The sequence below is a fragment of the Acinetobacter sp. AHP123 genome (assembly GCF_023757925.1).
In the GTDB taxonomy this organism is placed as follows: domain Bacteria; phylum Pseudomonadota; class Gammaproteobacteria; order Pseudomonadales; family Moraxellaceae; genus Acinetobacter; species Acinetobacter oleivorans.
This window is the reverse complement of the sequence record NZ_CP092454.1, coordinates 980,416-1,095,758: the sequence shown is the minus strand read 5'-3', so window position 1 is coordinate 1,095,758 and position 115,343 is coordinate 980,416. Positions and strand designations below refer to the sequence as shown.

At 38.1% G+C, this 115,343-nt stretch carries 103 protein-coding genes and 1 pseudogene (2 of these 104 only partly in view); 81 read left to right on the top strand and 23 right to left on the bottom strand.

The features are described from left to right. Together MJX77_RS05210 and MJX77_RS05205 are read right to left on the bottom strand one after the other, a co-directional pair. On the bottom strand, positions 1–571 hold the 5' portion of the coding sequence (locus tag MJX77_RS05210) for a TetR/AcrR family transcriptional regulator (RefSeq protein WP_005308928.1). Its footprint begins 77 nt before the window's first position; the window shows 571 of its 648 coding nt (coding positions 1–571); its start codon is at positions 569–571; the stop codon falls past the left edge of the window. Between the two features lie 137 nt (positions 572–708). Beyond that, on the bottom strand, positions 709–1,347 hold the full coding sequence (locus tag MJX77_RS05205; protein WP_005308931.1) for a TetR family transcriptional regulator: 639 nt from the start codon (positions 1,345–1,347) through the stop codon (positions 709–711). Positions 1,348–1,520: 173 nt separating this feature from the next. Between MJX77_RS05205 and MJX77_RS05200 the strand changes: the two genes are divergently transcribed. The 6 genes from MJX77_RS05200 (at position 1,521) to MJX77_RS05180 (ending at position 7,388) form a co-directional block, all read left to right on the top strand. After that, positions 1,521–2,546 (top strand): ferredoxin reductase, encoded by a 1,026-nt coding sequence (locus MJX77_RS05200; RefSeq protein WP_252060711.1) that lies wholly within the window; start codon positions 1,521–1,523, stop codon positions 2,544–2,546. Positions 2,547–2,579: 33 nt separating this feature from the next. After that, positions 2,580–3,743 (top strand): fatty acid desaturase family protein, encoded by a 1,164-nt coding sequence (locus tag MJX77_RS05195; RefSeq protein WP_252060710.1) that lies wholly within the window; start codon positions 2,580–2,582, stop codon positions 3,741–3,743. A gap of 125 nt (positions 3,744–3,868) precedes the next feature. Continuing rightward, a complete protein-coding gene (rph, locus tag MJX77_RS05190) occupies positions 3,869–4,585 on the top strand; it encodes a ribonuclease PH (protein ID WP_004795487.1) in 717 nt (238 codons plus the stop codon). A 133-nt stretch (positions 4,586–4,718) separates the two neighbouring features. Beyond that, a complete protein-coding gene (locus tag MJX77_RS19325) occupies positions 4,719–4,853 on the top strand; it encodes a hypothetical protein (protein ID WP_255209843.1) in 135 nt (44 codons plus the stop codon). 21 nt (positions 4,854–4,874) lie between these two features. After that, a complete protein-coding gene (locus tag MJX77_RS05185; RefSeq protein WP_252060709.1) occupies positions 4,875–7,043 on the top strand; it encodes a phosphocholine-specific phospholipase C in 2,169 nt (722 codons plus the stop codon). Between the two features lie 177 nt (positions 7,044–7,220). Beyond that, positions 7,221–7,388 carry an ABZJ_00068 family colistin stress protein gene (locus MJX77_RS05180; protein WP_004640355.1) on the top strand — a complete coding sequence of 56 codons (168 nt, stop codon included), beginning with the start codon at positions 7,221–7,223 and terminating at the stop codon, positions 7,386–7,388. Here MJX77_RS05180 and nadC read toward each other — a convergent pair. Continuing rightward, a complete protein-coding gene (gene nadC, locus MJX77_RS05175; protein WP_252060708.1) occupies positions 7,385–8,230 on the bottom strand; it encodes a carboxylating nicotinate-nucleotide diphosphorylase in 846 nt (281 codons plus the stop codon). The genes MJX77_RS05180 and nadC overlap by 4 nt on opposite strands. A gap of 171 nt (positions 8,231–8,401) precedes the next feature. On the opposite strand from nadC, the gene ampD reads away from it, so the two are divergent. Both ampD and murJ read left to right on the top strand, forming a co-directional pair. Beyond that, complete coding sequence (ampD, locus tag MJX77_RS05170) at positions 8,402–8,971, top strand: 1,6-anhydro-N-acetylmuramyl-L-alanine amidase AmpD (RefSeq protein WP_252060707.1); 570 nt, start codon at positions 8,402–8,404, stop codon at positions 8,969–8,971. A 72-nt stretch (positions 8,972–9,043) separates the two neighbouring features. Beyond that, positions 9,044–10,594, top strand: a complete 1,551-nt coding sequence (gene murJ / locus MJX77_RS05165) for a murein biosynthesis integral membrane protein MurJ (protein WP_252060706.1) — start codon at positions 9,044–9,046, stop codon at positions 10,592–10,594. 45 nt (positions 10,595–10,639) lie between these two features. On the opposite strand, the gene bamJ (MJX77_RS05160) is transcribed toward murJ, so the two are convergent. The 5 genes from bamJ (MJX77_RS05160) to MJX77_RS05140 all read right to left on the bottom strand — a co-directional run bounded on the left by bamJ (MJX77_RS05160) (position 10,640) and on the right by MJX77_RS05140 (position 16,037). Then, positions 10,640–11,335: a BamJ family beta-barrel-assembly machinery protein gene (gene bamJ / locus MJX77_RS05160; RefSeq protein ID WP_016139674.1), complete on the bottom strand. Its 696-nt coding sequence runs from the start codon at positions 11,333–11,335 to the stop codon at positions 10,640–10,642. 49 nt (positions 11,336–11,384) lie between these two features. Beyond that, entirely contained in the window at positions 11,385–12,110 is a 726-nt protein-coding gene (gene bamJ / locus MJX77_RS05155; RefSeq protein ID WP_144735257.1) for a BamJ family beta-barrel-assembly machinery protein, read from the bottom strand. A 191-nt stretch (positions 12,111–12,301) separates the two neighbouring features. Next, positions 12,302–14,485: a polysaccharide biosynthesis tyrosine autokinase gene (locus tag MJX77_RS05150; protein ID WP_252060705.1), complete on the bottom strand. Its 2,184-nt coding sequence runs from the start codon at positions 14,483–14,485 to the stop codon at positions 12,302–12,304. Between the two features lie 18 nt (positions 14,486–14,503). Next, positions 14,504–14,932, bottom strand: coding sequence for a low molecular weight protein-tyrosine-phosphatase (locus MJX77_RS05145; RefSeq protein WP_005049242.1), 429 nt, complete (start codon positions 14,930–14,932; stop codon positions 14,504–14,506). Between the two features lie 4 nt (positions 14,933–14,936). Further along, on the bottom strand, positions 14,937–16,037 hold the full coding sequence (locus MJX77_RS05140; RefSeq protein WP_252060704.1) for a polysaccharide biosynthesis/export family protein: 1,101 nt from the start codon (positions 16,035–16,037) through the stop codon (positions 14,937–14,939). 355 nt (positions 16,038–16,392) lie between these two features. Between MJX77_RS05140 and tviB the strand changes: the two genes are divergently transcribed. From tviB to galE, 25 genes are all read left to right on the top strand, one after another. Beyond that, a complete protein-coding gene (gene tviB, locus MJX77_RS05135) occupies positions 16,393–17,667 on the top strand; it encodes a Vi polysaccharide biosynthesis UDP-N-acetylglucosamine C-6 dehydrogenase TviB (protein WP_252060703.1) in 1,275 nt (424 codons plus the stop codon). A 13-nt stretch (positions 17,668–17,680) separates the two neighbouring features. Beyond that, positions 17,681–18,877: a UDP-N-acetylglucosamine 4,6-dehydratase gene (locus MJX77_RS05130; RefSeq protein WP_032005745.1), complete on the top strand. Its 1,197-nt coding sequence runs from the start codon at positions 17,681–17,683 to the stop codon at positions 18,875–18,877. Beyond that, a complete protein-coding gene (locus tag MJX77_RS05125; protein ID WP_252060702.1) occupies positions 18,877–20,025 on the top strand; it encodes a LegC family aminotransferase in 1,149 nt (382 codons plus the stop codon). Before MJX77_RS05130 ends, MJX77_RS05125 begins: the two co-directional genes overlap by 1 nt. A 5-nt stretch (positions 20,026–20,030) precedes the next feature. Next, positions 20,031–21,167, top strand: a complete 1,137-nt coding sequence (neuC, locus tag MJX77_RS05120; protein WP_192834881.1) for a UDP-N-acetylglucosamine 2-epimerase — start codon at positions 20,031–20,033, stop codon at positions 21,165–21,167. After that, positions 21,157–22,251 (top strand): N-acetylneuraminate synthase family protein, encoded by a 1,095-nt coding sequence (locus tag MJX77_RS05115; RefSeq protein ID WP_252060701.1) that lies wholly within the window; start codon positions 21,157–21,159, stop codon positions 22,249–22,251. The genes neuC and MJX77_RS05115 overlap by 11 nt, the downstream gene beginning before the upstream one ends. After that, positions 22,252–22,893 (top strand): PglD-related sugar-binding protein, encoded by a 642-nt coding sequence (locus MJX77_RS05110; protein ID WP_252060700.1) that lies wholly within the window; start codon positions 22,252–22,254, stop codon positions 22,891–22,893. Further along, complete coding sequence (locus MJX77_RS05105) at positions 22,886–23,941, top strand: nucleotidyltransferase family protein (RefSeq protein ID WP_192834878.1); 1,056 nt, start codon at positions 22,886–22,888, stop codon at positions 23,939–23,941. Before MJX77_RS05110 ends, MJX77_RS05105 begins: the two co-directional genes overlap by 8 nt. A gap of 1 nt (position 23,942) precedes the next feature. Beyond that, positions 23,943–24,914 (top strand): Gfo/Idh/MocA family protein, encoded by a 972-nt coding sequence (locus MJX77_RS05100; protein ID WP_252060699.1) that lies wholly within the window; start codon positions 23,943–23,945, stop codon positions 24,912–24,914. Positions 24,915–24,924: 10 nt separating this feature from the next. Beyond that, a complete protein-coding gene (locus tag MJX77_RS05095; RefSeq protein WP_252060698.1) occupies positions 24,925–25,611 on the top strand; it encodes an acylneuraminate cytidylyltransferase family protein in 687 nt (228 codons plus the stop codon). A gap of 3 nt (positions 25,612–25,614) precedes the next feature. Continuing rightward, on the top strand, positions 25,615–26,385 hold the full coding sequence (locus tag MJX77_RS05090) for an oxidoreductase (RefSeq protein WP_252060697.1): 771 nt from the start codon (positions 25,615–25,617) through the stop codon (positions 26,383–26,385). Positions 26,386–26,411: 26 nt separating this feature from the next. Next, complete coding sequence (locus tag MJX77_RS05085; RefSeq protein ID WP_252060696.1) at positions 26,412–27,992, top strand: capsular polysaccharide export protein, LipB/KpsS family; 1,581 nt, start codon at positions 26,412–26,414, stop codon at positions 27,990–27,992. Between the two features lie 31 nt (positions 27,993–28,023). Then, positions 28,024–29,184 (top strand): MATE family efflux transporter, encoded by a 1,161-nt coding sequence (locus MJX77_RS05080; protein ID WP_286089234.1) that lies wholly within the window; start codon positions 28,024–28,026, stop codon positions 29,182–29,184. Between the two features lie 49 nt (positions 29,185–29,233). Further along, positions 29,234–30,331, top strand: a complete 1,098-nt coding sequence (locus tag MJX77_RS05075) for a hypothetical protein (protein ID WP_252060694.1) — start codon at positions 29,234–29,236, stop codon at positions 30,329–30,331. 11 nt (positions 30,332–30,342) lie between these two features. Next, positions 30,343–31,362, top strand: coding sequence for a glycosyltransferase (locus tag MJX77_RS05070; RefSeq protein ID WP_252060693.1), 1,020 nt, complete (start codon positions 30,343–30,345; stop codon positions 31,360–31,362). Next, a complete protein-coding gene (locus tag MJX77_RS05065) occupies positions 31,359–32,396 on the top strand; it encodes a polysaccharide biosynthesis protein (protein ID WP_252060692.1) in 1,038 nt (345 codons plus the stop codon). Before MJX77_RS05070 ends, MJX77_RS05065 begins: the two co-directional genes overlap by 4 nt. Positions 32,397–32,398: 2 nt before the next feature. Further along, positions 32,399–33,508: a UDP-2-acetamido-2,6-beta-L-arabino-hexul-4-ose reductase gene (gene wbjC / locus MJX77_RS05060; RefSeq protein WP_252060691.1), complete on the top strand. Its 1,110-nt coding sequence runs from the start codon at positions 32,399–32,401 to the stop codon at positions 33,506–33,508. A gap of 12 nt (positions 33,509–33,520) precedes the next feature. Continuing rightward, the gene (gene wecB, locus MJX77_RS05055) at positions 33,521–34,651 is read left to right on the top strand and encodes a non-hydrolyzing UDP-N-acetylglucosamine 2-epimerase (RefSeq protein ID WP_252060690.1); all 1,131 of its coding nucleotides are present in this window, start codon (positions 33,521–33,523) and stop codon (positions 34,649–34,651) included. Between the two features lie 10 nt (positions 34,652–34,661). Then, a complete protein-coding gene (locus tag MJX77_RS05050) occupies positions 34,662–35,849 on the top strand; it encodes a glycosyltransferase family 4 protein (protein WP_252060689.1) in 1,188 nt (395 codons plus the stop codon). A gap of 15 nt (positions 35,850–35,864) precedes the next feature. Further along, positions 35,865–36,803: an NAD-dependent epimerase/dehydratase family protein gene (locus MJX77_RS05045; RefSeq protein ID WP_252060688.1), complete on the top strand. Its 939-nt coding sequence runs from the start codon at positions 35,865–35,867 to the stop codon at positions 36,801–36,803. Between the two features lie 7 nt (positions 36,804–36,810). Next, the gene (locus MJX77_RS05040; protein WP_252060687.1) at positions 36,811–37,812 is read left to right on the top strand and encodes an MraY family glycosyltransferase; all 1,002 of its coding nucleotides are present in this window, start codon (positions 36,811–36,813) and stop codon (positions 37,810–37,812) included. A 452-nt stretch (positions 37,813–38,264) separates the two neighbouring features. Next, positions 38,265–38,885, top strand: a complete 621-nt coding sequence (locus tag MJX77_RS05035) for a sugar transferase (RefSeq protein ID WP_004795444.1) — start codon at positions 38,265–38,267, stop codon at positions 38,883–38,885. A gap of 12 nt (positions 38,886–38,897) precedes the next feature. Beyond that, positions 38,898–39,773: a UTP--glucose-1-phosphate uridylyltransferase GalU gene (gene galU / locus MJX77_RS05030; protein WP_252060686.1), complete on the top strand. Its 876-nt coding sequence runs from the start codon at positions 38,898–38,900 to the stop codon at positions 39,771–39,773. Between the two features lie 117 nt (positions 39,774–39,890). Continuing rightward, positions 39,891–41,153, top strand: coding sequence for a nucleotide sugar dehydrogenase (locus MJX77_RS05025; RefSeq protein WP_252060685.1), 1,263 nt, complete (start codon positions 39,891–39,893; stop codon positions 41,151–41,153). Further along, positions 41,150–42,820, top strand: a complete 1,671-nt coding sequence (gene pgi, locus MJX77_RS05020; protein ID WP_252060684.1) for a glucose-6-phosphate isomerase — start codon at positions 41,150–41,152, stop codon at positions 42,818–42,820. Before MJX77_RS05025 ends, pgi begins: the two co-directional genes overlap by 4 nt. Next, a complete protein-coding gene (galE, locus tag MJX77_RS05015; RefSeq protein WP_252060683.1) occupies positions 42,813–43,832 on the top strand; it encodes a UDP-glucose 4-epimerase GalE in 1,020 nt (339 codons plus the stop codon). The genes pgi and galE overlap by 8 nt, the downstream gene beginning before the upstream one ends. 102 nt (positions 43,833–43,934) lie before the next feature. Here galE and MJX77_RS05010 read toward each other — a convergent pair whose 3' ends face one another. The 3 genes from MJX77_RS05010 to MJX77_RS05000 form a co-directional block, all read right to left on the bottom strand. Beyond that, positions 43,935–44,759 carry a hypothetical protein gene (locus MJX77_RS05010; protein WP_252060682.1) on the bottom strand — a complete coding sequence of 275 codons (825 nt, stop codon included), beginning with the start codon at positions 44,757–44,759 and terminating at the stop codon, positions 43,935–43,937. Between the two features lie 27 nt (positions 44,760–44,786). After that, the gene (locus MJX77_RS05005) at positions 44,787–46,712 is read right to left on the bottom strand and encodes an acyltransferase family protein (protein WP_252060681.1); all 1,926 of its coding nucleotides are present in this window, start codon (positions 46,710–46,712) and stop codon (positions 44,787–44,789) included. 117 nt (positions 46,713–46,829) lie between these two features. Further along, positions 46,830–48,200, bottom strand: coding sequence for a phosphohexomutase domain-containing protein (locus MJX77_RS05000; protein WP_252060680.1), 1,371 nt, complete (start codon positions 48,198–48,200; stop codon positions 46,830–46,832). A 374-nt stretch (positions 48,201–48,574) separates the two neighbouring features. Between MJX77_RS05000 and lldP the strand changes: the two genes are divergently transcribed. The 4 genes from lldP (at position 48,575) to dld (ending at position 54,249) form a co-directional block, all read left to right on the top strand. After that, the gene (gene lldP / locus MJX77_RS04995; RefSeq protein ID WP_171056861.1) at positions 48,575–50,242 is read left to right on the top strand and encodes an L-lactate permease; all 1,668 of its coding nucleotides are present in this window, start codon (positions 48,575–48,577) and stop codon (positions 50,240–50,242) included. A 19-nt stretch (positions 50,243–50,261) separates the two neighbouring features. Continuing rightward, positions 50,262–51,014, top strand: a complete 753-nt coding sequence (lldR, locus tag MJX77_RS04990; RefSeq protein WP_005309013.1) for a transcriptional regulator LldR — start codon at positions 50,262–50,264, stop codon at positions 51,012–51,014. Beyond that, complete coding sequence (lldD, locus tag MJX77_RS04985; RefSeq protein ID WP_019457941.1) at positions 51,011–52,162, top strand: FMN-dependent L-lactate dehydrogenase LldD; 1,152 nt, start codon at positions 51,011–51,013, stop codon at positions 52,160–52,162. The genes lldR and lldD overlap by 4 nt, the downstream gene beginning before the upstream one ends. A gap of 380 nt (positions 52,163–52,542) precedes the next feature. After that, entirely contained in the window at positions 52,543–54,249 is a 1,707-nt protein-coding gene (gene dld, locus MJX77_RS04980) for a D-lactate dehydrogenase (protein ID WP_252060679.1), read from the top strand. Positions 54,250–54,297: 48 nt separating this feature from the next. On the opposite strand, the gene MJX77_RS04975 is transcribed toward dld, so the two are convergent. Both MJX77_RS04975 and MJX77_RS04970 read right to left on the bottom strand, forming a co-directional pair. Then, on the bottom strand, positions 54,298–55,512 hold the full coding sequence (locus MJX77_RS04975; protein WP_252060678.1) for an amino acid aminotransferase: 1,215 nt from the start codon (positions 55,510–55,512) through the stop codon (positions 54,298–54,300). A 335-nt stretch (positions 55,513–55,847) separates the two neighbouring features. Then, a complete protein-coding gene (locus MJX77_RS04970) occupies positions 55,848–55,982 on the bottom strand; it encodes a hypothetical protein (RefSeq protein ID WP_252060677.1) in 135 nt (44 codons plus the stop codon). Between the two features lie 45 nt (positions 55,983–56,027). Between MJX77_RS04970 and MJX77_RS04965 the strand changes: the two genes are divergently transcribed. The 10 genes and pseudogenes from MJX77_RS04965 to MJX77_RS04920 form a co-directional block, all read left to right on the top strand. Then, entirely contained in the window at positions 56,028–56,738 is a 711-nt protein-coding gene (locus tag MJX77_RS04965) for a GntR family transcriptional regulator (protein WP_068524002.1), read from the top strand. Then, positions 56,731–57,615 (top strand): methylisocitrate lyase, encoded by an 885-nt coding sequence (gene prpB, locus MJX77_RS04960; RefSeq protein ID WP_003655707.1) that lies wholly within the window; start codon positions 56,731–56,733, stop codon positions 57,613–57,615. The genes MJX77_RS04965 and prpB overlap by 8 nt, the downstream gene beginning before the upstream one ends. Positions 57,616–57,681: 66 nt before the next feature. After that, on the top strand, positions 57,682–58,839 hold the full coding sequence (gene prpC / locus MJX77_RS04955) for a bifunctional 2-methylcitrate synthase/citrate synthase (RefSeq protein WP_252060676.1): 1,158 nt from the start codon (positions 57,682–57,684) through the stop codon (positions 58,837–58,839). Further along, the gene (gene acnD, locus MJX77_RS04950; RefSeq protein WP_252060675.1) at positions 58,839–61,445 is read left to right on the top strand and encodes a Fe/S-dependent 2-methylisocitrate dehydratase AcnD; all 2,607 of its coding nucleotides are present in this window, start codon (positions 58,839–58,841) and stop codon (positions 61,443–61,445) included. Before prpC ends, acnD begins: the two co-directional genes overlap by 1 nt. A 222-nt stretch (positions 61,446–61,667) precedes the next feature. Beyond that, positions 61,668–62,183, top strand: coding sequence for a hypothetical protein (locus MJX77_RS04945; protein WP_252060674.1), 516 nt, complete (start codon positions 61,668–61,670; stop codon positions 62,181–62,183). A gap of 338 nt (positions 62,184–62,521) precedes the next feature. Beyond that, positions 62,522–64,081: a DUF4365 domain-containing protein gene (locus tag MJX77_RS04940; RefSeq protein ID WP_252060673.1), complete on the top strand. Its 1,560-nt coding sequence runs from the start codon at positions 62,522–62,524 to the stop codon at positions 64,079–64,081. A 326-nt stretch (positions 64,082–64,407) separates the two neighbouring features. Further along, entirely contained in the window at positions 64,408–64,542 is a 135-nt protein-coding gene (locus MJX77_RS04935; protein WP_004640417.1) for a zinc ribbon-containing protein, read from the top strand. A 122-nt stretch (positions 64,543–64,664) separates the two neighbouring features. Next, complete coding sequence (locus MJX77_RS04930; RefSeq protein ID WP_252060672.1) at positions 64,665–65,240, top strand: DUF4126 domain-containing protein; 576 nt, start codon at positions 64,665–64,667, stop codon at positions 65,238–65,240. 444 nt (positions 65,241–65,684) lie between these two features. After that, the gene (locus tag MJX77_RS04925; RefSeq protein WP_252060671.1) at positions 65,685–66,518 is read left to right on the top strand and encodes a hypothetical protein; all 834 of its coding nucleotides are present in this window, start codon (positions 65,685–65,687) and stop codon (positions 66,516–66,518) included. Positions 66,519–66,687: 169 nt separating this feature from the next. Beyond that, positions 66,688–66,864 (top strand): annotated as a pseudogene (locus tag MJX77_RS04920) (DUF4126 domain-containing protein); the annotation flags it as partial. Between the two features lie 253 nt (positions 66,865–67,117). Here MJX77_RS04920 and MJX77_RS04915 read toward each other — a convergent pair. Together MJX77_RS04915 and MJX77_RS04910 are read right to left on the bottom strand one after the other, a co-directional pair. Then, positions 67,118–67,468 carry a hypothetical protein gene (locus tag MJX77_RS04915; RefSeq protein WP_068612699.1) on the bottom strand — a complete coding sequence of 117 codons (351 nt, stop codon included), beginning with the start codon at positions 67,466–67,468 and terminating at the stop codon, positions 67,118–67,120. Between the two features lie 1,048 nt (positions 67,469–68,516). Further along, positions 68,517–69,209, bottom strand: coding sequence for a tetratricopeptide repeat protein (locus MJX77_RS04910; RefSeq protein WP_252060670.1), 693 nt, complete (start codon positions 69,207–69,209; stop codon positions 68,517–68,519). A gap of 262 nt (positions 69,210–69,471) precedes the next feature. On the opposite strand from MJX77_RS04910, the gene MJX77_RS04905 reads away from it, so the two are divergent. From MJX77_RS04905 to MJX77_RS04870, 8 genes are read left to right on the top strand one after another with little or no spacing between them, the layout of a single operon-like run. After that, on the top strand, positions 69,472–72,252 hold the full coding sequence (locus MJX77_RS04905; RefSeq protein WP_252060669.1) for a DUF2345 domain-containing protein: 2,781 nt from the start codon (positions 69,472–69,474) through the stop codon (positions 72,250–72,252). An 8-nt stretch (positions 72,253–72,260) separates the two neighbouring features. After that, positions 72,261–73,505 carry a hypothetical protein gene (locus MJX77_RS04900; RefSeq protein ID WP_198308189.1) on the top strand — a complete coding sequence of 415 codons (1,245 nt, stop codon included), beginning with the start codon at positions 72,261–72,263 and terminating at the stop codon, positions 73,503–73,505. Further along, positions 73,505–73,861: a hypothetical protein gene (locus MJX77_RS04895; protein WP_227602589.1), complete on the top strand. Its 357-nt coding sequence runs from the start codon at positions 73,505–73,507 to the stop codon at positions 73,859–73,861. The genes MJX77_RS04900 and MJX77_RS04895 overlap by 1 nt, the downstream gene beginning before the upstream one ends. 5 nt (positions 73,862–73,866) lie before the next feature. Continuing rightward, a complete protein-coding gene (locus MJX77_RS04890) occupies positions 73,867–74,223 on the top strand; it encodes a hypothetical protein (protein ID WP_252060668.1) in 357 nt (118 codons plus the stop codon). A 27-nt stretch (positions 74,224–74,250) separates the two neighbouring features. Further along, positions 74,251–74,736 carry a hypothetical protein gene (locus tag MJX77_RS04885; protein ID WP_252060667.1) on the top strand — a complete coding sequence of 162 codons (486 nt, stop codon included), beginning with the start codon at positions 74,251–74,253 and terminating at the stop codon, positions 74,734–74,736. 8 nt (positions 74,737–74,744) lie between these two features. After that, positions 74,745–75,155 (top strand): hypothetical protein, encoded by a 411-nt coding sequence (locus MJX77_RS04880; RefSeq protein WP_151827195.1) that lies wholly within the window; start codon positions 74,745–74,747, stop codon positions 75,153–75,155. Between the two features lie 55 nt (positions 75,156–75,210). After that, the gene (locus MJX77_RS04875) at positions 75,211–75,525 is read left to right on the top strand and encodes a hypothetical protein (protein WP_151827209.1); all 315 of its coding nucleotides are present in this window, start codon (positions 75,211–75,213) and stop codon (positions 75,523–75,525) included. A gap of 25 nt (positions 75,526–75,550) precedes the next feature. Further along, a complete protein-coding gene (locus MJX77_RS04870; RefSeq protein ID WP_252060666.1) occupies positions 75,551–76,009 on the top strand; it encodes a hypothetical protein in 459 nt (152 codons plus the stop codon). A gap of 79 nt (positions 76,010–76,088) precedes the next feature. Here MJX77_RS04870 and MJX77_RS04865 read toward each other — a convergent pair whose 3' ends face one another. The 3 genes from MJX77_RS04865 to MJX77_RS04855 all read right to left on the bottom strand — a co-directional run bounded on the left by MJX77_RS04865 (position 76,089) and on the right by MJX77_RS04855 (position 78,572). After that, positions 76,089–77,159, bottom strand: coding sequence for a zinc-binding alcohol dehydrogenase family protein (locus MJX77_RS04865; RefSeq protein WP_252060665.1), 1,071 nt, complete (start codon positions 77,157–77,159; stop codon positions 76,089–76,091). A gap of 4 nt (positions 77,160–77,163) precedes the next feature. Further along, positions 77,164–77,781 (bottom strand): FMN-dependent NADH-azoreductase, encoded by a 618-nt coding sequence (locus MJX77_RS04860; protein WP_252060664.1) that lies wholly within the window; start codon positions 77,779–77,781, stop codon positions 77,164–77,166. Between the two features lie 89 nt (positions 77,782–77,870). Beyond that, positions 77,871–78,572, bottom strand: a complete 702-nt coding sequence (locus MJX77_RS04855; RefSeq protein ID WP_252060663.1) for an SDR family NAD(P)-dependent oxidoreductase — start codon at positions 78,570–78,572, stop codon at positions 77,871–77,873. An 82-nt stretch (positions 78,573–78,654) separates the two neighbouring features. On the opposite strand from MJX77_RS04855, the gene MJX77_RS04850 reads away from it, so the two are divergent. From MJX77_RS04850 to MJX77_RS04815, 8 genes are all read left to right on the top strand, one after another. After that, entirely contained in the window at positions 78,655–79,245 is a 591-nt protein-coding gene (locus MJX77_RS04850; RefSeq protein ID WP_252060662.1) for a TetR/AcrR family transcriptional regulator, read from the top strand. Positions 79,246–79,372: 127 nt separating this feature from the next. Next, the gene (locus MJX77_RS04845) at positions 79,373–79,957 is read left to right on the top strand and encodes a TetR/AcrR family transcriptional regulator (RefSeq protein ID WP_252060661.1); all 585 of its coding nucleotides are present in this window, start codon (positions 79,373–79,375) and stop codon (positions 79,955–79,957) included. A gap of 196 nt (positions 79,958–80,153) precedes the next feature. Beyond that, a complete protein-coding gene (locus tag MJX77_RS04840) occupies positions 80,154–81,353 on the top strand; it encodes an MFS transporter (RefSeq protein WP_252060660.1) in 1,200 nt (399 codons plus the stop codon). Between the two features lie 487 nt (positions 81,354–81,840). Beyond that, positions 81,841–82,344, top strand: a complete 504-nt coding sequence (locus MJX77_RS04835) for a DUF2867 domain-containing protein (RefSeq protein WP_252060659.1) — start codon at positions 81,841–81,843, stop codon at positions 82,342–82,344. An 80-nt stretch (positions 82,345–82,424) separates the two neighbouring features. Next, positions 82,425–83,126: a DUF1003 domain-containing protein gene (locus tag MJX77_RS04830; RefSeq protein WP_252060658.1), complete on the top strand. Its 702-nt coding sequence runs from the start codon at positions 82,425–82,427 to the stop codon at positions 83,124–83,126. Between the two features lie 111 nt (positions 83,127–83,237). Continuing rightward, positions 83,238–83,903 (top strand): RluA family pseudouridine synthase, encoded by a 666-nt coding sequence (locus MJX77_RS04825; RefSeq protein ID WP_252060657.1) that lies wholly within the window; start codon positions 83,238–83,240, stop codon positions 83,901–83,903. A gap of 128 nt (positions 83,904–84,031) precedes the next feature. Next, on the top strand, positions 84,032–84,412 hold the full coding sequence (locus MJX77_RS04820; protein ID WP_252060656.1) for a ribonuclease E inhibitor RraB: 381 nt from the start codon (positions 84,032–84,034) through the stop codon (positions 84,410–84,412). A 28-nt stretch (positions 84,413–84,440) separates the two neighbouring features. Further along, positions 84,441–84,818: a nuclear transport factor 2 family protein gene (locus MJX77_RS04815; RefSeq protein ID WP_049838218.1), complete on the top strand. Its 378-nt coding sequence runs from the start codon at positions 84,441–84,443 to the stop codon at positions 84,816–84,818. Positions 84,819–84,862: 44 nt separating this feature from the next. Here MJX77_RS04815 and MJX77_RS04810 read toward each other — a convergent pair whose 3' ends face one another. Next, entirely contained in the window at positions 84,863–86,962 is a 2,100-nt protein-coding gene (locus tag MJX77_RS04810; protein WP_252060655.1) for a TonB-dependent receptor, read from the bottom strand. Between the two features lie 74 nt (positions 86,963–87,036). Between MJX77_RS04810 and MJX77_RS04805 the strand changes: the two genes are divergently transcribed. Further along, positions 87,037–88,182 carry an acetyltransferase domain-containing protein gene (locus MJX77_RS04805; RefSeq protein WP_252060654.1) on the top strand — a complete coding sequence of 382 codons (1,146 nt, stop codon included), beginning with the start codon at positions 87,037–87,039 and terminating at the stop codon, positions 88,180–88,182. Positions 88,183–88,222: 40 nt separating this feature from the next. Here the strand turns inward: MJX77_RS04805 and MJX77_RS04800 are convergent, their stop codons facing one another. Next, positions 88,223–88,690, bottom strand: a complete 468-nt coding sequence (locus MJX77_RS04800; RefSeq protein ID WP_001247568.1) for an Lrp/AsnC ligand binding domain-containing protein — start codon at positions 88,688–88,690, stop codon at positions 88,223–88,225. Between the two features lie 136 nt (positions 88,691–88,826). Between MJX77_RS04800 and MJX77_RS04795 the strand changes: the two genes are divergently transcribed. The 5 genes from MJX77_RS04795 to MJX77_RS04775 all read left to right on the top strand — a co-directional run bounded on the left by MJX77_RS04795 (position 88,827) and on the right by MJX77_RS04775 (position 94,992). Continuing rightward, positions 88,827–90,092, top strand: a complete 1,266-nt coding sequence (locus tag MJX77_RS04795; protein WP_002118025.1) for a D-amino acid dehydrogenase — start codon at positions 88,827–88,829, stop codon at positions 90,090–90,092. Positions 90,093–90,112: 20 nt separating this feature from the next. Beyond that, positions 90,113–91,216 (top strand): alanine racemase, encoded by a 1,104-nt coding sequence (gene alr / locus MJX77_RS04790; RefSeq protein ID WP_252060653.1) that lies wholly within the window; start codon positions 90,113–90,115, stop codon positions 91,214–91,216. 10 nt (positions 91,217–91,226) lie between these two features. Then, positions 91,227–91,586 carry a RidA family protein gene (locus MJX77_RS04785; protein ID WP_000071347.1) on the top strand — a complete coding sequence of 120 codons (360 nt, stop codon included), beginning with the start codon at positions 91,227–91,229 and terminating at the stop codon, positions 91,584–91,586. Positions 91,587–91,747: 161 nt separating this feature from the next. Continuing rightward, positions 91,748–93,187 carry an amino acid permease gene (locus MJX77_RS04780; RefSeq protein ID WP_107882168.1) on the top strand — a complete coding sequence of 480 codons (1,440 nt, stop codon included), beginning with the start codon at positions 91,748–91,750 and terminating at the stop codon, positions 93,185–93,187. Positions 93,188–93,564: 377 nt separating this feature from the next. After that, a complete protein-coding gene (locus MJX77_RS04775; RefSeq protein WP_081399393.1) occupies positions 93,565–94,992 on the top strand; it encodes an amino acid permease in 1,428 nt (475 codons plus the stop codon). 57 nt (positions 94,993–95,049) lie between these two features. On the opposite strand, the gene MJX77_RS04770 is transcribed toward MJX77_RS04775, so the two are convergent. Next, on the bottom strand, positions 95,050–95,931 hold the full coding sequence (locus MJX77_RS04770) for a LysR family transcriptional regulator (protein WP_004640467.1): 882 nt from the start codon (positions 95,929–95,931) through the stop codon (positions 95,050–95,052). Positions 95,932–96,097: 166 nt separating this feature from the next. Between MJX77_RS04770 and MJX77_RS04765 the strand changes: the two genes are divergently transcribed. The 7 genes from MJX77_RS04765 (at position 96,098) to MJX77_RS04735 (ending at position 104,698) form a co-directional block, all read left to right on the top strand. Next, entirely contained in the window at positions 96,098–97,615 is a 1,518-nt protein-coding gene (locus MJX77_RS04765; protein WP_005309086.1) for a CoA-acylating methylmalonate-semialdehyde dehydrogenase, read from the top strand. Between the two features lie 11 nt (positions 97,616–97,626). Next, entirely contained in the window at positions 97,627–98,517 is an 891-nt protein-coding gene (gene mmsB, locus MJX77_RS04760) for a 3-hydroxyisobutyrate dehydrogenase (protein ID WP_250374928.1), read from the top strand. 77 nt (positions 98,518–98,594) lie between these two features. Next, a complete protein-coding gene (locus MJX77_RS04755; protein WP_252060652.1) occupies positions 98,595–100,244 on the top strand; it encodes an AMP-binding protein in 1,650 nt (549 codons plus the stop codon). Positions 100,245–100,255: 11 nt separating this feature from the next. Beyond that, entirely contained in the window at positions 100,256–101,383 is a 1,128-nt protein-coding gene (locus MJX77_RS04750; RefSeq protein WP_192834837.1) for an acyl-CoA dehydrogenase family protein, read from the top strand. A 21-nt stretch (positions 101,384–101,404) separates the two neighbouring features. Further along, complete coding sequence (locus MJX77_RS04745; protein ID WP_069141650.1) at positions 101,405–102,178, top strand: enoyl-CoA hydratase; 774 nt, start codon at positions 101,405–101,407, stop codon at positions 102,176–102,178. Between the two features lie 12 nt (positions 102,179–102,190). After that, positions 102,191–103,216 carry an enoyl-CoA hydratase/isomerase family protein gene (locus MJX77_RS04740; RefSeq protein ID WP_252060651.1) on the top strand — a complete coding sequence of 342 codons (1,026 nt, stop codon included), beginning with the start codon at positions 102,191–102,193 and terminating at the stop codon, positions 103,214–103,216. Positions 103,217–103,336: 120 nt separating this feature from the next. Continuing rightward, positions 103,337–104,698 carry an MFS transporter gene (locus MJX77_RS04735; RefSeq protein ID WP_151828301.1) on the top strand — a complete coding sequence of 454 codons (1,362 nt, stop codon included), beginning with the start codon at positions 103,337–103,339 and terminating at the stop codon, positions 104,696–104,698. Positions 104,699–104,839: 141 nt separating this feature from the next. On the opposite strand, the gene abaI is transcribed toward MJX77_RS04735, so the two are convergent. After that, the gene (gene abaI, locus MJX77_RS04730; protein ID WP_128825331.1) at positions 104,840–105,406 is read right to left on the bottom strand and encodes an acyl-homoserine-lactone synthase AbaI; all 567 of its coding nucleotides are present in this window, start codon (positions 105,404–105,406) and stop codon (positions 104,840–104,842) included. Positions 105,407–105,469: 63 nt separating this feature from the next. Next, entirely contained in the window at positions 105,470–105,886 is a 417-nt protein-coding gene (locus tag MJX77_RS04725) for a DUF4902 domain-containing protein (protein WP_004795349.1), read from the bottom strand. Between the two features lie 635 nt (positions 105,887–106,521). On the opposite strand from MJX77_RS04725, the gene abaR reads away from it, so the two are divergent. From abaR to MJX77_RS04700, 5 genes are all read left to right on the top strand, one after another. Continuing rightward, the gene (gene abaR, locus MJX77_RS04720; RefSeq protein WP_107882155.1) at positions 106,522–107,238 is read left to right on the top strand and encodes a LuxR family transcriptional regulator AbaR; all 717 of its coding nucleotides are present in this window, start codon (positions 106,522–106,524) and stop codon (positions 107,236–107,238) included. An 866-nt stretch (positions 107,239–108,104) separates the two neighbouring features. Next, positions 108,105–109,994: a fatty acyl-AMP ligase gene (locus tag MJX77_RS04715; protein ID WP_252060650.1), complete on the top strand. Its 1,890-nt coding sequence runs from the start codon at positions 108,105–108,107 to the stop codon at positions 109,992–109,994. Positions 109,995–110,044: 50 nt separating this feature from the next. Then, the gene (locus MJX77_RS04710) at positions 110,045–111,820 is read left to right on the top strand and encodes an acyl-CoA dehydrogenase family protein (protein WP_252061311.1); all 1,776 of its coding nucleotides are present in this window, start codon (positions 110,045–110,047) and stop codon (positions 111,818–111,820) included. Continuing rightward, on the top strand, positions 111,817–112,077 hold the full coding sequence (locus MJX77_RS04705) for an acyl carrier protein (protein WP_004795344.1): 261 nt from the start codon (positions 111,817–111,819) through the stop codon (positions 112,075–112,077). The genes MJX77_RS04710 and MJX77_RS04705 overlap by 4 nt, the downstream gene beginning before the upstream one ends. After that, a protein-coding gene (locus tag MJX77_RS04700) for a non-ribosomal peptide synthetase (RefSeq protein ID WP_252060649.1) crosses the window boundary here: on the top strand, positions 112,074–115,343 show its 5' portion. It continues 690 nt past the right edge of the window; the window shows 3,270 of its 3,960 coding nt (coding positions 1–3,270); its start codon is at positions 112,074–112,076; the stop codon falls past the right edge of the window. The genes MJX77_RS04705 and MJX77_RS04700 overlap by 4 nt, the downstream gene beginning before the upstream one ends.

Sequence of the window (115,343 nt, the reverse complement as noted above, 5' to 3'; positions counted from 1 at the left end):
CCTGATTAATATATAAATTAATTAATTTTTGGCGAGAACCGATAGAGCGCTGATAATAAGTAGAATTTAAAAGCAGTGATGCGCCGTAAGTCAGTGACCAGATATAAGACAAATAATCACGAATCGACATGTCGTAATTTAATGATTTTAAATAATTTTCTGTAATATCTTTAATTGCTAAAATACGCTGTTGGCGGATTTCATAAAGCTCTTCGAAAAGATGCTTCAACTTAGACTCTGTCATTGTCAGATTTTCTTCAAGTTGATGCAATAAAATGGTTTTTCCTGGCGTAAGCAAATGGTGAAGCATGTAATGAGGGGCATACTCTTTGAAATCTGTATTATATTTTTTAGAAATTTCTAAAATTTGCTTTTCATTTTGAATAATGAGCTCAAGTAGAAGCTCATTTTTGCTTCTAAAATGCTTATAAAGTGTGCCTTTAGCAATATCTAGCTCGGCCACTAACTCATCTAGAGTAATTTCCTGATTGTTTTCTAGTAACAACTTTTCTGCCACGCTCAGAATTTTTTCTTTGCGCATCAAAAACTGTGTATGACGATCAAGATTCATAGGTATTCCCACACCAGTTTGGCCTAACTAATAATTTACTTCCTGTAAAAAGAAAAAGACTTTTCTCGAAATTTTTAGCCTTTTTCTTTCCCTCTTTACGTATTACCACATAACCTGTTTTTTGTCATTTGCCGCTTCTACCGTTCCCAATTTGCAATCCCTCTAAAGAGTAAGCGAACTTGTGTAGAGGCATTTTCAATAAAGGCAGTTTGTTGCAGCTTGAGTTGTTCACCTTGATATTGTTTTGATAGGTTGAGCCACGTCATTGCCCATGTAAATGACATGTTGGTCAAAATAGTGGATAGGACATTTAAGTCTTGAGGTTGTTGAATATGTTTAAAATTTTCGAGTTTAGTCAGATCAGTTGTTAGATCTTCAATCAGAAATTCGATTTCTCTAGCAATGGCTGCACGAACTGTTTCTGAACCGCCCCAACGCTCGGAAATCATAAATTGCCACTGCTTAGGGCTATGATTTACCGCCTGAACAAATAGCTCAATGCTGGTTTGTGTTTTGGTCGATTTATGTTGTAAATAACTTTGACCCAATTGATGTAAAACACTTTTTAAATGTAGGGCAACTTGGTCAACCAATTCCTTACCGAGTTCATCCATGTCTTGAAAATGACGATAGAACGCTGTCGGTACTAAACCAACTTCACGTGCAACTTCACGCAAACTGATACTACTGAACGAACGCCCAGACGTGCTCAGATGCAAGGCTGCATCTAGAAGTGCCTGACGACTTTGCTGTTTTCGTTCATCCCGTATCGACATTAAAAGAACCTATTTAAACCGTGAGCCAGAGTCTAACAAAAAAGAGCAAACTTTCATAAAAAAAATAGTGAACAAGTGTTGACTGAGTGAACAGTTATAAATATAGTGTACATATGTTCACTATACGAACATGTGTTCACTCAAATAAATAGCCAGATACAAAAGAGGAACGTATGAACGCAACACTTAGTTATCAGCCACATTTGGTCCGAGAAGATTTTGTTGATTTTGTTTTGCAGAAAATTAACCTGACTTGGGCTTGGAAACGCGTACTTTCAGAAGTTATCGCAGTTCAGTCTCTACATACAGATATGGTGCTTATTAAGCTTAAACCGAATCGTAATTTTAAGTTCGATCAGGTACATGCTGGGCAAAGTATTTTATTAACGCTACTTATTGATGGAGTTTACCAACAGCGTAGTTATTCAATTATTGAAGTAACTCCTCAAGGTGAAATCTCTTTAGGTATTAAAGTACAAGGCTTGGTGTCTAGTGCAGCTCAACGATTACATGTCGGAGAGTGCATTGAGATTTCACAGGCCCAAGGTGATTTTACTTTGCACCAAGGCCAGCAACCCGCGATTTTAATCGCGTCAGGTAGTGGTATTACTGCAATTTATTCACTTTTGCAGCAAGCTTTGAAACAACAGCTTGAACAGATTCATGTCATTTATTTTAATCGTGCAGAAATTTTTCATGCTGAATTAAAAGCTTTGGCAGAAAAGCATCCAGAGCTTCACTATCATTTTTTTAATACCGCTGAGCAAAAGCAGCATTTAACTGAAGACCTATTGCAAAAGTTGGTTCCTAATTACGCACAGACTGCAACGTATGTGTGTGGACACCACGGCATGATGCAACAGGCAAATGAAATTTATGCGCAGCAAAGTGCTCAGTCGCAGCTTCATCAAGAGTTTTTCATGCCTGTTCAAATCGAACAGTCTAATGAAGCACAACCCATCGTATTTCGTCGCTCGCAACAAAACTTTATTGCCACGACAACATTATTAAGCAGTGCAGAGCAAGCTGGCTTACGTCCACAGCATGGTTGCCGTATGGGTGTATGCAACCAATGTACGTGTACCAAAGTCAGTGGTGTCACCCAGAATATATTAACAGGCGAAATTGACGATCAACCAAATCGTGCAATTAAGTTATGCGTGAACCAGGCATTAAGCCCAGTCACTATTGATCTATAAAAACAAACATAAAAGAGATTTGAGGATACCATTATGAATATGGCAGTAGAACTTAAAGCAACATCAAAATCGGCACATTTAACCCCAGAGCAAACAGAAGCTTTTGGTCGCCGTATTGAAGAAATTCGTCTTGAAGTGATGAAAGATCTCGGTGAAAAAGATTCAAAATATATTTATAAAGTACGTAATTTTGTACGCTACACCGAAATTGCATCACGTGGCATGTTGATGTTTGGTGGTTGGATTCCACCAGTATGGTTGTTAGGTACGGCTATGCTAGGTGTATCTAAAATCGTTGAAAACATGGAACTCGGTCATAATGTGATGCATGGTCAGTTTGACTGGTTAAATGACCCAACGCTTAACGGTGCAACCTATGACTGGGATACGGTGTGTACTGGTGAAGACTGGAAATATACCCATAACTATAAGCATCATACCTATACCAATGTGTTTGGCATGGATCATGATATTAGCGGTTATGGTGTGATGCGCATGAGCCGTGAGCAAAAGTGGGAAACCCGTTTTTTATTCAACGTACCAATGGGCTTTGTATTGTCAACGGGTTTTGAATGGCTACTGGCTTTACAACGTCTAGAAATGGAAAAAGTGTTGTTTGATGGCACCAAAACTTGGAAAGAAGTATATGTAGAATCCAAAAATCTACGTAAAAAAATGGTACGTCAGTTTGGTAAAGATTATGTGCTGTTCCCACTCATTGCAGGACCAATGTTCCTGCCAGTATTGGCTGGTAACTTTTTTGCTAACTTGATCCGTAACTACTGGGCATCGACCGTGATTTATTGTGGCCATTTCACAGAAGATTCTGAAATTATCACTGACAATATTGATAATGAAACTAAAGCAGAGTGGTACTTACGTCAGATTCGTGGTTCAGCAAACTTTACTGGCGGTAAGATTATGCATTTTTTGAGCGGTAACTTGAGTCATCAAATCGAACATCATTTGTTTCCAGATGTACCTGCCAACCGCTATCAAGAGATGGCACCTAAAGTACGTGAAGTTTGTGCAGAGTTCGGTCAACAATACAATACCGCACCCTTTGGATCTCAAATTGTGAGTGTTTATAAACGTCTGGCTGTTCACTCTTTGCCTGACAATGTGGTTGATCGTTTGGTGGAGACTAAGCGGACCTTTGTTGAGGCAGTGAAAGGCATGTTTGGCAAAGCTGCTTAATAAAGATAGAGCATTGTTTGAGTCATCAAGCGATGCTCTTTACCAATAAGTAAAAGGGAAAGTACGTGTAATTGAGATATACTACGGTGCAATTATATTTGTGCCATTGTTTTTAAGGAATCATTATGCGTATTGACCAAAGAGCATTAGACCAGTTACGTGAAGTGAAAATTACACGTAACTATACCCGTTACGCAGAAGGTTCAGTTCTGGTTGAATTTGGTCATACCAAAGTATTGTGTACTGCAAGTATCGATAATTCGGTTCCACGTTTTTTAAAAGGAAAAGGACAGGGCTGGGTCACTGCTGAATATGGCATGTTACCGCGTTCAACACATTCACGTTGTGACCGTGAAGCAGCGCGTGGTAAACAGTCAGGCCGGACACAGGAAATCCAGCGCCTAATTGGACGTAGCTTACGTGCTATGGTCGATTTGAAAAAGCTTGGCGAAAACACAATTACCATCGACTGTGATGTGATTCAAGCTGATGGTGGTACGCGTACCGCTTCAATCACTGGCGCGGCTGTAGCGTTAGTTGATGCGATGAATGTTTTGTTATCTCAAAAGAAAATTAAGCATGATCCGCTTAAAGGATTAGTTGCTGCAATTTCTGTAGGTATGTATCAAGACGAAGTATTACTTGATCTGTGCTATGAAGAAGATTCGAACTGCCAAACTGACTTAAACGTAGTAATGACACAAGCAGGCGAATTTATTGAAATTCAAGGCACAGCTGAAGATAAACCATTTACTCGTGCACAAAGCAATGACATGTTAGAAATGGCTGAAAAGGGAATTGCCGAGCTCATTAAAAAGCAACAAGAAGCTTTAGGTTGGTAATTTTACGCTTTCTAAAAAACGCATCTTCGGATGCGTTTTTTTATGCCTTCATCAAATCGACATAAAAACATCACGTGCCTGTCACTTTTTCACTTTATTAGTAGTTCGCATTTAAACCGTTTGGAAAAAACCAATGCGAAAACTTTCACTTCTATTAATTACGTCTTTAGCACTTTTACTGAGTGCTTGTAACGATGATAACGACACAGATAATTCATCGCCGACAACACCGCCAACCAGTAATTGCAAAATGCACTGTGCACCATAATAAGAACTTAGGATAGAACTAATGAATCGTCGCGAATTTCTTTTAAATTCTACAAAAACTATGTTTGGGACAGCTGCTTTAGCGAGTTTCCCATTGAGTATTCAAAAAGCGCTAGCTATTGATGCCAAAGTTGAAAGTGGAACTATTCAAGATGTTAAGCACATCGTAATTTTGACTCAGGAAAACCGCTCATTCGATAATTATTTTGGAACACTAAAAGGCGTGCGTGGTTTCGGTGACCGCTTTACTATTCCAATGACAGAAAGTCGAAAGGTTTGGGAGCAATACGATGCCAAGAAAAATAAAGTATTGCCATACCATCTCGACAGCCGTATAGGAAATGCCCAGCGTGTTACTGGTACAAAGCATTCATGGTCAGATGGTCAAGCAGCTTGGGACAATGGTCGTATGAGTGATTGGGTGGCACACAAACAACCACAGTCGATGGGCTATTACAAAAAACAAGAAGTCGAATATCAATTTGCCTTAGCCAATGCTTTTACGATTTGTGATGCCTACCATTGTGCCATGCATGCGGGAACTAACCCGAACCGTAAATTTATCTGGACGGGAACTAATGGTCCTACAGGTGCAGGTGTGGCTAGTGTAGTAAATGAATTTGATGGGATTGGACCATCAACAGAAGGTTATGAATGGACGACTTATCCTGAGCGTTTACAGCAGGCTGGGGTGGTATGGAAAGTTTATCAAAATATGCCAGATAACTTTACCGATAACCCACTTGCAGGCTTTAAACAATATCGCCGTGCAAATGAACAATCGGGTCAGCCTGTCAGTAACGACACGCCAACATGCCCAGCATACGATGAAAAAATCGATGCGACTCAACCACTTTATAAAGGTATTGCCAATACCATGCCAGACGGCGGTTTTTTAGGAACTTTTAAAGCTGATATTGCACAAGGTAAATTGCCGCAAGTGAGTTGGTTAGTCGCTCCTGCAAATTATAGCGAACACCCCGGACCATCTAGTCCTGTGCAGGGCGCTTGGTATATGCAGGAAGTATTAAATGCATTAACTGAAAATCCTGAGTTGTGGAGCCAAACAGTTTTATTGGTGAATTTTGATGAGAATGATGGTTTCTTTGACCATATTCCTTCACCAAGTGCGCCGTCTAAAGATATCAAAGGTGTCGTATATGGAAAAACGACTCTAAGTGATCAGCAAGTATCTTATGAATATTTTAACCATCCAGCAGTAGCGACTTCAAAATCTCAACCCGCCACAGACGGGCGGGTGTATGGGCCAGGGGTACGCGTTCCTATGTATGTGATTTCACCGTGGAGCAGAGGGGGATGGGTGAATTCACAAGTCTTTGACCATACCTCTATTTTACAATTCTTAGAAAAACGTTTTGGTGTGCAAGAGCCAAATATTAGTCCATATCGCCGTGCTGTGTGTGGTGATTTAACGACAGCTTTCGATTTTAAAACACCGAATACTTTGCCTGTCGCTGAACTAGAAGGGAAAAAAACAAAAGCTGAAGCTGATGCTATTCGTATCGCTCAAGAACTATTGCCGCAAGTTTCTGTTCCAAACCAACAGCAATTTCCTCAGCAGGAAATGGGAATTAGACCATCGCGTGCTTTACCTTATATTTTGCACACCAGTGCCAAAGTCGATGCAGCACAAAAGACTGTAAAGCTGATGTTCTCAAATACGGGTAAGCAGGCAGCTGTTTTTCATGTGTATAACCGATTAGATCTTACAGTAGCTCCTCGTCGGTATATGGTTGAGGCGGGTAAACAGCTTGATGATGTGTGGAATACTATAAATGGACAGTACGATTTATGGGTACTCGGTCCAAATGGTTTCCACCGCGCGTTTAAAGGTAACTTGCTCCAAGCCAATCAAACTCAAGCATTACCAGAAATTAGAGTCTGTGTGGAAGAGTGTGATGCGAATTTGTATTTAAAAGTTCGTCACGATGGTAATAAGTCAGTCAAGCTCATAGTCAAAGCAAATGCTTATCTTCCAAATAAAACGTGGACTATAGAAACGAATAGTTCTGAAAAAGAACTGGTTTGGGATATGTCCGAATTTGGAGGTTGGTACGACTTCACTGTGACTTTAGCTGATGATGCTACTTTCAGTCGCCGTTTTGCAGGACGTATTGAAACTCAAGAAGATTCAATTTCTGATCCGTATATGGGTTATGTTGAGTCTTAGGTTCTATAAAAGCATGTGCAAGAAAAACTTTTTCTTGCACATTTTAAAAATTATTAAAAATCATAGAGATCAACAAAAAAATGAATATGACTACGTTCTGTAACAGAATCTCCTAAGCCTCGTCATATTTATTTTTTACCTTGAAACCCTGATTTTTTAAAGTAATGGGGAAAATTTATGCTACAAGGTTTTATTGTATTACTAGCAGTAGTTACATTTGTTTTAATGGCTGCCGACCCACGAGATAATGGGGCACAAGCGACTCAGTCAGCATGGCAAAAAACACAAGCAGCAGACATGACCAAGTCGCAAAAAAATACGAATAACGATGTGGACTTTATTTAAGCATTAAAACGCATTGATAAATCAACAGCTCTAACGTCTTTGGTCAATACACCCATAGAAATGTAGTCAACACCCGTAGTGGCAACTTCGCGCAAGTTTTCAATGGTGATATTGCCTGATGCTTCGAGTTTACAACGTCCTGCAACATGTTTTACAGCATCAATCATTTGCTGTTGACTGAAGTTGTCGAGCATAACAATGTCTGCACCAGCTTCAAGCGCTTGATTTAGCTCATCCCAAGTTTCAACTTCGACTTCAACAGGTTTACCCGGTGCAATTTGATGTGCTTTTTCAATTGCCTGAGCAATACCACCCGCCGCCATAATATGATTTTCTTTAATTAAGAATGCATCAAATAAACCGAGACGATGGTTCTGTCCGCCACCAATAGCCACAGCATATTTCTGTGCAATACGTAAGCCTGGTAAGGTTTTACGCGTATCGAGAAGTTTTGTATTTAAACCTTCAAGATGTTGAACATATTCAGCAGTTTTTGTTGCAACAGCAGACAAAGTTTGAATAAAGTTTAAAGCAGGGCGCTCTACAGTAAGTAAGCTACGTGCAGAACCTACAAGTTTTAAAAAGGCTTCATTTGCAGCAACACGGTCACCTTCTTGTTTTAACCAAGTTATCTGTACAGTATTGTCATAAGCTGAGATGAGTGCATTAACCCAAGGCTGGCCAGCTAAAACCATATCTTCACGGCTAATAATGGTCGCGGTTGCCTGCTCATCTTCAGGTGTGAGCATCGCGGTAATGTCACCGTCCCCAATATCTTCTTGTAATGCTTGTTGAATATTGATTTGAATTGATTGTTCAAGCAAAGACTGAGGTATGCTCATACGGTTTCCATTTTGTAGATGACCCTAAAACTTGCGATATATTAGCACCGTCGACTTTAAAAATAAGCTGTTTTATGAGATTAATCGTGATAAACAATCGCATTTACTGCTTTGAAAAGTAGATAACTGCTTTAAACTAAAACAATTGGCAAGCAATTTATTGGCATCTCAATGAAGCAAATCACACCGTATGAAGTTATAGATGGACAATTAAAAGGGGCGAGACAAATCCCTTCTCCAAATTTTAACCAGCGGCCGACTGGTACCGAAATTCAAATGATCGTCGTTCATAATATTAGCTTGCCACCGTCTCAATTTGGAGGTGGATATATTGAGCAGTTTTTTCAAAATAAATTAGATTGGTCAGAGCATCCTTATTTCCAGACCATTGAAGGCATGCAAGTTTCTACACATCTGTTAATTTTACGAACAGGTGAAGTCCTACAGTTTGTTAATTTTAATGATCGGGCATGGCATGCAGGACGTTCGAGCTATTTAGCCAAAGTAGAATGCAATGATTATTCAATTGGTATAGAGCTTGAAGGAAGTGATGATTTACCTTTTGACGAAGTGCAATACGAAGTATTAACTGATGTGGTTAAGGCTATTCGTCAGGCTTATCCCGAAATTAAAAACCATATAGCAGGGCATTCGGACATTGCGCCAGGCCGAAAAACCGATCCGGGACCTTATTTTAAATGGCAGTACTTTAGACAACTGTTAGTTCAGAAAAAAAGTTGAGTTCATTCATCATTTCACAACGAAAAGATTTTCTAGTTTCATTACAATAGCGTCTTTCGAATATAGCTGTAGGTGAGTACGATGGCATTGTGGCGATCGACTTTTATTGTCAGTGCAATGACGATGTTGTCACGAGTGTTAGGGCTCGTACGTGACGTCGTATTGCTCAACGTGTTTGGTGCAGGTAAAGATTTTGATACCTTCGTCGTCGCTTTTCGTATTCCCAACTTCTTTCGACGATTGTTTGCCGAAGGTGCCTTTTCTCAAGCCTTTATTCCAGTATTAACTGAATATAAAACAGGTCGAGCACACGCTGAAGTACAGATCTTGATTAGTCGAGTATTTGGTTGCTTGCTAACAGTGATGACCTTACTGACTTTTGTGGCTATGGTTTTAGCACCTGCGATCATTTATATGTATGCACCGGGTTTCCATAGCGATCCTGAAAAGTTCGATTTAGCAGTCAGCATGTTCCGCTTGACCATCCCTTATTTATTATTTATGTCACTGACTGCTTTTGCTAGCAGTATTTTAAATAGTTATGGTTCGTTTGCTTCACCAGCTTTTTCACCAGTTTTACTGAATGTCGCGATGATCGCAGGCGCATGGTGGCTTACGCCGTATATGGCTGAACCCATCAAAGCCTTAGGTTGGTCAGTGGTCGTGGCAGGGATATTACAGTTAGCTATACAAATTCCTGAATTGTGGCGTAAAAATCTACTGATTCCACCTAAAGTTGATTTTAAACATGAAGGTGTAGAACGCATTTTAAAATTAATGCTTCCAGCATTGTTTGGGGTATCTGTTACCCAGATTAACCTGTTATTAAATACGATTTGGGCCTCTTTCATGCAAGATGGTTCGGTGTCTTGGCTCTATAGTGCAGAGCGTATGACTGAGTTGCCCTTAGGTTTAATTGGTGTTGCGATTGGTACAGTGATTTTACCTTCACTTTCTGCCCGTCATGCAGAACAAGATCAAGCAAAGTTCCGCGGTATGATCGACTGGGCTGCAAAAATTATTGTATTAGTTGGCTTACCAGCAAGTATTGCCTTATTTATGCTTTCTACTCCAATTATTCAGGCATTATTCCAGCGTGGCGAGTTTGACCTGCGTGATACACAAATGACAGCTCTGGCACTGCAATGTATGAGTGCAGGCGTGATTGCGTTTATGCTGATTAAAGTCTTTGCACCTGGTTTTTATGCACAGCAAGATACCAAAACACCAGTACGTGTGGGTTTAATGTCGGTCGCAGCCAATGCTATTTTAAACGTTGTATTTATTGGTTTCTTTAAGCTAATTGATTGGCATGCAGAGCATATGGCACTTGCCTTGGCATCTTCAGGTTCGGCGTTGGTAAATGCGGGTCTACTCTACTTCTATTTACATAAACGTAATATTTTCCGATTTGATTCGCATTGGAAAAAATTAGGGCTTCAATATGGTTTGGCAAACCTTGCCATGATTGCAACACTTTGGTTTGCATTAAATTGGTATAACGGCGAGCTTTCACAGTGGTTGCGTATTGCCGAAGTAGTGGGATTGTGTGTCGTCGGCGTAGTTGCTTATCTGGTCGTTTTAATCATTACTGGTTTTCGTCCTAGAGACTTAAAACACTAAAATAAAAAAAGCGATCTTAAATGATCGCTTTTTTATCTAATGAATTTATTTTGGTAAAACTTGTAGTAATTCAATATCAAAAATTAAAGTGCTATTTGGACCAATCGTGTCACCAGCACCGACTTCACCATAAGCAAGATTGGCAGGAATAAAGAAACGGGTTTTTCCGCCTTCTTTCATAGTTTGTAGACCTTCTGTCCAACCTGCAATGACTTGGCTAAGCTGAAACTCAACTGGATGATTACGAGCAATCGAACTATCAAATACGGTTCCATCTAGTAAACGACCTTCATAATTCACTTTAACGCGAGAGGTAGCTTTCGGTTTTTGTCCATTACCTTCTTTTAACACTTGGTATTGGAGACCAGATTTAGTCGTTATCACACCAGATTTTTTTGCATTGTCAGCAAGAAATGCCGCACCTGCTTGAGCGTTTAGTTGACCTGTTTTTTGAAATTCGACGAGTTGTTTGGCTTCTAATGTTTTCTTATAGTCATTAATCGCTTTCGCCATTTCTTCATCAGTTAAGCGTGCTGTTTTACTTTGAGCGCCTTCTTGGAGACCTTGGTAAAAAATATCAAGATTCAGATCTGTTAGCGCATCCGTATTATTACGACCCATTAAATAGCCATAACTATAACTAAATTGTTCTTTTGCTGGGCTTTTATTCGTTATAGGAGTTGCAGCAAAAACAGATAAACTCATGGTTGATGCTGCAATAATTAAACCGATTTTTTTCATGCCGTTTTCCAAAAAAAAGGAGAGTAGTGTTCTACTCTCCTGAATGTTTTTATTTCACTGAAATAAGTTCTACATCAAAAATCAGTGTACTGTTTGCTGGAATGCCAGGAACTTCCTGAGGACCATAGGCAAGATTTGATGGAATGAAGAAAGTCGCTTTACCGCCTTCTTTCATTAATTGAAGTCCCTCAGTCCAGCCTGGAATAACTTGATTAAGAGGGAACTCAACTGGCTCACCGCGTTTATAAGAACTATCAAAAACCTGACCGTTAATTAAACGACCTTCATAATGTACTTTAACAACTGACTGAGCTGTTGGCTGCTTGCCAGTACCTTCTTTAGTAATGATATATTGCAAGCCAGAAGCTGTTGTTTTTACGCCAGCTTTTGATTTATTTTCTGCAAGGAATTGCGCATCTGCAGATTCAGGAGTAGCACCAGCAGCTTGCTCCGGTTTATTTTGTTGTTGCATTTTTTGCTGTAATTCTTTTTCATAAGCGGCTACAGCAGCTTTTAACTCTTCTTGAGTATAAGCACTTGGTTGCTTACTACGAGCATCATGAATCCCTTTCACAAATGCTTTTGTATCTAGCTCAGGTGGAGTTTGCTGAGCAACTTCATATCCAAGAACATAACTAATTTTTTCAATTGGAGAGGCATTTTTATTTGCCTTGCTTCCGACTTCTGTGGTCGGATGTTGGCTTGCATAATATACTGGTACAAGTGCAGCACCGCCTAAAACTACAGCGACAGCAATGGGTAAGGCTTTACTCATAAAAGGTTCCAAAAATAATCATTTGAGTCTAAAAGGCTGCTTTTGATCTTAGCATGCTTAAGCATAGAATGTTTAAGAAAAAAAACGAGTGGTTTTTTATATATTTTAGTTAGTTTTAGTAGGGATATACTTAAAAAAATCTTAAATAAAAAAACCGGATCATTTGATCCGGTTCTATTATCACTTTACGATTAATCTTCTTTTTGTGCTTTATAAGCATAGGCATAGTTATAACCATAACCGTAGCCTGCGCTAGCACGTTGAATGTCATTGAGAATAAAGCCATTGACTTTAACACCTGCTTGTTCAAAGCGATTAAGTGTTAATTCAAGTTCTTTCATTTGTGACTTAGCATAACGAGCTACAATTAAGTTCACACCAGTATATTGCGAAATAATAATACCATCAGTTACTGCCAACACTGGCGGAGTATCAATAATGATATGATCATATTGGCTTTGTAGTTGTTCAAGTAATTCTTTAAATTGGTTTGAGCTTAAAATCTCTGAAGGATTTGTTGGACTCTTACCACGCGTAATGAGATCAAGGTTTGCCACAGGAGTCTTATGCAAAACTTTTTGTAGATCAGCTTGTCCACTCAATAATTCAGAAAGACCTGGCTTAACATCAACGTCAAAATATTTGTGCATATAACCACGACGCATATCGGCATCAATCAGTAATACACGTTTATCACCTTGCGCAAAAATTGTTGCAAGGTTAGTCGAAATAAATGATTTACCTACTTCTGGTGACGGACCTGCAATCATAATGATATTATTTTTCGCACTCGCTAATGCAAAGTGAATTGCGGTACGGATACTACGTAAGCTCTCAATTGCAATATCATCACTATTTTTAACAGCAAGAATAGGAATGTTTTTCTTCTTCTTTAAAATTTTAACGCGACTTTCTTGGATTGGAGAGCGGGGTACAGTTGCGTAAACGGGTAAATCCAATTCATTTTCAATTTGTCCAGAATCTTTAATGCCAGTACGTAGCATATTGCGTAATAAGGCAATCAGCATCCCAATAAAGCCACCCAAAAATAATGATAAAATTAAAATTTGGAGCTTTTGCGGTTTAATCGGTTTAATTGGTTCAACAGCTGTGTCTACAATACGGACATTACCAATTTCCCCTGCTTTGGCAATACGAAGCTGTTGATAAGAGTTTAAAAGCGCTGTGTAGAGCTGATTTTTTACTTCAACTTCACGGTATAACTGTAAGTATTGACGTTGTACATCTGGCAATTGTTTTAAAGTACTGTTGAGTTCACCAATTTGCTTATTAATGGCGCCTAGCTGGCCATTAATTTCTCGCATTGCTGGGTGTTCGGTAGTATATTTTGCTGCCATTTCAGCTTGCTTTTGTTCAAGCTCAGCCTTTTTAGTTTCTAAAGTAATACTTTGAGTTAAATACAGTTCAGATTCTTTGGTCACATCAACTGTGTTGTATTGTTGACGGAATTTATTAAATTCACGTTCAGCATCATCAAGTTGTTTTTTCAAATCTGGAAGTTGTTCATCTAAGAACTTTAGAGTTTGAGCAGATTCTGCTGAGCGACGTTCAATGTTTTGTGCGCTGTATGTTGCTAAAATTGCATTTAAAACTTTAGTGATGTGTTCTTGATCTTGGCCTTGATAATTTAAACCGAGGATACCTGTTAACTTACCGCGTTCTGCAACTGAATAATTTGAGCTAATAGCATTTACAGCAGCAGGTACAGATAGATTGGTAATATTATAAGTGGCATCAAATTGATCTTTAGTGAAGATAGAAACCTTCCAAGTTCCATGAGGTCCTGTAACTTGATTTATCTGGTTAAGTGGTACAGTTAAAATAACTTCTTCGGTACTAGGATCAGTTAGACGTAAAGATTGTTTATCAAAATTAAGATGTAAAGTTCTATCTAGATAATAAGCAGGAACTTCAAATTGGCGAATCTCAAAGCTTTTAAGTCCATCCTTAAAAATGACAGATTTTTTATTATATTCAGTTTTATAATCACTATTACTTAATAAACGATGGGTAAGTGTATTTTCTGTACTAGAAACCTGTATGTTGAGATGTAAGTCTTTAATGACTGAACCTAAAACCAAACGGGATTTTAAAATTTCGATCTCAGCTTGCGCTGGAGATTTCTGCTCAATCATATTAGACAATTCGCCTAAAAGTGCAGCAGAAGCTCCTTTACTGTCTTCGACTTGAACCAAAGCATCCACCGAATAAGTATCTGGTGTTACACGTAAATAGAGTAGAGCACATACAAGGCTCAAAATGATACAGAGCGCAATTAATTTCCACTGTGCAATCAGTGAAAAAAATAATTCTTTTAAATCAATTGAATCTTCGGTGTTGGTATTTTGGTTCATAAGCTTAAAATCTTGGCGTTAAATATAAGGTTTCCAGTCAGCAATACATTGTTGAATGAGTTGGCAGGTTTCATCAAAAATAGCTTGGTCGTGCTGATATGGATCGGGCACATTTCTATTCTGCCAATGGCCTAAGCGGTAGGTTTTACCTTTTGCAAAAGGCCAAGTTTGCTCAATATGTTTTTGCTGGTTGTGACTCATGACCAAAATAAGGTCAGCTTTTTTAATATGCTCAGCATTTAACTTTCTTGCAATATGAGGTTGCATGTCGATGCCTAGCCGCTGCATACAAAGTTGTGCTTTATTGTCTGCTTGATGGCCTACAAGACCAGAAATACCTGCAGACTCGATATTTAACTGAGGATATTGCTGTTTTAAGAAATACTCTGCCATAGGACTTCGACAGATGTTTCCAATACAGACCACCAAAATATTCTTAAATTGCATAATATTACTGTCCTAAACGGTCTATGTTATATAATGCACTTGAGAATGGAATAATTTGATTGACAACACGCTGCCAGCGAGTCAAGCCTGTAGCATCAACATAGACAATATCATTACTACGTAATCTAAACTGATTCGCTAAACCAAAGTCACCAATGCTCATCAAATTTAAATGGTAGAGTTCAGTTGATCGATCATTTGGATTGGTGCGTAAAACATAGATTTTGCTAGCGCTAGCAGATAAAGGATTTAAGCCTAAACTTTCACCTAGAGCATCACTTAAAGTCATGCCTTGATCACGCATTGGTAAAGCCTGGTTTTTACCTGCTTCACCCATCACATAAATTTTCTGATTTTCACGAGTGCTCACATAAATCGTGTCATTGGGTTGAACCAGTAGTTTATGTAATGAATAGCCTGCTTTCTCTAAATCTATTGTGTTTAGATTGTAGGTTTGGCCATTTCGAATGAGTTGAATATAAGTATTATCACCCATTGTAGTAATACCTCCTGCCATACCTAGAGCTGAATAAACACTCACTGGTTGATCACTGAGGTAAAATTGTCCGCCCTTAGTCACGCTTCCTTGTACTGAAAAACGCTGACCTTCATATGAAAGAACACGAACAACAACATCAGGGTTTTTTAAGAAACGGGCCAGTTGACTGTGTAACTCACGGTTGACCTGAGCCAGTGTTTTACCGGAAGCCTTATAGCGACCTACTAATGGAAACTGAATATATCCGCTTTGATCAATAGGATAACCATTCGCTTGAATAGATTGATCATTACTAATGCTGTTTACAGGTGGTGTAATTTCAGGATATGCCCAAAGTTGGATAGAGAGAACATCCCCTGAGCTTAAATGATATATAGGCTGTTGATTTTTAAATAAAGCTGCATAGTCACGTTGGTAGTCGATCTGAGCAGGTTGTATCGCTGGCAATGTTTCTTGAGAAATTTTAACGACATTAACGGTAGTTCCGAGGTCTGTTTTATAAACGCCTTCATTTGGAATATCGTAAGTTTGTAAACCAGAAGTAACCGCACAGCTGGCAGCACTTAAACTCAAGGCAAGAACAGAAAAAAACTGGCAATACTTCACACGCAACCCTTTGTGTATTTATCTTTAATTGATATTGTCCACTGCATAGTAACAAGTGTCTATTAAACGCAGGCTGAACTGATTCTAGCTGAAAAGAAATGAAAAAACATCGAAAAATCGTATAGCTTTGTATGTTTAGTTTATCTGATCGGCCTATTTAGATAGTAGTCATTCATCAGAAATATTAAAAATGTAGCATTTTAGCTAAACTGATAAATTCTACTTATAAGTGCTGTAAACACATTTATACAATTGGTATGCGGTGCTAACTTAAAATCTGATATAGTACGCTGCATTGTAAGTGCCAAAAGCATGATTTATTAGATATAAACTCTAAGGAAAAAGGCTCGTTTATATGCAAATTGCCAATTTAAAAATAGCAATTATTGGGTTGGGCTATGTAGGCTTGCCATTGGCAGTTGAGTTTGGGAAAAAAGTACCAGTTGTTGGTTTTGATATTTATCAAAAACGTATTGATGAGCTCAAAAATGGTAAAGATCATACCTTAGAAGTGTCAACACAAGAATTACAACAAGCGGTGCAATTAAGTTATACCTCTGATTTGACGGACTTAAAAGACAGTAACTTTTTTATTGTAACGGTCCCAACTCCAATTGATGATTTTAAACAACCGGATCTCACGCCTTTAATCAAAGCATCGACCAGTATTGGTCAGGTGCTTAAAAAGGGTGATGTAGTAGTTTATGAATCAACGGTATACCCAGGCGCAACAGAAGAGGTGTGTATTCCTGTTTTGGAAAAGGTTTCAGGTTTAAAATTTAATCAAGACTTTTTCGCAGGCTATAGCCCTGAGCGAATTAACCCAGGTGATAAGCTTCACCGCGTAACTAATATTTTAAAAATTACTTCAGGTTCTACACCTGAAATCGCTGATTATGTCGATGATGTCTACAATCTTATAATTGAGGCGGGAACTCATAAGGCGCCGAATATAAAAGTGGCTGAAGCGGCAAAGGTCATTGAAAATACCCAACGCGATGTCAATATTGCTTTAATTAATGAATTAGCACTTATTTTTAACAAACTTGGTATTGATACAGAAGATGTGCTTAAAGCAGCTGGAACGAAATGGAACTTTTTACCATTTCGCCCTGGGTTAGTAGGTGGGCACTGTATTGGTGTAGATCCGTATTATTTAACCCATAAAGCTCAATCTATTGGGTTACATCCAGAAATTATTTTAGCAGCTCGTCGTTTAAATGACCGTATGGGTGAGCATGTGGCAACACAGCTCATTAAGGAAATGGTGAAGCAGCGAATACAAGTTGTTGGTGCTCGTATTTTAGTGATGGGACTTAGTTTTAAAGAAAACTGTCCAGATATTCGTAATACAAAAATTGTCGACTTTATTAAAGCTTTGAAAGAATATGATCTAGACTTAGATATATATGATCCATGGGTTGATGATACAGAAGTACAACACGAATATGGCCTAGCGCCAATTAAAGAATTAGAACAAGGCTTGTATGATGCGATCGTCATTGCGGTAGCACATAACCAGTTTAAATCCATGAGTGTTGAGGAGTTCCATGCTTTAGGTAAAGAAAAGCATGTGCTTTATGATTTGAAATATGTTTTGGATAAAGAAAGTTCAAATATTAGACTTTGATTAGGGTTTTATAATGTCTACAGATATTCAATTAAATTTAATTGGCAGAACACAAGAGCTTTTTGTTGATGATATTCAACATTGGAATAATAAGTTAATCGAAATTGTTTCCTCATCGAAGTTTTTAGTTTTAGGTGGGGCGGGGTCTATTGGCCAAGCAGTTGTTAAAGAAATTTTTAAACGTAATCCTAAGAAACTACACGTTGTTGATATTTCTGAAAATAATTTAACAGAAGTTGTTCGTGATATTCGTAGCTCGTTTGGCTACATTGATGGTGATTTCCAAACATTTGCACTAGATATTGGCTCTGCTGAGTATGATGCCTATATTCAGAATGATGGTGATTTTGACTACGTTTTAAATCTTTCTGCTTTAAAGCATGTACGTAGTGAAAAAGATCCATTTACATTAATGCGAATGATTCATGTCAATATTTTGAATACTGAAAAAACGATTCAGCAGTCTATTGAAAAAGGCGTAAAGAAGTATTTCTGTGTTTCGACAGATAAAGCTGCGAACCCTGTAAATATGATGGGTGGCTCAAAGCGTATTATGGAGATGTTCCTTATGCGTCAAAGTCAGCATATTGATATTTCCACGGCTCGTTTTGCGAATGTTGCATTTTCAGATGGTTCTTTACTACATGGTTTTAATCAACGTATTCAGAAAAACCAGCCAATTGCTGCGCCAAATGATATTCGCCGTTATTTCGTTACTCCAAAAGAGTCAGGTGAGTTGTGCCTGATGTCTTGTTTACTAGGTGAGAATAGAGATATTTTCTTCCCTAAACTTAGCGAGCATTTACACCTCATTACTTTTGCTGATATTGCAGTCAAATATCTTAATAACCTTGGATATGAGCCGTATTTGTGTGAGTCTGAGGATGAAGCGCGTAGCTTAATTCAAACCTTGCCAAAACAAGGAAAGTGGCCTTGTTTATTTGCTGGAAGTACAACTACGGGTGAGAAAGATTTTGAAGAATTCTTTACCGATAATGAAACTTTAGATATGCAACGTTTTAATAATTTAGGTGTTATTAAAAATGAGTTGAATGTTGAAGAAGATAAATTGCATGTATTCGAAGAAAAAATTCATGCGATGCTTTTAAATAAACAATGGAATAAAGAAGAAATTGTTGATCTATTTAACTATATGATGCCTAACTTTGGACACAAAGAAACAGGTTTATATTTAGATGGGAAAATGTAATGGATACTTCTAAATTTAATCAATTTGTACGAGACATTTATCGTACTAATAATTTTATTCCGTTACATGAACCTCGCTTTCTTGGTAATGAAAAGAAATATGTGCTTGACACCATTGACAGTACTTTTGTCTCTAGTGTTGGTGCATATGTAAATGACTTTGAAGCGAAAATGCAGCAGTTTACAGGCTGTGCCAAAGCGATTGCGACAGTTAATGGAACAGCTGCATTACACATTGCTCTATTGTTGGCTGGCGTAAAACGCGATGATATCGTGATTACACAAGCTTTGACTTTTGTTGCAACATGTAATGCCTTGTCTTATATCGGCGCTGAACCCTTATTTGTCGATGTGTCATTAAAAACATTAGGTCTATGTCCGAAAGCATTAGGCGCTTATTTGCAAGAAAATGCTTTTATCGATGACCAAGGTGTATGTAAACACAAAGCAACAAATAAACGTATTTCTGCAATCGTACCAATGCATACATTTGGTCATCCTGTTGAAATTGATGAGCTTCAACAGGTTGTAACTAAGTGGAATATTGCATTAGTTGAAGATGCAGCTGAAAGTTTAGGTTCTTACTACAAAGGTAAACATACTGGAACTTTTGGTTTAGTTTCAGCACTTAGTTTTAATGGAAATAAAGTTATCACCACAGGTGGTGGCGGTATGGTCCTATGTCAAGATGAAGAGCTTGGCATAAGAGCGAAGCACATTACGACAACTGCAAAAATACCGCATCCTTATGAGTTTTATCATGATGAAAATGGTTTTAACTACCGTTTACCGAATTTGAATGCTGCTTTAGGTTGTGCGCAAATGGAAGGCTTAGAAGACTTTCTTGCAAAAAAACGTGAACTTGCAGAGCAATATCAAAACTTCTTTAAAGATAGTGATATTTCATTTGTTGTGGAACCTAAAGACTGCCGATCTAACTATTGGTTAAATGCCATTATTTGCAAAGATAAAGCTCAACGAGATTTGATTTTGGATGAAACCAATTCAAATAAGGTTATGACTCGCCCAATCTGGACTTTAATGACCAGATTACCAATGTACCAAAATGCATTACAAGGTGATTTAACTAACTCATTATGGTTGGAAGAAAGAGTTGTAAATATTCCAAGTTCGGTTCCTCTGGAGTAATGGGAATGAAAAAAATAGCCGTTTTTACAGGAACTCGAGCGGAATATGGTTTGCTGTATTGGTTAATGCGAGATATTCAGCAAGATCCAGAGCTAGAGTTGCAAATTCTAGCTACGGCTATGCATTATTCACCTGAGCATGGCGAAACTTGGAAAACTATTGTTCAAGATGGTTTCGAAATTACCGAATCGGTAGAAATGCTACTGTCATCTGATACATCATCCGCTGTTGTGAAATCGATGGGTGTTGGCTTACTTGGATTTGCAGATGCATTGAAACGTATGCAGCCTGATTTATTAGTTGTTTTGGGTGACCGTTTCGAAGCTTTGGCAGTGACCCAAGCTGCTTTAATCATGCATGTACCTGTTGCACATTTGCATGGTGGTGAAATCACTGAAGGTGCATATGACGAATCAATTCGTCATGCGATCACTAAAATGTCCAATATTCATTTTGCCGCGGCAGAGGAATATAAGAAAAGAATTATTCAGTTAGGCGAGCAACCAGACAAGGTATTTAATGTTGGCGCACTAGGTTTAGATCATATCCAGCGTACAACATTTAAAAATATTGCAGAATTAAGCGAATTATATGATTTTGATTTTTCAAAACCATATTTTCTCATTACTTATCATCCTGAAACTAATTTACTAGAAGAAAATGTTGCGCCTTTATTTGATGCACTTAAGCAAATAAAAGATGTCAATTTTGTCTTTAGTTATCCAAATGCCGACAATGGTAATACTAACATTGTGAAAGCAATGCTTGATTTAAAAGCACAGTTGCCAGATCGTGTAGTGCTTGTAAAGAGTTTTGGTATTCAAAATTATTTAAGTGTTTTGAAAAATGCTTTAGCTATGGTAGGTAACTCATCAAGTGGTCTATCTGAAGCCCCAGCATTACAGGTTCCAACAGTAAATATTGGTGATCGTCAAAAAGGACGTTTGCGTTGTGAATCTATCCTTGATGTTAGATTAGACGAAAATGAAATTTTAGAAGCATTGCAAAAAGCAATAGATTTTCCAGATGATGAATTGAGTCAGGTTGTCCCACCTTTAGGGCTTGGCAACACTTCTCAAAAAATAATTGAACTTATTAAAACGACGGATTTTAAAAAGAAGGCACCATTTTATGATCTTTAATCAAGATGAAATTTATATTATTGCAGAAATTGGTGTAAATCATAATGGCTCTGTAGAGTTAGCAAAAGAGCTTATTTTAAAAGCCAAAGATTGTGGTGCGAACGCTGTTAAATTTCAAACATTTAAAGCAGATAGTTTGTTATCTGATCAAACTGAAATGGCTGCATATCAAAAAGAAAATACAGGTTCTAGTCAAAGCCAATTAGAGCTTGTAAAAAGTTTAGAGCTCACTTATGAGCAGACAGAAGAAATACAGAAATTTTGTGATGAACATAAAATCACTTTTATTTCGACTCCATTTGATTCTGACAGTTTGAAGTTCTTAGTAAATGACATCGATGTACCTTACTTAAAAGTATCATCTGCTGATATTTCAAATTTACCATTTCTTTATGAAATTGCATGTTCAAAAAAACATGTCATTTTATCTACAGGAACGGCGAGTTTGGGTGATATTGAACAAGCCTTATCAGTATTTGCATTTGTTATCGATAAGGGAACAGATGTTCGACCGTCTCAGCAGTTATTTAGAGAAGCTTATTCTAAAATTTCAGTACGTAAACAGTTGAAGGAACAGGTTTCTATTTTACACTGTGTGACTCAATATCCAGCATTATTTGAAGAAAGTAATCTTAAAGCCATTTCAACTTTAAAAAATGTATTTGATTTGGCAACAGGATTTTCTGACCATACGCTTGATGAATATGCAGCGGTTATTGGTGTAAGTCTTGGTGCTCGAATTTTCGAGAAACATATTACATTAGATAAAACGATGGCTGGCCCAGACCATGCAGCATCAATGGAACCAGATGAATTTAAGCATTATGTCGAAATTTTGCATAAAACACATGCAGCTTTAGGCGACGGTATTAAATTTATGCTAGAGCAAGAAAGCGATAACTATTACCTAGTACGTCGTAGTATTGTGGCGAAAACAGATATTGCGGAAGGGGAGCTTTTAACCTCTGACAATGTTACGACAAAACGAGCAGGTCGCGTTTGTTTAGAACCAAATAAGTATTGGGATGTTATTGGTACAAAAGCAAAACGTAGCTTTAAAAAGAACGACTTTATTGAAATTTAAATGAAAAAACTGGCGATTTTTGGTTCAGGTGGCTTTGCAAAAGAGCTAGTAGATTTAGCAATAGATCAAGGCTACCGCCATATATTTTTTTTAGAAAGAAATGCCAAAGATGGTGACACCCTACTTGGTTTCCCCATTTTGCCAGAATCAGTGATTCCGACATTAATGGATACGGTGTATGCAATAGGTGTTGCTGATCCAAAGATTCGTAAAAAAATATATGAAGCTTATCCCGATTTACCTTATCCCAATTTGATCCATTCTCAATCATCACTTGGGTATGGCATTCGGGAGTTGCTAGAACATAGTAAAGGTGTGGTAATTGCGGCTGGAGCGCGAATTACAAATTCATGTCGTTTTGGTCATTTTATTATAGTAAGTTTTAACAGCACAATTGGGCACGACTGTATTCTAGAAAACTACGTTTCTGTCATGCCAGGTGTTAATGTGTCTGGTTGTATTCATTTGAAGCAAGGCACTTACATTGGAACAAATGCTGCTATTTTGCCGGGCAAAAGCCCAGAGCAATTGAAATATTTAGGTGAAAACTCCGTTATAGGTGCGGGTGCTGTGGTTGTGAAACATACGGAACCGAATAAGGTCTATATTGGATCACCTGCTAAGGAATTAAATCGTGACTAGAGATGTTAATAAAATAATTTTGCATAAAAATGATTCAATTCTGAAAGCATTAGAACTTCTTGATTTATATGCTTTAAGAATTGTTTTGGTGGTTGATGATCATAATCAATTGATCGGAAGTATTACAGACGGTGATATTCGTAGAGGTCTCTTAAAAGGCCAAGATGTGCATGCAGCTGTTGAAACAATCATGCATACGAATCCTTATAGTATTGAGGAAGGTAGCTTAAACAATCGTCAGATTTTTGAGATCATGCGTGAAAAAAGTTATCTGGCATTACCTGTAATTAAAAATAATCAACTCGTTAATATTATTACGCTTGATGATTTGATTCGCAAAAAACGTAAAGAGAATCCAGTTTTTATTATGGCTGGTGGTTTTGGTACTCGTTTGCGCCCCCTCACAGATACATGCCCGAAACCGATGTTACCTGTTGGTGGTAAGCCTTTACTAGAAACCATTATCTCAAGCTTTAAAAATCAAGGCTTCTATAAATTCTATATTTCTACCCACTATTTACCAGAAGTGATTAATGAGCATTTTGGTAATGGTGAAAAGCTGGATGTACAGATTCAATATGTACATGAAACTGATCCACTTGGGACTGGTGGTGCATTGAGTCTATTGCCAGCTTCAGATATTAAATTGCCATTCATTGTGATTAATGGTGATGTATTAACAAATATGAATTTTGAAAAGTTATTAGATTTTCATGAAAAGCGCGATGCAATTGCAACAATGTGTGTACGAGAGTTTCAATATCAAATTCCTTATGGCGTAGTTAATTCAGAAGATAATGAAATACAAAGTATGACTGAAAAGCCAAGTTACTTTTTTGATATTAATACAGGTATTTATGTCATTTCACCTGAATTGTTGGCTCAAGTTAATGCACAGTTTATTGGTATGCCGACTATCTTAGAACAGCAAATGGAAAAGAAAAATAAAGTCTTAAGTTATCCTTTACATGAATACTGGCTTGATATTGGTCATATGGAAGACTATAACCGTGCGCAAAAAGATATTCATATGTTGGGTCTAGAATAATATGAAAAATATTGCTGTTATTGGTTTAGGTAATATTGCTACCCGACATCGTCGTAACCTTAAAATGCTTTTTCCTGAAGCAAAATTAATAGTGATGTCTGCCAGTGGTCGTATTCCTAAAGAGCCAGTAACTGATAGTGATCATATAGCAGAAAGTATTGAGGAAATTATTCAGTTGCAAGTTCAGTTTGCAATAATTGCTTCACCAGCTCCTTTCCATGCCCAACATGCAATACCGCTTATTAAAGCTGGTATCCCTGTATTAATAGAAAAACCAGTTTCAGTTACGCAGGCAGATGCTCAAGCTTTAATTGATGCAGAAGCCCAATATAAGACACCTGTCGCAGTAGGTTATTGTTTGCGCTATTTACCTTCAGCGCAGCAAGTAAGACAAATGATACAAGAGGGTGTCATTGGAAACTTATATAATGCATTTATTGAAATTGGTCAGTATTTACCAGATTGGCGACCTACTAAAGATTATCGCGAAACAGTGTCCGCTAAAACTGAATTGGGTGGAGGAGTCCTATTAGAGCTAAGTCACGAGTTAGATTATGCTCAATGGATTTTAGGTTCGCTTACTCCTAAACACGTCATTTTACGTGCTTCAGAAGAGCTGGGTCTGGAAGTCGAGGATAATGCCGATCTTTTAATGACGACAGCCAAAGGAGCTGTTGTTAATATCCATTTAGATTTCTTGCAGCGTAAAGCACATCGTAAATGCCGTTTTATTGGCAGTGAAGGATGTATTGAATGGGATTTAATTCGAAATGAAGTTGTGCTTATAAAGGCTAAAGAGCAACAGGAAATTTATAGCGCCCCTGAGTGGGATAAAAATCAAATGTATTTAGAAATGGTTACCGATTTTATTAGAAAAATAAACGGACAGCCAAACCAATCTATTAATCTACAAGAAGCTGAAAGAACAGTTGGTCTGATTGTAGAGATGAAAGAATTTGTGACGAAAGAATGAGGCTGCTTATATGAGAAATTTTGCATTTATTTTTGCTAGAGGCGGCTCTAAGGGTTTACCAGGAAAAAATATTAAACCACTGGCAGGTAAACCGTTATTACAATATTCAATTGATACAGCTTTAGCATCGGATCTGATTGAACAAGTTTTTGTTTCAACAGATGATCAGGCTATTGCACAAGTCGCTATAGAAGGTGGAGCAATTCTTATAGAGCGACCTGCTGAACTAGCAACTGATCAAAGCCCAGAATGGTTGTCTTGGCGTCATGCCGTTGAGTGGGCAACTGAGCACTATGGTTCATTTGATGGTTTTGTTAGTTTGCCTGCAACAAGTCCATTACGTAGTCAAGACGATGTAGAAGCTGCGATTTTAAAAAGACAAGCAGAGACAGCTGATATTTGTATTGCAATTACACCCGCAAGCCGCAGTCCATATTTTAATATGGTTAAGCACAACGAGACTGGTTTTGTTGAGCTTGTAAACCAACCTGAGGGCGAGGTGTCACGCCGTCAAGATGCTCCTAAAGTTTTTGATATTACAACAGTAGTCTATGCGACAACGCCACAGTTTGTGCTGAATAACTATGGTTTATTTTCAGGGAAAGTTGCGAGTATTGAAGTGCCAAAAGCAAGAGCCGTAGATATCGATGATATTTACGATTTTCGTTTAGCTGAAGCTATTATTAAAGGTGAATAATTGATGCAAAATTTATTACAGAATAAAACCTTTTTAGTAGCTGGTGCTGGTGGGTTATTAGGCACGCGTTTAGTGGCGGCTATATTAGAACAAGGTGCAAAAGTTATCGCAGCTGATATAACCGTTGAATCTATGGAAACTCGATTAAGTAGTGTAGGAGTTAATCCTACAAACGAAAAGTTATCGTTGGTTTCCTTAGATGTAACAAATGAAACAAGTGTAAAGTTATTTTTTTCAACAGATCTTAAAATTGATGGAGCTGTTAATACAACATATCCACGTAATAAGACATATGGTTCACACTTTTTTGATGTGACCCTTGAAAGCTTTAATGAGAACTTATCACTACATTTAGGTAGTATGTTTTTGTTCACTCAGCAATGTGCAAAATATTTTACACAATGCCAGACTCCTTTTTCGCTTGTAAATATCTCATCTATTTATGGAGTGGTTGCTCCAAAATTTGATATCTATAACAACACGAAAATGACAATGCCTGTTGAGTATGCTGCAATTAAATCAGCAACACTCCATTTAAATAAATACACAGTTGCTTATGTCAACGATAGTCGGTTCCGCATTAATTGTGTAAGTCCAGGTGGTATCTTTGATCATCAGCCTGAACCATTTTTAGAAGCATATAAAAACCATACCCACGGAGCTGGTATGTTAGATGTTACAGAAATCATAGGTTCAGTTTTATTCTTACTTTCTGAACAATCAAGATATGTAACTGGTCAAAATATTATTGTCGATGATGGCTTTAGCTTGTAATTAATTTAGAAGTAAGGATGTATTTTATGATTAATAAATTGAAAAGAATTATAAGCTATGCTAAGCCCTATAAACCAAGCCCAATTGAGCAAGAGTTTACTCAACTCAATAATCAATATTGGAAAAATGAAAAAACAGCTGTAACTGAAAACGGTTATTGCCTAATAGAAGGTCAGATTACTTGTCCAGCAAGTATTATGGATAAAGCAAGAATAGGAAAAGCAATACAAGAGGTTACAGGGGCTAAGCCTGTTGTGTTTTTAAGAGGATTTTATGAAGAAGGGAATGATGTAGCACATATTTATAAATCCTTTAATATCAGTAATTTTTATATGTGGTGGAAAGGTTTTTTAAATCCTGCAATCTTTATTCCTGCTTTTTTTACAACCTTAAAAACAGTTATTTTATATAAAGATGGTAATAAATTAGCTAGTCTTACCCATAAGGGTGTGGAGGTAGGAGAGCTTATTTATGATACACTGATTAGATTTAAACCAAATACTTATACAATTGATAAAATTAAGTTTACACATTTTAGATTAATATTTCGAGCATTTTTGACCTTTTATAATAATGAATACTTGATTAAAAAATATAAACCGAAGTATTTAGTTACAAGTCATAATGTTTATGCTGAATTTGGTTTGTTACCTAGACAATTAAAAAAAGTAAGTAATACAAATGTGATTTTCTTAAAAGATATTTATGCATATAAATGCTATAACTCATCTATAAGTATAAAAGAGCATTTTCTTAAGCCTTCAATTGAACTTTTTAATCAAAAATTGTCCTCATCTGAATACTTGAAAGAAGCTAGATCTTATGTTGAAAATAGATTTAATGGAAATATTGATCAAATTGATGTAAAAAATGCATTTTTGAATAAAAAGACTTATAGCTTAGATGAGTTAAAAGAAATATTTCCGAAAGTAGACAAGAGCAAAAAAAATATTGTTGTAATGTCTCATGCCTTTTCGGATGCTCCACATGTTGGTGAAGGTTTATTATTTAACGACTATTACGATTTTTTAGTAAAAACCTTAATTAGATTGAATGAAAATACTCAAGTAAATACTTTTGTTAAAGCTCATCCTAGCTCTTATATGTGGAATGAAAAAGGAGCTGTAGAAGAGTTATTAGAAAAATATCGGTTAGAGAATATTTATATATTACCCAACAACTTAAATACTAACTCTATTGTTAACTTTGCAGATTATATCGTTACTGCAAAAGGCACGGCAGGGCTCGAGTTTAGCTGTCTGGGCATACCAGCAGTAACAGCGGGTAAAGGGTATTATTATGGATTTGGTATTACTAAAGAACCAGATACTGTAGAAGAGTATTATAGTATATTAGATAATATCACTAAAATTGAACGTTTAGACAAAGAAACAGTAAATAGAGCATTAGTTTTACTTTATATAGTCGCGCAAAGTAGACGTCATTCTAAAATCTTACCAAAAAGCCATATTATGCCAGGTGAGGTTTATTCAGAAGTCTATTTAAACAAGTATAAGGAAATTATTGAGAATTTCAAAAATGGAGAAGCTATGAAAGATAGCTTCTATGATGAAATTAAGAAGGATGTAGTAAATAGCCATGTTTAAAAAAGGGTTAATATATATACTGCTGAATTATATGATTCAATTTTTGAATATTTTATTTAATTTACTATTAATGAAATATTTAAATTCCTATCAGTTAGGCAGCTTAGCTCTTGCTAAAACATGGCAACAGTTTGTAGATTATTCACATTTAGGCGCTAGATTTTCTCTAGATCGTTATATTCCCGTAGCAAAGGATGAAGAAAAAAAATATCTAGTTGCAACAGTATTGTTTACTACATTTATTGGTGCTTTGTTTATTTTATTAGTGGCTGTTATATTTAATAAAGCGGATGTTGTAATTTCGATTCTTACTGCAAGTGGTGTTTTTATTGCAGTGGGAAATATTGTAAAGGCCTATTATCGAGCAACAAATAATTTGACAGAAATGTTGAAGCTGGTCTTTTATAACCAGTTAGTGCCACTTTTAATTTCTATTGCTATATATTTTTATACTTTAGATTTTAATCTGTATCTTATTTCATTACTATCATCTTATTTATTTTTCGCACTTATTTTGTTTTATAGAGAAAGAGAAATTTTTCAATTTATTAAATATGAAAGAGTGAAACATGTAATCAAAGAAATAGCTGTTCCTTCTTTTTTACTATTTGTAAACTCATTGGTGGTTTTTTTATATTTAGTAATGGATCGATTTTTTATTGACTATTCTAATGGTAGAGAAGAGTTAGGCCATTATAGTATTATATTGTTTGCTTTTAGTGCTTTAATGATTATACCAGCAAGTGTTGCAGAATTATTGTTTGTAAAAATCATAAAACAAAGTTGTGAATTAGGAAAACGTATTTTTTGGAAAGAAACTTTTATAACTTTAGGTATTACTCTAGTAGGTGTAATTGTAGCAAATTTTTGTATGGATTATTTTGTAGTTAAATATACTGATTATAGTTTTTTAATTCCTCAAATGCATATGGCAACTTTAGCAGTCATACCTTTTGCATTAACGGCAATTTATTATCATGTGATGAATGGTTTGGATTTAAGAAGGGAGATTGTTGTAGTAAATTTAACTGTCTGTATTGTCTTAATTTTATATTATATGTACCCCCTCTTTTTCAAACATAGCTATAATTTGAATTATTATTTATATGCAAAAATTTGTACTGGATGGTTTATATTTTTAGGATATGTATTTTTTATATTAATGGCTAGGAAAAAGTTGATTAGTTTTTAATTGCCAAGAGTGTTATGAAACTAATTTTTATTATTTGGAGCGAATATATATGAGAGTGTTTCTTAAAGAATTAAAAGAAGATATTCTTTTGTATTTGGCTTTATTTCTACTTTTTTCTAACTATATGCTTTTTACAGCATTTGACTGGGGAGGAGAAGATGCCTTTAATTTATTGAAAAATAGTGTAAGGATGGTTTGCCTGTTTTTATTGCTTTTATATATGGGGCAAATTGGTAAGATTAAATATTCAATTTTATTTAGTATTTTATTAATACTTGTTTTTTATATTGTTAATGGGAATGATATTTTACTTAATATTTTTTTTCTATTAATTATTTTTTCATGTTTGTCTCGAGTTAAATTAAATAATATTGTTGTTTTTACTTTCTTTAGTTATGTCATTTATTTTTTTCTACATAATATTTTTATTTTTACGGGAATCTTGGAAAATTCTATTTCTTCATTTGATGAGCGTGTAAGAAATTCTTATGGCTTTTCAAATGCTAATAGATTGGGTGTTTTTTATTTTTATTTTTTTATGTTAAATTTTTATATGATTGCTCATAACGGTAAAGATTTTTATAAAAAAATTATTTTTTATTTTTTTGCTATCAGCTCTATAATTTATATTCAACTTTCAGATGCTCGTACTTCATTGTTTTTATGCATATTGATTGTATTTCTTTGGCAAATTTCTAAATTAGATTTATTTTATAAACTTCAGCGTTTTAGTCTGAATTTTATTATTATTTTTTCAGCTGGTGTTAGTTTTTATTTGGCTTCAAATGCTGGGGGTAGTTTTAATGAAGTTCTTAGTTATAGACCAGCTTTTTTTAAGCAGTATACAGATCTTTTGTTTGAAAATAATATGAGTATCATCTTTGGTGTTCCTTTGAATGAAGATATCACTGTAGATAATAGTTATATTATTTTTTCAGGAGCAATAGGAATTGTTCTTTCTTTTATTATTTACTTTTTTTCACCATTTATTTCCTATAAAAAATATATACCTCGTGCATATGTAATTATGATTATTGCTTCACTGTTATATGGAGTATTCGAAAGTAACCTGTTGCGTGTCGAAATGTTAGCGCCAATATTTGTTTTATTTTGCTTGTTTTTTGGTAAAAAAGAAAATTTTTCTTGATAGGATAGGACATGATTTTACTTGATGCAGTTTATATAAATGATAGTGGTGGTCTAGTACTACTTAATTATTTAATTGGAATTGTTCAAGAAAGAAAGCTTAATGTTTTTTATTTATTGGATAGTCGTACACAAGATTATTTTAATGATATAGATCAAGAGAGAGTAAAATTTATAAAAAACTCTCATGCTGAGCGTTTAAATTTTTATTCTAAATGTAAAGATAAATTTCAATCTGTTTTATGTTTTGGAAATGTTCCGCCTCCATTACGATTGAACGCTAAAGTTTTTGTTTACTTTCATCAAAAGCTTTTTTTAGAAATCCCTAATGAATTTAGCTTAAAAGGTAAGTTGGTTTATAAAATAAAGCAATTATATTTAAATTTTTACAAAAACAATTGTGATAAATGGTTAGTACAAAGTAAATTAATGCAAGAACAGTTTGCTGAAAAATATTTAAATAAGAATTTAAGTAATATTTATATATTGCCTTTTTATCCCCCGTTAAATTTAGATGTTGTAAAACCTTTACGTACTCAGGATTCTTTTATTTATGTGAGTAATAGCGGACCACATAAAAATCATGAAAATTTAATACATGCGTTTTGTGAAGCTTACGATATAACTAAATCGGGCTCTTTAACGCTTACTGTTCCAAAACATAATGTTGTTTTGAATAATTTAATTAGTGAGAAAGTCGAGCTAGGCTATCCTATTTTAAATGTTGGTTTTATAGATAGAGAACAATTGGGGCAACTATATTTGTCTTCTGAATATTTAATTTTTCCTTCTTTGTCTGAAAGCTTTGGTTTAGGCCTTGTAGAAGGAATAGATGGGGGTTGTAAGATCCTTGTGTCAGATCTACCTTATGCTTATGAGGTGTGTAAACCTTCTTTGACTTTCAATCCTTATACTAAAGAAAGTATCAAAATTGCTATAATTCGGGCAATGAATGAGAAGTTAACAGATTCGGAAAAAACAATTTCCAATGATATTGATCGTTTAATTTTACTTTTATCGGATAAAATATGAGTTTTAAAGGAAAAACATTATTAATCACTGGTGGTACAGGATCGTTTGGTAACGCTGTTTTAAAACGCTTTTTAGAAACAGATATTAAAGAAATCCGTATCTTTAGTCGCGATGAAAAAAAGCAAGATGATATGCGCAAGAAATATCATTCAGCAAAGCTAAAATTTTATATAGGTGATGTGCGCGACTATAACAGTATTTTGAATGCTACTCGTGGTGTTGATTATATTTACCATGCAGCAGCTTTAAAGCAAGTTCCTTCATGTGAATTTCATCCGATGGAAGCTGTAAAGACCAATGTATTGGGTACTGAAAATGTACTTGAAGCAGCCATTCAAAACCATGTTAAGCGTGTTGTATGTTTAAGTACGGATAAAGCAGTTTACCCAATTAATGCAATGGGTATTTCTAAAGCCATGATGGAAAAAGTTATGGTCGCAAAGTCACGTAACCTAGAGGGTTTAGATACGGTTATCTGTGGTACCCGCTATGGCAATGTGATGGCATCACGCGGTTCGGTAATTCCTTTATTTGTTGATCAGATTCGTCAAGGTAAGCCTCTTACTATTACCGATCCGAATATGACTCGTTTCATGATGACTTTAGAAGATGCGGTAGACTTAGTTCTCTATGCTTTCGAGCATGGTGAAAACGGGGATATTTTTGTACAAAAAGCTCCTGCAGCTACAATTTCAGTATTAGCTGAAGCATTAAAACAGTTATTAAACGTTGAAGATCATCCTATTTCTATTATGGGTACCCGTCATGGTGAAAAAGCTTTCGAAGCTTTATTAAGCCGTGAAGAAATGGTACATGCTTTTGATCAAGGTGATTATTTCCGCGTACCAGCAGACCAACGCGACTTGAACTATGAAAAGTATGTAGAAGATGGTGATTTAAAAATTACTGAGTTTGAAGATTACAACTCGCATAACACTACTCGTCTAGATGTAGAAGGTATGAAACAATTATTGCTTAAACTAGATTTTGTTCGCGCATTAACAAGAGGCGAATACATTTCACCAGAGGCGTAAGCATGAAAGTTTTAGTTACCGGTTCTAATGGTTTTATTGCAAAAAACTTTATTCAGTTTTTATTAGAGAAACCTGAAGTTGAGATTTTAAAAGCTCATCGTAAAACAACAGATCAAGAGTTAGAGCAATCTATTCTTGCTTCAGACTGGATTGTACATTTAGCGGGTGTAAATCGCCCTTTAAATGAAAGTGAATTTGCGGAAGGCAATACCACTTTAACTGAAAAGATCTGTCAAATTTTGCAGCAAGCGAATAAGAAAACTCCGATTATCTTATCGTCTTCTATTCAGGTCGAACGTGATAATCCTTATGGTAAAAGTAAGTTAGGTGGAGAGCAGGCATTGGTAGCTCTCAACCAAGCACAAGGTAATCCGGTCTATATTTGCCGTTTAGCCAACGTTTTTGGTAAATGGTCACGTCCGAACTATAACTCTGCAGTTGCAACTTTTTGCCATAATGTTGCAAATGAATTGCCGTTACAAATTCACGATGAAAATGCTGTGATTCGTCTTGTTTATGTCGATGATGTAGTTGAGACATTCTGGAATATTATCACTGGACAACAGGTTGAACAATTTTTTCAAGTCGAACCTGAATACCAAATTACTGTAGGCAACTTAGCTAAAGTTTTAAATGGCTTTAAAGCATCTCGAGATACGCTTATTACAGATCGAGTGGGAACTGGGCTAACTCGTGCACTTTATTCAACTTATTTAAGCTTCTTAAAGTCTGAGCAATTTGATTACAGTGTTCCAAAATATGGTGATGATCGCGGTGTATTCGTTGAAATGCTAAAGACACCAGATGCAGGACAGTTTTCTTACTTTACTGCTCATCCAGGAATTACCCGTGGTGGTCATTATCATCATACAAAAACTGAAAAGTTTCTTGTTATTAAGGGTAAGGCACTATTTAAGTTTAAGCATGTTGTTACAGGTGAATTTTATGAGCTTGAAACACAAGGCGATGAACCACGAATTGTAGAAACCGTACCGGGTTGGACACATGATATTACTAACATCGGTGAAGATGAGATGGTAGTAATGCTATGGGCAAATGAAATTTTTGATCGTGATAAGCCAGATACTTATGCGATGCCAATAACAAATTAAGAGTATAGATTTGTGAAAAAGTTAAAGTTAATGACAGTGGTGGGCACACGTCCAGAAATTATTCGTTTATCTCGTGTAATGGCTGCGTGTGATGAGTATTTTGATCATGTTATTGTTCATACCGGTCAAAACTATGATTATGAATTGAATGAAATTTTCTTTACTGATTTGGGTATTCGTAAACCTGACCATTTCTTAAATGCAGCGGGTGTGACAGGTGCAGAAACGATTGGTAATGTAATTATTGCAGTTGATAAGATTTTAGATGAAGTGCAACCTGAAGCTTTACTTGTTTTAGGTGATACTAACAGCTGTATGGCAGTCCTACCTGCAAAACGCCGCAAGATTCCAACTTTCCACATGGAAGCTGGAAACCGTTGTTTTGATATGCGAGTTCCTGAAGAAATTAACCGCCGAATTGTCGATCATACTGCTGATATCAATTTAACTTACAGTACGATTGCTCGCGATTATTTATTAGCAGAAGGCTTACCAGCTGACTTAGTAATCAAAACGGGTAGTCCAATGTTTGAGGTACTTCATCATTACAAAGCAAAAATAGAAGCTTCTGATGTCCTTGAACGTTTAAATTTAAAAGAGCATGAATATTTTATTGTGAGTGCTCACCGTGAAGAAAATATTAATTCAGATCAGAATTTCTTAGATTTGGTTGAAATGTTAAATGCAGTTGCAGAGCAATATCAGTACCCTGTGATTGTATCGACACATCCGCGTACGCGTAAACGTATTGAAGAGTTAAATGTTGAATTTCATCCTTTAATTCAATTATTAAAACCACTAGGTTTTAGCGACTACAATAAGTTACAGCTTTCAGCAAAAGCGGCATTGTCTGATAGTGGAACGATTAATGAAGAATCATCAATCTTGAATTTCCCTGCACTTAACTTACGTCAAGCGCATGAGCGTCCAGAAGGAATGGAAGAAGCTGCTGTAATGATGGTAGGTTTAAAAGCGGAACGCATTTTACAAGGTTTGGCAATTTTAGAAGGGCAGTCTAGAGGCGAAAATCGTCTTTTACGTTTAGTTGAAGACTACAGCATGCCAAATGTAAGTGAAAAAGTTGTGCGTATCATTATGAGTTACACAGATTATGTAAATCGAGTGATTTGGAAAAAGTATTGAGGTTTAAGCAGTGAAGAAGAAGGTCTATTTAATCACAGAATATTATCACCCATATCAAAATACGACAGGTTACTTGTTAGGAAAATTGTATGACACGTTGAATATACAAAGTGATATAGACCTTGTTCTTATTGCAAAAGAGGATACGAATTGTCCTCAACATGCAAATGCACATTTTATTAAAGCTAAAAAGCCTAATAAAGCGAGTTTGTTTAAAAGATTTTTATATGAGTTAGTTATTGCTTTTAGTTTCTTAACTAAAACTCTGAAAGTAGTGAAAAAGGATAGTATAGTCTTTACAGGTACGACTCCTATTTTGCTCCTTTTTGTTTTATTCATTATTAAAAAGTTTCTAAATTTTAAATGGATATTGTTAGTTCATGATGTTTTTCCAGAAAATTTGGCAGCGGCTAAAATTTTAAAAAATGATCATTTTCTATTTAAAATATTAAAAAGTTTATTTGATAGGATTTATGCAAGTGCTGATGAGGTTATTGTCATTGGCAAAGACATGAAAGAATTAGTGCATCAAAAAACGAATCAAAATAACAATATTACTGTAGTGCAGAACTGGATTGATTCTTCGGATATTGGTACAGAACTTAAAACTGATAACCGAATTTTAAAAGAATTGAATTGGCTTGATAGTGAAACTACGATTTTTCAATTCTTCGGAAATATTGGCCGTGTTCAAGGTGTAGAAAATATTCTGCATGCGATTCAGAAAATGGAATATGCACATTTGGCAAAATTCATTTTTATTGGTGATGGTGCATACGTGGCTCGTCTTAAAGAGCAAATTCAGTCTTTAGGTTCTCAAAATATTCTTTACTATGGATCTTTAGATCAGAAAGAAAAAACGACGGGTTTAAATGCTTGTGATGTTGCATTAATTACATTGGCTGATGGAATGTTAGGTTTAGGTGTTCCCAGTAAATCTTATTTTTCTATGGCGGCTGATAAACCTTTGCTCGCGATTATGGATAGTGAATCAGAAGTCGCAGATATGATTAATACACATCATATTGGTTGGGTGGTTCCCCCTAATAATGAAGATTTGTTGGCTAAACAACTTGATGAAATTGTGTTAGCAAAACATCAATATTCGTTTAATTCGTCAAGAAAAATACTCAATGAATTTTATTCAGAAAGAGTAGCAATGGATAAAATTCTAAAAATTATTAGAAAGCTTTCTTAAGACTGTACTTTAAAAATGAAGATATTAATTACAGGAAGTAATGGTTTTGTGGGTTCACATTTATGTGAATATTTTTCGACAATTCCCGAATATAGTGTTCTTGCTCAAATTCGGGAAAAAACACAAAATTTAAGTACGTCCATAGAAACTATCATTTTTGATTTAAATGATGATCTAACAAATCTTGATTTAAGTTCAGTAGATGTTGTCGTGCATTGTGCTGGACGTGCTCATATTATGAAAGAAGTAGAGAGTGAGCCACTTTCCATTTATAGACAGATAAATGTAGAAGGTACACTTAATTTAGCAAAAAAAGCAGCTAAAGCTGGCGTGAAACGTTTTATCTTTATGAGTAGTATAAAGGTAAATGGTGAAGTAACTGCCAATAAGCCATTTACACCAAATGAAAGTGTTTCAAATCCTCAAGATCCTTATGGATTATCAAAATTTGAAGCTGAGCAAGCTTTATTAAATTTGGCTCAAAACGTTAAAATGGATGTAGTTATTATTCGTCCAGTATTAATTTATGGGCCAAATGTTAAGGTGAACTTTAAGAGTATGGTAAATCTGGCTGCAAAAGGAATTCCTTTACCTGTTGGCTGTCTTGATAATAAAAGAAGTATGGTAAGTATTTATAATTTAATTGATTTTATCGATATTTGTTTATTACATCCTTTAGCAAAAAATCAAATTTTTTTGATAAGTGATCAAGATGATATAACTGTTAAAGAATTATTTACGAAGCTAGCTAAAGTTCAAGGTAAAAAGCTTATCGCCTTACCTGTACCTAAAGTACTGATTAACTATGTAGCTAAACTTTTTAATAAAGAGGCTATTGCCTTAAGACTTTGTTCGTCATTAGTGGTTGATACATCAAAGAATGTAGAACTATTGGATTGGAAAGCACCTTATAGTGTTGATGACTGCTTAAATTTAATGTTTAAAAAAAATTAACGCTAGTATGAATGTCGTGATCCCTCTCATTCTTTTTTTTCTTCTTTCTTTTACTTTGACTTATTGCGTTCGCAGATATGCCTTAAAAAAAAATATTATTGATTTACCTAATTTTAGAAGCTCACATGTTGCACCAACACCGCGTGGTGGTGGTTTAGCAATTGTCTTAACTTTCATGTTAGCTTTGTTCTATTGTTTTATAAATCAATTGATAAGTTTTAATGAGTTCTTCGTCATAGGTGGAGGATGTTTAGGCATTGCTATTCTCGGTTTTTGTGATGACCATACTCATATCAACTCTATGCTTCGTTTAACTATTCATTTTATTGCTGCAATTTTCATAGTGTTTAATTTGAGTGATCTTAGTCAAGTTGCTGTTTTTAATGACTTAAGTTTAGGGTTTTTTACCAATATTTTGGCAGTCTTATTTCTTGTCTGGATGTTAAATTTATATAATTTCATGGATGGCATTAATGGCATCGCAAGTATTGAAGCAATATCTGTAGGAGTAAATTTAGCTTTGATATATGGCTGGTATGGTTCTAATAATTTTATATTACTTGCAATAGCTTCTATAGTGAGTGGTTTTCTATTTTGGAATTTTCCAAAAGCAAAAATTTTTATGGGAGATGTAGGCAGTAGTTTTTTAGGATTTTTATTCGCAGTTCTTGCTTTATATGCATTAAAAATAGATTTTAATTTATTTCTGGCTTGGGTTATCTGTTTAGGAATTTTTATTGTAGATGCTACATTTACACTCGTGAGACGTATCTTCCGAGGTGAAAAAATTTATCAGGCACACCGAAGTCATGCTTATCAATATGCTGCTAGATATTTTTCTAGTCATACAGTAGTGTCTTTAGCAATTTTATTAATTAATTTTGTCTGGTTAATGCCTTGTGCATTTTTTGTATTAAATAAAAGTATATCTCCATTATTTGGTTTAATCATTACTTACATTCCTTTAATATTTTTAGCTCTATATTTTAAAGCTGGTAAATCAGAATAAAACTTATGATTTTTCATAGGACTATATAAATTTTTCTAATACTATATATAGAGTTTTTTTAGTTTTTCTAAATTCGTAGATTAACTTTGGCTCTCACTTCTCAAAAGAAATGTTTATTTTTGTTTTGAAATTGATGCAGAACTAAAATCTAAAACATGAAAACTATAATTTTATAGTTGATACTGAAGAGATGAAGTGTTTCAAAATATTTTAAATATCAATATTTTATTTATTTTTGAAAGTCAAAAAGTTATAGTGGTTTAGTAAGGTAGATGGATGATTTTTTAGATAACAAATAAGTAATATTGAAGTACGTTTTATAGCAGGGTAAAAGTTACGTCATCCAATCTATGATAGTATGCTCTGCATAAATCGTCTTGAGAGAGACAAATGCTAAATAAAGCATATTTTTTAGTTTTCTTTGTAAATCAATTGAAAATAAGAGTGAATACATGATGAAACGGATAGTTGACATCGTAATTTCCTTAACCGCATTAATCATTTTGTCCCCAATCTTTTTTTGGGTAGCATATAAGGTTCGTAAAAATTTAGGTTCTCCAGTCCTCTTTTATCAAGAAAGACCGGGGAAAGACGGAAAATTATTTAAAATGATTAAATTCCGTTCTATGAAAGATGCGTTCGATTCTGAAGGTAATCCCTTACCAGATGAAGAGAGAATTACCCCATTTGGGCATAAGTTGCGTTCTACAACTCTAGATGAAATGCCGCAGCTCATTAATGTTTTAAAAGGTGATATGAGTATTGTTGGTCCCCGACCTCAGTTAGCTGATTTTTTAGAACATTATACCTCTCGACAAATGCGTCGTCATGATGTTAAACCAGGTATGACAGGCCTTGCTCAGATCAGTGGAAGAAATAACTTAAGTTGGGAAGAAAAATTTGAGCTTGATATAGAATATGTTGAAACACATAATCTATCTCTAGATTTTAAGATTATGGCGAGAACAGTATTGGTTATGTTGAAAAAAGAAGGCATTAATGCGCCAGATCAATTGGTAGGTGCGAGTCGTTTTTCTGGTTCAGCGCGCGATGAAGATAAAGCAAGTCTATAAGTAAATATTCACATGATTAAAAAGGCAGTTTTACCAGTAGCTGGATTAGGTACACGTTTTTTACCAGCAAGTAAGTCAATTCCAAAAGAAATGGTCACAGTGGTTGATCGTCCTGCAATTGAATATGTCGTGCGGGAAGCTGTAGAAGCTGGAATTGAGCAAATTATTTTGGTAACTCATTCGTCTAAGGCATCAATTGAAAATTATTTTGATCGAAACTTTGAACTAGAAATGACTCTAGAGCAAAAGAAAAAGTTCGATTTACTTGAAGAAATTACGCAGATTATTCCATCTCATGTAAGTGTGGTAAGTGTAAGACAACCCCAACCTTTGGGTTTGGGACATGCTGTTTTATGTGCAAAAAGTATTGTTGGGCAAGATGATTTTGCTGTGTTGTTGCCAGATGTGTTGGTTCAAGATAACTCAGGAAAAAACGATTTATCGCGTATGATTTTACGTTATGAGTCAAGTCAAGCTGCTCAAATCATGGTTGAAGCAGTACCAGACCATCTCGTAGATCAGTATGGAATTGTTGATGTGAAGCAGAGCCCGAATGAGGGTGAAAGTATTGCTATGCAGGGAATTATCGAAAAACCTGCTATAGGTTCTGCACCTTCTAATTTATCTGTGGTGGGTCGTTATATTTTACCTGCTAAGATTATGCAGCTTTTAGAAAGCACTCCGAAAGGCGCGGGCAATGAAATTCAGTTAACTGATGCAATTGCGATGCTTCAAGAAACAGATACTGTTGAAGCCTATCGGATGCAAGGCCAAACTTTTGACTGTGGCAGTAAGCTCGGGTATTTGAAAGCTATACTACACTATGGTGTTGCACACCCTAAATTAGGATTAGAATTTAAACAGCTGATTCAAGAACTTAAATTATAAAGTTTTGTAGTTCTGCTTAAGTATTTGTAAAAACTACTGAAGATAGTAGCTGAGCAGTATATTCTCTTCCTGTAACGGGAAGAGAAATCTATAAAATACGAAAAAATCAGGTGTGCAATGAAAATCGCAGTATTTGGAACAACGTTACATGCCGGTGTTATGGCGGCATTATTAGCTGAATATGGTAACCAAATTTACTGGTGTACCTGTGTAAGTTGTGAAGAAGATATTTCTGTCCTTTCATATCAAGATCAAGACGTAAATAATTATTTAAATAAACAGAGAAAAGCTGGTTTTTTAAAAGAAAGTGCTTTTTCCGAGATCCCTTTAGATATTGAAGTATATTTATTTTGTTTTAGTCCTACACAAATTGAACTTGCTTTAAAAACCGTACAAAAACTGAGTGAGCGACCAATTGTTCATCCTAGATTAATGATTAATGGCTCTACTTTTGGTTTACACGGGACAGAAAAATTAAAACAGCACTTGCTAAAAGATGAGTGGGTTTACTTTCCTGATGTGATTCAGGAGGGTAATGCCATCAATAGTGTATTGAATGTAAAACATGTCATTGTTGGTGTTGAATCTAGGAACGCAAGTGAAACCATGCAAGAGTTATTGCGTCCTTTTTTCCAATTTAGTTATCAATATTTATTTATGCCGATTTTAGATGCTGAGTTCACCAAACTTAGTATTTCAGGCATGTTGGCTACCCGCATTAGTTATATGAATGACTTGGCTATGGTGGCTGAAAAATTGGGTATTGATATTGCGAATGTAAAGCATGGTATCGCTGCTGACACACGTATTGGTGCTGCATATTTATCGCCGGGTGTCGGATTTGGCGGTGAGAACTTTTCGCATGATATTTTAACACTTTCGAGTACTGTGTCTGAAACTGGAACAAAAAGCCGCCTTTTAGAACAGGTTTGGGCGATTAATGAGCAGCAGAAAGAAATTTTATTTCGTAAGTTATGGAATTATTATCACTGTAGCCTAAATGGTAAAACAGTTGCGATTTGGGGAGCTTCTTTTAAAGAAAATACTTCGAATATACATAACTCACCGATTCATATTTTATTAGCTGCATTATGGGCACAGGGGGTAATAGTACGTCTGCATGACCCTCAAGCTTTAGATGAAATAGCTGCAACTTATGGGCATCGTGAAGATTTAATTTTATGTACGGACCAATATGAGGCGGTACGAGATGCTCATGCGCTATGTCTAGTCACGGCATGGAAGCAATATTGGAGTCCTGACTTTAAGCAACTACAACAGTTAATGAAACATCCTTTAATTTTAGATGGACGTAATATTTATGATCCTGCGTATGTAAAGGCGAAAGGTTTTGCTTATGAAGGAGTAGGTCGCTTATGAGTAAATCAATTGAGCAATTTCCAAAGGAATTAGCCTTACCTGTAACTCATCTTCAAAATTTAGGTGAAAAAAACTCAAAATTACATATAAAAGAACTATTTGCTTTAGAGCCAGATCGTTTTCAAAATTATTCTGTAAAATTTGATCAATTATTTTTTGATTATAGTAAGCATCGCTTAACCAAAGATATTTTGGGACAATTAGTAGCTCTTGCAAATACTAAAAATTTAACCGAATGGATTAATCGCCTTTTTTCACAGAATAAGATTAACTGCACTGAGCAACGTGAAGCAATGCACTGGGCATTGCGTTTACCTGTTAACTATTCGAAGTTTCCAGATTTAACAGAACAAGTTCATAGCCAGTTACAACGTATGTATGCCTTAGTGGAAAAAATCCATGCAGGGCAATATCGGGGTTCAACTGGTGAGGTGATTCAAGACGTTGTTAATATTGGGGTGGGTGGGTCTGATTTAGGACCACAAATGGTCACGCATGCTTTATCTGATTTTAAGGTAAAAACAGCTAAGCCCTTAAATATTCATTTTGTTTCGACTATGGATGGTAGTCAGTTATCTGAGTTACTCCATCAACTTCGTCCTGAAACAACTTTGTTTATTATTTCATCTAAATCTTTTGGTACGATTGATACCTTATCAAATGCACAAACAGTTCGTCAGTGGCTTGAGAAGGCATTAGGAACACATGCTCGTGTATTAAAAAGTCACTTTATTGGTATATCTACAAAATCTGACAAAATGTCTGAATGGGGAATTGCGCCTGAAAACCAGTTACTACTGTGGGACTGGGTAGGTGGGCGTTATTCTTTATGGTCTTGTATCGGTTTACCTATTGCTTTGACGATTGGTGTGGAAGGCTTTCAGCAACTTTTAGCAGGTGCTCATGCCGTCGATGAGCATTTTCAAAATACAAGTTTTGATCAAAATATCCCAGTTTTGATGGCATTATTAGGAATCTGGAATAATAACTTTTTAAATATTCAGACCCATGCAGTATTACCCTATGATGGGAGATTAAAGTATTTTGCAGCTTATCTGCAACAGCTAGAAATGGAATCTAATGGGAAGTCAGTACAGCGTAATGGGTTAAAAGTTGAGCTTGATACTTGCCCTATTATATGGGGCGAAGTTGGACCTAATGCACAGCATGCTTTTTATCAGTTGTTACATCAAGGTTCTCAAGCAGTAAGCTGTGATTTTATTGCGCCAATTCAACGTTATAACGCAGATCATTTTACCTATGTTGAAAATGCAGAAGCTCTAGTTGAACAACATCATCTTGCACTGTCAAATTGTTTGGCACAATCAAGATTATTAGCCTTTGGTAATGATGCTTTAGACTCAACTGAATTAGAAAATTTACCAATTTATAAGCAATACGAAGGTAATCAACCAAGTTCTACATTATTATTAGATGAGCTAAACCCGTATAATCTAGGAATGTTAATTGCTTTATATGAACATAAAGTATTTGTGCAGTCTGTAATTTGGAATATCAACCCATTTGACCAATGGGGTGTTGAAAAAGGTAAACAGATTGCTGATCAGCTACTTCCGATTTTAAACGGCATTCAGAATGATTTTTCAAAACTTGATGCCTCAACACGGGGGTTAATTAAAATATTATTAGGAAAGGTGGATGGCTAAAATTTTAGTCACTGGTGGGGCGGGCTATATTGGTTCACACACATGTGTTGAGCTTTTACAGGCTGGTCATGAAGTTATTGTTTTTGATAATCTTTCGAATAGTTCAGAAGAATCTTTAAATAGAGTTCAAGATATCGCCCAAAAAAGTTTAACTTTTGTACAGGGTGATATTCGTAATGCAAATGAACTTGATCGTGTTCTCAAAAATCATTCAATTGATGCTGTTATTCATTTCGCAGGTTTAAAAGCAGTAGGTGAAAGCCAAGAAAAACCGCTCATTTATTTTGATAATAATATTGCGGGTAGTATTCAACTGGTTAATTCAATGGAAAAGGCTGGTGTTTACACACTTGTATTTAGTTCCTCTGCAACAGTGTATGACGAAGCCAATATATCGCCATTAAATGAAGACATGCCAACAGGTATCCCGAGTAATAACTATGGTTACACTAAGTTGATTGTTGAACAATTATTGCAAAATTTGTCAGTATCTAATCCAAAGTGGTCAATCGCATTACTTCGTTATTTTAATCCAGTAGGTGCACATAAGAGTGGCTGTATTGGTGAGGATCCACAAGGTATTCCAAATAATTTAATGCCATATGTGACGCAAGTTGCTATTGGTCGCCGTGAGAAATTATCTATTTATGGTAATGACTATGACACGGTAGATGGTACTGGTGTGCGTGATTATATTCATGTGGTTGACTTAGCGAATGCACATTTGTGTGCTTTAAATAACCGTTTACAGTCGAAAGGTTGCCGAGCATGGAATATCGGTACAGGTAATGGTTCATCTGTTTTGCAAGTTAAAGACACCTTTGAACAAGTTAATGGCATACCTGTAGCCTTTGAGTTTGTAGCACGTCGAGCTGGCGATGTTGCGACTTCTTTTGCAGACAATAGCCGTGCAGTTGCTGAGTTAGGTTGGCAGCCGCAATATGGCTTAGAAGATATGCTCAAGGATAGTTGGAATTGGCAGAAGCAGAATCCTAATGGATATAATTTATAGATTTTATTAAAACTATTTTTCAAAATTTAATAGTTAGAGTTGTATGGAGATTATACAAGTTGGAATAGTAATTTAATTCCAACTTGTATAATTTGCATTCAATTATTTCTTAAGATTTGATTGAGCATAAAAATATTCATTTCCTTGTTTTTCTATAAGTTGCTCATCAACTAATCCTGTTATCTTTAAAGCTTTATAAGTATTCTCAGTAAAAATAATTTTTCCAGTTCTACTTGTTCCTGGACCACATGGCGCTTTTCCGGTAATAAGATTAGCTTTATTTCGATTAATGTATTCCATTACTAGAACCGAGCGAATAGATGCAGGCTCTTCATATAACCCACGGTGTAAACAAGTAGTATCAAAGATAGCAATATCCCCAGATTTGTAGTTTAGCTTAATTTCTTTATGATTAGCTGTAATATCTCTTCTTCCGGAAAAACGAAGAATTTCACTTTTGTTCTGTGTATAAGGTTTATTATAGCTATTGGGAATAACAACAGTTGGTGTATTACCATTACCTTCGAAACAAACATATATTTTAATACGGTGTCCTACATTATCATCATGCCATGAATTAGATAAACTCCATTCCTTTCTTTTAGATGGGTCATACCAAAATAAATATATATCATCTAATCGAGTATCAGGCCCTAAGAAGTCAAAAATTTTATCTTTGAAATCTTCAGTAATTTTGGCTGCCAGAGCTCCCACATTATCATCGATCAAGGTACTATAATAGACTCCCTGCGCATCATATTTTGGAGGTTCTGGCAATTTAAAGGGAGTAAAATAGTTTGGGAAAAAATCAGCTCCCTGCCATTTTGTATGGTCCACTTTTTCATCAAAATGTCTAATAGTATTAGTAATTTGCTGTTTTTGAATCCAATTTCTTAGTGAACGTAGAATTCTCTTTAAAATTAACATATTTTGATCCATTTAATATTAAAGTATTTAGTTGCTTTCATGAACCATTCTTTTTAGGTCCATAAATTTGGAGGTGTGTAAGAAAAACTTAGCTGAAGCCAAAGAGCCATAGACACTAATATGTCCACCATCAAATGAGTAGGGAATATTATTATCTATATTCTCTTTTCTATATAAGTCTTCCCTTAATAAATAAAGAGTATGATCAAATTTTTTCGAAAAAATCTGTAAATCATGATTAGCTCTGCTAGCTTCTTTATCACTTTCATTGATAACTGGTAACATAAATTTATTGTTCAGCCAAACAGAACGCTTATAGCTATTACCTATATTCTGTCCAAAGTAGTAAGGTGAATCCATTATAATTAAGGGGACGTTAGAATTCTTAATTGTACTTATTAAATTTTTTAATTCGTCAACACGTTTACTATCCTCGTAAACAGCACCCCATCTTCCTGCAAGGATAATTACATCATACTTTCCTATATTTTCTTTAAGGAATTTTCTATTAATTAAACATTGCTCGTAAGCACGTGAACTTTTTGGCCCAGTAAAATTTTCACCTAGACTAGGGTAGCACCAATTTGTACTAATTGCATTAATGTTTAAATCTACTTGTTTCCCGACACTGTCCCAAAATGGAATATTATGTCCAGCATAAGAGTCCCCAAACAATAATGCAGATTTTGCACTATTTTTATTAGAGCCAATATGGCATTGAAGACCTTGTTTCCCAACAGGTAGGTAATTTAAATTATCTACACTATAAAAACACCAACCTGTTTCAGGAGATGGATAACTAATAAGTGCTGTTTTTTCAAAATATTTTTCTGTAGCCCTATTGGGAAAACCATCTTTTTTATATATATAAATGTAAAGTAGGCTTAAAGAAACAATTGCGATAATTAATATTAAATATGAACTTACTAAAGAAAGTTTTGAAAGTTTTTTTCGAGTAGGTGTTTCTATGAAGTAGTAACTTAACCATCCTAGTAAGACTGATAAAATAATAGCAATACAAGTAACTAAATCATTGTGAATTGATAAATAGCTTACAAAAAAAACTATAGGCCAATGCCATAGATAAATAGAATATGAAGAGTTTCCTAGAAATTGTAAAAATCGTATTTTTGTGAATAATGAGTTTTGATTGTTGGCTATAATGATGAACATTGTGCCTAAAATAGGGATAAGTGCATTTATACTAGGCCATAATGAGGTAGGGTTAAATAAAATTAAGCTCATTAAAATAAAAGAAAAACCTATAGTTTCTAAACTATATTTGTTAAATTTGGATAAATTTATTTTAGAGAAATATAAGTAAATAATACCTCCGGCAAGCATCTCCCAAGCTCTAGTTAAAATCATATAAAATGAAAATGTTTGATTTTTGTTTGATAGGATGTAAGAGAAAATAAGTGAAATTATTGTGGTAAGTATTATTATTGTTCCATATTTATTTTTGACATTTGGTATTTTAGAAAATATTAAAAGTAGAATTGGAAGTATAATATAAAATTGCCATTCTACTGATAAAGACCATGTGTGTAAAAGGATATTGTTGTGTGTGTCGGTTGCAAAATAATTTCCAGATTCTCTTAAGTAAACTATATTTGATATAAAGTTAATACTTGATAATGCATGTTTTGCATAAGTCTTGTACTCCTCTGGGATTAATAAAAGCCAGCCAATTATTGAAATGAAAAATGTCAAAAATAATAAGGCAGGTATAATTCTTATTCCACGGGCTAAATAGAATTTTATTAAAGAAAAGTTATTATTTTCAATTTGATCTAAAATATTTTTTGTCATCAAAAAGCCTGAGATAACAAAGAAAATATCTACACCTATAAACCCGCCAGAGAAGCCGGGAATACCGAAATGATATAAAACTACTAATAAAATAGCATACGCTCGAAGACCATTTATATCGTATCGAAAACTATTGTTCATGAAATTTTCTCATTTTATATTTTATCCTTATGTAATATAGTCTAATTAAAACAATATTTTAAATTAGGTAACCAGTATTTCATAAGGTCCATATAGAGTTATTGGTAAGATTAGAAATTATAGAGAAATCAACCCAGTCAATTCATCTACATAATGTTGCATTGGCTGAGCTTGGCGATCTGCACGGCTTTCAATATTGAGGCGTAGTAAAGGCTCTGTGTTTGAAGCACGGACATTAAAGCGCCATGCACCAAAGTCTAGACTTACACCATCGGTACGGTCAATTTCTGGGTTTTGCTCGGCATAAAAATCGAAAATCTTTTGAATGGTGATTTGTGTGTCAGCCACTTTAAAGTTGATTTCACCACTACAAGGAAACTTGGTAATCATATTTTCAACGAGTGTTGAAAGTGATTGCCCTGTTTCAGAAAGTAGGGCAACGGTGAGTAACCATGGAATCATCCCGCTGTCGCAGTAAGCAAAGTCACGGAAATAGTGATGTGCACTCATTTCTCCGCCATATACGGCATTGTGTTCACGCATCACGTCTTTAATGAATGCATGACCAGATTTTGACTGTACAGCAACACCTTTGTATTCATCTACGATATCAAACGTGTTCCACACTAAACGCGGGTCATGAACAATTTTTTCGCCTGACTGTTTAATCAAGAAAGCTTGAGCCAATAGACCAACAATATAGTAGCCTTCAATGAACTGTCCCTTTTCATCAAATAAGAAACAGCGGTCAAAGTCGCCGTCCCAAGCAATTCCCATATCTGCTTTATGCTCAATTACAGCATTTCGAGTACTGTCACGGTTTTCAATTAAAATTGGGTTAGGAATTCCGTTTGGGAAAGTACCATCTGCTTCATGGTGAATTTTAATAAATTCAATTGGTACGTTAAGCGCTTTAAATTTTTCTTCAATGGCATCAATCACATGACCCGCAGCTCCATTACCAGCATTTACCACTAACTTCAGTGGGCGGATTTTTGCAGGTTCAATGTAGGTGATTAAGTGATCAACGAACTCAGGTAAAATGTTATAGGTTTGAGTTGTACCTTTTTGGCTAACTTCTTCAAAGTTATTGGTTTCTGCTAAAGCCTGAATTTCTTTTAAACCGGTATCAGCACTAATTGGACGAGCATTTTCTCGAACTAATTTCATGCCGTTATAGTCCATTGGATTATGGCTAGCAGTAACTTCGATACCACCCTGTACATCTAAGTGGAAAGCAGCGAAGTAAACTTCTTCGGTACCCGTCATGCCCAAATCAAGAACATTCACACCTGCATCATTTAAACCACGGATGGTCGCTTGTTTTAAATCTTCACTGCTTAGACGAATATCACAACCGACTACTACAGTCTTTGGTTTATAGATTTGCCCGTAAGCACGGCCAATTTTATAGGCAATTTCTTCATTCAATTCGGTGCCGAGTTTGCCTCGGATATCATAAGCTTTAAAACACGTTAAAGTAGTCATTATTCAGTTCAATACAAATGAATTAAGTTTTGAGCATTATTATACATTTCTTAATAAATGGTTATGTTTATAGTTTTTATATTCAAGTTTTACGCTTCATTTCTGTAACTCAGATTTAAATTTATAAGAATACTTTTTACGACTTTAGTCTAATAAATAAAACCATAAGCTCGAAATGGCTTGATTTTACTTAGCACTATTGGTATTACCAATTATTGTGGTTATTTAATGATTGATCTTGCCAATATCTGCATTTATGATGCTTCCTGTGGTTTAAGGAACAACATTTGCACTTAATTTTTAATTGGTAATACCAATTGTGTTAAATGTTTAAGAATTTAAGGTACAAAAATTCGCCCCGGCATTTCAAGGAGATGACAATGCTCAATATGTGGCAACAACTTTATGACCCTTTAAATAATATTTGGCTGTCCAGTGCGGTTGCATTAATCCCGATTATTTTCTTCTTTTTGGCATTAGCAGTTTTTCGTTTAAAAGGCAGTATCGCGGGTACGGGCACAGTCATTATTGCATTATTGATTGCTCTCTTTTTCTATCAAATGCCGGGTCAAATGGCCTTTGCGTCTATTATTTACGGTTTCTTCTATGGTCTATGGCCAATTTCATGGATCATTATTGGGGCAGTTTTTCTATACAAGATTTCGGTAAAAACAGGTCAGTTTGAAGTTATTCGCTCAAGCATTTTGTCGATTACTGAAGACCAACGTCTGCAAATGCTATTGGTTGGTTTTGCCTTTGGTACATTCCTAGAAGGGGCGGCGGGATTTGGTGCTCCTGTAGCAATTACCGCTGCACTCCTTGTAGGTTTAGGCTTTAAGCCACTTTATGCTGCTGGTTTATGTTTGATTGTAAATACTGCGCCAGTTGCGTTCGGTGCGATGGGTATTCCAATTATTGTGGCGGGGCAGGTGTCAGGCGTAGACACTATGGAAATTAGCCAGATGGTGGGGCGTCAGTTGCCATTTTTAACGCTGATCGTACTGTTCTGGATTATGGCGATTATGGATGGTTGGCGTGGTGTTAAGGAAACTTGGCCTGCTGTATTGGTTGGTGGTGGCGCTTTTGCGATTGCCCAATATCTTACATCTAACTTTATTGGCCCTGAATTACCAGATATTACCGCAGCAATTGCTTCATTGGTCAGCTTGACTGTGTTGTTCCGTTTTTGGAAACCAAAACATATTTTCCGCTTTGAACCTGAAGCTGGCCAAACTCTAATTCAGCAACCTACAACGGTTCAACGTTACAGTATTGGGAAAATTGCTAAGGCATGGTCTCCATTTGCGATTTTAACAGTGATGGTGACCATCTGGAGCGTTAAACCATTTAAAGCATTATTTGCAAAAGATGGTGCTCTTGAGCACTGGATTTTTAAACTTGAAGTACCGTATTTGCATAAATTGGTCGAAAAAATGCCACCGATTGTGGCAGAGATGAAACCATACGAAGCGATTTATAAGTTTGACTGGTTCTCTGCAACAGGTACGGCAATTTTTATTGCTGCAATCATCACTGCTATTTTCTTGAAAATGAAAGCAAGTGAGGCAGTAACGACTTTTGGTGAAACACTCAATGAGTTGAAAACACCGATTTACTCGATTGGTATGGTGTTGGCGTTTGCTTTTATTGCGAACTATTCAGGTTTATCTGCAACTTTAGCTTTGGCTCTATCGCATACGGGTCATGCGTTTACTTTCTTCTCGCCATTTTTGGGTTGGCTTGGTGTATTCCTTACAGGTTCAGATACCTCTTCAAATGCTTTGTTCTCGGCATTACAGGCGACCACTGCTCAGCAGATTGGTATTCCAGAAGTATTATTGGTAGCTGCGAATACCAGCGGTGGTGTGACAGGTAAGATGATTTCTCCGCAGTCGATTGCGATTGCGTGTGCAGCAGTAGGCTTAGTTGGAAAAGAATCTGACTTGTTCCGTTTCACGGTAAAACATAGCATCATATTCACTGTCTTTGTTGGCATCATTATTACGGTTCAGGCTTATCTGGTTCCGTGGATGATTCCATAACTCCAGTGAAGGAAACGCGATGAGAATCTCCGATCAAGTGGTCATGAAATTGCAGGCATTAATTGAAGAGCGGCACATGAAAAAAGGTGACCGTTTGCCTGCTGAGCGCCAGCTTGCAACTAGCTTAGGGGTTTCTCGTCCGTCTTTGCGTGAAGCAATTCAGCAGCTTAATAGTCAAGGTGTACTCAGTAGCCGCCGTGGCGATGGGACTTATATTCAGCAGTTACCTGAACAGTGGCCACAGCAACTCATTGTGAACCCAATTAGTAACTTGATTGAAGAAGATCCGCTTTACCGTTTTGATGTGCAAGAGGCGCGATTATTACTTGAAGGTGGCACGGCATGGTATGCCGCATTGCGCTCAACGCCTGAAGATCGCGCCAAAATCCGTCATTATTTTAATGAAATTAGTCGCCATCAAAATGCGGGTGACTCAGCGCAGGCGGCAGTCGCAGACGCTGAATTTCATTTAGCAATTGCTGAAGCATCTCACAATGTGGTGCTGATTCAAATGATGCGTAGTCTGTTTGATTTGCTGCAATACAACGTCTTGTTAGGGCGTAAAAAAGTTTATAACGACCCCGTAAATGGTGACTTGCTCAGTGAGCAGCATTTTCAGGTGATGGATGCTATTGATCGTAAAGATCCCGAGGCCGCACGCCAAGCTGTCTGCGGTCATATTGAATTTGTGATTAATCATGTGCGTTCTCTGGATGAAGACGAAGCTCGCCAGAAACGTGCAAACCGTTTAAATAGAGTTGATTCAAAATGATTATTTCTTCTGGCAATGATTATCGTGCTGCGGCACAACGTCGCTTACCCCCATTTTTATTTCATTACATTGATGGTGGAGCGTATTCGGAATATACCTTAAAGCGTAACGTACAAGATTTGTCAGAAATTGCTTTGCGTCAACGTGTGCTCAATGACATGTCAGCGTTAAGTTTAGAGACAAAACTGTTTAACGAAACCTTGTCTATGCCGGTTGCATTAGCACCTGTAGGTTTAACAGGCATGTATGCACGCCGTGGTGAAGTGCAAGCCGCGATGGCAGCCGATAAAAAGGGCATTCCATTTACACTTTCAACGGTTTCGGTGTGTCCGATTGAAGAAGTTTCACCTGCAATTAACCGTCCAATGTGGTTCCAGCTTTATGTATTACGCGACCGTGGTTTTATGCGTAATGCTTTAGAACGTGCAAAAGCGGCAGGCTGCTCAACACTGGTATTTACCGTCGATATGCCTGTACCAGGTGCGCGTTACCGTGATGCCCATTCGGGGATGAGTGGACCAAATGCTGCGATGCGCCGCTATATGCAGTCAATGTTCCATCCGCATTGGTCGTGGAATGTCGGCTTAATGGGCCGTCCGCATGACTTGGGCAACATCTCTAAATATTTAGGTAAACCGACTGGGCTTGAAGACTATATTGGCTGGTTAGGCTCGAACTTTGACCCATCGATTTCATGGAAAGACCTTGAGTGGATTCGTGAATTTTGGGATGGCCCAATGGTAATTAAGGGTATTTTAGACCCTGAAGATGCCAAAGATGCCGTGCGGTTCGGGGCAGATGGTATTGTGGTATCGAATCACGGTGGTCGTCAGTTAGATGGCGTGATGTCTTCTGCTCGTGCATTGCCTGCAATTGCCGATGCGGTGAAAGGTGATTTGGCGATTTTGGCTGACTCAGGCATTCGTAATGGTTTAGATGTGGTGCGTATGTTAGCGCTTGGTGCCGATACGGTTTTACTTGGCCGTGCATTTGTTTATGCTTTGGCAGCAGCAGGTGGGCAAGGTGTGTCGAACTTGCTTGATTTGATTGATAAAGAAATGCGAGTTGCGATGACGTTGACGGGTGCTAAATCGATTTCGGATATTAATGCGGATTGTTTAGTACAGGCGATTAAACAAGGTCTTTAGAAATAATAAGTGAAGCAGTAAGCACAGCCTCAAAATTTGGTGATTTGCTAATGTTTTATGTATAGGCATTTGTCACTTTTGAAAGGTCAAAAGTAACCAAAAACCTTTTGTTGAGCAAACAGTACTTCCTTGTACAGTTGCTCAACAGGCGGCATCCCTGCCGCCAACGCGTAGCCAATTTTAATTAAATCTAACACCTAGAGATTAGCTGCTGGTGCTAAGTGAAATGGTTTTGATCTTGCGTAGCTTTAGTCGCTACTCATGCCAAAACAAAAGTAATGGAATTAGCTACTTTAAATATTAGTTCTAAACGGGAAAACTCCGTCGAGTTTTTCTGATTTAAAAAACTATGTGGTATGGATGACCAAAAGGAAACCATCATGCAAACATTTTCTCCTCAAGCAGTGATCGAACGCTTACAAAATATTGTAGGGCGTTCTTATGTTTTGACCGATGACCAAAGCACGCGTCAGTACCGCCAAGGTCGTCGTTTTGGAGAGGGGAAAGTGCTTGCTGTGGTGGTGCCGGGAACCTTGCTAGAGCAATGGCAAGTGTTACAGGCTGCAATTGAGGCGGACTGTATTGTGATTATGCAGGCGGCCAATACAGGACTTACTGGTGGTTCAACCCCATATGGTGATGATTATGATCGTCCTGTATTAGTGATGAGTACGCGCCGATTAAAGGGCATTCAAGTTATTCATGATGGTAAGCAAGTGATTTGTTTACCGGGTGCGACCTTAGATAATTTAGAACAAATTTTAAAAGGCTATGACCGTGAACCGCATTCAGTAATTGGTTCATCGTGTATTGGGGCTTCGGTACTTGGCGGTGTGTGTAATAACTCGGGCGGTGCCTTGGTACGCCGTGGTCCTGCGTATACTGAACTGGCGTTATATGCTCAGGTGAATGCTGCTGGTCAATTAGAACTAGTGAATCATTTAGGGGTGAATTTAGGTTCGACTCCTGAAGAAATTTTGACTCGATTAGAGAAGCAGAAATATCAAGCCGTAGATATTTTAGATGACAATGAAAAGCAGGCGTCGGACCATCGCTATGCACACGATGTAACCCAAGTCGATGAAGATACGCCTGCACGTTTTAATGCAGATCCGTCACGATTGTTTGAAGCATCAGGATCGGCTGGTAAAGTTTGTGTATTTGCCGTGCGCCTTGATACCTATGAGAAAGTAGAAAGTAATGTCTTTTATATTGGTACGAATGATGCCGATGACTTAACAGCCATTCGTCGTTATTTACTAACCTCACTACCAAGCTTGCCGATAGCAGGTGAATATATTCACCGAGATGCTTATTTAATTGGTGAAAAGTACGGAAAAGACACGTTCTTGTTTATTGAAAAGTTCGGCACAGCCAATGTTCCAAAAGCTTTTGCGATGAAAGATAAAGTTGATGGCTTTTTAGAAAAATTTAAAATTAAAGGTTTAACGGATCATATTTTACAGGCGATTACGTTCTTTTTACCGAGTCATTTACCGAAGCGTATGACCGAATATCGAGATCGTTATGAGCACCATTTAGTGCTACGTGTCGAAAATAATTCAAAAGCTCAGACCGAGCAGTTTTTAAAAGAATATTTTGCAGTGCATCAGTCAGGTCACTATTTCGTATGTAGCGAAGGGGAAGGCCGAAAAGCGTTCTTACACCGTTTTGCGATTGCAGGAGCTGCAATTCGTTATCGTGATACGCACCGTAGTGAAGTTGAAGATATTGTGGCGCTTGATATTGCGTTACGTCGTAATGACCGCGAATGGGTAGAGCAACTGCCGGCCGAGATGGAAAATAAAATCATCCATAAACTCTATTATGGGCATTTCTTTTGTCATGTGTTCCATCAGGACTATATTCTTAAAAAGGGCCATGACCCATTAGAAATGGAACATCAAATGTGGAAGTTACTCGATGCACGCCGTGCTGAATATCCGGCAGAGCATAATGTCGGGCATCTCTATATTGCCAAGCCTGCCTTAGCCAATTTCTACCAAAAACTTGACCCAACCAATAGCTTTAATGTGGGGATTGGGCATACCTCAAAACTGAAGTATTGGGGCAAGACTAAATCGTAATATCGAGACATTAAAAAAGGCGCCGAAGCGCCTTTTTTAATAGATGTATTATGCCGCTTCTGTTGATTTAGCAAGCACTTCTGCAACTGCTTTAGCAACAGTGTAAACATTGTTCATGTTTAAACCTGCTACACAAATACGGCCACTACGTACTAAGTAGATTGCATATTCTTCACGCAAGATATCAACTTGCTCAGCAGTTAAACCTGTGTAACTGAACATACCTTTTTGGTTTACAAGGTAGCTAAAGTCACGGTCTGGTAATGCTTTAGTAAGTTCGTCTTTCAAGATACTACGCATTTTAATAATACGCTCGCGCATCTCTTTTACTTCGCCTTGCCATTGTTGGTTAAGTTTAGCGTCATTTAACACTTCATCAACTAACCAAGCACCTGTAGTAGGAGGGCTAGAGTAAATACGGCGTACAGTCGCTTTTAACTGACCGAATGTGCACTGAGCAGCTTCTGCATCGTCACATACGAAAGTTAAGCCGCCAACACGCTCGCCATATAAAGAGAAGATTTTAGAGAACGAGTTGCTCACAATGAAGTTTAGACCCGCTTGGTCTAAAGCACGGATTGCATACGCATCTTCTTCCATACCGTCACCAAAACCTTGGTAGGCGATGTCTAGGAATGGAATAAGGTTACGGTCTTTTAATACTGCAATCACTTGGTCCCATTGCGCTGGGTTTAAGTCAGCACCCGTTGGGTTATGGCAGCATGGGTGCAACAACACAATGCTTTGCTCAGGCAAAGTTTTAAGTGTAGAAAGCATACCGTCAAAATCTACACCACGTGTTTCGTTATCGAAATATGGGTAGAAATGAGTTTTGATGCCAGCGCCATTGAAAATCGCAACGTGGTTGTCCCAAGTTGGTTGGCTTACCCAAACGTCAGAATTTGGGAAATAAGTTTTTAAGAAATCCGCACCAACTTTCAATGCACCTGAACCACCAAGCGTTTGGATGGTTACAGCACGGCCAGCTTTAACTGCTGGGCTGTTTGCACCAAATAAAAGTGCTTGAATTGCTTCACGGTAAGGTTTGAAGCCTTCCATTGGCAAATAAAGTTTGGTTTTACCGTTTTTAGGCTCGATACGCTTTTGCGCTTCAATAATGGTCTCTAACTGAGGAACAATACTGTCTTCGTTATAATAAAGACCAATACTCAAGTTCACTTTTCCAGAACGAGTATCAGCATTGAACTGTTCCATTAAAGAGAGAATTGGGTCGCCTGCGTATGGGGGGATATGTTGAAACATCAAAAAAGTCCTTTCATTCAACAATATGCATAGTGCTGGGTTTTTTCTGTCTCGAAAAATACGCCACAACTATGTCGATGTTCAATAATGTATCAATAAAGCTACCGTGAAGCATCAGATAATTTCACTAATATCGATATTTTCTGGCTGAAAATGATAAAAAGATTTAAAAGAAATTACGGTAAATAGATACTAATTTATAACTCATGCTTTCATTCAAGCAGATTGTCTACAATCTTGCTGTAATACATTGGTTGTAGACTAAAGTTTGAAACAAAAGATTAGCGGTCGAAAAGCAGCTAAAAAAGTGCCATAAATCTATAGGTAAAATAATATTAAATATCTGTTTTATAAGTACTAATTGGTAAGTGGTGTAATGCTGTAAATATAAGGTGAGAGAACAGGTCTAACGATAAAAATTGACCTGATGCGTTCTGTAAAGTGTCAACAATCACCTTGATTTTTTTCATTCATACCGCTATAAAACTCATAATTGATTAAAAATTGTCGACAATATGCAAGATTTGACCTACGCACCAGAGCCATTACAAAGTCAGGGAAGAACACTGACCGAGAATGTATTTAAACAAATACAGACGGCGATTGTTTTAGGTCAAATTCCGGCAGGTAGCAAAATTTCTGAACCTGAACTGGCGCGTACTTATGGCATTAGTCGTGGGCCTTTGCGTGAAGCAATTCATCGCCTTGAAGGGCAACGTTTGGTTGAGCGTACTGCTCATGTGGGCGCGCGCGTGGTTTCGCTCTCACTGCAACAGTTTAAAGAGCTTTACCAGATTCGTGCGTCTTTAGAAGGTTTGGCCTGTAATCTTGCTGCACAGCATATTGATAAAAAGCAAATCTTGGCGCTACGTGATGTATTGCGTATGCACGCTGAAGATGAAAACTTTAAAGCAGGTAAAGGATATTACTTGCAAGAAGGGCAGGACGATTTTCACTACTGCATTATCAAAAGTAGTGGCAATAAAACCCTAGAAAAAATGCTATGCGATGAGCTTTATCACCTCATCCGTATGTACCGAATTCAATTTTCAAACACACCCGATCGACCGAGCAAAGCTTGGGACGAACACATCCGTATTTTAGATGCAATTGCAGAAGGCGATGGTGAACTTGCCGAGCTGCTCATGCATCGACATATCAATGCTTCTTACAAAATTATTGAGCAAACACTGCTACAAGCACAAGGAGAACATAACAATGGCTAAACAATCCGCAGGTCAGCTATTTCGCGATGCAGTAGCCCAAGAAAAGCCATTACAAGTGGTTGGAACCATCAACGCCAATCATGCACTTTTGGCAAAACGTGCAGGTTATAAAGCGATTTACTTATCAGGTGGTGGTGTAGCCGCTGGTTCTTTAGGCTTACCTGATTTGGGAATTAGTAACCTTGATGATGTGTTGACAGACGTACGCCGTATTACTGATGTATGTGATCTTCCATTATTGGTCGATGCCGACACAGGTTTTGGTGCTTCTGCATTTAACATTGCCCGTACTACAAAAGCACTGATCAAGTTTGGTGCTGCGGCAATGCACATTGAAGACCAAGTTGGCGCAAAACGTTGTGGTCACCGTCCGAACAAAGCCATTGTGACTCAAGAAGAAATGGTTGACCGTATTAAAGCTGCGGTTGATGCGCGTGGTGATGACAGCTTCGTAATTATGGCGCGTACCGATGCATTGGCTGTAGATGGCTTACAAGCTGCAATTGACCGTGCAGGTGCCTACATTGAAGCGGGTGCAGACATGTTGTTCCCTGAAGCAATTACCGAGCTTGATATGTACAAGCAATTTGCTCAGACAACTGGTGCACCAATTTTGGCAAATATTACCGAGTTCGGTTCTACACCACTATTTACTACTGAAGAGTTAGCATCTGCTGATGTAAGCCTTGCGCTTTATCCGCTTTCTGCTTTCCGTGCCATGAACAAAGCAGCCGAAACTGTGTATGAAACCTTGCGTAAAGAAGGTACTCAAAAGAACGTAGTTGATATTATGCAAACGCGTAAAGAGTTATATGAACGCATTAACTACTATGCGTTTGAAGACTACTTAGACAACGCATTTGCTAAAAAGAAATAAGAAGTAAAACACGGTACATATGCCGTGTTTCCCAAATAATTTAAATAGATAGGAAAGGACAATCTTATGAGCTCAAATGAAACAACAACAGGCTTCAAACCAAAAAAATCAGTTGCACTTAGCGGACAAGTTGCAGGCAACACAGCACTATGTACCGTAGGACGTAGCGGTAACGACTTACACTATCGTGGCTATGACATTCTTGACCTTGCAGCGGGTAGCCAGTTTGAAGAAGTTGCTCACTTGCTCGTACATGGCAAATTACCAAACAAAGCTGAACTCAAGGCGTATAAGGCAAAATTAAAAGCACTTCGTGGCTTACCGGCAGCACTTAAAACTGCACTTGAGCAATTACCACCGTCTGCACACCCAATGGATGTGATGCGTACAGGTGTATCAGTGCTAGGTTGTTTAACGCCAGAACACGAAGACCATAACGAAGCTGGCGCAAAAGACATTGCTGATAAATTAATGGCAAGCTTAGGCTCAATGCTGCTTTATTGGTACCACTTCAGCAACAACGGTCGTCGTATTGAAACTGAAACAGATGACGACTCAATTGCAGCGCATTTCTTACATTTACTTCATGGCGAAAAACCATCTGAAGAATGGATTCAAGCAATGCATACATCTCTTATTTTGTATGCTGAGCACGAGTTCAACGCATCTACATTTACCTCACGTGTGGTTGCAGGTACAGGTTCTGACATGTACTCAGCAATTACTGGTGGTATTGGTGCGCTTCGCGGACCTAAGCACGGTGGTGCGAACGAAGTTGCATTCGTGATTCAACAACGTTACGACAACGCAGACGAAGCAGAAGCTGACATTCGTAAGCGTGTTGAAAATAAAGAAGTCGTAATTGGCTTTGGTCACCCTGTATATACAGTTTCTGACCCACGTAATGAAGTGATCAAGAAAGTGGCGCATGACTTAGCACAAGCACAAGAGAACACCAAAATGTACCTCATTGCTGAGCGTTTAGAAGCAGTGATGAAAGAAGTGAAAAACATGTTCCCGAACCTCGACTGGTTCAGTGCAGTGAGCTATCACTTAATCGGTGTTCCAACTGCGATGTTCACACCATTGTTCGTAATTGCACGTACAGCAGGCTGGTCAGCGCACGTGATTGAACAACGCCAAGACGGCAAAATCATTCGTCCAAGCGCGAACTACACAGGCCCTGAAAACCTCAAATTCAAACCATTGGCGGAGCGTGGTTAATGAACACAAAATACCGTAAACCGCTGGCAGGTACCCAGCTTGAATATTACGACGTGCGTCAAGCCGTTGAAGATATTCAGCCAGGCGCATACGAAAAACTGCCTTACACCTCTAAAGTACTTGCAGAGCAATTGGTACGCCGTGCCGATGCCGAGAACTTAACTGCTTATTTAACGCAGTTAATTGAGCGCCGTCAGGACTTGGACTTTCCTTGGTACCCAGCGCGCGTGGTGTGTCATGACATCTTGGGGCAAACTGCATTGGTTGACCTTGCAGGTTTACGTGATGCGATTGCAGACAAAGGTGGTGACCCATCTAAAGTTAACCCAGTTGTGCCAACACAGCTTATTGTTGACCACTCTTTAGCGGTGGAATATGGCGGTGCTGACCCAGACGCTTTTGCGAAAAACCGTGCTGTTGAAGACCGTCGTAATGAAGACCGTTTCCACTTTATTGAGTGGACTAAAACAGCATTTAAAAATGTCGATGTGATCCCTGCGGGGAACGGCATCATGCACCAGATTAACCTAGAAAAAATGTCTCCAGTTATTCAGGCGCGTGATGGCGTGGCATTCCCAGACACATGTGTCGGTACAGACTCACACACACCACATACAGACGCTTTGGGCGTAATTTCTGTGGGTGTCGGTGGTTTAGAAGCTGAAAACGTAATGTTAGGCCGTGCATCTTGGATGCGTCTACCAGACATTATTGGTGTTGAGTTTGTAGGTCAGCGTCAGGCAGGCATTACTGCAACGGATATCGTACTTGCTTTAACCGAGTTCTTGCGTAAAGAGCGCGTAGTGGGTGCTTACCTTGAGTTCTTTGGTGAAGGTGCTGACAGCATGTCTGTAGGCGACCGTGCAACCATTTCGAACATGACACCAGAGTATGGCGCTACTGCTGCGATGTTCTACATCGACCAAAACACAATCGACTACTTACACCTCACAGGTCGTGAAGATGCTCAAGTGGCATTGGTTGAACAGTACGCAAAAGAAATCGGCCTTTGGGCATCTGACATGACCAAAGCAGAGTACCCACGTGTACTTCGTTTTGACCTATCAAAAGTAACACGTAACATTGCTGGTCCATCAAACCCACATGCACGTGTTTCAACTGCGGACTTAAAAGAAAAAGGTATTGCGGGTGTTGTTGAAAACCGTTCTGACGGCTTAATGCCAGATGGCGCAATTATTATTGCTGCAATTACTTCATGTACCAATACTTCTAACCCACGTAACACTGTGGCGGCAGGCTTGTTGGCACGTAAGGCAAATGAGCTAGGTTTGGTTCGTAAACCTTGGGTGAAATCATCATTTGCACCGGGTTCAAAAGCGGCTGCACTTTATCTTGAAGAAGCAGGTGTTCTAAAAGACTTAGAACAACTTGGTTTTGGTATTGTGGCTTATGCTTGTACGACGTGTAACGGTATGTCGGGTGCGTTAGATCCAGTCATTCAGCAAGAAATTATTGACCGTGACTTGTACGCAACAGCAGTACTGTCTGGTAACCGTAACTTCGATGGTCGTATCCATCCATATGCAAAACAAGCATTCTTGGCATCTCCACCGCTTGTCGTAGCTTATGCAATTGCAGGTACGATTCGTTTTGACATCGAAAAAGATGCGTTAGGTCATGACAAAGAAGGTAACCCGATTTACCTCAAAGACATCTGGCCATCTGACGCTGAAATTGATGCCTTAGTTAAAGAAGCTGTGAAACCTGAACAGTTCCGTAAAGTCTACATTCCAATGTTTGACCTAGGTGTAACGGAAGAAGCTGAAAGTCCGCTTTATGACTGGCGTCCACAAAGTACTTACATCCGTCGTCCACCATATTGGGAAGGGGCGTTGGCTGCACCACGTACTTTGGCGAACATGCGTCCACTTGCGATTTTGGGTGACAACATCACCACCGACCACTTGTCGCCTTCAAACGCGATTTTGATGGACTCGGCTGCGGGTGAATATCTTCACAAAATGGGCGTACCAGAAGAAGACTTCAACTCATATGCAACGCACCGTGGTGACCATTTGACTGCACAACGTGCAACATTTGCCAACCCGAAACTCTATAACGAAATGGTGGTTCGCTCAGACGGCACCATTAAGCAAGGTTCAAAAGCGCGTGTAGAGCCAGAAGGCGAAGTAATGCGTATGTGGGAAGCAATTGAAACCTACATGAACCGTAAACAGCCGTTAATTATTGTTGCGGGTGCTGACTACGGTCAGGGTTCAAGCCGTGATTGGGCTGCGAAAGGTGTACGCCTTGCAGGTGTTGAAGCGATTGTGGCAGAAGGTTTTGAGCGTATTCACCGTACTAATTTGGTGGGTATGGGCGTATTACCGCTTGAGTTTAAACCGGGTGTAAACCGCAAAACTTTGAAGCTAGATGGTACAGAGCTTTATAGCGTGATTGGTAATATTGCACCGCGTTCGACTTTAACCTTAGTGATTGAACGTGCCACAGCGGATGGTAAAGAAGAGATTCTTGAAGTGCCTGTGACTTGCCGTTTAGATACAGAAGAAGAAGTTTCTGTATATGAAGCGGGCGGTGTATTACAGCGTTTTGCACAAGACTTTTTAGAAGGCCAAGTGGCTTGATACTTTAGTTGAAAGCTGTTGATTTGATTTAATAAAGACCCTACTTTAGAGTGGGGTTTTTTATTTATTTACACATAGTTAATTAATTATAAAAAATGACTGCATATATTATATTTTTTTAAAATTATTTTATTTTTGTCATCAAATTCTCTTTAACTTACATTAAGATACGCGGCGCTTAGACTTAAATATAAATCACAATAGATTTCTTGGAAAATATCAATGCGTAACTTATTCATTATTTCAATTTGCTCTCTTATATTAACTGCTTGTGGGACGATGCCTTATGTAAGTACAGAGTACCCTCTGCGTGCAGGTTTAATTCAACCTGTGAAGGTCATTGGCAAGGCTGATGTGACCAATGCTCAAACTTCAGATGAACGAGTGATTGTATATTCTTATATGGGCACAAAACTGGACTCTAGCATCAAGGCTATTACAGAAACGATGGTACAACAGACTCAAAAGGAACTATTGAAAAACGGTCAACCTGTTGATGGTAGTGGAACGAAATCGATTGCGATTAAAGTAAATTCGTTACGTAGTACCTACACCAATCTGCTTTTCTGGCGCAGTAAAATTAAATTCGAAGCGACTTTAGGAAATGGACAAACTATTCCATTTACAGTTGCTCATACGAGTGGTGTGTTAGTACAAGATTTAAATGGATGTATTGCAGAAGGGGTAATGACTTTACTCAATGATGCACGTGTAAGAAGTTATTTAGCAGAAAAATAAGAATATAAAAAAAGCCCGACATCCTGTCGGGCTTTTTCGTATTTGGTTGCTAGATATGACTCCTGTCGTATCTCACGCTCCTAGTGCATGAACCTATTATTGTTGTTTTGTGTTCCGGAACATCCTGTTCCTGTATGAACTCATCATAGGAAAAAAGCGGGAATTCGCCAATCCGCTAAATCCCTAAAAGTTTGTAGGTTAAAGCGTACAAAAATGGAATTGTGGAAGATTTTTTAGAAGTTTAAGTGGCTTGATATTTAGTCTATAACTGATTGAAAACTATTCAAAAGAGTTCTATCTTTATGAGAGGGGTTTTGATGGATTGTATTTGAGAGTATATGCGAGATTTAGGACAATTAGGTGAAAGCACTTTTGCAATGTGGTGTGCTCAAGTTGGATTAATTGCTAATGGTTCAGCAATTGATAAAACAGGATGGGACTACTATGTAGAATTCCCAATATCTTCAAATATAACTACTCATGAATTACATAAATCAGCTTTTGAATGTAAAGTTCAGGTTAAAGCAACGGATAAAAGGGATAGAAAACTCGCTATAACAGTATCAAATCTTAGACGGATGGCAACTGTGCAAATGCCAGCATTTTACGTTTTTCTAGAATTTGATGGGAAGAATGAAGCAAAAAATGCATTTGTTTTACATATAGATAATGAGTTGGTTTATAAAATTCTTAAAAGAGTTCATCAAATAGAACAAAGTGAAAAAAATAAGGATTTAAATAAAAAGACAATTACTCTTACTTATAGTGAACAGCATAGAATTGAAAAATTAGATGGTAAAAATCTAAAACAAAATTTGTTGAAATATATCGGTGAAAACTATGCTGATTATATAGCTAGTAAAAATAAATATTTACAAGAGTGTGGTTTTGAAGATGGGTACGGAACAGTTCAATTCTCTCTTGAAGGTGAAGATGGTATTCGGAAAATTATTGATGCTTCTTTAGGATTGGAAAAGGATGTAGAAGTTCAAAATTTAATTAATATCGAAAAGAGATTTGGTATTCCTTCTAAAAAGTCTAATTTTGAAATACCTAACGCAAAATTAAGTTTGGGTATGCAACCACCCAAAAAAGGAAAAATTAGATTTAAAGAAGATAGTCTCTCTAGTGGCTTAGTTTTTGATATAGATTTTTATAACTCACCTTTTAGTTTTAATGAGTTTAGGAAATTTGCAAAATTTCGAGTTGTTGGAGATTTCTTTGACATGACTTTTGAGCCATATAAAAAACAATCTAATTATAAGTTTAACTTTGGTGAAGATAGAAGATTTGAGTTAAAGAAACTAAAAGATGCTATTGGCTTAATTGAATTGATGAGTAGAGATAGTCAAAATACTCTTATGGAATTAGAAATAAAAAATTTTGAGCCTTTAATATTTGATTTAAAAACTAAATTCATTAAAAGAGAGTTAACTATATTTGATGCTTTATTGAATAAAATATTAGAAATATGTTTTCAAGCAAAAATTTATGATGAAATATGTATTTCTCTACAGGAATTATATAATTATAAAAATGAAATTGAACAATTTCATACTATAATTACTAAAACTAATAAGTGTGATTTTCGGGTCGATTTAGAGGTAGAAAGAAAACACATATTTGAATTTGAGAAAACCACATCAACTTCAGCTATATTTTGCAGGTTAGGTAGTCATGTTATAGGTGCAATCCTAACTCTTATTGGAGAACCTAACGAGTTATCAGAAAATAAATTTAGAATTGATAATGGCGAACTTGTGATAGAAAGAACTCTTATATTTACTCGAAGTAATGAAAATATTAATGAAGAAATTAGTAGAGTAATACAAAACACGATAAGTAAATATACAGATGAATACGACGTTTTCTATAACTGGGATACAGGTGCTGTATAAAATAAAAACATAAAAAAAGCCCGACATCCTGTCGGGCTTTTTCGTATTTGGTTGCTAGATATGACTCCTGTCGTATCTCACGTCCTGATGCATGAACCTATTATTGTTGTTTTGTGTTCCGGAACATCCTGTTCCTGTATGAACTCATCATAGGAAAAAAGCGGGAAGTCGCCAATCCGCAAAATCCCTAAAAGGTTGTAAGATAAATCGTACAAATAACATTTTTTGCATTTATGCCATCATCATTGGGCGAAATGGACAATTGACAATCACTCTAACTGGGTTATATTCCTGTTTAATATCTATACGATTATAGGAATGCAATCATGGTAACAGCTGGCGAAAAACCCGGAACAGGCTTCTATTTCTGCGCTCAATGTGGCCAGAGAGTGTTTTTAGAAATTAATACAGATCGTTTACCACCATGCACTAAATGCTATTGCACTGAGTTTAAACGTTAAGAATAAAATAATATTTGCGTTCGCATTTAACAAAAAGCCCTGTCACCCGATGGGGCTTTTTGCTAATTTAAAAATAAGACTTACATAACAAGACCCGTGATGGGCATGAAAAGGAAACCGTTATGGAAACTATATTGGGTTTATGTATTGGCGTGGGTTTGAGCGCTGCCTGCGGTTTTCGCGTGTTTGTGCCGCTATTGGTCATGAGCATTGCAACAATGATGGGATGGTTTGAGCCATCAAAGGGTTTTGAGTGGTTAGCCATGCCATCGGTTTGTTTGGCTTTAGCTGTGGCAACCGTCTGTGAAGTTGCTGCTTATTATATTCCGTGGGTCGACAACGCTTTAGACACAGTCGCGACTCCTGCGGCCATGATTGCGGGTACGTTAACGACCATGGCTGTGAGTAGTGGTGAAATGTCACAGTTCGCAGGTTGGGCGGCAGCGATTATTGTGGGCGGTGGTACGGCTGGTGTGGTGCAAATGAGTACCGTTGCTGCACGTGGTGTTTCAACTGCAACTACGGGTGGCTTAGGAAATTTTGTTGTCGCTACAGGGGAGTGGATTGGAGCAATCTTACTTTCAGTTTCAGCCATGTTAGTGCCTGCGCTTGTTGCGGTAGTGGTGCTGATAGCGATTATTTTAGCGGTACGTTGGATCCGTCATAAAAAGCAAGAACAGGCGCATAGTCCTCTATAGGTTTAGCCTAAACATATTTTAAATAGCAATAAAAAAAGCCCAACATCCTGTTGGGCTTTTTCGTATTTGGATACTAGATATGACTCCTGTCGTATCTCACGCTCCTGGTGCTTGAACCTATTATTGTTGTTTTGTGTTCCGGAACATCCTGTTCCTGTATGAGTTCATATTAAGAAAAAAGAAGGATGTCGCCAATCCGCAAAATCCCTAAAAGTTTGTAGGATAAAACGTACAAAATTAAATTGTAGAAGTGTCTCTGACTTGCCGTTTAGATGCAGAAAAAGAAATTTCTGGATATAAAGTCGGAGGTATACTGTGGTGTTTTACTCTTTCTCTTCTTGGAAAGCCAACAAGAGAAAGAGTAATTAATGGCTTAATTTAAAGTATTTGAAATTGCTTAAAAAAGACCCTACATTTATGTGGTTTTTTTGAAAGGCATAAATTGTGATTGATAAAGAAGTAATTACTTTAAACTCGATTAAGGAGTTATTTGATAAAGCTAATTTAGACTACACAAATTTATCAATAGGTTATGTTGATAATACAAATTTTATAAGCTTTTTTGACCTTAATCCTAATGCTTATCTTTCTTTTGCAAAGCTAGATTTAAAACAGAAAGATGAAAGAGGATTAATCAATGCTCTATCAAATTCTAAGAGAGCTATTGATTGCTTGGTCGAGAATACATTAAAAAATTTTAATATAAACTTAAAAAAAATTCCAAAAGCTGCGTTAAGTTTTTGTGAAGATGTTTTAGAAGAAGATAATAGAAATATTAGTCCTATCTCATTGCGTTTGTTTTGTGCTTTAGGCTTATCTCCAAATTTACTTATAACTGAAGTAAGAAATTTAAGAAATAGAATTGAACATGAGTTCAATATTCCTGAAAAAAAAGATGTGATGCGAGCTTATGAAGTTGCTGAACTGTTAATTAATAATATAAAAGCTAAAGAAATTTATTCTTGTAAAATTGATATTTCAGATATTCACAAGCATGGAGATTTATCATGGGATCATTTTTCAGGATTAGTGTTTAGTTCACCTTATAGACTTAGTCAAAAAGAAATAGGATATTTTGGCTTAGAATATCGGGATAAAAATGGATATGATTATTTATATAAATTTGATCAGGAGGATAAAGAATATTATTATTTTCTTAAAGCTATGTTTATAGCTGAATTTGATTCAGAAGAGTTGATATATTGTATTGAAAAAATTCTAAATATAATCAATCCTGAGTTGGATTTAGGGAAAATTAATTTAAATTTAAGAGGATAGAATCAATTATATAAAATTGAGATCTCTAGTTTTTTATGAAAATTAATCGATTGGTAAGTATATGTGTATTTTTGCTGACTCCTGTTATCACAAAATAGACTCTATAAACTCAAAAGCTTCCCTATACTCTGTTCACCATTTCTAAAACAAATGGATAACAAAAATGGTAACAGCTGGCTTGGGTAATTTTGTCGTTGCGACACGTGAGTGAATAGGAGCGATCTTACTCTCGGTTTTTGCTATGTGAGTGTCTGCACTTGTTGCAGTAGTGGTGCTGATTGCGGTTATTTTAGCAGTACGTTGGATACGCGATAAAAAGCAAGAACAGGCACATAGTCCTCTATAGGTTTAGCCTAAATATATTTTAAACAGCAATAAAAAAAGCCCGACATCCTGTTGGGCTTTTTCGTATTTGGTTGCTAGATATGACTCCTGTCGTATCTCACGCTCCTGGTGTATGAACCTATTATTGTTGTTTTATGTTCCGGAACATCCTGTTCCTGTATGAACTCATCATAGGAAAAAAGCAGGAAGTCGCCAATCCGCAAAATCCCTAAAAGTTTGTAGGTTAAAACGTACAAAAATGGGTATGGTTATTCTTATATAAACGGATTTTCAGTTTCCCAAGGCTTGCTGCTAAAAATAATTTGGCCATTTTCAACACAGAGGATCCACGTATAGAAATACTCTTCTCCTAAACCTCGACATTCAAAATTTGCATTTGGAAATAGAGCGGTAATTTTTTCTATTATTATTTCGCAATAAATAGGGTCAATATGAAGGTCTGCATGACCATTAGCAAAGGCACTCACTAAGTCATTATAAAGATCTTCATGAGTTGCACCTTCAGCTAGCATAGTTAATATTTCTAGGATCTTTGGCTTTTCAGTAGATAAATCAATCGTGTCAAAATCTGTATAACGGACTTGTAGTTCTGTATAAAAACTCATTTTTATTAGCTCTATGATATTAATCGTAAAAAATACTACTTATTAAACATGACTTTATCGTTAAAAAAGAGTTGAGTATAGAAATATCTAAACTATAAGAGTTCAAATTTCTTAAAAATATTCTTCTTTAGGCCCCTGTGCCACAACAGACTTTAATCTTTTGCGCTGATTTAAAGTAAAACACCATTGCAACACAGAGATAAAGAGCTAAGCCAACGCTTAGCCCAGACTACTTTCGTCACAACGCTGCATGACGCTGAAAAAAGTAGGGGCAAAGTCCCGTGGGAGAACAGGACTTTACAAACTGAAAAACCGTAGCTGCTTAGAATGAAATTTAAAGCCAAAATAGGTTTATAAATTGTCATATTATTCTCATAATGATTTATATCTATGAGTAGAATAAAAATATAATTGGTTTTAAGGATTAAAATAATTTTTAGGTAATAATTAATCCTCCCATAAAAATAGGAAAATAAAATAATTAAATTTTTAAAATAAAAATAATTTATAAATTTAAAAAATAGACAATCGGAAACCTAAATTTTAAATAAATAAAATAATTAAGCAGGAGAGGGAATAAGTTTGAAAAATGTCATGGTCAACTCCTTATAATTTATGGAGTCCTACCACCAGATTACCGCGAATTAATTTATGGTGGTAGAACGAAAGAGGGTTGACAGACTGGAAACAAAGGAACCAGCACACACAAAGGTGTCCCCCTTCCGCCCTACCATAGAGAAAAAGGGGGCGAACGAGTTCCCGACACACAAAATAAGAATTTTGCACATCGTCTTTGTTATTCGCGGTCTGTCATAACCGACTGGCAATGTAGGCCAGCAACGAGATAATAATCGGTGATTTTAATTACGTCAATTTAATATTTAGAATATTTTTGATTTAATAATAAAACTAAATTTATTTTTAAAATAATAGGATTAATATTTATATTTAATTAGAAAAAATAAATAATAAAATGAATTGTAAGTGTAATGTTGTTAATAATAGAGATTCATCATCTTATAAATAAAATATTATAAAGATGGTTGTCTTATTCTAAACTTTTAAGCATTTCTTTAGCATCAACATCGCCTGCATTGGCAGCTTGCTGAAACCATTTCTTTGCCAGTTGTAGGTTTTTCGGCGTGCCTTCACCGTTTAAATACATCTGAGCCAAGTTGTATTGGGCATCGCTCTCATTGTGTTCAGCCGCTTTGGTGTACCACTTAAGCGCTTGCTCATCGCTTTGTGAAACGCCGTGACCTTTTTTATATAGTTGAGCTAAATTATATTCTGCGGGTGGGTAGCCTTGGTTGGCAGCACGACTGAACCACTCAAACGCTTGCACATAATTTTGCGCAGTTCCTTCACCTCTGTCGTATAACACCCCTAAGTTATATTGCGCTTTAGCATGGCCCTTGGCCGCAGCCTTGGTGAAATAATCAAAAGCGCGCTTGGCATCTTTTTCTACACCCGTGCCTGTGTAATACATCATCCCTAAACTATATTTTGCCCCCACGCTTCCATTTTGGTCAGCCGCAGTTAGCCATTTAAACGCTTGCTCAAAATTTTTAACAACGCCTTGTTCGCCGCTTAAAAGCATCATGCCAAGATGATATTGAGCAACAGCTTGCCCTTGTTCTGCACGATATTGAATATCGGCCACACTCGGTTCAGCAAATGCAGGAGAATGAAGTGAAAAAATCACCGTAAATATATAAAAAGCAGACTTTTTTATTTTCATATCTCATCCTGAATTTTATTAATTTTAATATTTATTTTTCTTTAATATCTATTTGAATATAAAAGAAAAATATTAAATATGTTTGGGTGGTTTATAGCACTTTAAAATGAGTAAATTTTACGGATTAAATACCCATTTAATAACAAATTAACTTAAAACCGCATATTTAGACTAGTTACATTTTGAAAATGAGTATAGATAGACAGATTAGTCTTTTTTTAATTAAAATGCGGCCTAAATATAAGTTTGATTGATAATAAAAATGCAGATGAGTGTGTCGAGTATATTGGAGCGTTTAGGCCTTGTTTCACAAAATCGCGCTGTTCATATCCAATTCTCAAATCAGTCTTTAAATCAGCAAGTCTTCTTACAACGTATTGAAGGCGAGCATACGCTCAACCAAGGTAGCGTTGCTGAATTACTGTGTCTGTCGACGAACGCGCATATTGCATTAAAACAATTTATTGGCTGTCAGGTTGCTGTTGATCAGGTCACTGACACAGGCCAGTTTTTTAGAACAACAGGCATTATTACCGAAGCAAGCCAAGGGCAAAGCGACGGCTCACTCACCATTTATAATTTAACTTTAAAAGACCCAACTGCACTCTGGCATAAACGCCGTAATAGCCGTGTGTTTATGAATAAAAGCGTGCGGGATATTAGCGAAATTCTGTTTAAAGAATGGCAAGGGAAAAGTCCGTTATTTGCCTCAAGTCTGACGCTCGACACAGCAGGCTTAACGAAAGACTACGATGTGCGTCCATTTGTGATGCAGTCAAATGAAAGCGATTATGACTTTTTAACCCGTTTGTGGCGTAGTGAAGGCATTAATTGGCTGGTCGATGAATCTCAGCTTTTTGTCACCGACCCGAATGCGTCCATTCAGCCACAAGTGTTACGTTTAATTGACGATAACCAAAACTATCAGGCGCTTGAACGACGTAGTTTGCGCTACCAGCGTAGCAGTGCTACAGAACAGTTTGATACCATTACTCAGGTTAAAGCTGAGCGCCGCTTACAACCAACCTCTGTTCATGTGCAACACTGGCAAGCCGATGCCCTACAACAAGAAGAAGGCAGTGGCAGCGTACAAGGTAAGCAGCAGCACAGCGAACACTATGACAATGCCAGTCTGAACCTTGAAGATGCATGGCATGTTAGCCCCGCTTGGATGCAAGACTTAAAGGGTGAAGACCAAGCCACCGCTTCTGGTAATAGCCAGATTGAACAATTGAACCAGCACATTAATGCGTATTATCACCTAAGTTCTAAACAGTTTACCGTTTCAGGTAATGTTCGTGATGCACAGGTGGGTTATTGGTTTGAACTCAATGACCACCCAGAACTCGATCAACACGACAGTGCCGATAAAGAATTCTTAATCTTAAGCAAGCACTACTATAACCAAAATAATTTACCGAAAGAGTTACAACAGCAACTTGAGCGTCTGTTGCCAAAAGACAAGCTCAAGGTAGCTCAACTAGATAGCCAAAACCCTGAGCAGCGCCACTTTGCTGAGCTGAATGTCGTTCGACGAAATATTAAAGCTGTGCCTGAATATAACCCGCTAGAACACCGACCAGCAGCTTACCCGCAGCGCGCTAGAGTGGTGGGACTGGAAGGCGAAAGCATTCATGTCGATCAGTGGGGACGCATTAAAGTCCGTTTCTTGTTTACCCGAACTGACGACCATAGTCATGATGGGGGAGCAGGCAGTAACGACAATGACACCGACTCGGCTTGGGTCGACGTACTCACTCCGTGGGCAGGTGCAGGTTATGGGGCACGCTTCTTACCTCGCGTGGGTGAGATCGTGGTGATTGACTTCTTTGACGGCAACATTGACCGCCCATTTGTAGTTGGACGTATTCACGAAGCCGAACGGCATCCAACCCAGTTCGACCAGAAAGGCCAGCTACCTGACACTAAAAAACTCAGCGGCATTCGTTCAGAAGAAGTCGATGGCAAAGGCTTTAACCAACTCCGTTTTGATGACACGACAGGCCAGATCAGTGCCCAGCTCCAAAGCAGCCATGCGGCCAGCCAACTCAACTTGGGTAACTTAAGCCATCCAAAAGACAACGCGGAAAGTGATGGCCGTGGTGAAGGTTTTGAACTTAGAACAGACCAATGGGGTGCAGTTCGAGCAGGCAGTGGTTTACTCATTAGCACCTATAAACAGGACCAAGCTCAAGGTGTACACTTTGATGCAAATGAGGCCAAACAACAAATAGAAGGCGGCCTTAGCAATGCCAAGGCACTCAGTGAAGTAGCTAAAAATCAGCAAACTGACCCGTTAGAAAATTTAGAAAACCTAAAGTCGTTTATTGAAAAACTTGAGCAGCAAGACAATGCAAAAGCCAAATCGTTTAAAGAAGCGATTATGCTGCTAGCGAGCCCAAATAGCATCGCGCTGAGCAGTAATGAAGACATTCACCTCAGTGCAGATGGGCAGCTAAATCAAACTGCTGGAGACAGCATTAATCTGTCTACTCAAAAGAACTTGATTGCACATGCTCAAAATAAAATTAGCCTTTTTGCGGCTCAAGAAGGGGCAAGACTCTATGCAGGTAAAGGCAAAGTCGAAATACAAGCACAAGGCGATGGTGCAGATTTAATTGCTCGTAAAGCTGTACAGATTATTTCGGCAGAAGACAAAATTGAGGCGACGGCAGCCAAAGAAATTGTACTCACCGCAGGCGGTTCTCAAGTCAAAATTACTGGGTCGGGCATTTTTATGACCACCGGCGGTAAGTTTGAGGTGAAGGCTGGACAGCATTTGTTTATGGAGGGCGGGAGTGCGAATGCAAATGTTCCTGCGTTGCCTGTATTAGGAGAAATTAATAAATATAACTTGAGATATTTTTTGCAAGATAAAGATGGCAATAACTTTGCAAATCATAAATATATCGCTTTCTTACCTAATGGAGATATTGTAGAAGGTCGTACGGATGATAAGGGATATACAGATCTATTTAAATCCTACCAACCAGAAGAGATATCACTTCATTTATTTAAAGATGAAAAAATTGATATAGAGTAAAAATAATAATGGCAAAGTATTATCCGTATGTTGTTTTGGAAACAAATGTAAAACCTACCTTATTAAAGTATAGATTGTACGTTTACAATACCGTAAAAAATAAGGCAGAAACTTCGATACTTTTTACAAGTAAGGAATTCAAAAAAGTAGGAAATAATCTTTATCAAACAAGATCTGCCGAGATAGATGGTAGTAAGTTAGGTATTGAAAATATAAGAGACTGTGTAATTCTTTTTGACTTATATCGATTGAGTATCAGTGGGAAAGAAGCTTTAGTATTAAGTAATTATATTGTGCCAGATAAGATCGAGTCTTATCCTTCTGCAAGTTTTAGCCAAAATAATAAGATATCTAAAGTGCAATACAATGAAGCAAGTAAGGTCACTAAAGTTGTTGAAGAGAGTAAGTCTAAAAATACGTTCCAGCTAAATTTGAGCAGAGAAAGAATTTTTCAATGTATAGATCCTGGCTGTAGGCCTGGGGAAGCGAAAGACCCATTTTCAAAAATACAAATTGAAGCAGGTTTACAAGCTAGATTAAATGAACCTTTTCCAGATCAAGATTTTACTTCATTATGTGGCCCAGCAGCATACTTTTTTTGTCTGCTCAATTTAAGTCCTGTGAAATATAAGGTAGCAGTAAAGCAACTTTGGGAAAATGGTAGTACAAAAATAGGCGGACTTGAAATTAAGCCCTCTCCCAATGGAAGTCGAAGAGTTAAAAATTTTTATCGTAAAAATGATATTCCTAAAATTCCACCAATTGATTGGATAACTTTAGCTAGTTTAAGGGAGTCTGAAAATATAGCTTTATCGCTAAATGATCCAGATAAGGAAGTGGCAGGTATTACTACTTGGATGGAGTTAGGACGATGGTTCAAAGTCACTGGTTTTAAAGATGTCAAAACTTTTCCATTTTATATAAATGGATATAACCCTAGTTTAGTGAATGAACTGAACCAGTATGCTGGAGCAGACTATTATGTTATCAGTTTGATTTCTGCAAGTATTTTAGATAGTGGTACTAGTTCAGGAACGCAAATTTTTCCAGATCATTGGATAGTTTGGACTGATAAATTAAAGGATATAAATGGAAAAATTATTGACGGTACAGCCGACCCCTATAAAACTGAAGTTAGATTAAAAATGTTTACATGGGGTGAAAATAGACAAAGACTTAGAAAAAATCTTTCACTTTATGATTTTGAAAAGAAAGTATTTTTCTCGTTGGTGGTAAAAAAGGAGTTTTTTTAATGAAAATTAAGATATTAGGTTTAACCCTTATAGCTTTAAATGTGGCTGGTTGTGGAGAAAAATATACTATTCAGCCGAATGAGCTCTCTATAGCTCATGTTAATAAATCATATTCCCAGAATATAAAAATTACTGGCGGAAAAGTAGTGGATAAGTACTTTGAAATAGAGACTAATATGCCTGATGATTTAGGATTGAAAATTCAACCGAACAATGATACTAGCGGTTTTAATGACTTCTCAATTAAAGGTATTCCCAAATATAAAGGTGAATATACAATAAATATTTCAACAGGTTTTTATGGCGGTGGTAGTGACGAACTGAATAAAAAATATAAATTAATTATTGTAGAATAAAATGGATGTATAAATATTTGTTAATTGTGCTCAGCCTTTATGGATGTACAGGAAAAGATTATCCAGTTGAGCCCAATCAAATCCCTGCAGGTACAGTGGGTAAGTTATATAATCAAAAAATAGATGTAAGTGGAGGTGTGGTTATACCTTATACTTTACAAATTACCACAGATTTTAAAGAAGATATGGGAGTTGTTATTAAACCAATAAATCAAGAGGCTTCTGATGCATATAATCATTTAGTTATTTACGGAGTTCCAAAATATAGTGGTGATTTTGAAATTAAAATCTCTGGTGGAATATATGGTAGTGGTGATGGAAAATTTACAAAGGAATATACTTACAAAGTTAATTCTAAATAAAATATTTCAAAGATTTATAAATAATTTATGAGAAATTTTTTAATTATTTTATCCATTTTATTGTCAAGTTGTAATCCTTTAGCCAAAAATGAGAAAGAAAATTTTAAAGATATGGCCCTTAAGAATTTAACTTATTCTCATATGGATGGTATGAGTGGTGATATTTTTAAATTTAATTTAGAAACAACTGATGATTTAAAGAATGTTTATCAAAACGGTAATTATAAATATTCACATTTTAAGTGCGATAATATTAAAAATTATCTTATTGTAGGTGCTATCTCAGTCGAAGGAGAAAAGTTAAAGAATGGAAAACATACTTTGTCTGGATACTTCAAAGTTTGCGAAGATGAATCAATGAATGTATGTATCGCTAAGAACCAATTGGAAAAATTATTAACTAGCAATATGTCGTGTAGAGTAGTCTTTGGTGGCTTATTACAAAGCAGTAAAGTTGTGGCAGATAATATTTTAATATCAAAAGAAGCTATAAGAAAATCCAATTTCCAATAAAGTTTTAAATGAAAAAATTTCTTTACTTATCAGGGCTAATTTTTTTAACTGGATGTAGTGAAAAAATTTCAAATTTCACAATAGATCATATTATGAAAAGTAATGAAAAATTAAATTTTGCTATGAAAATTGAAGATAAGGACGTTTTAAATAAAATAAAAAAATCATCATCAAAAAAGTTCATTTGTGAAAATATGATTGATCCTCAGCAAATATTAGATGTGGATGTCGATAGATTTGAGAATAATCAAATTGAGGTATCTGTAGAGTTCTGCACAAATAATGATAATAGAAGCTGTGAACCTATAGATATCAGTTCAGTTAAAAAAATCAACTTAGAATGCCAAGCAATTTTCTCTGCAATGATTAGTAATGTGTCTAAATCAGAAAAATTTCCAATTGTATGGGAAGAAAAATAACTTGTTTAAAAATCTGAAACTTAACTTGATAACTTTAGGTGTTCCCTGTTTACTTATGGCAGGATGTGGTCACGAATATACAATTGAGCCTGAAAGGCTTCCAGTAGCCTATGTAGGAAAGGCATATAATCAGACATTAAAAATTACTGGTGGTAAAGTCTCTGAGCAACATTTTGAATTAAATTCTAATATTCCAGAAAATCAGGGTGTTAAAATTACTCCGGTAGATGATATAGATGGATACAATCATATAAAAATAGAGGGTATTCCTAAATATAAAGGAAGATACAAAATTGTAATGAATGCATATTTTTATGGACGAGGCGATGACAAGCTAACTAAGACCTATGAATTTGTAGTTAAAGAATAAAAGATATCTTTAATAAGAAGTGGATATGAAAAAGAATTTATTAATTACCGTATTATTTTTACTTTTCATCATACAGTCCTTAATAAACTATTACTTCTGGAATCGTACAAAAACACCAGAAATTCATGTTCTAGAGAAACCTTTACGAATAGCATCAAATTTCGATAATTCTGCACCATACACAATGCTTCCTGCAGGAACTGTTCTATATGATGACAGAGACTCTTTAAATAGAAGAGTTATGGTTTATTTCAACTTGCAAGGTGTTGATTTTAAATTTGAAGAACAAGATCCAGATATCCTGAAGCAACCTAGTGAAGTACGCTCTATTAGAAGCACAGAGCTAAGTGATATTTTAAAAACTATTCCTTTAACTAAGAAAGATATTTATTTAATCATTAAACATGATGACAGTATAAATGACTCTGTACGCTCTATTTTATTTAAAAAATACAAAATTGATCCTTCACAGTATGAAAAATAATTAAATAATTTTGTGCCAAAAACGATAAATATTAAAAAAGTAGAAGAAGCGTAATTGATTACGCTTCTTCTACTTTTATTTAATTAGCCTTTTCATTAACCACTACAATCTTACCAATTGTCTTATTTGACTCAATCAACAGATGTGCTTGTTTGATGCTTTTAGCATTAATAGGATATAGAGATGTAAGTCTTGGTGAAATAATAATATTTTGATCAATTAGCTTTGCAATATGACCTAAAATTTCAGACTGTTTTGCCATATCTGGGGTTTGGAAACTGGATCGAGTGAACATAAGTTCCCAATGAAATGACAAACTCTTTTTCATCAATAGATTGAAATCTTGTGGATGAGAAAAAGGCACAATACTGCAAATTTTTCCAAATGGCCGAGTCATGTTAGATAATTGGTCAAAATATGAATCTGGTGAGTTACAGATCAAGACATAGTCGACCTCAGAGTAACCCAATTGGGCTAATTGAGTAGTGATGTCCTGAGTGTGATCTATAATATGGTCTGCTCCTAATTTTCTACACCAATTGCTTGTTTCTTGCCGTGAAGCAGTAGTGATAACAGTTAACTGCGGTACAAGTTTAGCAAGTTGGATTGCCATTGAACCGACACCACCAGCACCACCAATCACCAGCAAAGATCTTGGTTGGTTTTCATCATCTTCTAAAAGAAGATCTATATGGTTCGTGTTAATTTGAACTGATAACCTTTCAAATAACGCTTCCCAAGCGGTTAAAGATACTAAGGGTAGAGCAGCGGCATCTTCTAAAGAGATACTCTGAGGTACGTGAGCAATTAGTCTTGAGTCAATTGCATGGTAAGCACAATTTCCCCCAGATCGATTGATATCACCTGCATAATAAACCGTATCTCCAATTTTGAATTTTCCAGAGACTTTAGAGCCAATTTCAATGATTGTTCCTGCAACATCCCATCCTAGAACTGTAGTTTGGTTATCTTTCGTTTTTCTACGTCGCGCACGCGTATCGGCAGGGTTAATTGAAATTGCTTGAACTTTAACAATAACATCGTGAGGCAGGGCTTGTGGGTAAGGAATTTGAACATCCATAAACGAATCTGGATGCTCAAGTTCTAATGGCTCACAAATAGCAACTGCATAATTTATTTTGCTATTCATAGTCTTACGCGATCAGCTTCTCGACATCACTCATCACATCTTGCTTTGTTTTCTCATAATCTGTATTCACTACTGTAGGTGAAATATGGATATTCTCAATATCACTTACACCAATAAACTTTAACCAGTCATTAAGATAAGGCGTTGCAAAGTCAGAACCGAAATTATTAGAAATACCTTGGTAATACACACCACTAGCAATCACGACATATGCTTTTTTATGATTTAGCAAGCCTGTGTAACCAGTAGAAGGATCAAAACCAAAGGCCCAACTAGGCTGAGTTACGACATCGATAAACTGTTTTAAGATGTAAGGAATGTTATTGTTCCAAAGAGGTACGTTAAATACATAGATATCGGCAGATGCAAAGCGGTTATAAACCTCTTTAATTTTTGTCCATGCTTCTTTTTCTTTAGAGTTTGAATCTTGTCCTGTAAATAATGCCATTTTGGCACCCACAGCATTTTTATCGAACGCAGGTAGATCATCTTCAAAAAGATTAAATTCATCAACAACCAAATCAGCGTGCTTTATTTTAAGCTGAGTAATTACTTGTTCAGCAATAAGTAAAGACTGACTATTCTCACCACGAGTTGATGAGTTGATATGAAGGACTTTCATAGTTTTCTCTATATTAGAAATATTTTAATGTATTGTTATTTAATAAATAATTTTAAATTCATTAAATAAATTTTTCATCAGGAATTGTTTTAGGCAGCTTGAATTGCTTCACCACAAAGAGAGACAGTTTCTTGTTTATGTTGATGTAAATACCAGAACTGCTCTGCAATCGTTTCTGGATGTACCGTGTAGCTTTTATCTTGTGCGCCCGGTGTTCCATCAACAAAGCCATTCACAATGACTTGGCTCACGTAAACATTTGAGTCAGCGAGACTATGAGCAAGTAAGTTGGTGGTTTTATATTGAGCGGCGGCTGCAATTGCTAAAGATGAATATTCTTTGGCAACTAAATCTATTCCCACTGCATCGAACGCAAAAATTCCATTGGTTGATAAAATACTACCGTTATTCTTTTCTAAATCACGTAGGCAAGCTTGTACCGTAGCAATATAGCTTGAGACACGAATATGGAAGCTTTGGGTGAGGTCTAGCGGATTGGTTTCTAAGATGTTGCCTTCAATATCATGGAAAGCGTTCCAATGAATATTTTTAATCTCTCCGAATTGGTCTTTAATACGTTTTACGAGATTTGGTATGTCTTCCAGAACTGCTAAATCACATGTAAAAGCATAAGCTTCTATACCTTGTGTTTTCAGTTCTAGAATGGCCTTCTCGAGTTTTTCAGCATTTCTTGCCACTAACCCGATTTTATAGCCTTCTTTACCAAACTTATGTGCTACGGCTTTGGAAATACCTGTTCCATAGCCAAAAATTATAATATTTTTGTTCATTATAAAGTTCCAAAAAAACCAACTATTTGGTTGGAAATATTTTATAATATGTTTTAATAATATATGCAAGTTAAAAATAATTATGTCGTGGGATACTGAAGGAACAAAACAAAAAATCTTGAAAGCTGCAATTAGTGAGTTTGCTTTGCATGGTCCAGATGGCACCACTGTTGATAAAATTGCAAAAATTGCAGGTGTTAACAAAGAGCGTATTTATAATTATTTCGGGGCTAAAAGAGATTTATTTGCGGTCGTTTTAAGTAATGAATTAATTAAAGTTGCTCAGTCTGTACCTCTTAAATCTTTTGAAGAAGAAGATATTGCTGAATATGCCGGGCGTGTGTATGACTATCATTGTGTACACCCTGAACTGAGTCGTTTATTGCTTTGGGAAGGGTTGATTTACTCTTCACAAGAAGTACCAAATGAAAACATCCGCTGCGAAAATTATAACTGTAAAATTGAAGCAATTAAAAAAGAACAAGATGAAGGCAGGGTAACCGATGAAATTGAAGCAAGCTATTTAACTTTCATGATTTTAGCACTTGCAAATAGCTGGTTTATGTTGCCTCAAGTTGCCAGAATGTTTACCCCGATCGAGGATATTGATAATCCTCATGAAAAGCGTAGAGCAATGATTATAGAGTCGGCTAAACGGTTGCTAGTGAAGTAGTTTTATAAGTAATAATGATCTTAATCAAAACATTCTAAATAAATCACCTAGATTAATTTTTTAATTTGACTTCTCTATCTTCCTGTCATAAATTAATTGGAACGATCGTTCCTGATAAGTGTGTTTTATGCGAACTAAAGAATTTGAAACTGATGAAATTGCTGATGCTGCAATGCAGATTTTTTGGCGTCGTGGTTATGCTGCAACCTCAGTTCAAGACTTAGTTGATGGTACGGGACTATCTAGAAGTAGCCTTTACAGCACTTTTCAAAACAAACAAGGTCTTTATCAAAAAGCGTTACAACGCTATGAACTTTTAACTACACTAAATAATGTGAAGTTGTTGTCTGGTTCAGGTTCTCCGAAAGCACTTATTCGACAGTTACTTCTTAATATTGTTGAAGATGAGTTAAGTGATCCAGAACATAAAGGATGTCTTGTCGCAAATGCATGTTTAGAACTGGCTGGCCATGACGAAGATGTCGCTCAATTTGTTGTAAGTAACCTACAGAAAATACAACATGCTTTAGAGAGTTTGTTAATTAAAGCTCAACAGTCTGGTGAAATTTCTTCTACCCAAAATCCACGCGCGTTAGCGAGTTTTTTTGTAAATACTATTCAAGGATTACGTGTTCTGGGAAAAGGCAGTCCATTTGAACAAAGAAAGCAATGTTTAATGGATGTGGTCGAGGTTGCTTTAAACGTTTTATAAAACTCATTTAAACCTTAACTATTTTTGAGCTGAATAGTTAAGGTTTTTATTTAACTTAAATTGGAACGACCATTCCATAATGATAATTTTAGATTACATGGAGAATAAATGCCTTCCCATCTTAACCTGATAAAACAAGTTTATAGCGATACAGAGCAGAGCAAGTACCCTGAAAAGAATTTGAGAGTAAATCTTTATGAATACTAAGAGTAATGAAACATCTCATCAGTTAACTGATGAATTCTCTACTCAATTACCGATTTGGAAATTGTTGGCTTTTACAGTTGCAGGCTTTCTGACCATCATGACAGAAACCATGCCAGCAGGACTTTTGCCCCAAATCAGTCAAGGACTACATATTTCAGAAGCTTATGCAGGGCAGCTTATAGCAGTGTATGCATTAGGTTCTGTTCTAGCCGCAATACCGATTATTAGTCTCACCCGCAGTTGGAATCGGAGACCTTTATTACTCAGTGCTATTGCAGGGTTACTTTTATTTAACGCGATTACTGCTTTATCAAATGACTATATTCTGACTTTGATTGCTCGTTTTATTGCAGGGATGGCCGCGGGTGTTATATGGGGGCTTTTAGCGGGTTATGTAAGACGCATGGTCTCTGCATCGTATCAAGGAAGAGCTTTAGCAATTGCTGGGGTTGGGCAACCCATTGCCTTATCAATTGGCGTTCCTTTAGGGGCGTGGTTGGGAACGTTGTTTGAGTGGCGTGGTGTATTTTGGATCATGTCTTTACTGGCATTAATTTTATTTGTCTGGATTCGCTTTAGTATTCCTGATTTTGCAGGACAGTCAGCACAAAAAAGATTGCCCATTTTAAAAGTTCTTTTAATGCCGGGCATCAGAGCCATTTTAGCAGTTGTCTTCCTTTGGATATTGGCTCATAGCATTCTTTATACTTATATTTCACCATTTTTGGCCTCAATAGGGCAGCCATACAACGTTGAGACTATCCTGTTTATATTCGGTATTTCTTCAATTGTAGGCATCCTCATTACAGGAATGTTTATTGACCGTTCATTAAGAAAAATAACGCTTTTGAGCTTATTTATCTTTGCTATCGCAACAGCGCTGTTAGGTGTTTATAGCTCTTCAAGTTTTGTCGTACTGGCGGGTGTTGTGTTATGGGGAGTTACTTTTGGTGGGGCTCCAACATTATTACAAACAGCTTTGGCAAATACTGCGGGACAAGAAGCAGATGTAGCGCAGTCTATGTTGGTCACTGTATTTAACCTTGCTATCGCATTTGGTGGAATGATTGGCGGAGGACTGCTTGAAAGTTTTGGGGCAGCTTCTTTTCCGTGGTTTATGCTGGCTTTTGCCCTGACTGGGTTATTTACTGTTTACCATGCTCGGAAACATGGTTTTATTTCTTCATAAAAGATTTTTGCCCTTCATGGTTAAAAAGTGAAGGGTGATTTACTTTTTATAGTTTGATGTATTGTCACTCAAAATAATTAATGACTTGGTAAAATAAACCGTAAAAAACAAATAAAGTGGAATTTAAAATTAACTAATTATTATGAAATGGGAATATATTCTTTTTAATTTGATTTTTTGCGTAAAAATTACCAAAAATATTTAAAATTAGCTGTTCTTAGAAAAACAATCCCATAGGGTGCTGGCTAAACTATATCTCAAGGGTGTGATAGGGATCGAAAAGAGTAGCATGCACCAAAACGTATAACGTTAGTGTGTACTCACCCAAAAGGTCTCGATTCGGCTTAGGACGCTATAGATCAAAAGTTTATAGGCAAAAGGTTCTAACTTACAAAGTTATAATTGTTGAAGTAAACCATAGATGGTTTCCCTTGACACCCTAAAAAATTCTCTATAATAAAAATGATACTTTACAAGAATATAATTCATGAATAAGCCTTATCTTTCTGCCTTGCCGCATGACAGCCAAATCTCATCTCAATTGAACAATGCTTACTTCCACGACTCGTGGAGTATTGTGCTGGGTCAGCCCGACCTGAATGTATTTGGGCAGCTCATTAAATTGTTCCGGCATACTCCGCAGTGGATAGAGTGGAGCATGAATGTGCGTAATAAAATTACTTCTAAGATTGGCCTTAAAGATTTAGGAAGTTTTAAGCGGATTGATTCGAATAAAAAAGAAAATGAATATGTCGCAGGTGACCGAATTGGAATTTTTACCTTGCTACAACGTACCGAAAATGAGTTAGTGATCGGAGATGATGATAAACATTTGAATGTGACTTTATCTATTTATAAAAATGAAGATACCCAAGTGCTTACAGTGACTACAGTGGTACATATTAAAAATCTGCTTGGAAGACTCTACATGGTACCTGTAATTCCTGCTCATCGAAAAATAGTGCCAGCGACTTTACAGATATTGGGTTAGAGTACTATTTTTATTTACGATGCGATCAGCAAAAATCGTTTATATATTAATCTTATTATCATAATAACGAGCTGAATAATATGGAAAATAAAAACCATTGTCGCCAATGCGCCGTTTGTGGAAAGAGTTTTCCCTTAAAAGATCTTGTGTCTGGTGAAGTCATTCGGAATGTCATCAGTGATGAAATTATAAAAGATCATCCAGAATGGACTTACTCAAGCTTTATTTGTCGAGCAGATCTGGCAGATTATCGAATTAAATATGTGCAGTCGTTATTACGTTCGGAGAAAGGCGAATTATCTAATTTAGAAAACGAAGTGATTGGCAGTATGCAACGGCATGAGCTGATTAGCCGAAATACAGAAATAGATTTTGATCAAAAATGGACGCTTGGAGAAAAACTGGCAGATAAAATAGCCACTTTTGGGGGAAGTTGGGCTTTTCTCATTTGTTTTGCTCTATTTTTAATAGGCTGGATAATTTTAAATACAGTTGTGATGGTAGTACGTCCAGTCGACCCGTATCCTTTTATTTTGCTTAATCTAGTTCTGTCATGCTTAGCTGCAATTCAGGCGCCTATTATTATGATGAGTCAAAACCGCCAAGAAGCCAAAGACCGCTTACGTTCTCAACATGATTATCAAATTAATCTAAAAGCGGAACTTGAGATTCGTCATTTGCATGAAAAAATGGATCATCTTTTATCGCATCAATGGGAAAGGCTTGCACACATTCAAGAAATTCAGCTCGATCTTTTAGCTGAAATGAATAAAAAGCGATAAATAATTTCTGAGTTTCACGTGGAACATGAGTAAAGCGTTATAGATTATTTTGCGGTAGGTCTGAAATTTCTTTATGATCTGCCGCCATGCTCCATTGCTGTTTCTACGACCATGCCTTTAAACGACAACTTTGTTTACGCTCCACCGCAAGATCCGCTTTCAATTCTATTTGAAGATGACGATTTAATTGTGGTTGATAAACCTGCGGGCTTGTTGTCGGTGATGGGTCGTTTACCTGAGCATCATGACAGTGCTTATTTGCGGGTGTTAGAAAAGTTCCCTTTGGCTAAGGTCACGCATCGTTTAGATATGGCTACATCAGGCTTACTTATGTTTGCCAAACATCGTGATGCAGAAGTTGCGGTAAGTAAAATGTTTCAGGCTAGAACAGTCAAAAAGCATTATATTGCTTTGGTGCAAGGCCAAGTCGCAGAAGAGGGTAGTGTTGAAGTTCCGCTCATTACCGACTGGGAAAATCGCCCGAGACAAATTGTACATTTTGAACTAGGTAAACACGCTAAAACCTTGTTTCAGCCCTTGGTTTATGATGAAAAAACAGATCAAAGTCGAGTGTTGCTTGAACCAGTAACTGGACGTTCGCATCAGCTACGTGTGCACATGATGCATATTGGCCATCCGATTATGGGCGATAAGTTGTATCACCCTGAACCGAAACGTTTTCATTTAAACCGAATGGCTTTACATGCTGCATATTTGGCTTTTCAGCATCCATTGAAAGGTACAGGTGTGGTCATTGAATCGCAAGTGCCCTTTTAAAATTTATATACAATTAAAAATTCAATTTGGTGCAATTGGGAACGCAATATATACCCAAATTGCAATAAAAGTCGGGTATTCTTGATGTCGAATAATATTAATACCGCGACAACAACAAGGATCACTTTATGTCTCGTGACTACGAACAATTTCCAGATGATGATAACGGCAATGTACTTTGGCAAATGGCTGAAGATGGGGATGATTTAACCGAGCTGCATGAAATTGAATTTTCAATTGCTTTTCAAGATCAAAAGAATGCAGAGCAATGTGCGCTGTATTTACTTTATCAAGAACAAAAAGTTTCACTTTTCCAAGATGACTCTGTTGAGCCAAACGAGTGGGTGATCACCATCTTTGTCAACATGGAACCTGAGTATTCAGATATTGTTGATTTGGAACAATGGTTTGCGAGCATCGCTGAAAAATTTCAAGGCGAATATGATGGATGGGGCTGTATGGCCTATGTCTTCGAGGAAGGCGACGACGAAGATGACCTGTTGCAGTAAGGTCTAAAATAAAGAGTAGGAGATAATCATGAACTTATCTCAAAAACAAATTGCAGTACGGTTTTTAGAGCTTGCCGCAGCTGGCGAAGTCGATGAAGCTTATAGCAATTACACCGCACCGAACTTCAAGCATCACAACCCTTATTATGCGGGTGATGCAACTTCTTTGAGGGAAGGAATGCGTGAAAGCGCGGCTGAAACTCCAAATAAAGTCTTTGATGTTCAACATGTCATTGAAGAGGGCGATTTGGTTGCTGTGCATTCTAAACTTGAAATGCAAATGAATGGGTTAACCACCTTGGCTGTGGTCCATATTTGTCGTTTTGAAAATGGAAAAATTGCTGAGTTTTGGGATATTGGCCAAGTACAGCCCGACCCGCTCGTCAATGAAAATGGCATGTTCTAATAAAAAAGCCCGAAATAATTCGGGCTTTTTTATTTATGAATGAATTAAAACTTCCACTGTGCTGAAATTGAGGCGTTTAGTGGTTCACCCGGTTGAACCCATAAATCACTATAGCTTGAAACATAATAAGTTTTATCAAACAGGTTGTTCACATTCAGCTGATAGCGTAAGCGGTCAGATGGGGCATAGTAGCCATTTAAATTGACCAGCGTATAACTTGGTAAGTTAAAGCCATTATCAAGATTATGTCCACTGCGTTCACCCACATAGGTAAGGTTGGCACCTACACCTGCTTTTCGTGGACCTTCTTGTAGAAATTCATAATTGGTACTTACAGCACCTTGGTGTTTTGGAACATTACTTAGACGTGCACCTTTTGCCAAGTCTTGGTCTTTTTCAATTTGAGCATCGGTATAGCTATAGTTGGCATTGACGAACCAACGGTCCGTGATTTGGCTATTCAGGTCAAACTCAATTCCTTTACTACTCACTTCACCTGCTGCGGTTTGGAAGTCTTTGTTGACAGGATCTGTCGTCAGCACATTCTGCTTTTTCATTTTAAACAAAGCGAGACTCAGCACACTTTGGTCATTCATTTTATATTTGGTACCGACCTCATAGCTTTCACCTTTTTCCGGAGCAAAAGTCTGACTATTTCGATTCATACCACTATTCATGGCAAATGAGCGACCATAGTTGGTATAAAACGCCCATTGGTCAGAGGCTTTAAAATTTACTCCGAAACGTGGACTATTTTGATGAAGTGTCTGATTGTTTTCGGTTTGTTTTATATGGTTTTTAAAGTCTTGCTCGACCTGATCAAAACGGTTACCAAATAGCACACTCCATTGATCATTGAAAAAAATCTGATCTTGAATATTGAGTGCAAAATAGCGTTGGCGCTCTTTAGTGTTGGTAAATGGAGCTAAGCTAGGTAAATATTTACCATATTCAGGTTGGTAAATATCAATAGTATTCACTGTAGTGGGAGAGTTTGAATCATGGTTCCGACGCAGTTGATATTGTTTATAGTCGAGTTGACCAAGCTCGGTCGAAAGTAAAATTTCATGGCGAGCCCAAGAGGTATCAACCTTGCCAAGTAACTCTGTCTGAGCCAGAACATCTTCACTTGTATAATCACGATAGCGACGTTGACGCTCTAAAGTACGTCCATCGGCTTGCATACGGCGAGGCTCGGTTGCAAAGCCGACCATTTTGGCGTCTTTATAACTGACAGCACTGTTTAGTTTCCAGTCAGGGTTAAATTCGTGACTTAGACGTAATTGGTAAAAGTAATCTTTTATTTTTAAATCGCCATCGTCAGGTTCACCTGTAAAGGTTTTCGGGTCCATCACAAACTCATGATTGACTGTGCTGACACCGCGGTCAAAGGTTCCTTTATGCTCTGTAAATTCACTGTCAAAGTCGAGTTGTGTCTGGTCTGAAATTTTCCATGTGAGCTGTGGTGAAAAGAACCAGCGTTCACTGCTGACATGATCACGGAAGCTTTGATTATCTTCGTGAGCCACGGCTACGCGATAGGCCAGTTCATCGTTAATAGGCGCGGTATGCTCCAGACTAATTCGATATTGTTCTTGGGTATTGGCGCGTAGGTTAACTTCACTTTCGCTTTCCCACTGTGGTTTTTTACTGTTGAGGTTCAGCAAACCACCTGTTTCGCCGCGGCCATATAAAGCTGCCATCGGCCCTTTTAAAAACTCTAAAGATTCAATGTTCACTACATCTTTTGGAGCGCTAATCCCTCGGTTGACACTCAAACCATTACGGATCATAGAGGCACCTAAATTGGGATCGGTATTAAAACCACGGAAAGAGTAATTATCCCAAAAGCCGCCACCAAAACTGTTTTGATGAAAAACCCCACTCACCAAGCTTAATGCGTCATCAATCCGTTGAACGTCTTGTTGTTCCATCATTTGTTTTGAAACATAAGCACGGTTAAAAGGTACGTCTAAAACATCGTGAGAGAATTTAGTCGCCGAGCTATTTTGGCTTACATCTTCTTGAGTGCTTTCAGCCTGAATACGTATGGTTTCAAGTACCGTTGACGTTTCTTCTGCCCAAGTGAATGTCGATATAAATGATAGACCCAACGAAGACAACAATCCTAATTTGTTTTGCATAAATAATCAGCCATGAAAGACAAAAGAACTATAATGTAATAGTATAACGTTACATTATTTTATTTATTACCGCTATGCCTATAGAAAAAAATATTGAACGTTTACAGTCGATTGATGCATTGCGTGGTTTGGTCATCCTGATTATGTTGCTCGACCATGTAAGAGAAACATTTTATTTACATAAACAGGTTACCGATCCAATGGACGTAACAGTAACAGAACCAGCATTATTTGGCAGTCGATTATTGGCACATATTTGCGCTCCGGTTTTTGTACTTTTAACCGGTATTTCTGCATTTTTATTTCAGTCAAAAAAACAAAATTTACAGCAAACACGTGCTTTTCTATTAAAACGCGGCTTATTTTTGATTTTGTTAGAGCTTACGCTTGTGAATTTTGCATGGACAGCGACTTTTCCACCCGAAGTCATTTATTTACAGGTGATTTGGGCGATAGGTATTAGCATGGTGGTATTAGCTTGTTGTGTAAGTTTGCCTTTGCCAGTTCTTGCTGGTGTAGCGTTGGTCATTATTTTTGGGCACAACCTGCTAGATTCTGTGCACTTCTCACAAGGTGTTTTACAAAATATATGGTTCATTTTACATGAACGTGGTTGGATTGAATTTGCGGGTATCAAGCTTCGTACAAGCTATCCTGTTTTACCTTGGATTGGAGTGATTTTATTAGGCTATGTTTTAGGTCAGTTCTTTAGTTCAAAATATACAGCAAATCAAAGAAGCCGCGCTTTACTCAGCATTGGTTTAATAAGTATTGGGTTATTTGTTTTACTACGTTTTATCAATATCTATGGTGACCAGCCGTGGCAGTATTTTGAGTCATTACAACTGAGCCTTATGAGCTTTTTTAACCTCACCAAGTATCCGCCATCTTTACTGTTTATTTTGCTGAATGTTGGAATTGGTTTGCTTGTGCTCGTTGCTTTTGAACGTATGCAGCAGCACTCGTTTTTAAAACCATTAGTGGTATTTGGCTCGGTGCCTATGTTCTTTTATTTATTGCATTTATATGTGCTGAAACTGATCTATGTGTTTGTGCTAAACGTGTGGGGAGCCAACTACGGGAATTATTTGTCGGTCAGCCATGTATGGATGCTGTGGTTAATCACAATTTTGCTGTCTTTTGCACTCTACCCAGCGGTTAAGTGGTTCTCGAAGTTCAAACATCAAAATAAACATATTTCGATTTTAAAATATTTCTAATTTTTAAAACGTGAGTAAAGCGAGTTCAATAATGCTCGCTTTACTTGCTTACATCTAAATATAAAGTTTCTTTCACTTCTTCCATGACCACATAACTGTGCGACGATGCCGAAGCGGGGAGTTTCTTTAATAGATCTCCCAATAAGCGGCGGTATGCGCTCATTTCTTTTAAACGGGCTTTTACAAGGTAGTCAAATTCGCCTGAAATAAGGTGACATTCGAGCACTTCAGGAATCTCAACGAGGTCTCTGGCCACTTGGTCAAATACATCGCCTGATTTGGCAGATAACTTAATTTCTAAAAAGACGAGAAGGTTACGGTCTACGTAAGCTGGGTTTAGACGGGCGTAATAACCCATGATAATGCCATCGCGTTCGAGACGTTTTACACGCTCTGAACAGGGGGTGGTAGAGAGGTTGACTCTCGATGCCAATTCACTAATCGCAATTCGTCCTTCGCGCTGCAAAATGTCCAGAATCATGCGATCTATACGATCTAAGGGGCGCATAGATATTTCCTCTTTTTTTAAAATTCTCGCGAGAAAAACATAAATTTACCTAGATTATACCCTGAAAAACAGTGAAATAAACTATTGAAGCAGAAATATACTAGTTAAATAAACTGGTGTGCGTGAGGGAATGGAAATGCGCGTAATTGTATTAGGTAGCGGCGTTATCGGAGTGGCAAGTGCCTATTATCTAGCTCAACAAGGAGCTGAGGTCACTGTTCTTGACCGTCAGTCAGGTCCTGCTGAAGAAACAAGCTTTGGTAATGCAGGTCAAATTTCGCCAGGGTATTCGACCCCTTGGGCAGCACCAGGAATCCCTTTTAAAGCTGTGAAGTGGATGTTCCAACATCACGCACCGCTTGCGATTAATTTAGATGGCAGCATGTGGCAGTTACAGTGGATGGCGCAAATGCTAAAAAACTGTAATCCACAAAGTTATGCTGTGAACAAAGAACGTATGATGCGTGTGGCTGAATACAGCCGTGATTGCTTACGTGAACTTAGAAAAGATACAGGCATTAATTACGAAAACCGTGCTAAAGGTACGTTGCAGTTATTCCGTAAAGAAGCTCAAATGGAAGCGGTTCAACGCGACATTAGCGTGCTACAAGAGTGCGGCGTAAGCTACGAATTATTAAATGGCAACGAACTTGGTCGTGTAGAACCAGCTTTGGCAAATGCGCAAGATAAACTCGTTGGTGGTTTACACTTACCAAATGACGAAACAGGTGACTGTTATTTATTTACCAATGCTTTAGCTCAAATTGCTAAAGAGTTGGGTGTTAACTTCCAGTTCAACCAGAACGTAGAAAAATTGATTGTTGAAGGCGATGAAATTAAGGGCGTTCAGGTCAATGGTAAGGTCTTAACCGCAGATCGTTATGTCCTAGCGTTTGGTAGCTATTCACGTGATTTCTTGAAACCACTCGATCTACAGTTACCTGTATATCCTGTGAAAGGTTATTCGTTGACGATTCCAATTGTTGACCCTGCTTTTGCTCCGCAATCTACAGTGCTTGATGAAACCTACAAAATTGCGATTACGCGTTTTGACCAACGTATTCGCGTAGGTGGTATGGCTGAGTTAAGTGGTTTCAATTTAGGTCTGAACGAAGACCGCCGTGCAACCTTGCAAATGGTTACTCAGGACTTGTTCCCGGGCGGCGATATGGCACAGGCGTCTTTCTGGACGGGTCTACGTCCAATGACACCAGACAGCACTCCAATTATTGGAGCGACTCGCTTTAAAAATCTGTTCTTGAATACAGGTCACGGTACTTTAGGTTGGACCATGGCATGTGGTTCAGGGAAATTAATCAGTGACATCGTATTAAATCATAAGACTGATATCAGTACCGATGGCCTTTCAATTCAGCGTTACTCACACGCGCACGCGGCATAACGGACGTTAGGAAAGTAATCATGCCTCGTCCTATTACCGCAGTGATCCACCGTCAAGCCTTACAAAATAACTTGGCGGTGGTACGCAAGACTATGCCAAACAGTAAGGTCTTTGCCGTTGTAAAAGCCAATGCTTATGGACACGGAATTGAACGTGTTTATGAAGCATTTAAAGCAGCAGATGGCTTTGCCTTACTTGATCTTGATGAAGCAAAACGCATTCGTGCTTTAGGTTGGACAGGTCCAATTTTATTGCTCGAAGGGATTTTTTCTCCTCAAGATTTATTTGATTGTGTGCAGTATCAACTCAGTTTCACCATTCATAGTGAAGCGCAAATTGAGTGGGTAGAAAAGCATCCTTATCCAGCCCAATTTAATGTTTGTCTAAAAATGAACAGTGGTATGAACCGTCTTGGTTTTAAACCACAAAACTATGTTCAGGCTTGGGAACGTTTAAATAACTTGGCAAATGTGTCCAAGATTACGCACATGATGCATTTTTCTGATGCAGATGGTGATCGTTTCGGCCAGCAAGGCATTGATTATCAAATCACTGCATTTGAAGAAATTATTAAAGATTTACCGGGTGAAAGATCTGTAAGTAATAGCGCAGCAATTCTGCGTTATCAAGACCAGCTCAAATCAGATTATGCACGTAGCGGCATCATGCTCTATGGCAGCTCGCCAGACTACCCGACGCATAGTATTGCGGATTGGGGCTTACAACCGACCATGAGCTTACGCAGCGAAATTATTTCCGTTCAGCATTTAGAACCAAATGAAAGCGTAGGTTATGGCTCAAACTTTGTCGCAGAGCAACCCATGACGATTGGGATTGTGGCTTGCGGCTATGCCGATGGTTATCAGCGTATTTCACCAACAGGTACGCCTGTTTTAGTGGACTCTGTCCTCACTCGTACAATTGGCCGCGTCAGCATGGATATGTTAGCAGTCGATTTAACAGGCATTGAGAGTGCCAAAGTCGGCAGTGAAGTCGTGCTTTGGGGCCAATCAAGTACAGGCGTCGTTTTACCTATTGATGATGTCGCAGTTTCATCCGGTACGGTGGGCTATGAACTGATGTGTGCTGTCACCGCCCGTGTTCAATTTATTAATCAGGTATAAGGAAATCCGAATGTCTAATTCAGATATACAAAAGATTAACACTAACGAAGTCATGAGCGCCGTGACTGTTTTTAACAAAGTGGTTTATCTGTCAGGTCAGGTACCTAAAAATACCGAGCAAGACGTGGCAGGCCAAACTCGTGAAATTCTTGCAACGATTGATGAACTTTTGGCATTAGCCAATACCGATAAATCTCGCTTGCTCTCTGCACAGCTCTATTTGAAAAATCTTTCTGACTTTTCAACCGTAAATGCAATTTGGGTTGACTGGTTAAAAGGGTGTGTTGCTCCATCGCGTGCCACAATTCAGGCCGATTTGGTCAATCCAGATTGGTTAATTGAAATTGCCGTGACGGCAGCACAAAAGTAATTCGTTTTTACTCCAAAAATGATGATGTATCTAACAGAAGGAAGATAGATACGGTTTATCCAGTCATTTTTGGTGAACAGATTCAGTGACCTATGGCATACGGTTCGATTTTCGCCATAGGTTGCTGATCTTAACAAAGGAATTCAAAAAGGAATTTTAATATGACAACGGCTCGTCATTCAGATACGGAAAATTCTCCTGATCATCTGCAACGAAAACTGTCTAACCGTCATTTACAACTGATTGCAATTGGCGGTGCAATTGGAACCGGCCTATTTATGGGTTCGGGCAAAACCATCTCCCTCGCAGGTCCTTCAATCCTTTTAATCTATATGATTATTGGAGGAATGTTCTTTTTCTTAATGCGTGCAATGGGCGAGTTGCTTCTTGCAAATCTGCATTACAAATCTTTTGTTGATATGGCTCATGACTTGATTGGTCCTTGGGCCGGTTATTATTTGGGCTGGACTTATTGGTTAGGCTGGGTACTGGTTGGTATTGCGGACCTTTCAGCGGTCATTAACTATTTGAGCTTCTGGCTGCCGGATGGCACGAGCTTTTCACCAACGCAACAAGCCATGATTAGTGCAGGTTGTGTGATGTTTGTCATGGGTCTTAACCTACTGACTGTACGCCTATTTGGTGAAATTGAATTTTGGTTTGCACTCATTAAGATTTTAGCCATTATTGGCCTGATCGGAGTGGGTGGCTATATGATTTTCAGTCATTTCCAAGCTCCGCAAGGCGCTGTTGCAAGCATTAGTAATGTTTGGTCGCATGGCGGTTTATTCCCGAAAGGTACAGAAGGCTTCTTGGCAGGATTCCAGATTGCCGTGTTTGCTTTTGTCGGGGTTGAACTGGTTGGTACAACGGCTGCTGAAACCAAAGATCCAGAGAAGAACTTACCGAAAGCAATTAACGCGATTCCTGTACGTATTATTTTGTTCTATGTACTAGCACTCTTTATTGTGATGTCAGTAACGCCTTGGGACCATATTCGTGCAGACAAAAGTCCGTTTGTTGAGTTGTTCTTAAATGCCGGTATTCCTGTTTCAGCTATTATCATGAACTTGGTGGTACTGTCTTCGGTGATGTCTTCAATGAACAGCGGTGTGTTTTCAACCAGTCGTATGCTGTTCGGTTTATCAAAAGACGGTCAGGCTCCAGGTGCATTTGGTCGTTTATCAAAACGTGCCGTACCTTCAAATGGTTTGATTTTCTCATGTATTTTCATTATGGGCGGGGCAGTACTTCAGTACTTTGTTCCAAACACCATGGAAGCATTTACTTTGGCAAGTTCACTCTGTGTGATTCTATTCATTAGTGTCTGGAGTCTTATCATGGTGTGCTATTTACGCTATCGTAAATTACGTCCTGAATTACATGAAAAATCTACTTTTAAAATGCCCGGTGGCATTTGGATGAGCTATATCGTTTTGGCATTTATGCTTTTCACTTTAGTCATCTTGGCACTTGAGCCAGATACATTGAAAGCGCTCTATGTCAGTCCAGTATGGTTAGTTATCTTAGGTGTTACCTATCATGTGCTCTATAAACCACGCATGAAAAAACTAGGACGCGAACTCGTCAACGATCATTAAGTTTTATTAAAAGCCAATCAAACATGATTGGCTTTTTTTATTTTCTTTCGATTTTTTATCGGAATAATGTTGTTTATTTTTAACTCAATAGAGCAGTTTAGAGGGGGGCGTAAAAGCGACATCTAGCATTATCACATGCTACACTCCGGCTAATCTGGAGAATCCAGATATGTTAATTAAAATTGCCGTGAAGGCAGTACATAAATAATGTGACTTAAAAAAACAGGACAAACGATTTATCAATTAAGGAAAAAATATACTTGAACATCTTGTCCTGAGGTATAGACTCAGCAACCCACGATATACGGTTCGTTTTTCTCCCTATAGGTTGCTGATTTTAAGTTAAGCAAAATATAAAAAGGACTTCTAATATGACAATGGTTCATCATCCAGATGAGGCAGGCTCCCCTGATCATTTACAACGGAAATTAAATAATCGCCATCTACAAATGATTGCAATTGGCGGTGCAATTGGAACCGGCTTATTTATGGGCTCGGGCAAAACCATCTCCCTCGCTGGTCCTTCAATTCTCGTTATCTACATGTTAATTGGTGGCATGTTTTTTTTCTTAATGCGTGCATTAGGTGAATTACTACTCGCTAATTTGCATTACAAGTCATTTGTCGATATGGCATATGATTTGATTGGCCCATGGGCTGGTTATTATATAGGTTGGACCTATTGGTTAGGCTGGGTACTGGTCGGTATTGCAGATTTATCTGCGGTCATTAACTATTTAAGTTTCTGGCTGCCCGAAGGCGCCAGTTTCTCACCAACACAACAAGCCATGATTAGTGCAGGCTGTGTACTATTCATTTTAGGGCTTAACCTTCTTACGGTGAAGTTGTTTGGTGAAGTTGAATTCTGGTTCGCACTCATTAAGATTTTGGCCATTATTGGTCTGATTGGAGTCGGTGGTTACATGATCCTCACTCATTTTCAAGCTCCGCATGGTGAGGTTGTGAGTGTAAGTAATGTGTGGTCGCATGGCGGTATATTTCCAAAAGGCGTAAGCGGATTTTTGGCAGGGTTCCAGATTGCCGTGTTTGCCTTTATTGGCGTCGAATTGATTGGTACAACTGCCGCTGAAACGAAAGATCCAGAGAAAAATCTACCGAAGGCAATTAACGCGATTCCTGTACGTATTATTTTATTCTATGTGTTGGCACTCTTTGTGGTGATGTCAGTAACACCTTGGGACCATATTCGTGCAGACAAAAGTCCGTTTGTTGAGTTGTTCTTAAATGCGGGTATTCCTGTTTCAGCCATCATCATGAATTTAGTAGTACTGTCTTCAGTAATGTCTTCAATGAACAGCGGTGTGTTTTCAACCAGTCGTATGCTGTTCGGTTTATCAAAAGATGGTCAGGCGCCAAGTGCATTGGGGCGTTTATCAAAACGTGCCGTACCTTCAAATGGTTTAATCTTCTCATGTATCTTCATTATGGGTGGAGCAGTGCTTCAGTACTTTGTTCCAAACACGATGGAAGCATTTACTTTGGCAAGTTCACTCTGTGTGATTCTCTTTATTAGTGTATGGCTTCTGATCATGGCATGCTATTTACGTTACCGTAAGTTGAGTCCAGAGTTACATGCTAAATCGACCTTTAAAATGCCGGGCGGGGTGTTGATGGCGTATGTGGTCATCGCATTCTTCTTGTTTACTTTGGTGATTTTGGCACTAGAGCCAGATACCTTAAAAGCATTATATGTCAGTCCGTTATGGCTAGTTGTTTTAGGCGTTAGCTATCATGTGTTTTATAAACCACGCATGAAAAAACTAGGCCAAGAAAGTTTTGATTAATTATTACTAGTTTCAAAAAAGCCAATCATCCGTGATTGGCTTTTTTATTTACACTCTCTAATCAACCAACAAATGCTGATATTTATCGGCTTGTTTACGCAAATAGTCCCAAACTAACTTAATGCGTGGTTCATGTTGTAAATCAACAAAAGTCAGCATCCAGAAGGTATGAGTAAAGCGAACTTGCTGCTCTAAAACGACGTCTAGTTCTGGTTTATCATCTGCTAAAAACTTGGGCAAAATCGCAAGTCCTGCACCAGCACTCACCGCAATTTGTTGGGCTAAAATACTACTGCTACGGAAGTTCGCGTTAAGCTTTAAGGGTAACCGTTCTAAACAGTACAACTCAGGGCTATAGACCAGATCATCAATATAGTTCACGAAGCGGTGTTGGGTTAAATCTTCTAAACCACGAATGGGTGGGTTCTGCGCCAGATAGTTTTGGCTGCCATAAATTTTTAAGCAGTAGTCTGATAACCGCGTAATGATGTAGGGTCCAGACGTTGGGCGATCAATCGACACCACAATGTCTGCTTCACGGTGTGAGAGTTTAATCATTTTCGGCACTGGAATCAGGTCGATGGTGAGTAGTGGATATTGAATAGAGAACTCAGCCAGTAAACGGGCTAAAAACGCAGTTCCAAAACCTTCAGGTGTGCCAATACGCACACGACCTTGCAACGGTTGATGTGGTTTTTCAATTTGTAAGAAAGCTTGTTCCATTTGCTCAACTCGAGGAACAAGTGCCATACCTTCGAGTGTCAACTCATAACCAGTCGCTTCACGCTTAAACAGTGTTGTACCCAAAGCAAGTTCTAGTGCTTGAATCCGTCTAGCCACTGTACTGTGCTCGACACCAATGATCCGCGCAGCGTTGGTCAATGTTTTAGTCCGAGCTAAAACCAGAAAAAAATGTAGATGATCCCAATCCACTTTCATTTTTGTTGTCATCCTTGTGCATATTTGCACAACAATCGTGCATGAATTTCCGTTGGTGGTCAAAGTTTTCTTTGCTAGTCTCAATTGAAACTGGAATAAAGAAAATACGATCAAAAAGTATTTTCTAATAATTGAACACAATAAAAATATGGCCTACGGAGAGGTTATGAACACAATCCAAAAAATCGAATTGGAAACCGCTAAATTACTCATTAACGGAAATTTTATCGAATCTGAAACACAGGAATGGCAAGACATTGTTAACCCTGCAACTCAGGAAGTAATTGGGCGTGTACCATTTGCAACGGTTAAAGAAGTTGACGCTGCTATTCAAGCTGCACAAGATGCTTTTGCTTCTTGGCGTCAGACCCCAATTCAGGCACGTATGCGCATCATGCTTAAGTTACAAGACTTGATCCGTGCCAACATGAAGGAAATTGCACAAGTACTAACGGCTGAACAAGGCAAAACTTTGGCCGATGCTGAAGGCGATATTCAACGTGGTTTAGAAGTGGTTGAACATGCATGTTCGATCGGTACTTTGCAAATGGGTGAATATGTTGAAGGTGTTGCGCGTGGTGTAGACACTTACACATTGCAGCAACCTTTGGGTGTCTGTGCGGGTATTACGCCGTTTAACTTCCCTGCCATGATTCCACTTTGGATGTTCCCAATGGCAATCGTGTGCGGCAATACCTTCGTTTTAAAACCATCAGAACAAGATCCTTTATCAACCATGATGTTGGTTGAACTTGCGATTCAAGCTGGTGTTCCAGCAGGTGTGCTCAACGTTGTGCATGGCGGTAAAGAAGTGGTTGACCGTTTGTGTACCCATAAAGATATTAAAGCGATTTCATTTGTAGGTTCAACTGCGGTTGGAACGCATGTTTATAACCTTGCAGGACAACATGGCAAACGTGTGCAGTCGATGATGGGTGCAAAAAACCATGTGGCTGTTATGCCAGATGCCAATAAAGAGCAAACCTTAAATGCCTTGGTCGGTGCAGCATTTGGTGCAGCGGGACAACGTTGTATGGCATTGTCGGTTGCGGTCATGGTGGGTGAAAGTAAACAGTGGATTCAAGAGTTAGTTGAAAAAGCGAAAACCTTAAAAGTAAACGCAGGCCATGAGCCAAATACTGACATTGGCCCAGTCATTTCAAAACGTGCTAAAGCGCGTGTGCTTGATTTAATTAATAGCGGTGTTGAGCAAGGGGCAGAGTTGCTACTCGATGGCCGTGATGTTCAAGTTCAAGGCTATGAGTCGGGCAACTTTGTAGGTGCAACGATTTTTAGCGGCGTAAATACCGACATGCGTATTTATAAAGAAGAAGTCTTTGGCCCTGTACTTTCCATTATTTGTGTAGACACCCTTGAGGAAGCGATTGCTCTTATCAATGCTAACCCATTTGGTAACGGTGTAGGCCTATTTACACAAAGTGGCGCGATTGCACGTACTTTCCAAAACTTAATAGATGTTGGTCAAGTTGGTATCAATATTCCAATTCCTGTGCCAGTACCGTTCTTTAGTTTTACCGGTTCAAGAGGTTCAAAACTTGGTGATTTGGGACCATACGGCAAACAAGCTGTGCAGTTCTATACCCAAACTAAAACCATTACTAGTCGCTGGTTTGAAGATAGCCATGAAGTTGGCGGTGTAAATACAACCATTAGTTTACGTTAAGGGGATCACGGATGAATATCGCCTTTATCGGTCTAGGCAATATGGGCGGCAGAATGGCCCATAACCTACTTAAAGCCGGAATCAAAGTTTATGGTTATGACCTCAGTGAAGTTGCTATTCAGCACTTCGCCGAGGCAGGTGGCGTAGTATGCGACAGCCCGCAGGCAGCAGCAAAACAAGCTGATGTGGTCATTAGCATGTTGCCTGCGGCCAAGCATGTTAAAGAAGTTTACTTAGGTGAAAATGGTGTCTTGGAAGTGCTAAAAGCAGGTAGCTTATGCATTGATAGCAGTACCATTGACCCACAAACCATTAAAGACATTGCCGCTGTTGCGCACAGTAAAAATATTAAAATCTGTGATGCGCCAGTTTCAGGTGGAACTATTGGTGCTCAAGCAGGAACCTTAACCTTTATGGTGGGTGCGGATGAGCAAACCTTTAACGAAGTGAAACCTGTACTTAGCCACATGGGCAAAAATATTGTTCATTGTGGTGATGTTGGAGCAGGCCAAATTGCCAAAATCTGCAACAACCTGATTTTAGGTATTTCAATGGCCGCGGTGGCCGAAGGTATGGCACTCGGTGTAAAGCTGGGCATCGACCCACAAGCATTAGCAGGCGTCATTAACACCTCAAGCGGTCGTTGTTGGAGTTCGGATGTGTGTAACCCATGGCCGCATATTAATGAAAATGCGCCAGCATCTCGAGGTTACCAAGACGGCTTTGCGACTCAGCTGATGCTGAAAGATTTAGGACTCGCTGTAGAGGCCGCGGGCCAAGTCAAACAGCCAGTTGTATTAGGTGGCATGGTACAGCAGCTCTATCAGCAAATGTGCATGCGCGGGAATGCCAATCTCGATTTTTCGAGCATTATTCAGCAATACCTGCCACAAGAGGCATAACGGTAAAGCCAAAGGATGGCTTTAAACACATTAAACCCTGTCGTGAATAACAACAAATCCGGACTGAGGGAAAAGATATGATGGATTATCAAAATGCTGCACAGGCTTTCGATTTGGAAAGTACTGCAAAACAGATGTTATCAGGTTCACTTGATGCCTTAAATGCTTGTTATGAATGCTGTGATCGACATGCAGATGGCGACAAAATTGCGCTGTATTGGCAAGGAAAAGACGGACGAAAAGAGCAATATACCTTCCGTGAATTAAAAGAATGGTCGAGTCAGTTTGCTAACTTTTTAAAATCACAAGGTGTAAAAGCAGGCGACCGTATTTCAGGTCTATTACCAAGAACACCTGAACTGATCGTGACGATTTTTGCAGCTTGGCGCATTGGTGCCGTCTATCAACCACTATTTACTGCATTTGGCCCAAAAGCGATTGAGCACCGTATTCAGCTTGCACAAAGCAAGCTGGTGGTGACCGATGTTGGCAACCGTAGCAAGCTTGATGAAATTGAAAATTGCCCTGCAATTGTGACTGTCGCCGACGCACAAGGTACTCCGCTTAAAGCAGGCGATTTTAACTTTTGGAATGAAGTGAAACAGCAGTCCGATCAATGTGATTTGGTGATGCGTAGCATTCAAGATCCTTTCTTGCTCATGTTTACTTCAGGTACTACAGGTCCTGCTAAACCATTGGAAGTGCCTTTAAAAGCATTGATTGCCTTTGGTCGATATATGCAAGATGCCATTGGTTTAACCGAAGAAGATTCATTCTGGAATATTGCCGATCCGGGTTGGGCGTATGGCCTGTACTATGCGATTACTGGGCCGTTATTCTTGGGCCACGCTACTTTGTTCTATGAAGGTGGTTTCAGCACAGATAGCCTATGCCAAATTGTGAAAGATTATAAAATTAACAACTTGGCAGGCGCACCAACAGCTTACCGTATGATGATGGCGGCTGATCCAGCACAAATGGCGCCGTTAAGAGGGCAGTTCCGTGTCGTGAGCAGCGCAGGCGAGCCGCTTAACCCAGAAGTAATTCGCTGGTTTAAACAAGTACTTGATGCTCCAATTTATGACCACTATGGGCAAACCGAAGTCGGTATGGTGGTGTGTAATCACCATGGTTTAAAACATGAAATTCATGCTGGTTCAGCAGGTTTCCCTAGTCCTGGTTATCGTGTTGCGATTGTCAATGAACAAGGTGAAGAGCTTCCAGCGGACACCCCAGGAATTTTAGCTGTCGACATTAGCCAGTCTCCAATGATGTGGTTTGGTGGCTATAAAGAAAGCCGAAAATCACCCTTTGTTGGTCATTACTACTTAACTGGCGACACTGCCGAGTTGCATGCCGATGGCAGCATGAGCTTTGTAGGGCGCAGTGATGATGTGATCACCACATCGGGCTATCGGATTGGGCCATTCGATGTTGAAAGTGCTTTGCTTGAACATGATGCAGTGGTTGAGGCTGCAGTAATTGGTGTGCCTGACCCAGACCGTACCGAAGTGGTTAAGGCATTTGTAATTTTAGCTACGGATGCTCAACCTTCAGATGCACTGGCTGAACAGCTCAGTCAATTTGTTAAAAGACGACTTTCTGCACATGCGTACCCACGTTTAGTTGAATTTGTGAGTGAATTACCTAAAACTCCAAGTGGTAAAATTCAGCGCTTTTTATTGCGTAATCAAGAAATTGCTAAACAACAAGCTAAAGCAGGGTAAAGGAAATAATAATGCAATTTACCGAAGAACAATTACTCATTCGTGATATGGCGAAAAGTTTCGCCCAAGAACAAATTAAGCCTCATGCCAGTGATTGGGATCGAGATGGGACATTCCCAAAAGAAACTCTATCTCAAATGGGGCAACTCGGTTTTATGGGTATGCTTGTTTCAGAGCAATGGGGTGGTTCAGACACAGGTAACTTAGCCTATGTACTGGCCCTCGAAGAAGTTGCGGCAGCAGATGGCGCAACCTCAACCATCATGAGTGTACATAACTCGGTTGGCTGTGTGCCTATTTTAAAATTTGGTACCGATGAGCAAAAAGAGCGTTTTTTAAAACCTCTGGCACAAGGTGAAATGATCGGTGCTTTTGCTTTAACCGAACCACATACTGGCTCAGATGCGGCAGCTCTTAAAACCCGAGCGGTGAAAGATGGCGATGATTACATTTTAAATGGTGCCAAGCAGTTTATTACCTCTGGTAATAATGCAGGCGTCATTATTGTGTTTGCAGTGACTGATCCGAGCGCGGGTAAAAAGGGCATTAGTGCATTTTTAGTCCCACGCGAGACACCGGGCTATGAAGTAATTCGTGTTGAAGAAAAACTAGGTCTGCATGCTTCAGATACCTGTCAGATCGCGCTGACCGATGTGCGCATTCATAAAAGTCTCATGCTTGGCAAAGAAGGTGAGGGTTTGAAAATCGCTCTTGCCAATTTAGAAGGTGGACGTATTGGTATTGCTGCACAAGCAGTCGGTCTAGCACGTGCGGCGCTCGAAGAAGCGACTCGCTATGCCAAAGAGCGTATTACTTTTGGAAAACCAATTTTTGAGCATCAAACCATCGCTTTTCGCCTTGCTAGCATGGCAACTGAAATTGAAGCAGCGAGACAACTGGTTCACTACGCTGCGCGTTTAAAAGAAGCAGGTCAACCGTGTCTCAACGAAGCTTCAATGGCCAAATTATTTGCTTCAGAAATGACTGAGCGTGTGTGCTCGAGTGCGCTACAAGTGTTTGGTGGCTATGGCTATCTCAGAGATTTCCCAATTGAACGTATTTATCGTGATGCGCGTATTTGTCAAATTTACGAAGGCACAAGTGATATCCAACGCTTAGTGATTGCACGTAGTCTATAAAAACAGAATAAGGAATAAATAATGCAGTGGCAAAGTATTTTATTAGAAAAGCGTAATGGGGTTGGACTGATTACATTAAATCGCCCTCAAGCGCTCAATGCCTTAAACAGTGAATTAATTAGTGAAATTAATCAGGCATTAGATCAGCTCGAAAAAGACCGCGAAATTGGTTGCATCGTATTGGCAGGCTCAGAAAAAGCTTTTGCCGCAGGAGCTGACATTAAAGAAATGGCTGATTTAGCATTTCCTGATATTTATTTTGATGACTTTTTCCATCTTGCAGACCGTATTGCACAGCGCCGTAAACCTCTAATTGCTGCGGTCAGCGGCTATGCATTAGGTGGTGGTTGCGAATTGGCGCTCATGTGTGACTTTATTTATTGTGCTGACAATGCCAAGTTTGGTTTACCCGAAGTGACCTTAGGGGTAATTCCGGGTATTGGTGGTACACAACGCTTAACCCATGCGATTGGTAAAGCCAAAGCAATGGAAATGTGCCTTACTGCTCGTCAAATGGGCGCTGTAGAAGCAGAACAAAGTGGTTTAGTTGCACGTGTGTTTAGCAAAGAAGAATTACTTGAACAAACCTTGCAAGCAGCTGAAAAAATTGCGGCACGGTCTTTAACTGCAAACATGATGCTCAAAGAAACCATTAACCGAGCTTTTGAAGTAAACCTCACTGAAGGCTTACGTTTTGAAAGACGTATGTTCCATTCAATATTTGCAACATTTGACCAAAAAGAAGGAATGCAGGCATTCGTTGAAAAACGAAAGCCAAATTTTAAAAATCAATAAGAGATCAATAAAATGAATACAGAAAATCACTTAATGATTGAGCGACAAGGTAAGCTTGGCGTGATTACCTTAGACCGTGTGACTCATCTCAATGCATTGTCGCTAGATATGATCAAAAGTATTGGTGCCCAATTGGAACTGTGGCGAAATGATGCTGCTATTCAGGCCGTTTTAATCAAATCAAATAGCCCAAAAGCCTTCTGTGCAGGTGGTGATATTCGCTATCTCTATGACAGTTATAAAAATGGCACGGCCGATTATAAAGGCTACTTTAGTGCCGAATATAAAATGTTGAATGTACTGCGTGAATATGCAAAGCCAGTCATCGTTGTACTTGATGGCTATGTATTAGGTGGCGGTTTTGGCTTGGCTCAGGCTTGTCACATTGTGGTGAGCAGCGAAAAGTCTAGATTTGCTATGCCTGAAACAGCGATTGGCTTTTTCCCAGATGTTGGCGCAACGCATTTCTTGTCTCGCCTTGATGATATTGGTGTTTATATGGCTATTACGGGTGAGCAGATCAGCAGTAGTGATGCGCTTTACCTCGATTTAATTGACTACCATGTGCCAAGCGAACAGTTACAAGCTTTGCAAGATGCTCTCGTTGAAGCACCAAGTTTAACTAAAGAGGGAATTGAACATATCATTACCCGATTTATTACTCGTCCTGCTGAAAGTGAGCTCAAACAGTTGGCAGAAGGTATTCGTAAACACTTCGGATATCAGCATTTAGATGAAATTGAACAAAGTCTTGAAAATGAACAAGATGAAAGCCTAAAAACTTGGGCAAGTAAGATGCTTAGTATTTTGCAACAGCGCTCATTTATAGCCAAACAAACCAGTTTGAAACTGCAACATTTAGGCCGTGGGCTTTCTTTACCGCAGTGTATGCAGCTTGAACGTGATTTACAGGATATCTGGTTTGACCATGGTGACTTTATTGAAGGTGTCCGTGCTCTCATTGTCGATAAAGACAAACAACCACAGTGGCAAGAACGTAATTCGAAATTTGAGCCAATTTTAGAAAAATTGAGCTAAATCGCATTACAAAAACATAAAAAGCTTAAGGAGATAAAGCGAGACCTGAAAATGCTTATGGTCAGGGCTGGTCATAAGCATAAAAAAGATAAAACAAGAAAATCTAAAAAGGATATTACGATGCAAACAGTACATGGAAACGGTTCAAATACTAAAAAGTCGTCACATCGATTAGCAGGCATCTCAAGCATGGTCGGCACTACCATTGAGTGGTATGACTTTTTTATTTACGGTGCGGCAGCAGCGCTCATTTTTAATAAATTATTTTTCCCAAATCTAGACGCACTTACTGGCGTGCTCGCTGCATTTGCCACCTATGCCGTTGGGTTTATTGGGAGACCATTAGGCGGCTTAGTCTTTGGTCACTTTGGTGACAAGATTGGCCGTAAATCGATGTTGCTACTGACCTTGATGCTCATGGGGATCCCAACCGTACTGATTGGCTTATTACCGACTTACGAATCAATTGGTTACTGGGCAGCAATTTGTTTGGTTGTCTTACGATTCATTCAAGGGATGGCAATGGGCGGTGAATGGGGTGGTGCTGTCCTTATGGCCGTTGAACATGCACCCGAAGGTGGTAAAGGGTTTTGGGGAAGTTTGCCTCAAGCCAGTACAGGTGGCGGTTTAATGCTAGCCTCAATTGCACTAGGACTAGTGTCGTTATTACCTGAACAAGCACTGTTTAGTTGGGGATGGCGTTTACCATTTCTTGCCAGCATTATTTTACTCGCAGTAGGTTGGTACATTCGAGTGAAAGTGCCTGAATCGCCAGATTTTGAAAAAGTAAAACAGCAGTCCGAAGAAGTCAAAGTTCCTGCCTTGCAAGTTTTTAAAAACCATCCAAAGCAACTCATCACCATTATTTTAGCGCGTGCTGCCGAGAATGCATGGTTTTATATTGCTTCAACTTTTACATTGGCTTATACCACTGCACAACTTGGGATCGCACGCCAAGACATTTTGTTTGCTACCATTTGCGGTGCAATAGTCATTCTATTTATGACACCGTTATGTGGGCATTTGTCAGATAAAGTCGGTCAACGCAACATGTTCATGTTTGGTTTATGCATATTGGCACTTTACTGCTATCCATTTTTCACCATGCTCAACACAAAAGATCCGGTACTCGTCTGGACTGCAATTGTTCTGGCAATTGGTGTTGTATTCCCGATTATGTATGCGCCGCAAGCTCAACTTTTTGCACGTCAGTTCCCTGCGGAAATTCGCTATAGCGGAATCTCAATTTCGGTACAGTTGGCTGGGGTGCTTGGTGGTGGTTTAGCACCGTTAATTGCGACCAAACTTTTAAGTATCGGGCAGGGTAATCCTTATTTAATTATGATTTATATTGGATCTATGGCTATCGTTGCGATCATATCGACTTCGTTTATGCCACGTGATTGGCAGACTAAAACTGATGAGGCTTACCATAAGAAATCAGAATTAAATTTGAAAACCAAAATTACTGAGCAGTCTTAATATTCAGTTTGAATCTTCAAATAAAGAAAAGCCCTAATCTTTTGACTAGGGCTTTTAACGTTGAGCGAGCGAAACGAGATTCGGGCTTAAGGCTTTAATCTTTGCAATGTCACCAATATTCTTAGACTTTGATTTAACAAACTACACTTCAATTAAGCATGCAAACATGGCATATCCATCGATAACCATTGGCGGTCCTGCACGATGGGCGCGAAAACCCGCGGCACGTAATAACCGCTCTACCCCAAGAGGTGAGGTCGTAATGAGTTGTTTTGCACCTTGTTCTCTCGCGAAGTTGATCGCTTCTTGCAGAATAGCAATAGAGACAGGGGATGACACTGCTTGATTAGCAGAGGTCGGCGGATTCGAGAAATCTACGGCTGAAAATCTTGATAATTCCCAAATTTCTGGTGAGCAAGGAATAGGCATTCCATTCATTAATTGAGGAAATATTTCACCCAGTAAATAGGGTTGAGTCGTGGGTAGTAGTCTGGCACAGCCAATAATATTGGATTCTCTATCTTGAGCGACGACGTAAGCTGTATCGACTTTATCAAATTGATCTAGTTCTTCATTATTTGGACAGTTCAACTCCCAACCCAAATGTTCAACAAATACCTTGTAGCGATAACTTTTAAATTTGGTATATAGGACTTCTGAAAAATTGTTTTGGAATCCAGCAATAACATTCATTACAAGTGCTTCCACTTATTTTTCAGGCGACTTTACTCGACAGCTGAAAAGGTGGTAACTGTAAGAATTTACAGGTTTCTAAGAGAAATTTGGACTTAATTTAGTCTTTGTTTGTGTTGTATTGATTTGAGCATAAATGAACTGTTCCCAAAACAAAGAATCTATTTTTTTTTCGATTAATGTTTCAGTAACATCAAATCCAATATCTGTACCAGATAAATCAACAATCATGATATTGCTTCGAGGTAGCCCAATTCGTTTTAAGCTAGCAATTCCATTGTTCTCAATAAATTCCCAGTCCCATCCAGTACTTAAAGCTGGGCTCCGTGATGTTGCCCATTCAGTAAACCCACAATATAGAATTTGAGAGTCTTCAATTTGTGTAGTTTCAACAATAGATATGAGGTGTTGGAGGGGGTAATTCATAAGCTGGATTTCATTCATCCGAATAAAGCCATCTGTTGAGATTGAAAAATCAGGGGGGATTGTGACCATGCTACCTATTCAAGTGACTTGAATTACAGTTCTATAGATAAATAACATAAATTATTGCCAACAAAATACTGTTAAGTTTTACAGGTTAGCCGTAATCTGGTGATACATAACGTTAAGCTGTTCTTTAGAAAGTACTTCAGGCAGGAAGTTTTACTTACGCAGAAATTAACCCATCTATAGCTTCAATATGAGAGTTGCTTGTTTCAAGGCCATCAACAGTTTAAGTTTTTCATATGTATTGTAGATAATATCTATCCTATTATTAAAATAATATTTTAGAAATCATTGTCATTATTATGCGTTTCATTAAGTAATAAATAAAAATTTATACCGCTAGTATCACTTGTAGATGTTATTCTTTAGTTAAATTAATAGAAATATACAAATAAGAAGAAATAATAGGCTCCTTTTAAAAATAAAAAATACTCATTTTTGGAATAAAATGCATCCTGTAAATTTGAGGCTTTCAAGCATAATTCGCATATGCAATATAACAACCTTAAAAAGCTTTCTGAAACCAGTTTATCCGGAAAATTTACCACCCTCTCAGGCTCAAAAATGTTGTTAATTGGATTATGAATTCACTATATGCAACTAAATAAAAATGATTTATGCATGAGGTTTAATGAGAGTAAATGGAAAATTGGCAAGAAGATCTACTATCAGCATCTCTGATGGTAAAAAATGAATATCAGCTATTTGAAGTAGTCAAATCTACAGCTTCAAAGCTTGGATTTGATTATTGTGCTTATGGTATGCAGTCGCCATTATCTATTGCTGAACCAAAAACAATTATGTTGAATAATTATCCCGAAGCATGGCAGAAGCGTTATGTTAAACAGCAATATGTCAGGGTAGATCCAACCGTACAGCATTGTATGCTATCACTTCAACCTCTTGTCTGGTCGAGCCAATCTGCAAATACACAATCTCAAAAAGATTTTTGGGAGGAGGCGCGTTCTTATGGTTTAAACGTCGGTTGGGCACAGTCAAGTCGTGACTTTATTGGTACAAGAGGAATGCTAACTCTAGCAAGATCTACTGATCAATTATCAGAAAAAGAGCAAAAAGCTCAATATACCAATATGTTTTGGTTATCTCAGACAGTACATTCCAGTATTGCTAAAATTGTGAATGAAACAGAATTTGCTCAGTTTAATCTTTATTTAACGAATCGGGAAAAAGAGGTTCTACGTTGGACTGCGGAAGGAAAAACTTCAGCAGAGATTGCTCAGATTCTCGGTGTAACTGAAAGAACAGTAAATTTTCATCTCTGTAATTCAATGCAGAAGTTAAATGTGAATAATAAAATTTCAGCAGCGATTAGAGCTGTCATGTTAGGGATTTTATAAAGTTAGATATATAGAAGTATAATAATTAATTTTGATAAAATAAATCATTATTAGATTTTTATTTAAAATAGATTTAATTGAGAATTTTTAATTTAAGAAAACTTTAATTAAATTCTAATTCATATAGATAATTTTATTTATAAAAGTTTTTTAAATTGTCTTTATGAGGGGGTTAATAATATTTATTATTTGATGGTAAAATAATAAATGAATGGATTTTATAATTAATAATATTTTAATTAATATTATTTTTTTAAAGTTTGGAATTCGCGTTTTATCGGTTCTTAGAAGATAAAATTTATTAATTTATAGGGTTGTATATCACTCAAGGTGCTATACATAGCTTCAAGCTATTCAAGTATAAATTAAAGCAGATTTCTTTAGGAGCTTTATCCTTATTAATAAAGGCTGTGAGGGGGGTCTTACCTGAATCATTTATTGCCCTTAAGAAAAGCAAATAAACAGTACTTTAGATTGTGAATACAAGATATCCAATCAAGAGAATTACAAAATAAGAATACGAACAGGCCATATAGTTGGCATGCTAAAACCTTGTGAAACACTATTAAACATTAACGAAATAAAGGCAAAAATTGAATTAGAGGTTTGATTTAATTACCCGCCTTCACAATATTGAACTGAATAAAAATAATTTATGAAAGATATCCAATTTCTTAATTCTTAATAAAAACAGGCCAACCTGTAAAACCTTACAGGTGTAATAAAAAACACTCGCACATAAAATATAATGTGAATTTATATTTTAAACAAAAAGTATATTCATTTTTTATTAAAAGCCCCAGCTAGAAGTGTCATTTCTGAATTAGCGAGTTTAAAGGGTGAATTATAATTAATCGGAGTAAATTATGGCTGTAATGGGTACGGATAATATCATTGCAACTTTGGAATCCCACGCAAATTCAAATGGAGCTAGGGTTGCTTTCGAGTATTTAGGGCGCCAATCCGGTGGGATTCAATCTCTGACGTATGCAGAGCTGAACGAGCAAGTTCAACGTCAGGCCCAAATCTTAATGAATCTTGTAGATAGCGGTGATCGTGCCGTGTTGCTGTTTGAGCCTGGATTGGACTTTATCGTATCGTTCTTTGCCTGTTTAAAAGCTAAAATTATCGCAGTACCTGTCAGCTTGCCTTTTAACCGCAACGGTTTTTCTAATATTTTGAATATTATGAATGACTGTGAGCCAAAGATAGTACTCACAACCAAAAAGATTCTTGAGCTATCGGGTCTTATCACATTAAAAGCCCAAAACGAAAGTTTAATATTGCATGCTGTTGATGCCCAATTGCAGCGTGATTTGGTGGAAAAGGATTTTCCACATATTGCTGAAGACGATATCTGCTTCCTTCAATACACTTCTGGGTCAACTGGTTGGCCTAAAGGGGTAATCGTCACCCATAAAAACATCATGGCAAATGAAGTCATGATTGCTGAAGCTTTTGGTACACAGGCCGATGATATCGGTCTTACATGGCTACCTGTTTATCATGACATGGGATTGATCGGATCAGTTTTGCAGACTGTGTATGTAGGTCTGACCTGCTATGTAATGTCACCGCTGGATTTTATTCGTAAACCACTTAAGTGGCTGCAATTTATTAGCGAAAAAGGTGTCACGATTAGTGGTGGACCAAACTTTGCCTATGAATTGTGTCTGCATCGCATCTCGGATGAGGACGCAGCAGCGCTTGATCTGAGCCGTGTGCGTGTGATGTTTAACGGTGCCGAGCCAATCAAAGCTCATGTTATGCAAAGCTTTATGGAGAAGTTCAATACTCAGTCGAAATTGAGAATGGATACTTTCTTGCCGTGCTATGGCTTGGCAGAAGTTACGCTCTTAGTCAGTGGTGTGACTGGTCCGCTTAATGCTATTTCAATTGATCGTAAAAAGTTGAATGCCAATTTGGTGCAGACCAGTCAAGATCAGACAGCCGTGCAAATAGTAAGCTGTGGCAAGATTTCCGCACACATTGATTGCCGTATTGTCAATCCACATACCCGCAAAGAGGTAGGAGCTAATGAAGTCGGTGAAATCTGGCTAGCAGGTGAGAGTGTCACTGCGGGTTATTGGCAGAAGCCTGAGGTCAATCAGGAAACCTTTGCTGCAACCATCCTCGATAAGGCAGATAAGCCTAGTCAAGTGCACTACTTGAGAACTGGTGATATGGGCTTTGTTAAAAACGGAGACCTGTATGTGACTGGTCGCCTTAAGGATGTGATCATCATCCGTGGAAAAAACTATTACCCACAAGATATCGAGTGTTCTGTTGAAACAGCACATCCTGCTGTCCGTAAAGGCTGTGTGGCAGCAGTGAATTTCGGTAATTCTGACGGTGTCACGGTTGTGCTTGAGATCAAAAAGAAGTCGATAGACAAGACACTTAATTTTGAAACCATTAGAACTCAGGTTAAAGAACAAGTCGCGGCTGATATCGGTTTGCCTGTAGAAGGTGTTTATTTGCTGCATCAAGGTCGGATCAACAAGACCACTAGCGGAAAAATTAGAAGAAGAAAAATTAAAGAGCAGATCGAGCGCGGTCAACTGATCTGTTTAACCCATCCAAACCGTAGAACAGTGATGGCTCGAAACTATGTCAAAAATGGCTTAGAAATCATCCGTGATCGTGAGCAGCGGGGGCAACTGATTCGTTATAGCTCCAATCTACTCAACTCAATGATCAAGGAACGAGAAGTGCGCGCGCTCATTTTTAATCGATTGAAAAGTGCTTTGTTTTAATCCTTACCCTTTAATCATTTGAGCAAAAACTCATGTCACTTACATCTAATTTGCGGCAGTTTCAATCTGCTGCTCGTCTGGAGCAAATTTTAGGCTCCGTACATGATACCAATAATGATTTTTCTTGGTCCGCTGCCATTGAGCGTGATGAGAAGGAACAATACCCTCAGCGTGCTGTTGATTTTCTAAATGCCGTGGGCATGAACCGTTTTTATGTACCTTCAGAGCTTGGAGGTCGCATGGAAATTGGTGAAGAGTTGCTATATCTGCATCGTGTGCTGGCACGACGTGATCTAACCATCAACTCGACCTATAGCACGAATGCTTGGTCTGTGATCGTATGGATCGGCGGTAATGCGAACCAATGCCAAAACATTGCTGGTCGAATTTTGAGTGGTGCTGCGCCAGCGCTGGCTTATAGTGAGAAAGCGCACGGAGCTGACCTTTTATCTAGTGAAGTAACTGCACAAGCTACTGAAAGCAAGTACGTTTTAAATGGCGAAAAATGGTCAATCAATCGCGCTACTCTAGGTGACTCTTTAAGTCTGATTGCTAAAACGTCGGATGACCGTGGACCACGTAGCCTGAGTGCATTCTGGCTTGATAAGCGTCATATGGTTTCTAAGGGAACTTATAGTCTGAACCGTCTGCCAACAGTGGGTATGCGTGGGTTAGATATCAGTGGTATTGGCTTTAACAATGCTGAAATTCACAAAGATGCTCTGATCGGTGAAGAAGGTCAGGGCTTAGAGCTTGGGCTCAAGACGCTACAGGTGACGCGTGCATATTGCAGCAGCTTCTCTTTGGGTGCGGGCGATACGATGCTGCGTATCGCGACTGAGTTTGCTATCGAGCGTGAGTTATATAATAAAAAAGTAATAAGCATTCCGCTGGTGCGTGAGCAACTGGCTACAGCCTATGCCTATCTATTGGCGGCTGAGGTATTGTCACTCGTTGGTGCGCGTGGGTTACATGTTTGTATCAATCAGTTCAGCACATGGTCACCGATCATTAAGGTACTGGTGCCTGAGTATGTAGAGTCACTCGCTAAGATCACCTCCTCAGTGCTTGGGTCGCGTTTTTTCTTAAGAAATGCATATGCGGATGGAATGTACCAGAAAGCTTTCAGAGATCATCTGATTGTTAGTGTGTTTGACGGCAGTAGCACCGTCTGTCTAGACAGCCTGAGTTTTCAGCTCAAATCTGCCAATAAAGGCCGTAGCAAAAAAGTAAACCATCTCGACCAAGCCGAAGCTAAAGCACGTTATCACCAGTTATATGACTTACAGGTGAAGACGGATGCTATTGATTTTCGTGAGCTTGAGATTTTCAACCGCGATGGTGACTTGGTGATGGAATCACTCGGGACAATCATCGAAATGCTCAACGATGCCAATGTCACAGCAGGGTTGTCTGCTGAGACACTCACCACGCTACGTGAACAAGCAAACCAACTTCTGGTTGAACAGCATTCTTTGGATCAAAAAATTCAGGATTACTTCTCAAATTCTGAGCAAAGCAAAGAGTTTGAAACGTTGCGCTTTAGTCTTGCGCGTAGTTATGCAGAGTTATTTGCTCGCATTGCTGTGCTGGGTTTTTGGGTCTTCAACCGTCATGGCTTAAGACCTGCTTTACAGGATGGCGCATGGCTCATCATTTTCTTAAATACCGCTGAAGGGCAGACATCCCCTCCAATGACATCACTACGTGAAAGCACATTGGCAGATCTGCTAGACCGAATTTCAACCAACCATATGTTATCTGTCATCGATTTTGCACTGGCACCACGTGATGCCAAACCGGTTAAAGAGGAGATTACCCCATGAATAAAGATAAAGCTTACTGGAGCGCAATCATTCGTACGCTAGTAGCCAAAGAAATGCGCGTAGAGCCTGAGACGATTAATCCAGATCAAAAATTTACCAGTTACGGTCTTGATTCGATCGTTGCTTTGTCTGTGTCTGGGGATTTAGAAGATCTGACAAAACTAGAGCTTGAACCGACATTACTATGGGATTACCCGACAATTAATGCGTTGGCTGAATATCTTGTTTCTGAGTTGCAACAGGGAGTTGCTTCGTGAATAACCTTGTACGACTAGAACCAGAAGTTCTGTCACGTCATGCGATTTCTGCAGAACAGCTCGGCATCTGGTATATCCAGCGCCTTGAGTCGACCTGCAGTGCCTACAATATGGTGGTGGCCTTTGATGTGAAGGTCAACCAACCATTAGGCAGTAAGCCGATGGAGATTCTAGAAGCGGTAATGCATGATTATCCGCTGCTACGTGTAAGTATGCCTGCCAATGATCAGGGTATTGAGCAACTTATCTGGGATCGAATCTATCCTAATATCGTCTTCTCTGATGCTCGCCATGTTGAGGCATCTGATTTGACACAATTGGTCGAGCAGGATACTAAACAGCCGTTTGATCTGACTCAGCCACCGCTGTGGCGTATTCATTGTTATGAACGTGGTGAAAATCACTATGTGATTGCAGTCGTGATTCATCATGCCCTCATGGATTTCTGGTCGATTGGTCTCTTACTGCGTGATGTCGGCAAACGTTTTGGACTAGTTACAGAGTCAGACGTAGTGAACGGAATCGAGTTCGCACAGTATGCTGATAAGCAGCAGAGTACTGCGATTGACGATGTTGATGAGAGTCTAGTGTTCTGGAAAAATGCGTTACAACATGCACCACACGTACATAGCATTCCGCTTGATTATCCTCGTCCGGCTGTGCAGCAACACAAAGGTAGCTCACTGGTGTTCCGTGTGCCTGAGTCAGTGTCGTCTGGTCTTGTGAACTTAGCGAAAGATTATGAAATCACGCTGTTTGGACTCGTACTATCTGGCTTCTATATCCTGCTACACAAGCTATCAAATGAAAATGAACTCGTTATTGCTACACCTGTAGCTGGTCGACTTGAGCGCTCGTTGCGCAATGCGCTGGGGCAGTTTGTCAATACGATTGCTATTCACATGTACATTGATGCTGACCAGACTTTACGTCAATTTACACAGCAGGTTCAGGAACAATTAAGACAGAGTCTCAAGCATCAAAAAGTTGCCTTTTCCAGAGTAGTTGAAGCTGTTTCACCAAAGCGTGATGGCAGTATTAACCCATTAGCTCAGGTGGGAATGTTCTGGGAACGTCTAGGTGGCATGGATGAGTTTAAAGATCTACTCTTGCCAATCCAGACCCCAGCGACTTTGGTCGGCCAAGACCTGACCTTAGGAAGTTTTCCAGTTCGCCAGCAAGAAGGTCAATTAGATCTTACGCTGGAAATGGGCGGTGAATATCAAGGCGAATTGGTTGGTGTATTGAAATATAACTCCGAGTTATTTTCTGCACAGTCTGCCGAGAATATGGTGCAACTGCTGCAATCTGTACTATCAGAGATGGTGGCTCATCCTGAACGTAAGATCGTTGAGTTAGATATTGCGCCTGATTATGTGGATGGCATCCAGTTCGACACCCTTAGTGGACAGGCGACTGATTATCCTCAACATGATCTACTGGCAATGATTCTAAAGCAGATTGATGAGCGTGGTGACAATCATGCTTTGACCTCGAAGGATCATGCGGTTAGCTATAGTGAGTTAGGTCAACATATCGCTGGTATTGCTGAATACCTGCGTGCGCATGGCGTTACCCGTGGCGATCGTGTAGGTCTGATGTTAGATCGTACAGCTTTATTGCCAGCAGCAATCCTCGGGATCTGGGCAGCGGGAGCAGCTTATGTACCGCTAGATCCTAATTTCCCAAGTGAACGTCTACACAACATCATCGAAGATGCTGAACCTAAAGTCATCTTAACTCAAACCGAGTTGATGGATGCTCTTAACGTTTCTGTGCCGCGTTTAGATATCAATCAAGCTGGCGTTGTGCCACTGGAGCAAGTGCGCGAGACGCTGGCCTTTGGTGAAACCGCTTATGTGATGTACACCTCAGGCTCGACAGGTAAGCCTAAAGGTGTGCGTATTGGGCATCCTTCAATCATCAATTTCTTACTATCTATGAATGATAGGTTGCAAGTAACGACTGAGACTCAGTTGTTAGCAATCACCACTTATGCATTTGATATCTCGATTCTTGAGTTGCTGATTCCGCTGATGTACGGCGGTGTAGTGCATGTTTGCCCACGTGAGGTACCACAAGACGGCAATCAATTGGTGGATTATCTAAATACTAAATCTATCAATGTTTTGCAGGCAACACCGGCTTCTTGGAAAATGCTCTTAGATAGCGAGTGGAGCGGCAATACAGGGTTGACTGCACTCTGTGGAGGCGAAGCACTAGATACTATTCTTGCAGAAAAACTGCTGGGTAAAGTCGGCTGTCTCTGGAATGTCTATGGACCAACCGAAACTACAGTGTGGTCTAGTGCAGCTCGTATCACCGATGCAAAGTGTATTGATTTAGGCGAACCACTGGCGAACACCCAACTTTATGTGCTTGATGAACAGCAACGTTTAGTCCCACCGGGCGTCATGGGAGAGCTTTGGATTGGGGGTGATGGTCTAGCAGTTGATTACTGGCATCGACCTGAACTGACAGATGCTCAATTTAGAACTTTGCCATCTCTACCAAATGCTGGTCGACTCTATCGTACCGGAGATAAAGTCTGTCTGCGTACAGATGGAAGTTTGACTCATCATGGACGTCTAGATTTCCAGGTCAAGATTCGTGGATTCCGTATTGAACTAGGCGAAATCGAGAATGTTATCAAACAGATCGATGGTATCACCGATGCAGTTGTATTGGTTAAGAGTACAGCCAGCAACGACCAGAAACTGGTGGCTTATTTAACTGGACATGAGATTGACATTGCTAGTTTGAAAAAGACGATGCAAATCCATCTACCAGCTTACATGGTACCAAATACGTTTATGACGTTGGATGAATTTCCAATGACGGCCAACAATAAGTTGGATCGTAAAGCGTTTCCTGAGCCTGTGTTTGAACAAAGTAACGATTATGTTGCACCACGTGATCCGATTGAAATTGAACTCTGTACTACTTTTGAGCAGATTTTATCGGTTAAACGGGTTGGTATACATGATGACTTCTTTGACTTGGGTGGACATTCGTTACTTGCTGTGAAGCTTGTTAATCACCTTAAAAAAGCATTTGGCACCGAACTATCAGTTGCTTTGTTGGCCCAATATTCCACTGTGGAGAGTTTGGGTGAGATCATTCGTGAAAATAAAGAAATTAAGCCTTCTATTGTAATTGAACTACGCCGTGGAACTTACGAGCAACCACTGTGGTTGTTCCATCCAATTGGTGGTAGCACCTTCTGTTATATGGAGCTTTCGCGCCATCTCAATCCGAAACGTACC

Coding starts and splice junctions, on each gene's coding strand:
- MJX77_RS04975 (WP_252060678.1), bottom strand. CDS start 55,512: ATGTTTCAACATATCCCCCCATACGCAGGCGACCCAATTCTCTCTTTA.
- MJX77_RS19325 (WP_255209843.1), top strand. CDS start 4,719: ATGCGAAAACTTTCACTTCTATTAATTACGTCTTTAGCACTTTTACTG.
- MJX77_RS04725 (WP_004795349.1), bottom strand. CDS start 105,886: ATGGTCACAATCCCCCCTGATTTTTCAATCTCAACAGATGGCTTTATT.
- MJX77_RS04875 (WP_151827209.1), top strand. CDS start 75,211: ATGGCAGGATGTGGTCACGAATATACAATTGAGCCTGAAAGGCTTCCA.
- MJX77_RS04965 (WP_068524002.1), top strand. CDS start 56,028: ATGCAAGATTTGACCTACGCACCAGAGCCATTACAAAGTCAGGGAAGA.
- pgi (WP_252060684.1), top strand. CDS start 41,150: ATGAGTAAATCAATTGAGCAATTTCCAAAGGAATTAGCCTTACCTGTA.
- MJX77_RS05180 (WP_004640355.1), top strand. CDS start 7,221: ATGCTACAAGGTTTTATTGTATTACTAGCAGTAGTTACATTTGTTTTA.
- tviB (WP_252060703.1), top strand. CDS start 16,393: ATGCAAATTGCCAATTTAAAAATAGCAATTATTGGGTTGGGCTATGTA.
- MJX77_RS05065 (WP_252060692.1), top strand. CDS start 31,359: ATGAGTTTTAAAGGAAAAACATTATTAATCACTGGTGGTACAGGATCG.
- MJX77_RS04870 (WP_252060666.1), top strand. CDS start 75,551: ATGAAAAAGAATTTATTAATTACCGTATTATTTTTACTTTTCATCATA.
- MJX77_RS05080 (WP_286089234.1), top strand. CDS start 28,024: ATGATTCAATTTTTGAATATTTTATTTAATTTACTATTAATGAAATAT.
- MJX77_RS04910 (WP_252060670.1), bottom strand. CDS start 69,209: ATGAAAATAAAAAAGTCTGCTTTTTATATATTTACGGTGATTTTTTCA.
- MJX77_RS04840 (WP_252060660.1), top strand. CDS start 80,154: ATGAATACTAAGAGTAATGAAACATCTCATCAGTTAACTGATGAATTC.
- MJX77_RS04890 (WP_252060668.1), top strand. CDS start 73,867: ATGTATAAATATTTGTTAATTGTGCTCAGCCTTTATGGATGTACAGGA.
- MJX77_RS04805 (WP_252060654.1), top strand. CDS start 87,037: ATGCCTATAGAAAAAAATATTGAACGTTTACAGTCGATTGATGCATTG.
- prpB (WP_003655707.1), top strand. CDS start 56,731: ATGGCTAAACAATCCGCAGGTCAGCTATTTCGCGATGCAGTAGCCCAA.
- MJX77_RS05010 (WP_252060682.1), bottom strand. CDS start 44,759: ATGTTAATTTTAAAGAGAATTCTACGTTCACTAAGAAATTGGATTCAA.
- galE (WP_252060683.1), top strand. CDS start 42,813: ATGGCTAAAATTTTAGTCACTGGTGGGGCGGGCTATATTGGTTCACAC.
- MJX77_RS04850 (WP_252060662.1), top strand. CDS start 78,655: ATGTCGTGGGATACTGAAGGAACAAAACAAAAAATCTTGAAAGCTGCA.
- MJX77_RS04905 (WP_252060669.1), top strand. CDS start 69,472: ATGCAGATGAGTGTGTCGAGTATATTGGAGCGTTTAGGCCTTGTTTCA.
- MJX77_RS05090 (WP_252060697.1), top strand. CDS start 25,615: ATGCAAAATTTATTACAGAATAAAACCTTTTTAGTAGCTGGTGCTGGT.
- MJX77_RS04940 (WP_252060673.1), top strand. CDS start 62,522: ATGCGAGATTTAGGACAATTAGGTGAAAGCACTTTTGCAATGTGGTGT.
- MJX77_RS05035 (WP_004795444.1), top strand. CDS start 38,265: ATGATGAAACGGATAGTTGACATCGTAATTTCCTTAACCGCATTAATC.
- prpC (WP_252060676.1), top strand. CDS start 57,682: ATGAGCTCAAATGAAACAACAACAGGCTTCAAACCAAAAAAATCAGTT.
- MJX77_RS04885 (WP_252060667.1), top strand. CDS start 74,251: ATGAGAAATTTTTTAATTATTTTATCCATTTTATTGTCAAGTTGTAAT.
- MJX77_RS04735 (WP_151828301.1), top strand. CDS start 103,337: ATGCAAACAGTACATGGAAACGGTTCAAATACTAAAAAGTCGTCACAT.
- MJX77_RS04830 (WP_252060658.1), top strand. CDS start 82,425: ATGGAAAATAAAAACCATTGTCGCCAATGCGCCGTTTGTGGAAAGAGT.
- MJX77_RS05145 (WP_005049242.1), bottom strand. CDS start 14,932: ATGCAATTTAAGAATATTTTGGTGGTCTGTATTGGAAACATCTGTCGA.
- MJX77_RS05115 (WP_252060701.1), top strand. CDS start 21,157: ATGATCTTTAATCAAGATGAAATTTATATTATTGCAGAAATTGGTGTA.
- MJX77_RS04740 (WP_252060651.1), top strand. CDS start 102,191: ATGAATACAGAAAATCACTTAATGATTGAGCGACAAGGTAAGCTTGGC.
- MJX77_RS04880 (WP_151827195.1), top strand. CDS start 74,745: ATGAAAAAATTTCTTTACTTATCAGGGCTAATTTTTTTAACTGGATGT.
- MJX77_RS04915 (WP_068612699.1), bottom strand. CDS start 67,468: ATGAGTTTTTATACAGAACTACAAGTCCGTTATACAGATTTTGACACG.
- MJX77_RS05100 (WP_252060699.1), top strand. CDS start 23,943: ATGAAAAATATTGCTGTTATTGGTTTAGGTAATATTGCTACCCGACAT.
- alr (WP_252060653.1), top strand. CDS start 90,113: ATGCCTCGTCCTATTACCGCAGTGATCCACCGTCAAGCCTTACAAAAT.
- MJX77_RS04705 (WP_004795344.1), top strand. CDS start 111,817: ATGAATAAAGATAAAGCTTACTGGAGCGCAATCATTCGTACGCTAGTA.
- MJX77_RS05095 (WP_252060698.1), top strand. CDS start 24,925: ATGAGAAATTTTGCATTTATTTTTGCTAGAGGCGGCTCTAAGGGTTTA.
- MJX77_RS05025 (WP_252060685.1), top strand. CDS start 39,891: ATGAAAATCGCAGTATTTGGAACAACGTTACATGCCGGTGTTATGGCG.
- MJX77_RS04765 (WP_005309086.1), top strand. CDS start 96,098: ATGAACACAATCCAAAAAATCGAATTGGAAACCGCTAAATTACTCATT.
- acnD (WP_252060675.1), top strand. CDS start 58,839: ATGAACACAAAATACCGTAAACCGCTGGCAGGTACCCAGCTTGAATAT.
- MJX77_RS04750 (WP_192834837.1), top strand. CDS start 100,256: ATGCAATTTACCGAAGAACAATTACTCATTCGTGATATGGCGAAAAGT.
- MJX77_RS04800 (WP_001247568.1), bottom strand. CDS start 88,690: ATGCGCCCCTTAGATCGTATAGATCGCATGATTCTGGACATTTTGCAG.
- MJX77_RS04970 (WP_252060677.1), bottom strand. CDS start 55,982: ATGAAAAAAATCAAGGTGATTGTTGACACTTTACAGAACGCATCAGGT.
- wbjC (WP_252060691.1), top strand. CDS start 32,399: ATGAAAGTTTTAGTTACCGGTTCTAATGGTTTTATTGCAAAAAACTTT.
- nadC (WP_252060708.1), bottom strand. CDS start 8,230: ATGAGCATACCTCAGTCTTTGCTTGAACAATCAATTCAAATCAATATT.
- mmsB (WP_250374928.1), top strand. CDS start 97,627: ATGAATATCGCCTTTATCGGTCTAGGCAATATGGGCGGCAGAATGGCC.
- MJX77_RS05045 (WP_252060688.1), top strand. CDS start 35,865: ATGAAGATATTAATTACAGGAAGTAATGGTTTTGTGGGTTCACATTTA.
- MJX77_RS05185 (WP_252060709.1), top strand. CDS start 4,875: ATGAATCGTCGCGAATTTCTTTTAAATTCTACAAAAACTATGTTTGGG.
- MJX77_RS05085 (WP_252060696.1), top strand. CDS start 26,412: ATGATTAATAAATTGAAAAGAATTATAAGCTATGCTAAGCCCTATAAA.
- MJX77_RS05070 (WP_252060693.1), top strand. CDS start 30,343: ATGATTTTACTTGATGCAGTTTATATAAATGATAGTGGTGGTCTAGTA.
- MJX77_RS05125 (WP_252060702.1), top strand. CDS start 18,877: ATGGATACTTCTAAATTTAATCAATTTGTACGAGACATTTATCGTACT.
- MJX77_RS04935 (WP_004640417.1), top strand. CDS start 64,408: ATGGTAACAGCTGGCGAAAAACCCGGAACAGGCTTCTATTTCTGCGCT.
- MJX77_RS05110 (WP_252060700.1), top strand. CDS start 22,252: ATGAAAAAACTGGCGATTTTTGGTTCAGGTGGCTTTGCAAAAGAGCTA.
- MJX77_RS04945 (WP_252060674.1), top strand. CDS start 61,668: ATGCGTAACTTATTCATTATTTCAATTTGCTCTCTTATATTAACTGCT.
- ampD (WP_252060707.1), top strand. CDS start 8,402: ATGAAGCAAATCACACCGTATGAAGTTATAGATGGACAATTAAAAGGG.
- MJX77_RS04770 (WP_004640467.1), bottom strand. CDS start 95,931: ATGAAAGTGGATTGGGATCATCTACATTTTTTTCTGGTTTTAGCTCGG.
- MJX77_RS04900 (WP_198308189.1), top strand. CDS start 72,261: ATGGCAAAGTATTATCCGTATGTTGTTTTGGAAACAAATGTAAAACCT.
- neuC (WP_192834881.1), top strand. CDS start 20,031: ATGAAAAAAATAGCCGTTTTTACAGGAACTCGAGCGGAATATGGTTTG.
- MJX77_RS05195 (WP_252060710.1), top strand. CDS start 2,580: ATGAATATGGCAGTAGAACTTAAAGCAACATCAAAATCGGCACATTTA.
- MJX77_RS04865 (WP_252060665.1), bottom strand. CDS start 77,159: ATGAATAGCAAAATAAATTATGCAGTTGCTATTTGTGAGCCATTAGAA.
- MJX77_RS04825 (WP_252060657.1), top strand. CDS start 83,238: ATGCCTTTAAACGACAACTTTGTTTACGCTCCACCGCAAGATCCGCTT.
- bamJ (WP_016139674.1), bottom strand. CDS start 11,335: ATGAAAAAAATCGGTTTAATTATTGCAGCATCAACCATGAGTTTATCT.
- MJX77_RS04815 (WP_049838218.1), top strand. CDS start 84,441: ATGAACTTATCTCAAAAACAAATTGCAGTACGGTTTTTAGAGCTTGCC.
- MJX77_RS04820 (WP_252060656.1), top strand. CDS start 84,032: ATGTCTCGTGACTACGAACAATTTCCAGATGATGATAACGGCAATGTA.
- dld (WP_252060679.1), top strand. CDS start 52,543: ATGCAAACATTTTCTCCTCAAGCAGTGATCGAACGCTTACAAAATATT.
- MJX77_RS05005 (WP_252060681.1), bottom strand. CDS start 46,712: ATGAACAATAGTTTTCGATACGATATAAATGGTCTTCGAGCGTATGCT.
- MJX77_RS04795 (WP_002118025.1), top strand. CDS start 88,827: ATGCGCGTAATTGTATTAGGTAGCGGCGTTATCGGAGTGGCAAGTGCC.
- abaR (WP_107882155.1), top strand. CDS start 106,522: ATGGAAAATTGGCAAGAAGATCTACTATCAGCATCTCTGATGGTAAAA.
- MJX77_RS04780 (WP_107882168.1), top strand. CDS start 91,748: ATGACAACGGCTCGTCATTCAGATACGGAAAATTCTCCTGATCATCTG.
- MJX77_RS04755 (WP_252060652.1), top strand. CDS start 98,595: ATGATGGATTATCAAAATGCTGCACAGGCTTTCGATTTGGAAAGTACT.
- MJX77_RS04855 (WP_252060663.1), bottom strand. CDS start 78,572: ATGAACAAAAATATTATAATTTTTGGCTATGGAACAGGTATTTCCAAA.
- MJX77_RS04930 (WP_252060672.1), top strand. CDS start 64,665: ATGGAAACTATATTGGGTTTATGTATTGGCGTGGGTTTGAGCGCTGCC.
- MJX77_RS05000 (WP_252060680.1), bottom strand. CDS start 48,200: ATGACTACTTTAACGTGTTTTAAAGCTTATGATATCCGAGGCAAACTC.
- galU (WP_252060686.1), top strand. CDS start 38,898: ATGATTAAAAAGGCAGTTTTACCAGTAGCTGGATTAGGTACACGTTTT.
- MJX77_RS04745 (WP_069141650.1), top strand. CDS start 101,405: ATGCAGTGGCAAAGTATTTTATTAGAAAAGCGTAATGGGGTTGGACTG.
- rph (WP_004795487.1), top strand. CDS start 3,869: ATGCGTATTGACCAAAGAGCATTAGACCAGTTACGTGAAGTGAAAATT.
- MJX77_RS04860 (WP_252060664.1), bottom strand. CDS start 77,781: ATGAAAGTCCTTCATATCAACTCATCAACTCGTGGTGAGAATAGTCAG.
- MJX77_RS05205 (WP_005308931.1), bottom strand. CDS start 1,347: ATGTCGATACGGGATGAACGAAAACAGCAAAGTCGTCAGGCACTTCTA.
- lldP (WP_171056861.1), top strand. CDS start 48,575: ATGACAATGCTCAATATGTGGCAACAACTTTATGACCCTTTAAATAAT.
- MJX77_RS04775 (WP_081399393.1), top strand. CDS start 93,565: ATGGTTCATCATCCAGATGAGGCAGGCTCCCCTGATCATTTACAACGG.
- MJX77_RS04715 (WP_252060650.1), top strand. CDS start 108,105: ATGGCTGTAATGGGTACGGATAATATCATTGCAACTTTGGAATCCCAC.
- lldD (WP_019457941.1), top strand. CDS start 51,011: ATGATTATTTCTTCTGGCAATGATTATCGTGCTGCGGCACAACGTCGC.
- MJX77_RS04895 (WP_227602589.1), top strand. CDS start 73,505: ATGAAAATTAAGATATTAGGTTTAACCCTTATAGCTTTAAATGTGGCT.
- MJX77_RS05150 (WP_252060705.1), bottom strand. CDS start 14,485: ATGAACCAAAATACCAACACCGAAGATTCAATTGATTTAAAAGAATTA.
- lldR (WP_005309013.1), top strand. CDS start 50,262: ATGAGAATCTCCGATCAAGTGGTCATGAAATTGCAGGCATTAATTGAA.
- MJX77_RS04845 (WP_252060661.1), top strand. CDS start 79,373: ATGCGAACTAAAGAATTTGAAACTGATGAAATTGCTGATGCTGCAATG.
- MJX77_RS05130 (WP_032005745.1), top strand. CDS start 17,681: ATGTCTACAGATATTCAATTAAATTTAATTGGCAGAACACAAGAGCTT.
- MJX77_RS04810 (WP_252060655.1), bottom strand. CDS start 86,962: ATGCAAAACAAATTAGGATTGTTGTCTTCGTTGGGTCTATCATTTATA.
- MJX77_RS04785 (WP_000071347.1), top strand. CDS start 91,227: ATGTCTAATTCAGATATACAAAAGATTAACACTAACGAAGTCATGAGC.
- MJX77_RS05040 (WP_252060687.1), top strand. CDS start 36,811: ATGAATGTCGTGATCCCTCTCATTCTTTTTTTTCTTCTTTCTTTTACT.
- MJX77_RS04835 (WP_252060659.1), top strand. CDS start 81,841: ATGAATAAGCCTTATCTTTCTGCCTTGCCGCATGACAGCCAAATCTCA.
- MJX77_RS05075 (WP_252060694.1), top strand. CDS start 29,234: ATGAGAGTGTTTCTTAAAGAATTAAAAGAAGATATTCTTTTGTATTTG.
- MJX77_RS05200 (WP_252060711.1), top strand. CDS start 1,521: ATGAACGCAACACTTAGTTATCAGCCACATTTGGTCCGAGAAGATTTT.
- bamJ (WP_144735257.1), bottom strand. CDS start 12,110: ATGAGTAAAGCCTTACCCATTGCTGTCGCTGTAGTTTTAGGCGGTGCT.